The 113574-nt window shown below is 67.3% G+C and carries 107 protein-coding genes, 1 tRNA gene and 1 pseudogene; 48 read left to right on the top strand and 61 right to left on the bottom strand.

Annotated features, from left to right (window positions below; genetic code table 11):
- Positions 1–12: 12 nt before the first annotated feature.
- From CFB41_RS04525 to CFB41_RS04505, 5 genes are all read right to left on the bottom strand, one after another.
- Positions 13–363 (bottom strand): DUF190 domain-containing protein, encoded by a 351-nt coding sequence (locus tag CFB41_RS04525; protein ID WP_089431365.1) that lies wholly within the window; start codon positions 361–363, stop codon positions 13–15.
- 23 nt (positions 364–386) lie between these two features.
- Positions 387–773 (bottom strand): fluoride efflux transporter CrcB, encoded by a 387-nt coding sequence (gene crcB / locus CFB41_RS04520; RefSeq protein WP_089439424.1) that lies wholly within the window; start codon positions 771–773, stop codon positions 387–389.
- 204 nt (positions 774–977) lie between these two features.
- Positions 978–1850, bottom strand: coding sequence for a Sir2 family NAD-dependent protein deacetylase (locus CFB41_RS04515; RefSeq protein ID WP_089455755.1), 873 nt, complete (start codon positions 1848–1850; stop codon positions 978–980).
- 183 nt (positions 1851–2033) lie between these two features.
- Positions 2034–2414, bottom strand: a complete 381-nt coding sequence (locus CFB41_RS04510) for a DUF4406 domain-containing protein (RefSeq protein ID WP_089455754.1) — start codon at positions 2412–2414, stop codon at positions 2034–2036.
- Positions 2411–3010 (bottom strand): NUDIX domain-containing protein, encoded by a 600-nt coding sequence (locus CFB41_RS04505; RefSeq protein WP_089439421.1) that lies wholly within the window; start codon positions 3008–3010, stop codon positions 2411–2413. The genes CFB41_RS04510 and CFB41_RS04505 overlap by 4 nt, the downstream gene beginning before the upstream one ends.
- Before the next feature lie 81 nt (positions 3011–3091).
- Here CFB41_RS04505 and CFB41_RS04500 point away from each other — a divergent pair, with 81 nt between their 5' ends.
- From CFB41_RS04500 to CFB41_RS04490, 3 genes are all read left to right on the top strand, one after another.
- Entirely contained in the window at positions 3092–3847 is a 756-nt protein-coding gene (locus CFB41_RS04500; RefSeq protein WP_089450074.1) for a DeoR/GlpR family DNA-binding transcription regulator, read from the top strand.
- A gap of 419 nt (positions 3848–4266) precedes the next feature.
- A complete protein-coding gene (locus CFB41_RS04495) occupies positions 4267–4878 on the top strand; it encodes a chromate transporter (RefSeq protein WP_089455753.1) in 612 nt (203 codons plus the stop codon).
- Positions 4875–5414, top strand: coding sequence for a chromate transporter (locus CFB41_RS04490; protein WP_089455752.1), 540 nt, complete (start codon positions 4875–4877; stop codon positions 5412–5414). The genes CFB41_RS04495 and CFB41_RS04490 overlap by 4 nt, the downstream gene beginning before the upstream one ends.
- Before the next feature lie 119 nt (positions 5415–5533).
- On the opposite strand, the gene scpB is transcribed toward CFB41_RS04490, so the two are convergent.
- The 3 genes from scpB to CFB41_RS04475 form a co-directional block, all read right to left on the bottom strand.
- On the bottom strand, positions 5534–6343 hold the full coding sequence (scpB, locus tag CFB41_RS04485) for a methylmalonyl-CoA decarboxylase (RefSeq protein WP_089455751.1): 810 nt from the start codon (positions 6341–6343) through the stop codon (positions 5534–5536).
- Complete coding sequence (locus tag CFB41_RS04480; protein WP_089455750.1) at positions 6340–7563, bottom strand: CaiB/BaiF CoA-transferase family protein; 1224 nt, start codon at positions 7561–7563, stop codon at positions 6340–6342. Before CFB41_RS04480 ends, scpB begins: the two co-directional genes overlap by 4 nt.
- Before the next feature lie 61 nt (positions 7564–7624).
- Positions 7625–8947: an MFS transporter gene (locus CFB41_RS04475; protein ID WP_089455749.1), complete on the bottom strand. Its 1323-nt coding sequence runs from the start codon at positions 8945–8947 to the stop codon at positions 7625–7627.
- A 169-nt stretch (positions 8948–9116) separates the two neighbouring features.
- On the opposite strand from CFB41_RS04475, the gene CFB41_RS04470 reads away from it, so the two are divergent.
- From CFB41_RS04470 to CFB41_RS04460, 3 genes are all read left to right on the top strand, one after another.
- Positions 9117–10046: a LysR substrate-binding domain-containing protein gene (locus CFB41_RS04470; RefSeq protein ID WP_089455748.1), complete on the top strand. Its 930-nt coding sequence runs from the start codon at positions 9117–9119 to the stop codon at positions 10044–10046.
- A 134-nt stretch (positions 10047–10180) separates the two neighbouring features.
- Positions 10181–10522: a multidrug efflux SMR transporter gene (locus CFB41_RS04465; protein WP_089455747.1), complete on the top strand. Its 342-nt coding sequence runs from the start codon at positions 10181–10183 to the stop codon at positions 10520–10522.
- A 124-nt stretch (positions 10523–10646) separates the two neighbouring features.
- Positions 10647–11291: a LysE/ArgO family amino acid transporter gene (locus CFB41_RS04460; protein ID WP_089455746.1), complete on the top strand. Its 645-nt coding sequence runs from the start codon at positions 10647–10649 to the stop codon at positions 11289–11291.
- Here CFB41_RS04460 and CFB41_RS04455 read toward each other — a convergent pair.
- The 6 genes from CFB41_RS04455 to CFB41_RS04430 all read right to left on the bottom strand — a co-directional run bounded on the left by CFB41_RS04455 (position 11277) and on the right by CFB41_RS04430 (position 16096).
- Positions 11277–12437 (bottom strand): mandelate racemase/muconate lactonizing enzyme family protein, encoded by a 1161-nt coding sequence (locus tag CFB41_RS04455; RefSeq protein WP_089455745.1) that lies wholly within the window; start codon positions 12435–12437, stop codon positions 11277–11279. The two genes, CFB41_RS04460 and CFB41_RS04455, sit on opposite strands and share 15 nt — an antisense overlap.
- A 116-nt stretch (positions 12438–12553) precedes the next feature.
- The gene (locus CFB41_RS04450) at positions 12554–13018 is read right to left on the bottom strand and encodes a hypothetical protein (protein ID WP_089430721.1); all 465 of its coding nucleotides are present in this window, start codon (positions 13016–13018) and stop codon (positions 12554–12556) included.
- Between the two features lie 342 nt (positions 13019–13360).
- Positions 13361–13705 carry a cupin domain-containing protein gene (locus CFB41_RS04445; RefSeq protein ID WP_089439410.1) on the bottom strand — a complete coding sequence of 115 codons (345 nt, stop codon included), beginning with the start codon at positions 13703–13705 and terminating at the stop codon, positions 13361–13363.
- Positions 13706–13842: 137 nt separating this feature from the next.
- Positions 13843–14916, bottom strand: coding sequence for an Imm72 family immunity protein (locus CFB41_RS04440; RefSeq protein WP_089455744.1), 1074 nt, complete (start codon positions 14914–14916; stop codon positions 13843–13845).
- 342 nt (positions 14917–15258) lie between these two features.
- On the bottom strand, positions 15259–15615 hold the full coding sequence (locus tag CFB41_RS04435) for a hypothetical protein (RefSeq protein ID WP_089455743.1): 357 nt from the start codon (positions 15613–15615) through the stop codon (positions 15259–15261).
- A gap of 28 nt (positions 15616–15643) precedes the next feature.
- Positions 15644–16096, bottom strand: a complete 453-nt coding sequence (locus tag CFB41_RS04430; RefSeq protein WP_089455742.1) for a DUF4279 domain-containing protein — start codon at positions 16094–16096, stop codon at positions 15644–15646.
- 226 nt (positions 16097–16322) lie between these two features.
- On the opposite strand from CFB41_RS04430, the gene CFB41_RS04425 reads away from it, so the two are divergent.
- Positions 16323–16397 (top strand) — tRNA-Gly (locus CFB41_RS04425).
- 134 nt (positions 16398–16531) lie between these two features.
- Positions 16532–17299: a tRNA (guanosine(46)-N7)-methyltransferase TrmB gene (trmB, locus tag CFB41_RS04420; protein WP_089455741.1), complete on the top strand. Its 768-nt coding sequence runs from the start codon at positions 16532–16534 to the stop codon at positions 17297–17299.
- Between the two features lie 115 nt (positions 17300–17414).
- Here trmB and CFB41_RS04415 read toward each other — a convergent pair whose 3' ends face one another.
- The 3 genes from CFB41_RS04415 to CFB41_RS04405 form a co-directional block, all read right to left on the bottom strand.
- Entirely contained in the window at positions 17415–18245 is an 831-nt protein-coding gene (locus CFB41_RS04415) for an undecaprenyl-diphosphate phosphatase (RefSeq protein WP_039367732.1), read from the bottom strand.
- Positions 18246–18326: 81 nt separating this feature from the next.
- A complete protein-coding gene (locus CFB41_RS04410) occupies positions 18327–18908 on the bottom strand; it encodes a DUF1439 domain-containing protein (protein ID WP_011351198.1) in 582 nt (193 codons plus the stop codon).
- Positions 18905–19231: a YkgJ family cysteine cluster protein gene (locus tag CFB41_RS04405; protein WP_242808683.1), complete on the bottom strand. Its 327-nt coding sequence runs from the start codon at positions 19229–19231 to the stop codon at positions 18905–18907. The genes CFB41_RS04410 and CFB41_RS04405 overlap by 4 nt, the downstream gene beginning before the upstream one ends.
- Before the next feature lie 161 nt (positions 19232–19392).
- On the opposite strand from CFB41_RS04405, the gene hemN reads away from it, so the two are divergent.
- The 16 genes from hemN (at position 19393) to ureG (ending at position 34215) form a co-directional block, all read left to right on the top strand.
- Positions 19393–20784, top strand: a complete 1392-nt coding sequence (gene hemN, locus CFB41_RS04400; RefSeq protein WP_089455740.1) for an oxygen-independent coproporphyrinogen III oxidase — start codon at positions 19393–19395, stop codon at positions 20782–20784.
- A gap of 79 nt (positions 20785–20863) precedes the next feature.
- Positions 20864–21121 (top strand): hypothetical protein, encoded by a 258-nt coding sequence (locus tag CFB41_RS04395; RefSeq protein WP_006488573.1) that lies wholly within the window; start codon positions 20864–20866, stop codon positions 21119–21121.
- Between the two features lie 104 nt (positions 21122–21225).
- Positions 21226–21879, top strand: a complete 654-nt coding sequence (locus CFB41_RS04390) for a protein-L-isoaspartate O-methyltransferase (protein ID WP_039367744.1) — start codon at positions 21226–21228, stop codon at positions 21877–21879.
- A 14-nt stretch (positions 21880–21893) separates the two neighbouring features.
- Entirely contained in the window at positions 21894–22217 is a 324-nt protein-coding gene (locus CFB41_RS04385) for a rhodanese-like domain-containing protein (RefSeq protein WP_089455739.1), read from the top strand.
- Positions 22218–22644: 427 nt separating this feature from the next.
- Complete coding sequence (gene urtA, locus CFB41_RS04380) at positions 22645–23952, top strand: urea ABC transporter substrate-binding protein (protein ID WP_089455738.1); 1308 nt, start codon at positions 22645–22647, stop codon at positions 23950–23952.
- 149 nt (positions 23953–24101) lie between these two features.
- Positions 24102–25721 carry an urea ABC transporter permease subunit UrtB gene (urtB, locus tag CFB41_RS04375; RefSeq protein ID WP_089455737.1) on the top strand — a complete coding sequence of 540 codons (1620 nt, stop codon included), beginning with the start codon at positions 24102–24104 and terminating at the stop codon, positions 25719–25721.
- Between the two features lies 1 nt (position 25722).
- On the top strand, positions 25723–26910 hold the full coding sequence (gene urtC / locus CFB41_RS04370; protein ID WP_089455736.1) for an urea ABC transporter permease subunit UrtC: 1188 nt from the start codon (positions 25723–25725) through the stop codon (positions 26908–26910).
- On the top strand, positions 26907–27764 hold the full coding sequence (gene urtD / locus CFB41_RS04365) for an urea ABC transporter ATP-binding protein UrtD (protein WP_089455735.1): 858 nt from the start codon (positions 26907–26909) through the stop codon (positions 27762–27764). The genes urtC and urtD overlap by 4 nt, the downstream gene beginning before the upstream one ends.
- A 4-nt stretch (positions 27765–27768) precedes the next feature.
- Complete coding sequence (gene urtE / locus CFB41_RS04360; RefSeq protein ID WP_089456559.1) at positions 27769–28461, top strand: urea ABC transporter ATP-binding subunit UrtE; 693 nt, start codon at positions 27769–27771, stop codon at positions 28459–28461.
- 312 nt (positions 28462–28773) lie between these two features.
- On the top strand, positions 28774–29649 hold the full coding sequence (locus CFB41_RS04355) for an urease accessory protein UreD (RefSeq protein ID WP_089455734.1): 876 nt from the start codon (positions 28774–28776) through the stop codon (positions 29647–29649).
- 236 nt (positions 29650–29885) lie between these two features.
- A complete protein-coding gene (gene ureA / locus CFB41_RS04350; RefSeq protein ID WP_006406310.1) occupies positions 29886–30188 on the top strand; it encodes an urease subunit gamma in 303 nt (100 codons plus the stop codon).
- Positions 30189–30196: 8 nt separating this feature from the next.
- The gene (locus CFB41_RS04345) at positions 30197–30502 is read left to right on the top strand and encodes an urease subunit beta (protein ID WP_089455733.1); all 306 of its coding nucleotides are present in this window, start codon (positions 30197–30199) and stop codon (positions 30500–30502) included.
- 28 nt (positions 30503–30530) lie between these two features.
- Positions 30531–32237 (top strand): urease subunit alpha, encoded by a 1707-nt coding sequence (gene ureC, locus CFB41_RS04340; protein ID WP_089455732.1) that lies wholly within the window; start codon positions 30531–30533, stop codon positions 32235–32237.
- A gap of 22 nt (positions 32238–32259) precedes the next feature.
- Positions 32260–32883, top strand: a complete 624-nt coding sequence (gene ureE, locus CFB41_RS04335; RefSeq protein ID WP_089455731.1) for an urease accessory protein UreE — start codon at positions 32260–32262, stop codon at positions 32881–32883.
- Entirely contained in the window at positions 32870–33550 is a 681-nt protein-coding gene (locus tag CFB41_RS04330; RefSeq protein ID WP_089455730.1) for an urease accessory protein UreF, read from the top strand. Before ureE ends, CFB41_RS04330 begins: the two co-directional genes overlap by 14 nt.
- Before the next feature lie 17 nt (positions 33551–33567).
- On the top strand, positions 33568–34215 hold the full coding sequence (gene ureG / locus CFB41_RS04325) for an urease accessory protein UreG (RefSeq protein ID WP_089455729.1): 648 nt from the start codon (positions 33568–33570) through the stop codon (positions 34213–34215).
- Positions 34216–34281: 66 nt separating this feature from the next.
- On the opposite strand, the gene waaA is transcribed toward ureG, so the two are convergent.
- From waaA to CFB41_RS04305, 4 genes are all read right to left on the bottom strand, one after another.
- Positions 34282–35637, bottom strand: a complete 1356-nt coding sequence (gene waaA, locus CFB41_RS04320) for a lipid IV(A) 3-deoxy-D-manno-octulosonic acid transferase (RefSeq protein WP_089455728.1) — start codon at positions 35635–35637, stop codon at positions 34282–34284.
- Positions 35638–35674: 37 nt separating this feature from the next.
- Positions 35675–36559, bottom strand: a complete 885-nt coding sequence (locus CFB41_RS04315) for a Kdo hydroxylase family protein (protein WP_089455727.1) — start codon at positions 36557–36559, stop codon at positions 35675–35677.
- A 34-nt stretch (positions 36560–36593) separates the two neighbouring features.
- Positions 36594–37589, bottom strand: a complete 996-nt coding sequence (waaC, locus tag CFB41_RS04310) for a lipopolysaccharide heptosyltransferase I (protein WP_089439395.1) — start codon at positions 37587–37589, stop codon at positions 36594–36596.
- A 174-nt stretch (positions 37590–37763) separates the two neighbouring features.
- On the bottom strand, positions 37764–39158 hold the full coding sequence (locus CFB41_RS04305) for a phosphomannomutase/phosphoglucomutase (RefSeq protein ID WP_089455726.1): 1395 nt from the start codon (positions 39156–39158) through the stop codon (positions 37764–37766).
- A gap of 262 nt (positions 39159–39420) precedes the next feature.
- Between CFB41_RS04305 and CFB41_RS04295 the strand changes: the two genes are divergently transcribed.
- From CFB41_RS04295 to CFB41_RS04275, 5 genes are read left to right on the top strand one after another with little or no spacing between them, the layout of a single operon-like run.
- Positions 39421–40677 (top strand): lipopolysaccharide biosynthesis protein, encoded by a 1257-nt coding sequence (locus tag CFB41_RS04295; protein ID WP_089455724.1) that lies wholly within the window; start codon positions 39421–39423, stop codon positions 40675–40677.
- Positions 40674–41498, top strand: coding sequence for a glycosyltransferase (locus CFB41_RS04290; protein WP_089455723.1), 825 nt, complete (start codon positions 40674–40676; stop codon positions 41496–41498). The genes CFB41_RS04295 and CFB41_RS04290 overlap by 4 nt, the downstream gene beginning before the upstream one ends.
- A 51-nt stretch (positions 41499–41549) precedes the next feature.
- Positions 41550–42686, top strand: a complete 1137-nt coding sequence (locus tag CFB41_RS04285; RefSeq protein ID WP_089455722.1) for a glycosyltransferase family 4 protein — start codon at positions 41550–41552, stop codon at positions 42684–42686.
- A 15-nt stretch (positions 42687–42701) separates the two neighbouring features.
- A complete protein-coding gene (galE, locus tag CFB41_RS04280; RefSeq protein ID WP_089455721.1) occupies positions 42702–43724 on the top strand; it encodes a UDP-glucose 4-epimerase GalE in 1023 nt (340 codons plus the stop codon).
- Between the two features lie 27 nt (positions 43725–43751).
- Entirely contained in the window at positions 43752–44858 is a 1107-nt protein-coding gene (locus CFB41_RS04275; RefSeq protein WP_089455720.1) for a glycosyltransferase, read from the top strand.
- 101 nt (positions 44859–44959) lie between these two features.
- Here CFB41_RS04275 and CFB41_RS04270 read toward each other — a convergent pair.
- From CFB41_RS04270 to CFB41_RS04255, 4 genes and pseudogenes are all read right to left on the bottom strand, one after another.
- Positions 44960–46832, bottom strand: a pseudogene (locus CFB41_RS04270) (polysaccharide biosynthesis protein).
- Between the two features lie 12 nt (positions 46833–46844).
- Complete coding sequence (locus CFB41_RS04265) at positions 46845–47861, bottom strand: glycosyltransferase family 4 protein (protein WP_089455719.1); 1017 nt, start codon at positions 47859–47861, stop codon at positions 46845–46847.
- A 5-nt stretch (positions 47862–47866) separates the two neighbouring features.
- Positions 47867–48832 carry an SDR family oxidoreductase gene (locus CFB41_RS04260; protein WP_089456558.1) on the bottom strand — a complete coding sequence of 322 codons (966 nt, stop codon included), beginning with the start codon at positions 48830–48832 and terminating at the stop codon, positions 47867–47869.
- Positions 48829–49689, bottom strand: coding sequence for a glycosyltransferase family 2 protein (locus tag CFB41_RS04255; RefSeq protein WP_306426901.1), 861 nt, complete (start codon positions 49687–49689; stop codon positions 48829–48831). Before CFB41_RS04255 ends, CFB41_RS04260 begins: the two co-directional genes overlap by 4 nt.
- A gap of 274 nt (positions 49690–49963) precedes the next feature.
- On the opposite strand from CFB41_RS04255, the gene CFB41_RS04250 reads away from it, so the two are divergent.
- Both CFB41_RS04250 and CFB41_RS04245 read left to right on the top strand, forming a co-directional pair.
- A complete protein-coding gene (locus CFB41_RS04250) occupies positions 49964–52339 on the top strand; it encodes a glycosyltransferase (protein ID WP_089455717.1) in 2376 nt (791 codons plus the stop codon).
- 116 nt (positions 52340–52455) lie between these two features.
- Entirely contained in the window at positions 52456–53124 is a 669-nt protein-coding gene (locus tag CFB41_RS04245) for an acetyltransferase (protein WP_089455716.1), read from the top strand.
- A 36-nt stretch (positions 53125–53160) separates the two neighbouring features.
- On the opposite strand, the gene CFB41_RS04240 is transcribed toward CFB41_RS04245, so the two are convergent.
- Together CFB41_RS04240 and CFB41_RS04235 are read right to left on the bottom strand one after the other, a co-directional pair.
- Complete coding sequence (locus CFB41_RS04240) at positions 53161–55131, bottom strand: glycosyltransferase family 2 protein (RefSeq protein ID WP_089455715.1); 1971 nt, start codon at positions 55129–55131, stop codon at positions 53161–53163.
- The gene (locus CFB41_RS04235; protein ID WP_256940842.1) at positions 55121–56080 is read right to left on the bottom strand and encodes a glycosyltransferase family 4 protein; all 960 of its coding nucleotides are present in this window, start codon (positions 56078–56080) and stop codon (positions 55121–55123) included. Before CFB41_RS04235 ends, CFB41_RS04240 begins: the two co-directional genes overlap by 11 nt.
- On the opposite strand from CFB41_RS04235, the gene CFB41_RS38520 reads away from it, so the two are divergent.
- Positions 56075–56491, top strand: coding sequence for a hypothetical protein (locus CFB41_RS38520; protein WP_256940841.1), 417 nt, complete (start codon positions 56075–56077; stop codon positions 56489–56491). The genes CFB41_RS04235 and CFB41_RS38520 overlap by 6 nt on opposite strands.
- Positions 56492–56520: 29 nt before the next feature.
- On the opposite strand, the gene CFB41_RS04230 is transcribed toward CFB41_RS38520, so the two are convergent.
- The 8 genes from CFB41_RS04230 to rfbB form a co-directional block, all read right to left on the bottom strand.
- Positions 56521–57882: a glycosyltransferase gene (locus tag CFB41_RS04230; RefSeq protein ID WP_256940840.1), complete on the bottom strand. Its 1362-nt coding sequence runs from the start codon at positions 57880–57882 to the stop codon at positions 56521–56523.
- Positions 57818–58963 carry a DegT/DnrJ/EryC1/StrS aminotransferase family protein gene (locus CFB41_RS04225; RefSeq protein WP_089439379.1) on the bottom strand — a complete coding sequence of 382 codons (1146 nt, stop codon included), beginning with the start codon at positions 58961–58963 and terminating at the stop codon, positions 57818–57820. The genes CFB41_RS04230 and CFB41_RS04225 overlap by 65 nt, the downstream gene beginning before the upstream one ends.
- A gap of 79 nt (positions 58964–59042) precedes the next feature.
- Positions 59043–60356 carry an ABC transporter ATP-binding protein gene (locus tag CFB41_RS04220; RefSeq protein ID WP_089439378.1) on the bottom strand — a complete coding sequence of 438 codons (1314 nt, stop codon included), beginning with the start codon at positions 60354–60356 and terminating at the stop codon, positions 59043–59045.
- The gene (locus CFB41_RS04215; RefSeq protein ID WP_089455712.1) at positions 60346–61152 is read right to left on the bottom strand and encodes an ABC transporter permease; all 807 of its coding nucleotides are present in this window, start codon (positions 61150–61152) and stop codon (positions 60346–60348) included. Before CFB41_RS04215 ends, CFB41_RS04220 begins: the two co-directional genes overlap by 11 nt.
- 76 nt (positions 61153–61228) lie before the next feature.
- On the bottom strand, positions 61229–62125 hold the full coding sequence (gene rfbD / locus CFB41_RS04210) for a dTDP-4-dehydrorhamnose reductase (protein WP_089455711.1): 897 nt from the start codon (positions 62123–62125) through the stop codon (positions 61229–61231).
- On the bottom strand, positions 62122–62670 hold the full coding sequence (gene rfbC, locus CFB41_RS04205) for a dTDP-4-dehydrorhamnose 3,5-epimerase (protein ID WP_089455710.1): 549 nt from the start codon (positions 62668–62670) through the stop codon (positions 62122–62124). The genes rfbD and rfbC overlap by 4 nt, the downstream gene beginning before the upstream one ends.
- Complete coding sequence (gene rfbA, locus CFB41_RS04200; protein WP_089439374.1) at positions 62655–63548, bottom strand: glucose-1-phosphate thymidylyltransferase RfbA; 894 nt, start codon at positions 63546–63548, stop codon at positions 62655–62657. Before rfbA ends, rfbC begins: the two co-directional genes overlap by 16 nt.
- Positions 63549–63559: 11 nt before the next feature.
- Positions 63560–64621 carry a dTDP-glucose 4,6-dehydratase gene (rfbB, locus tag CFB41_RS04195; protein WP_089455709.1) on the bottom strand — a complete coding sequence of 354 codons (1062 nt, stop codon included), beginning with the start codon at positions 64619–64621 and terminating at the stop codon, positions 63560–63562.
- Positions 64622–64959: 338 nt separating this feature from the next.
- On the opposite strand from rfbB, the gene CFB41_RS04190 reads away from it, so the two are divergent.
- Complete coding sequence (locus CFB41_RS04190; RefSeq protein WP_089440361.1) at positions 64960–65799, top strand: symmetrical bis(5'-nucleosyl)-tetraphosphatase; 840 nt, start codon at positions 64960–64962, stop codon at positions 65797–65799.
- Positions 65800–65831: 32 nt separating this feature from the next.
- Here the strand turns inward: CFB41_RS04190 and CFB41_RS04185 are convergent, their stop codons facing one another.
- The 8 genes from CFB41_RS04185 to CFB41_RS04150 all read right to left on the bottom strand — a co-directional run bounded on the left by CFB41_RS04185 (position 65832) and on the right by CFB41_RS04150 (position 72441).
- A complete protein-coding gene (locus CFB41_RS04185) occupies positions 65832–66689 on the bottom strand; it encodes a 1-acyl-sn-glycerol-3-phosphate acyltransferase (RefSeq protein ID WP_089455708.1) in 858 nt (285 codons plus the stop codon).
- Positions 66690–66708: 19 nt separating this feature from the next.
- Complete coding sequence (locus CFB41_RS04180) at positions 66709–67989, bottom strand: dihydroorotase (RefSeq protein ID WP_089455707.1); 1281 nt, start codon at positions 67987–67989, stop codon at positions 66709–66711.
- Positions 67990–68041: 52 nt separating this feature from the next.
- Positions 68042–69073, bottom strand: coding sequence for an aspartate carbamoyltransferase catalytic subunit (locus CFB41_RS04175; protein ID WP_006476735.1), 1032 nt, complete (start codon positions 69071–69073; stop codon positions 68042–68044).
- Positions 69074–69146: 73 nt separating this feature from the next.
- Positions 69147–69659 carry a bifunctional pyr operon transcriptional regulator/uracil phosphoribosyltransferase PyrR gene (gene pyrR, locus CFB41_RS04170; RefSeq protein ID WP_089455706.1) on the bottom strand — a complete coding sequence of 171 codons (513 nt, stop codon included), beginning with the start codon at positions 69657–69659 and terminating at the stop codon, positions 69147–69149.
- A complete protein-coding gene (gene ruvX / locus CFB41_RS04165) occupies positions 69646–70095 on the bottom strand; it encodes a Holliday junction resolvase RuvX (protein ID WP_011351144.1) in 450 nt (149 codons plus the stop codon). Before ruvX ends, pyrR begins: the two co-directional genes overlap by 14 nt.
- Positions 70092–70670, bottom strand: coding sequence for a YqgE/AlgH family protein (locus CFB41_RS04160; RefSeq protein ID WP_011351143.1), 579 nt, complete (start codon positions 70668–70670; stop codon positions 70092–70094). The genes ruvX and CFB41_RS04160 overlap by 4 nt, the downstream gene beginning before the upstream one ends.
- A 194-nt stretch (positions 70671–70864) precedes the next feature.
- Positions 70865–72166 (bottom strand): hypothetical protein, encoded by a 1302-nt coding sequence (locus CFB41_RS04155; RefSeq protein ID WP_089455705.1) that lies wholly within the window; start codon positions 72164–72166, stop codon positions 70865–70867.
- 104 nt (positions 72167–72270) lie between these two features.
- A complete protein-coding gene (locus tag CFB41_RS04150) occupies positions 72271–72441 on the bottom strand; it encodes a rubredoxin (protein ID WP_004186709.1) in 171 nt (56 codons plus the stop codon).
- A gap of 254 nt (positions 72442–72695) precedes the next feature.
- Between CFB41_RS04150 and CFB41_RS04145 the strand changes: the two genes are divergently transcribed.
- A complete protein-coding gene (locus CFB41_RS04145; protein WP_089439368.1) occupies positions 72696–73562 on the top strand; it encodes a hydroxymethylpyrimidine/phosphomethylpyrimidine kinase in 867 nt (288 codons plus the stop codon).
- A gap of 188 nt (positions 73563–73750) precedes the next feature.
- Here the strand turns inward: CFB41_RS04145 and groL are convergent, their stop codons facing one another.
- Both groL and groES read right to left on the bottom strand, forming a co-directional pair.
- Positions 73751–75391: a chaperonin GroEL gene (groL, locus tag CFB41_RS04140; protein WP_039361154.1), complete on the bottom strand. Its 1641-nt coding sequence runs from the start codon at positions 75389–75391 to the stop codon at positions 73751–73753.
- A 46-nt stretch (positions 75392–75437) separates the two neighbouring features.
- The gene (gene groES, locus CFB41_RS04135) at positions 75438–75731 is read right to left on the bottom strand and encodes a co-chaperone GroES (protein ID WP_039361157.1); all 294 of its coding nucleotides are present in this window, start codon (positions 75729–75731) and stop codon (positions 75438–75440) included.
- A gap of 680 nt (positions 75732–76411) precedes the next feature.
- On the opposite strand from groES, the gene CFB41_RS04130 reads away from it, so the two are divergent.
- The 6 genes from CFB41_RS04130 to CFB41_RS04105 all read left to right on the top strand — a co-directional run bounded on the left by CFB41_RS04130 (position 76412) and on the right by CFB41_RS04105 (position 84178).
- Positions 76412–77878 (top strand): carbohydrate porin, encoded by a 1467-nt coding sequence (locus CFB41_RS04130; protein WP_089455704.1) that lies wholly within the window; start codon positions 76412–76414, stop codon positions 77876–77878.
- A gap of 65 nt (positions 77879–77943) precedes the next feature.
- The gene (locus CFB41_RS04125) at positions 77944–79077 is read left to right on the top strand and encodes a hypothetical protein (protein ID WP_089455703.1); all 1134 of its coding nucleotides are present in this window, start codon (positions 77944–77946) and stop codon (positions 79075–79077) included.
- An 11-nt stretch (positions 79078–79088) separates the two neighbouring features.
- On the top strand, positions 79089–80399 hold the full coding sequence (gene efeB / locus CFB41_RS04120) for an iron uptake transporter deferrochelatase/peroxidase subunit (protein ID WP_089439364.1): 1311 nt from the start codon (positions 79089–79091) through the stop codon (positions 80397–80399).
- 65 nt (positions 80400–80464) lie between these two features.
- Positions 80465–81499: an iron ABC transporter substrate-binding protein gene (locus CFB41_RS04115; protein ID WP_089439363.1), complete on the top strand. Its 1035-nt coding sequence runs from the start codon at positions 80465–80467 to the stop codon at positions 81497–81499.
- Between the two features lie 2 nt (positions 81500–81501).
- Positions 81502–83100 carry an iron ABC transporter permease gene (locus tag CFB41_RS04110; RefSeq protein WP_089455702.1) on the top strand — a complete coding sequence of 533 codons (1599 nt, stop codon included), beginning with the start codon at positions 81502–81504 and terminating at the stop codon, positions 83098–83100.
- A gap of 28 nt (positions 83101–83128) precedes the next feature.
- On the top strand, positions 83129–84178 hold the full coding sequence (locus tag CFB41_RS04105) for an ABC transporter ATP-binding protein (RefSeq protein ID WP_089455701.1): 1050 nt from the start codon (positions 83129–83131) through the stop codon (positions 84176–84178).
- A 69-nt stretch (positions 84179–84247) separates the two neighbouring features.
- Here the strand turns inward: CFB41_RS04105 and CFB41_RS04100 are convergent, their stop codons facing one another.
- The 9 genes from CFB41_RS04100 to CFB41_RS04055 all read right to left on the bottom strand — a co-directional run bounded on the left by CFB41_RS04100 (position 84248) and on the right by CFB41_RS04055 (position 93642).
- Positions 84248–84763, bottom strand: a complete 516-nt coding sequence (locus CFB41_RS04100; protein WP_089455700.1) for an SRPBCC family protein — start codon at positions 84761–84763, stop codon at positions 84248–84250.
- Positions 84764–84807: 44 nt separating this feature from the next.
- Positions 84808–85440 (bottom strand): DUF1571 domain-containing protein, encoded by a 633-nt coding sequence (locus CFB41_RS04095; RefSeq protein ID WP_089455699.1) that lies wholly within the window; start codon positions 85438–85440, stop codon positions 84808–84810.
- Positions 85437–85874 (bottom strand): quinol oxidase, encoded by a 438-nt coding sequence (locus tag CFB41_RS04090; RefSeq protein ID WP_179249959.1) that lies wholly within the window; start codon positions 85872–85874, stop codon positions 85437–85439. Before CFB41_RS04090 ends, CFB41_RS04095 begins: the two co-directional genes overlap by 4 nt.
- Positions 85875–85905: 31 nt before the next feature.
- Positions 85906–86688, bottom strand: coding sequence for an anti-sigma factor (locus CFB41_RS04085; RefSeq protein ID WP_089455698.1), 783 nt, complete (start codon positions 86686–86688; stop codon positions 85906–85908).
- Positions 86685–87200, bottom strand: a complete 516-nt coding sequence (locus CFB41_RS04080) for a sigma-70 family RNA polymerase sigma factor (protein WP_089455697.1) — start codon at positions 87198–87200, stop codon at positions 86685–86687. Before CFB41_RS04080 ends, CFB41_RS04085 begins: the two co-directional genes overlap by 4 nt.
- A 34-nt stretch (positions 87201–87234) precedes the next feature.
- The gene (locus CFB41_RS04075; protein WP_089455696.1) at positions 87235–87594 is read right to left on the bottom strand and encodes a hypothetical protein; all 360 of its coding nucleotides are present in this window, start codon (positions 87592–87594) and stop codon (positions 87235–87237) included.
- A 294-nt stretch (positions 87595–87888) separates the two neighbouring features.
- Positions 87889–91059, bottom strand: a complete 3171-nt coding sequence (locus tag CFB41_RS04070) for a hypothetical protein (protein ID WP_089455695.1) — start codon at positions 91057–91059, stop codon at positions 87889–87891.
- Positions 91060–91544: 485 nt separating this feature from the next.
- Positions 91545–92789: an FAD-binding oxidoreductase gene (locus CFB41_RS04060; RefSeq protein WP_089455694.1), complete on the bottom strand. Its 1245-nt coding sequence runs from the start codon at positions 92787–92789 to the stop codon at positions 91545–91547.
- 73 nt (positions 92790–92862) lie between these two features.
- A complete protein-coding gene (locus tag CFB41_RS04055; protein ID WP_089455693.1) occupies positions 92863–93642 on the bottom strand; it encodes an ABC transporter substrate-binding protein in 780 nt (259 codons plus the stop codon).
- Positions 93643–94021: 379 nt separating this feature from the next.
- Here CFB41_RS04055 and CFB41_RS04050 point away from each other — a divergent pair, with 379 nt between their 5' ends.
- The 5 genes from CFB41_RS04050 to CFB41_RS04030 all read left to right on the top strand — a co-directional run bounded on the left by CFB41_RS04050 (position 94022) and on the right by CFB41_RS04030 (position 99432).
- Entirely contained in the window at positions 94022–94996 is a 975-nt protein-coding gene (locus CFB41_RS04050; RefSeq protein ID WP_089455692.1) for an ornithine cyclodeaminase family protein, read from the top strand.
- A complete protein-coding gene (locus CFB41_RS04045; RefSeq protein ID WP_089439351.1) occupies positions 94993–95787 on the top strand; it encodes a transcriptional regulator in 795 nt (264 codons plus the stop codon). Before CFB41_RS04050 ends, CFB41_RS04045 begins: the two co-directional genes overlap by 4 nt.
- 206 nt (positions 95788–95993) lie before the next feature.
- Positions 95994–96725, top strand: coding sequence for a DsbA family oxidoreductase (locus CFB41_RS04040; RefSeq protein ID WP_089455691.1), 732 nt, complete (start codon positions 95994–95996; stop codon positions 96723–96725).
- A gap of 136 nt (positions 96726–96861) precedes the next feature.
- Positions 96862–98298 carry a DHA2 family efflux MFS transporter permease subunit gene (locus tag CFB41_RS04035; RefSeq protein ID WP_089455690.1) on the top strand — a complete coding sequence of 479 codons (1437 nt, stop codon included), beginning with the start codon at positions 96862–96864 and terminating at the stop codon, positions 98296–98298.
- A gap of 345 nt (positions 98299–98643) precedes the next feature.
- Positions 98644–99432, top strand: a complete 789-nt coding sequence (locus tag CFB41_RS04030; protein ID WP_089455689.1) for a sulfite exporter TauE/SafE family protein — start codon at positions 98644–98646, stop codon at positions 99430–99432.
- 142 nt (positions 99433–99574) lie between these two features.
- On the opposite strand, the gene CFB41_RS04025 is transcribed toward CFB41_RS04030, so the two are convergent.
- The 3 genes from CFB41_RS04025 to CFB41_RS04010 form a co-directional block, all read right to left on the bottom strand.
- Entirely contained in the window at positions 99575–101410 is a 1836-nt protein-coding gene (locus CFB41_RS04025) for a S10 family peptidase (RefSeq protein ID WP_089430682.1), read from the bottom strand.
- A gap of 615 nt (positions 101411–102025) precedes the next feature.
- Positions 102026–104116 (bottom strand): D-(-)-3-hydroxybutyrate oligomer hydrolase, encoded by a 2091-nt coding sequence (locus tag CFB41_RS04015; RefSeq protein ID WP_089455688.1) that lies wholly within the window; start codon positions 104114–104116, stop codon positions 102026–102028.
- Positions 104117–104252: 136 nt separating this feature from the next.
- On the bottom strand, positions 104253–104624 hold the full coding sequence (locus CFB41_RS04010; protein WP_089455687.1) for a BON domain-containing protein: 372 nt from the start codon (positions 104622–104624) through the stop codon (positions 104253–104255).
- Between the two features lie 438 nt (positions 104625–105062).
- Here CFB41_RS04010 and CFB41_RS04005 point away from each other — a divergent pair, with 438 nt between their 5' ends.
- From CFB41_RS04005 to CFB41_RS03995, 3 genes are all read left to right on the top strand, one after another.
- Positions 105063–106505, top strand: a complete 1443-nt coding sequence (locus CFB41_RS04005; RefSeq protein WP_089455686.1) for a TAXI family TRAP transporter solute-binding subunit — start codon at positions 105063–105065, stop codon at positions 106503–106505.
- 94 nt (positions 106506–106599) lie between these two features.
- A complete protein-coding gene (locus CFB41_RS04000) occupies positions 106600–107238 on the top strand; it encodes a 2-hydroxychromene-2-carboxylate isomerase (RefSeq protein ID WP_089455685.1) in 639 nt (212 codons plus the stop codon).
- A 68-nt stretch (positions 107239–107306) separates the two neighbouring features.
- A complete protein-coding gene (locus CFB41_RS03995; protein ID WP_089455684.1) occupies positions 107307–108254 on the top strand; it encodes a LysR family transcriptional regulator in 948 nt (315 codons plus the stop codon).
- Positions 108255–108288: 34 nt separating this feature from the next.
- Here the strand turns inward: CFB41_RS03995 and CFB41_RS03990 are convergent, their stop codons facing one another.
- The 4 genes from CFB41_RS03990 to xdhA all read right to left on the bottom strand — a co-directional run bounded on the left by CFB41_RS03990 (position 108289) and on the right by xdhA (position 113461).
- On the bottom strand, positions 108289–108690 hold the full coding sequence (locus CFB41_RS03990) for a polyketide cyclase (RefSeq protein WP_089455683.1): 402 nt from the start codon (positions 108688–108690) through the stop codon (positions 108289–108291).
- An 88-nt stretch (positions 108691–108778) separates the two neighbouring features.
- Positions 108779–109396 carry a xanthine dehydrogenase accessory protein XdhC gene (gene xdhC / locus CFB41_RS03985; protein ID WP_089455682.1) on the bottom strand — a complete coding sequence of 206 codons (618 nt, stop codon included), beginning with the start codon at positions 109394–109396 and terminating at the stop codon, positions 108779–108781.
- A gap of 132 nt (positions 109397–109528) precedes the next feature.
- Positions 109529–111892, bottom strand: coding sequence for a xanthine dehydrogenase molybdopterin binding subunit (gene xdhB / locus CFB41_RS03980; RefSeq protein ID WP_089455681.1), 2364 nt, complete (start codon positions 111890–111892; stop codon positions 109529–109531).
- 18 nt (positions 111893–111910) lie between these two features.
- Positions 111911–113461 (bottom strand): xanthine dehydrogenase small subunit, encoded by a 1551-nt coding sequence (gene xdhA / locus CFB41_RS03975; RefSeq protein ID WP_089455680.1) that lies wholly within the window; start codon positions 113459–113461, stop codon positions 111911–111913.
- Positions 113462–113574 lie beyond the last annotated feature (113 nt).

Genomic DNA, 113574 nt, shown 5'->3' with positions numbered 1-113574 from the left:
AGCGTCGCCCCCCTACGCCGCCGGCCCCTGCGCCGGCGGTCCGCCGAGCGTGTCGATCACGCCGAAGCGCGCCGGCATCATCGCGTAGCAAACACGCACCTTCTCGTGCGACAGCCGCTCGAGCAAGCGCTGCGCCTCGTCCTCGGTGACGATGAATTCGATCTCGATCGCGAGCGACCCCTGCAGTTCGAAGAAGCGGTCCTCGTGCAGCACGCGATGCTGGCCGAACCCGGCCATCGCGCGAAACGCGGAACCGCCCGCGACGCCCATCCGGTTCGCTTCTTCCAGCAGCCATTCCCACAGCGGCTTCCAGTGCAGCCGATGTTTCTCGTGCACGTAGAAGCGCAGGAAGACCTTGTCCATCGCACCCTCCGATGGCGGCACGCTCAGGCCGCCGCGAGCCACGCGCGCGCGGTCCACATGCCGAGCGCCGTCAGCGCGAACGATCCAGTCAAGTGTAGGGCAGCCACCGCCAACGCCCATCCGAATTCGCCCTGCACCGCATGCGTCATCACTTCGACCGAATAGGTCGAGAACGTCGTGAGGCCGCCGAGAAAGCCCGTGATCACGAATAGCCGCCACTCGGGCGGCAACCCCACGCGGGTCGTGAACACCACGGCGGCGATGCCGATCACGTAGCCGCCGATCAGGTTCGCGGCGAGCGTGCCGAGCGGCACGGCGGGAAAGAATTCGTTGAGCGCGAGACTCAGGAACCAGCGCAGCAACGCGCCGAGCCCGGCGCCGACGAAGATCGCGACGATCGAATAGAACAAGGGCGCTCCGGTCGAGGATGCGGCTGGCGTCAGCCGCTGGCCCCCGGTTGCCGGGGGGGGCGAGGCCCGTTCCCGGACGCAGATGGCGCGTGCGCGGGCGGCACACGCTGAACTGTATGCGGATTCGCCGCGCACCTGCAACGGCGATCGCCTGCGGGATGCCGGCCCGTCCGGGGCGTTCGGGCCGTTAGTCCACCCGCAGGCTCACGCGCGCTGCCAGGCTGCGTCGAGCGCGCTCAGCGTCGCCAGCGCACCGCCCTTCAGGCCGATCACGTCCGCACGGCGCGCATGCGCTTCGCGTGCGTTGATGCGGATCACGTCGGCGCCGAGACGTTCGCTCAGCAGGCGGACGGTCGGGATCGCGGTGCCCGCGCCGATCTCGACCACCGCGACGCGCCCGGCCTGCGCGAGCCAGTCTTCCAGCGCACGCTCCTGCGCGTCGTAGCGCGCCCCGAGCCAGCCGGTGTCGCCGAACATCAGGATGTTCGGCCGCGCAAGGCCACCGCAGTGCGGACAGCGCGGCATGTCACCGACGAGGCGGCAGGTGGCTTCGTCGACGTCCGGCACGAACGGCGCCGCATCCCATGTATCGTCCGTGCACGGACGCAGGCACTGCATCGCGTGGATCGAACCGTGGATCTCGACGATCCGCGCCGGATCGAAGCCGGCTTTCTGGAACTGGCCGTCGACGTTGCTCGTCAGCACGAAGCCGCCGTTCGGCATCGCGTCGATCCAGCGACGCAGGATTGCGAAGCCCGCATGCGGCTCCGTCGCGCGGTAAAGCGCGAGACGGTGCCCGTAGAAGCCCCACGCGAGCGGCGCGCGTGCGCGGAATGCGTGCGGCGAGGCGATCTCGTGGAATTCGAAACGCTCGTGGCGCAGCGCCGGATACGCACGCCAGAAGCCGTCCGTGCCGCGAAAATCGGGCAGCCCGGAATCGACGCCGATGCCGGCGCCGGCCGTCACGAGCAAGGCGTCGGCACGCGCGAGCGCGGCGACGGCGGCAGCGACGAGATCGGCGGGCAGTTGCGCGGCGGCGGCAGCAGCGGTGGCGTCAGCGGAATCGGAGAACGGCATGGTGGAGTGGCGGTGGCGTCGGACGGTGCGCGGGTGGCGTCGCGATCATACGCCGGTTCGCGTGCGGCGCGGCATGCGCAATGAACGGCTTGACCTGCTGCTCGCCCCGCCGCGACGGATACAGTCAGCCGGCCAGCGCTGAGGGCGGCGGGCGGCGCTCCGGCTGGCCGCCTCCCCGCCTGTTCAGCGATCCGAATCGTCCTGCGCGGCCGGAATGTCGTCGGCCGCGAAATAGACCGCCTTGTCGAGCTGCCGTGCGAGACCGACGTCCATGTCCGCCCCGCGCGACGCGCCGTCGATGCGCAGCACCGCATCGCAGCGGCGCAGCAGCCGGTGCGCGGCCGGATACAGGAACGTCTCGCTGATCGCGTCGCCGACCTGTCGCGACCCGGCCGCAACGGCGAGCGGCAGCGACACCCATTCGCCGATCATCGGCACGTGGCCGCGGCGATACACGGCAAGCGCCGCCGCCTCCAGGCGGTGCAGGTTCGCGGCGATGCGCGTGGGGTCGCCGTCCGTGCCGCTACGATAGGGGCCGGCGACCAGCACGAGCAGCGGCGTCATGCCGTGCGCGCGCCGGCGGTTTCCCGCAGCGCGACGTACTGGAGCAGCATGATCGTCTTCGCATCGACGATCTCGCCGCGCTCGATCGCGTCGAGCGCCGCCTGCAGCGGCATCTCGACGACCTCGAGATCCTCGCCCTCTTCCGCGACGCCGCCGCCGTCGCCGGTGCGCAGCGACGCATCGTATTCGCCGACGAAGAAATGCAGCTTCTCCGTCACCGAGCCGGGGCTCATGAACGCCTCGAACACCTTGCGCACGCCGCGCACGCGGTAGCCGGTTTCCTCCTCGGCCTCCGCGCGGATGCGTGCTTCGGGCGTCGCGTCGTCGAGCAGGCCGGCGGCGGCCTCGAGCAGCATGCCGTCGTGCCCGCTGACGAACGCCGGCATCCGGAACTGCCGCGTCAGCAGCACGTCGCCCGTCCCGGCATTGCGCAGCAGGATGGTCGCGCCATGGCCGCGATCGTAGGTCTCGCGGCTCAGGCGCTGCCACGTTCCGTCGCGGCGCAGGAAATCGAACGTCACCTTCTTCAGCACATACCAGTCATCGGACAGCACCGTCGTATCGACGATGCGAACACGATCCCGCGTTGCAGCCATCCCAGCCTCCGGTTCGACAAAAGACGGCGCCCATGGTAACGTGCATATTCGTGCAATTTCAAGAAAATTCGTGCAAACGCGATGCTGACGACACAACGCAAGAAAGCGATCCTCGACGCCCTCGCGCGCGACGGCCAGGTGCTGGCGGTCGAACTGAGCGCGCAATTCGGCGTGTCCGAAGATACCGTCCGCCGCGACCTGCGCGAGCTTGCGGCCGAAGGCCTGCTGCAGCGCGTGCATGGCGGTGCGCTGCCGGCATCGCCCGCCGTTGCGCCGTTCGCGCAGCGCGAGGCGCTCGAGACGGCGGAAAAGCGACGCATCGCGCGGCGGGCCGCGGAGATGATCGCGCCCGGCCAGGTGGCGATCGTCGACGGCGGCACCACCTCGGCGCTGCTCGTCAGCCAGTTGCCGGCCGACCTGCGCGCGACGATCGTCACGCACAGCCCGAGTGTCGCGGTGGCGCTTGCCGCGCATCCGTCGATCGACGTGATCCTGATCGGCGGGCGGCTCTACAAGCATTCGATCGTGGCCGTCGGCGCGGCGGCGATGGAGGGCATCGCGCGCATCCACGCGGACCTGTACTTCATGGGTGTCACGGGCGTGCATCCGGTCGCGGGGCTCAGCACCGGCGATTTCGAGGAAGCGGCGATCAAGCGCGCGCTCGCCGAACGCGCGGCCGAGACGGTCGTGCTCGCGTCGCAGTCGAAGCTGCGCGCGGCGTCGCAATTCGTGATCGGCGAGCTCACGCTGGCGCATACCGTCGTGGTCGAGAAGGAAACCGACGCTGCGCTGACGAAGCCGATCGAGGCGGCGGGGGTGACGGTCGTGCGCGCGTAGCGGCGACGGGTTGCACCCGCGACGGAGTTCCGGATCACGCTGACGCATACCGTGGCGGTAGAAAAGGAAACCGACGCCAGGTTGACGAAGCAGATCAAGGCGGCAGGGGTGACGATCGTACGCGCGTAGCGGCGACGGGGTGCGGATGTACGGCGGTGCCGGGTGTGCTGAAGGAATGCATCGGATGTGCCGGATGTCCCGGATGTGCCGGATGTCCCGGATGCGCGAATGTGGTGGATATGTGGCTGTGCCGGGACGCCGGAGCGCATCGGATGCGCGGGTACATCGATCGTGCCGGAACACACCCGTCGACTCGGCCTCAAGCGCGGATCGTGTCACCACCGAGCCCATGTCAGCGTGCTGACAGGGTCCGCTTGCTAACATGGGCGACCGCCCAACCGCCACGCGCCGCCCGCCCGATGCCCCCGCCCTCCTCCGCCACCTCAACTGCACCGCCGGCAGGCGACGCATCGCCGCCCGGCGTCCTCGCGCTGTTCATCGCGTTCTCGCAGATCGGCCTGACCAGCTTCGGTGGCGGGCTCAGCGGGCGGATGATGCGCGACTTCGTCTACGAGCGGCGCTGGCTCGACGAGGAGGCGTTCCTCAACGGTCTTGCGCTGTCGCAGGCGCTGCCGGGCGTCAACGTGAAGAACCTCGCGATCTGGATCGGCTACCGGCTCGCCGGATGGCGCGGCGCGGTGGCCGGTTTCACCGGCATCATCGCGCCGCCCGCCGTGCTGATCGTGCTGTTCGGCATAGTGTTCTCGACCCTCACGCGCTTTCCGCTCACGCATGTCGCGCTCGCCGGCGCGGCAGCCGCGGCGATCGGGCTGTCGATCTCGATGGCGATCACGGCGGTGCGCCGGCTGCCGCGCCGCGCGCTGCCGTTTGCGGTGATGGCGCTCACGTTCGTGTCGGTCGCCGTGCTGCACTGGCCGCTCGTGTGGACCGTGCTGGTCGGCGGCACGCTGAGCGTCGCGCTCGAATACCGGCGCGCGGCTGCAACACCAGCCGGGAGCGACACGCGATGACCGCATCGCAACGCTACGCCGCGCTGTTCGGCGTGTTCGCACCGCTGTCGATCGCGACGATCGGCGGCGGACAGGCGATCATCGCCGACATCCAGCGGCAGGTGGTCGATGTGCATCACTGGATGACCGCCACGCAATTCGTGAACGACTTCGCGATCGCGCGGATGGCGCCCGGCCCCGGCTCGCTGCTGGCGACATTGATCGGCTGGCAGGTGGCCGGCTTCTGGGGTGCGGTGGTCGCGACGCTCGCGCTGTTCGGACCGACCGCGTTCCTGATCTACGGCGTCGCGCATCTGTGGCGACGGCACCAGGGCGCGCGCTGGCAGATCGCGCTCGAGGCCGGCCTGCGCCCGGTCGCGGCCGGCATGATCCTCGCGTCGGTGTGGGTGCTGCTGCAGGCGCTCGACGGCGGCTGGGCCGCGCGCGCGATCGCGGTTGCGTCGACGCTGTGCGTGATTTACACGCGCATTCACGCGCTGCTGCTGATCGCGATCGGCGCGCTGTTGCTCGTCGGCGTGCACGCGCTCGGCATGTGATGCACGGTGACGCGGCACGCGACGGCGGCCGCGCATGACGCAACCGCTACCGGCACAACTACACGAGCACGTCCGCACGCTTTTCACCGCTTGCGCGCCCCGCTCGCACACCCCATCGCCTAGACGCCACGAAACACCGGCGCGCGGCGTTCCGAAAACGCACGCAGCCCTTCGTCGAAATCCGCGCCTTCGCACGCTTGCCGGCGAAGCTCGGCAATCCGTTCGAACGCATCGGCCGGCAACGGCCGCGCGTCCTGCAGCACACGCAATTGCTCCTTCACCGCGTACACCGCGAGCGGCGCCTTCGCGGCGATCGTGCGCGCGATGTCGAGCGCCGCATCGTCGACGCCGCCCGCGTCGGCCAGCCGGTTCACGAGCCCGTGATGCGCGGCGCGCTCCGCATCGAGCGGCTGCGCGCAGAAGAACATCTCCTTCAGCACGTGGATCGGCAGGTTGTCGTAGAAGCGCAGCAGGCCGCTCGTCGAATACGGCAGGCCGATGTTCGCGGGCGTCATCGCGAAACGCGCGTCGCGCGCCGCGACCACCAGGTCGCAGCTCATCACGAGATCGACCGCCCCGCCCCACGCCGAACCCGACACCGCCGCGATCACCGCGCCCGGATAGGTCCGCACGCGCCGCAGCGCCCGTTCGAGCGGCTTGCCGTAGGCGAGCGGGTCGCGATCGTCGGCCAGTTCGCGCAGGTCGTGCCCCGCGCTCCACACGTCGCCGCTGCCATCGTTCGACAGGATCACGACCGGCGGCGGACGATGTTCGGCCAGCGCGTCGAGGCGCGCGACGAGCGCATCGAGCAACGGTGCGTCGAGCGCATGCCGTCGCGCCGGATTCGCGAACCGCACGCGCGCGATCCGCTCGCCGACCCTGTCGACCGTCACGTTCGACGCCCCTTCGTGTTTCGTCGTGTCGCTCATTGCACGGCCTCCGCCAGCGCTTCCGCCTGGAAGATCGCGCGCTCGGCCAGCAGCGCGTCGATCGCGTCGTTGCCGTAGCCCGCTTCGCGCAGCACGTCGACCGTATGCTCGCCGAGCAGCGGCGGCGCATGGCGCGTGCGCGGCGCCGGCGCCTCGTCGCCCATCCCGCCGAGCGGCGTGACGACCTGGCGCAGCGTGCCGAGCGTCGGATGCGCGACCGGCTCGACCAGCCCGCAATGGGCGAGCTGCGGATCGTCGAACACTTCGTCGAGCGTATTGATCGGCCCGGCCGGCAGCCCGGCGTCGACGAAACGCTGCGTCCATTCGCGCTTGCCGCGCGTGCGCAGCCGGCTTTCGAGCAACGCTTTCAGTGCGTCGCGGTGCGCGACGCGCGCATCGTTGGTCGCGAAGCGCGGATCGCTCGGCAGCTCGGGCAGGTCCAGCAGCTGGCACAGCCGCAGCCACATGTCGGTCGTGATCGGCGCGAGGTTGAGCGGCCCGTCGGCCGTCTCGAACACGCCATACGGCGCGATCACCGCATGCGCGTTGCCGGTGCGGCGCGGCACGTCGCCGAGGCTCAGGTAGCGTTGCCCGTGCACGCTCAGCAGCGACACGAGGCTTTCGAGCAGCGACGTGCCGACATGCTGCCCGCGCCCGGTGCGCTCACGCTCGTAGAGCGCGGCCATCACGCCGGTCGCAACCCACATCCCCGAGCTGAGATCGCCGATCGCGGTGCCCGTGCGGGTCGGCTCGCCGTCGGGAAAACCGGTGAGGCTCATCAGCCCCGCATAGCCCTGCGCGATCTGGTCGAAGCCCGGCCAGTCACGCAACGGGCCGCGCGGGCCGAACGCGGTGACGCTGCCCATCACGAGCCGCGGATCGCGCGCACTCAACGCGGCATAGCCGAGCCCCATCGCGTCCATCGTGCCCGCCTTGAAATTCTCGATCACGACGTCGGCCTGCGCGATCAACCGACGCACGACGTCGAGGCCGGCCGGCTGCCGGAAATCCACGCAGATGCCGCGCTTGTTGCGGTTGCAGGACAGGTAGTACGTGCTCACGCCGCGATCGAACGGCCCCCATGCGCGGCTCATGTCGCCGTGCGGCCCCGACTCGACCTTGATCACGTCGGCGCCGAGATCGGCGAGCACCATCGAGCAGAACGGCCCCGACAGCGCGCGGCTCAGATCGACGACCCTGATTCCTTGTAATGCCTGCATTCCGGACTCCTGATATTGATGAGGGGGTGTGGCTAGATGCCGAGCGTTCGCGGCGCGCCGCTCATTCGGGCAGCGTCTGGTGACGCGTTTCGACCGCGAACGGCAGGATCAGGATGCCGAGCCCGAACACGGCCGCGGTCCATGCAACCGGCACGCCGAGCGAGCCGTAGCCGTGTATCGCGGCGCCGAGCAGGAAATTCACGCCCGCGCCGATGAAGCGGCCGACCGACGCGTTGAACGCGAACGCGGTGGCCCGTACGCGCGTCGGGTACTGCTCGGGCAGCCACAGCGAGAAAATCGCGAAATTACCGCCGAAGAAACCGAGGAACACCAGCGACACCATGAACGCCGCGAGGCCGTTCGGCTGGTAGAACGCCCAGCCGAACGCGAACACGATCGATGCGGCCATGCCCGCGAAATACACGCCGAGCGCGGTGCGCCGGCCGAGCCGCTCGGACAGCCAGGGCGCCACCAGGCAGCCGGCGATCGTCGCGCACGACAGGATCGCCGCGCCGATCGATGCAAGCCGCATCGCGCCGATGTGGTCGATACCCGCACGCGCCGCCAGCGTGCTGACCGCGCTCGCCTCGTACACGGAGCCGGCCCACAGCCCGACGATCGCGACGCCGACGAGGCTCGCGCTCGTCACCGTGCGGCGCAGGAAGGCCGGCGCGAAGATCTCGCGCAGCGGATGGGCGCGTCGTGCGTCGGCCACGTCGCCGTCGCGTGCGTCATGCCGGCGCCACTGGCCGGGCTCCTTCACGCGCATCACGGTGAACACCGCGAGCAGCGCGGGCGCGAGGCCGCACAGGAACATCGCGCGCCAGCCGTAGGTCGCACCGATCGTGTAATTCAGGCACGCCGCGATGAAGAAGCCGAAGTAGTAGCCCGTCTGCAGATAGCCTGCGCCCATCTTGCGGCGGTCTTCCGGCCAGCTCTCGGCAACGTAGGTGCCCGCGAGCGCCCACTCGCCGCCGACGCCGATCCCGGCGATCAGCCGGCACGCGGCCAGCGCCCACACGTCGTGCACGAACGCGGCCGCGCCGGTGAACACCGAGTAGATCAGGATGCTTGCGGCGAGCGTGCGCACACGGCCGAAGCGGTCGGCGAGCGGCCCCCAGACGAACGACAGCCCCCAGCCGATCAGGAACAGCGCGAACAGGATCGAGCCGTACATCCCGAGATTCGCGGGCGTCGCCGCAATGCCGGATGCCGGCAGCAGCTCGGTCAGCGCCGGAATCAGCACCAGCGCGTAGATCACCGAATCCACGCCGTCGAGCACCCAGCCCGCATACACGGCCCAGAAACCCTTGACCTGCTCGCGCGTGAGCGGCGTGCGCCGCGGCTTCGCGCCGGCCGCCGGCGCGTCGATCGCCTTGAACATCTTCGTCTCCTTGCCGGCGGGGCCGGCGCTTTTGCCGCGTCCGGTCCGGGATGGCCGGGAGGCTGGCTCTTTTGTGAGACGAGTATAGAAACACCATCGATCGGGGAAAAATATGATATTCATCTTGCTCGATCGGATTCGCTTATGGCTCGAATCGGGAGGGGCGACGATGGACTTGAGGCAGTTGCGCTATTTCGTGAAGGTCGTCGAATGCGGCAACGTCACGCATGCGAGCGAGGCGCTGCATGTCGCGCAGCCGGCGGTCAGCCAGCAAATGCGCAATCTCGAACAGGATCTGGGGATGCAGCTGCTCGAACGCAGCGTGCGCGGCGTCGCGCCGACCGCCGCCGGCCGCACGCTGTACCAGCACGCGCTCGAGCTGCTGCGCCAGGCCGACGGCACGCGCGAGCTGCTGCGCCGCGATGCCGACACGCCGCAGGGCCGCGTGACGGTCGGCATGCCGTCGAGCACCGCGCGCGTGCTGGCCATTCCGCTCGCCCGCGCGGTGCGCGACCGCTACCCCGGCATCATGCTGGAGCTGATCGAGGCGCCGAGCGCCGATCTCGACACGCTGCTCGAACGCACGCGGCTCGATCTCGCGATCGTCGTCGACGCGGTCGACACGCGCGGCATCGCGGTCCACCGGCTGCTGACGGAAACGCTGTACTTGATCACGTGGCCCGGGTTCCCGGTGCCGGACGATCCCGTGCCGCTCGACGCGATCGCGCGGATGCCGCTCGTGCTGCCGAGCGCGCCGAACACGATCCGCAACCGCGTCGACTGGGCGATGCGCGAGGCCGGGCTGTCATACGAGATCAGCTTCGAGGCGAGCTCGACCGGGCTGCTGTTCGCGGCCGTGATGGCGCAGCTCGGCGTGACGATCCTGCCGTGGACGGCCGCGCACGTCGAGATCGAGGAGCGCAAGCTCAAGCTGTCGACGGTCGCGCACCGACTGTTCGCGCGCGACCTGTCGCTGTGCTGGCACGATACGGCGCTCGTCAGCAACGCGGTGCAGAAGGTGAAAGCGGAGATCGTCCGGCTGTTCGATGCGCTCGGGCAGCGGCCGGAGTGGGCAACCGGGCAGGCCGACGGTGCGTGACCGGGGCGCCGCGTGTCTTGTGCCTTCCTTGTGCTGCCAAGGCGCGCGTACTAAACTCAGTCCATCCTGGGTACCGCTGACACCCTCACTTCTCCTCGCCGCTCGGTATAAGCGTCGGGGGAAGGAGGCCGTTCGTGTCCCCGCTCCAGTCTGCCTGGCTTCTGCTGGGCGCCAGTGTTTTCGCCGAAGTGCTCGGCTCCGTCGGACTGAAATACTCCGCCGGATTTTCCCGCCCGCTCCCCTCCGCACTCACCGTCGTCTGTTACGCATGCGCGGTCTGGCTGATGGCGCTCGCGACGAAGCGCCTCGAACTGGGGCTGGCCTATGCGAGCTGGGCCGCCGCCAGCACCGCGGCCACGGCCGTGATCGGTATCGTCTGCTTCAATGAATCGGTGTCGTCGCTGAAGCTCGCCGGCATCGCGCTGACCGTCTGTGCGCTGGTCGCGCTCAATCTCGGGGAAGCGGCTACGCACTGATCGTGACCGCCGCCGGTTGACGGCACACGGGCGCCGGGGGCATTGACAACCTCCCCCGGCGCCCCTTAACGTTGCTCGCATCGTAACCATCACCGGTTCAGCTTAAGAGGTTGTCGGCCCGCTCGTGCTCGACACCTCTGCCTTCCTCGAAGGCCTGCTGCTTGGCGCCGGACTGTTCACGTCCGTCGGCCCCAAGGACGCTTTCGTCATCAAGCGCTCGATCTCGAGCCCCCATCTGCTTTCCATCGCCCTCGTCTGTGCAGGCAGCGACGCGCTGCTGATCGCGCTCGGCGCGCACGGGTTGTCGTCGTTGCTGTTGCGACATCCTGGCGTGGTGTCGGCCGCGCTGTGGGCCGGCATCGCGTATCTCGCCGGCTATGGCCTGCTCGCGCTGCGCTCGGCGATCCGGCGACGACAGCCGGAGCACGTCGACGGTCCACGCACGGGCCGCGAACCCACGCGCTCGCGCACGGTGCTCGCGACCGCCGCCGTCTCGCTGCTCAATCCGTATGCATGGATCGACACCGTACTGCTGCTCGGCACCGTGATCGTGAGCCACACGCCCGCGGCGCGCGCGCCGTTTGCGATCGGCGCGATGACGGCTTCGCTCGCGTGGTTCCTGATGCTTGCGTATGGCGCCCGCGCATGCCGCGCGTGGTTCGCCCGCACGCTCGCATGGCGCATGCTCGATTGCTTCGTCGCGGTGATGATGCTGGGCTTCGCGGTGCGTTTCGCGATCGATGCGCTGCGGGCGTCAGCGGCCCGATAACGTGCGAAACACGTCGTGCGCGCCGGCATGCAGCTCGAAGCCGATGCCCGGCGCTTGCGGCACGCGTGCGTATCCGGCGTCGACGCTTGCGCCATCGGCCAGTCCGCTGAACGGATGGAACGCGAACGGGCTGACTTCCGCACCGCCGAGCCCGAGCGCCGCGACGACGTGCAGCGAAAACAGGTGGCCGCCGTGCGGCCAGAACGCATCGCGCCGCCAGCCGCGCGATGCGAAGTGTTCGACGATCTGCAGATAGCCCGGCAGCCCGTAGCCATGCACCGGATCGAATACGAGCACGTCGCGCTCGGGGCGCAGGCCGCCGTAGCGGTCGAGCAGCTTCGCTTCCGCGAGCGAGAACAGCGCCTCGCCGGCCGCGATCGGCGGTGCATAGCGCGTGGCGATGTCCGCCTGGAGCGGCAGGTCGAGCGGATCGCAGATGTCCTCGAACCACCAGAGATCGAACGGTGCGAGCATCGCGGCGGCCGCGTCGACGGTCGTCGCGTCGTACGTGTTCATCGCGTCGACCGCGAGGTGCGAACTGTCCGCCAATTGCCTTGCGGCCGCTTCGATGCGCCTGCGGTCCTGATCGAGATCCGCGCCGCCGATCTTGATCTTCGCGTGCGTGTAGCCGAGATCGGCGATACGGCGTATTTCGTCCGACAGACGCGCGAGATCGTCATGCGGATAGCGGTAGCCGCCGCCCGCGTACACACGCACGCGTGGTGCCGCCGTGCGTTCAAGTCGGTTGGCGAGAAAGCGATGGAGCGGCAGGTCGGCGATCTTCGCGGCGGCATCCCAGATCGCCATGTCGAGCGTGCCGACTGCGACGCATCGTTCTCCGTGACCACCGGGCTTCTCGCCGGCCATCATCGCGCGCCATGCACGGAACGGCTCGAGGTTCGTGCCGGCTTCGTCGGCGAGTGAGTCGGCGGCGGCCAGCAGGCGCGGTGCGAACCGTTCGCGAATCAGGCCGCCCTGCGCGAAACGACCGATCGACGCGTAGCCGTAGCCTGTCACGGGGCGGCCATCGCGCACGACGTCGGTGGTGACCGCGACAACGCTCGTCGTCAGGCCCCCGGACGGGATCGCCGGATCGGCATAGCGGGACACGGGAATCGCTCGTTCGTGGATCGCGGTGATGCGCATGGTCGGGGTTCCGAAGGTGGCAGCCGACGCGCTGGCAAACGACGTACGCGATGCGGCCGTAACAGTGGGCGGACCGCTGCATCATAGGCGCTGTCGCCGCAGGCTGCAGGCGTGCGCTACCGGGGCGGACGATCGTGCTGCAGCCGCTGCGTGATCGCCGAGAAGTCGGCCTGGATCACGGCGAAGATGAACGCGGTCGACATCCCGAACAGCAGCACGCCGCACGACGATTCGATCGCGCCGAGCATTCGCCAGTTCGCGGCGGGCACGATGCCTGACGCACCGCGCGTCGACATCGCGTCGATCGAGAAGAACAGCGCGTCGCTGAAGGAACCGATCGCACCGACCTGCACGAGCGTCGCGCCCCACGCGATCGCCTCCAGCGTATGCAGCAGCCCGAGCGCGATGCAGATCAGCGCGATGATGCCCGTCACCTGGCGCAGTTGTTGGTGAATGTCGTCGCGGCGCACGTCGAGCGCTTCGCGAAGCCGGCGCGCGACGACCGCCAGGCCGACCATCGCCGCGGTGTGCACGAGGATCGTGGTCATGCCGAGCAGGATGCCGATCGTCCAGCTTTCCATGGGAGGCCTTTGGGGTCGGGGGCGGCAGCGGGGATGGGCGAAAGATTAACACCGGCGCCGCGCAATGGCGCGGGCGGGTGGCAATGGGTTTCCGGTGGCGGCACCGGGCGCGACGTCAGGCCATGCAATCGGCACGCTCGGCACTTCCGACCGTTTCGGGAACGACGCTTGATATGTGCGCCTGCTCAGCCTCACTGAAAGAAACGCGACCACGCTCGGCGAGCTGTTTCCAAACCGGAACGCGTTCTATTGAGCCGGAATCCTCCGCCTGCCCTCCCGGCTCCGGGAACCGGGAAGGGATCCGGCGACGCAGGGATGCGTCGATCGAATCGACCGGCCCGCTCAGGCAAAGACGAAGTACTTGCGCACCGTTTCCACCACTTCCCACGTGCCTTTCATGCCGGGTTCGATCACGAACACGTCGCCGGCCTTCAGGTGCACCGCCTTCTCGCCTTCCGGCGTGATGATGCAGTAGCCGTCGAGAAAGTGGCAGTACTCCCATTTTTCGTAGTTCACCTCGAACTTGCCCGGCGTGCAGATCCAGGTACCCATGATCTTGCTGCCGTCCTTCGAGAGGTAGGCGTTCAGGTTCACGGTGTGCGGATCGCCGCCGATGCGCTTCCACTTGGTCGCGTCGAGGACGGGGGTCGGGCAGGTTTCGCGCAGAACGGTGATGAAATCGGACATGTCGGCTCCAGACTAACGATCGTGTAAGAGGCCTGTCACGTTAGTTCGAAAGCGCCGTGGGGACTTGTATGCGTCCGACGCGGACTCGTCTATTTTCGACACCGGCCTGCGAGCGGGTGCGCCGCTTCGGCAGTTATTCAATTGTCCGGTTGAGGATCGGCATAATGCCAAATGACCATCCCCCACGCTGTGCGCTGCGGCCCCGGCATGGGCGCTCCGGCCTCGACATGAACCGAATCCTTCACCGCCGGGCTTTGCCAGTAACCGGTGCGCGGGCAAGGCTCGCCGGGCAGCACCCGTAGCCTCGGTTGTGCGACGGGCTTGGGGAGGTAAGTTTCCTCCTCCGCCGGAATGCTGCCGTCCCGGTAACGCTTGTCTTCCCACAACAGCCGCCAGCGCACCACCTCTTCGTTGTTGGCCCCTTCCAGCAGGTACTTGTGGGCAACACTGCCTCCGAGGAAGTAGCTCGGACAGCCCACCTTGCCGGACGGCAACCATGGCTCCCAGATACCCTCGACCGGAATCTCCTGATCGCTGTAAATCTCGCCGCTTGCCGATTCGTTCTTCGGCGGACAGGGCGGAAGCGTTGCGGGATAGCTGCGACCGGGCGGCCAATACCGCCAAGCCGGAAGGGGCGCATTTTCGAACATGGATTCATAGGTCCAGTGCTCGAAAACGCGGGTTCCGCCATCCTCGCGCGTTCCGTATGCAAGCATCCCGGTATAACCGAATCCGACCGTACACTTGAGCGCCAGACAGCTCAACTCTTCAATCCACGCCCCTTCCGCATACCCCGTTGCATATTCGAAATCCGAATATCTCGCATCCCTCACGCCAAGCGCGTGAAAAAACGGGGCGTAGGTTCGACCGATCTCGTGCGCACTCCGCCCGAACAAAAGCTCGCCGCCCTTCTCGCTACCGCTGATGAGCGCATCGTAAGCCGATCGCTTGTCGGCACCTTGCCGCAAAGTCGCCACGCCTTGCCCCATCCTCACCAACGCATTCAGGAAATCGCAGTCATACGCAGCCTCCAATTCCGCCTGGTTGGGACTCGGTGTGTCCAATTGCCTGGCATACGCGTGAAGAAAATCCCTGAACAGATCAACGGCATGATCCAGGAACGTAACGCTTGTCCATTTCTTGAGCAGGTAAAACGCTTTGGCGCGCGCATCCAGCTCCTGCTCGGAGGTCATGGTGAGGGTATTCAGCATCGTGGGTTCTGTTTTTCCGTCGATTGTTTGTCTGCGTCGGCTACCGCTGCTTGATCGAGCGGCGGCGCGGGAGTGGAAGTCGCTGGATTCGAGCGGGAGGCCAATGTAAATCGCCTACGCCAATTCGATAAGCCTCTCCTCCACGTTACCTGCCTTGACTCCCGGAATGTCTTCGAGAAGTAGCAGGATGCAGTCGATGAAAGCTGCTCGCGCAACCACATGGACAGCGCCATGGCATGACCTCGGCTTCCGCGAGTTGCTCAAGAAACGCTTGCGCCTCCGGTTCGCCATGCACCAGCATCCAGCGAGCAAGCGACATCTCGAAAGCTGACAGTGGGCGGTTCATTTTCGGTTCTCAGGCAGATCGATCTGGCTACGCGTCAGGCATCGCGGCCAGGTTGCCGCGACACCGTTGTTTACGATGAAGACAAATCCGGTGAAGGCACGACCCGCGATCCGGATATAGCCGTTCCCGACGTTCTCGGCTATGAAATCGAGCGCTGGCTCCATCGGCAAGAAATCGCCGACCTTCGGGTGGACGTGGATGACGAAATCATCGGCCCCGATCGTGGAGAGCATTTTTCGCAGTAAGTCGCGATCGACGACGCCATGCCGAAAGAGGTGTATCCATTCGCACTTGACGAGATCGATCTGCGGATAGTGCTTGAGAACCAGCGAATGAACACGCCTCGGATTCATGTCGCTCCTTCGTGCGAACGGTCATTCATTACGCATGAGACGTCTCCGGAGCCATATCGGAAGACTCGTCTTCGACAGGTCCATACATGTCGAGATCGAGACTAATGCCCCTCGATCCTAATGCGAGCAGAGATGCAGCCGAAATCGAATCGCCATCGTTCCATCGGCCCATGAAGAGGCCGCAAAATATATCGGCCTTGTAGCGAGTCGTGATTGCCAGCCACACGTTGAGGTCGTCGGTCATTGCGGTGACCAACTCTGCAATCTGGGCATCAAGATTTCCCGGTTCACGTGACGCCGCCCTCAGCGACCACTTCCCGAATCTGGCAATGCGGCGTTGTCCGGTCTTCCTGCTAACGAGCGCTTCTCCCTTCGCATGCGCATCAGTTGGAGCGCAACCGAGCAGTCGCGTGATTTCGCTCGGCACGAGATCGTCACCTATGATCCGGAGCGATGCCATTGTCTTTCTCAGGCGGGCCATGCACACCTCCCGATTTATTCCGGCTATCCCGCCGCAAGCCCTGTTCGTCTTGGCCGCTTGGGCACCGGCCGATTGAAGCGATCGGAACGCAATTGTCACCGACCGCGCCAACCCTGCTGAAGCCGGGAGTTTCCCGGCCTCGCACCCCGCTCACCCAAGCCAGCGCCACCGCCCCAAACCTCCCCCTTGCCATCCCCACCCAAACCCCTGTAGAATTGCGCGTTCTGCGGGCGTCGTATAATGGCCATTACCTCAGCTTCCCAAGCTGATGACGTGGGTTCGATTCCCATCGCCCGCTCCACTTTCCGGCTGCATCGCAGCCTGCGCATGAGCCGCCTCGTCGAAGGCGGCTTTTTTGTACCATGTGCCGGTTCCCCCGGCGCACTGCTGCGCGCAACGGGCCCTCGCCCGCAACCGAGCCTTTCTCTGTCACCGATGATGCACGACGATCCGAACGAAGCCGGCCTGCCGCCGCACGACGACGCCATTCCCGATGAAGCCGCCGAAGGCGCCGACGCAGTCAATCCGCTGCACCACCGCCGCATCCGCAGCTTCGTGACGCGCGCCGGCCGCGTGTCGACCGGCCAGCGCCGCGCGATGGACGAGCTCGGCCCGCGCTTCGTGGTGCCGTATGCGCCGGAACTGCCCGACTGGGACGTCGTGTTCGGCCGCACCGCACCCCGCATCCTCGAGATCGGCTTCGGCATGGGCGCATCGACCGCGGAAATCGCCGCGAACCGCCCCGGCGACGACTTCCTCGGCGTCGAGGTGCACGAGCCGGGCGTCGGCGCGCTGCTGAAGCTGATCGGCGAGCAGGATCTGTCGAACATCCGCATCATCCAGCACGACGCGGTCGAAGTGCTCGAGCACATGCTCGCGCCGGAAAGCCTCGACGGCGTGCATATCTTCTTCCCCGACCCGTGGCACAAGGCGCGCCACCACAAGCGCCGGCTGATCCAGCCGCCGCTCGTCGCGCATCTGGCGTCGCGCCTGAAGCCCGGCGCGTACATTCACTGCGCGACCGACTGGCAGAACTACGCGGAACAGATGCTCGACGTGCTCGGCGCGGAGCCGACGCTCGAAAACACGGCCGCCGGCTACGCGCCCCGCCCCGACTACCGCCCGGTGACGAAGTTCGAACGGCGCGGGCTGCGGCTCGGCCACGGCGTGTGGGACCTGGTGTTCCGCAAGCGCGCAGGCTGAGCCCTCCCGCTGAGGCGGCGCACGCCGCCCCGCTCCGGACAAGAAAAAGCCCGACCGGCCTATGCCGATCGGGCTTTTTCTTTTCATGCGAGACGCGCCGGCCTTCGTGTTCGCGTCACGCCCAGTTCAGCCAGCCGCTGTACCCGACCAGCAGCACGAACAGCCCGAACGCGATCCGGTACCACGCGAACACGGTGAAGTCGTGCGACGCGACATAGCGCAGCAGCCAGCGCACGCACACGAACGCGCTGACGAATGCTGCGACGGCGCCCAGCACGAACAGGCCGAGCGAGTCGACGGTGAACGCCTGCCAGTCCTTGACGGTTTCATAGAGCGTCGCGCCGAAGATGATCGGGATCGCGAGGAAGAACGAGAATTCGGTGGCGACGCGCCGGTCGAGGCCGAACAGCATCCCGCCGATGATCGTCGAGCCCGAGCGCGACATGCCGGGGATCAGCGCAAAACACTGCGCGATGCCGACCTTGAGCGCGTCGAGCGGCGTCAGCGCATCGACCGACACCACGCGCGGCGGCTCGCTGCGTTCGCGCTGCCGCGCCTCGGCCCACAGGATGATCGCGCCGCCCACGACGAGCGCGAACGCAACGGGGACCGGCGAGAACAGCACGGCCTTGATCTTCTTCTCGAACAGGAGGCCGAGCGCAATGGCGGGAATCGTCGCGATCACGACGTTCAGCGTGAAGCGCCGCGCGTCGGGCCGGCTCGGCAGCCCGGACACGATGGACGCGATCCGTTGCCGGTATTCCCAGCACACCGCGAGGATCGCGCCGAACTGGATCACGACGTCGAACGTCTTCGCGTGTGAATCGTTGAAATTCAGGAAGCTGCCCGCGACGATCAGGTGACCGGTGCTCGACACCGGCAGGAATTCCGTCAGCCCCTCGACGACGCCGAGGATCAAAGCCTTGCAGATCAGGATCCAGTCCATCCGTGGCCCAACTCCGAAATGGTCGAATGAATGAGCCACTCTTCCGCGCGCGGCCCCCCTCCGGCCGAGCGCGGTGCGTCGTCATTTTTCGACGATCGCCACGCGTATGCCGTTTGTAAGAATCGTAATTGTACCGGGTTCGTAGTTCACCCCGGCAAATTGCAGCTGTTCGGGCTTGAACGTGTAGATCGGATAGTTGGTCAGCAACTGCGTCGCGAGCAGGCCGGCGGCCGCGCCGACTTGCTGCGCGTACATCTGCGCGTCGCCGTCGAGCGCGAGGCTGTCGACGGCCGGCGACTTCAGCACGACCGAGCGGCTCGGCGCGTCGTACGCCAGCTGGCCCGACACGGTGAACTTGCCGCTGACGGGCGCACGCAGGAACGGGCTCACGAAGTGCGCATCGAGCTGCACGGCCACGCGGTTCTGGTCGGGCAGCAGGTTGACGGCGGGGTTCGCGAGCGACACGTCGACGACCTGCGCGACCGTCTTCTGGTACGGGAACTTGCGCGCGACGGCTTTCTGCACGTCACCGCGCGAGAAGGTGTAGTGATCGGGGATGAACGGGAACGTCGACGCACACGCGGCGAGCGATAGCGTCACGCCGATGGCGCCGACGGTTGCGGCGAGAAAACGGCGCCGGCCGGGCGCGCAAGGTGCGGTCATGCTGAACACTCTCCTGGTTGCGACGGCCGCGTCGCGGCCTCGAGACGCGTGAGCCATGCGAGCGCGTCGTCGCGCGACGCGCCGCACATGTCCGCGGCCGGCTGCAGCCCGGAACAGCACGCGGGCCGCTCGGGGCGGCCGAAGATCCGGCAGCGCAGATCGTCGCCGAGCTGCACGCAGCGCACGCCGGCCGGCTTGCCGTCCGGCATGCCCGGAATCGGGCTGGAAATCGACGGCGCGATGCAGCACGCGCCGCAGCCCTCGCGGCACGCATGCGGCGGCGGGACGGCTGACGCCGGGCGGACAGGCAATTCGACGGACACGCGGCTCTCTCGAACGAACAACAAAAAACGGTGCGGCAACCGGACGCGGTGCCGGCAGCCCTACCCCGCATTGTGCCATCGCCGGCTGCGACGTTATTACACAATGCAGCCGAATCGCGCGTTTATATACTCGAAAGCATCTAAAAAAGCGCGAGACCGTCATGCATGCTGGTTCTGCCGACACACTGTTCCGTCCCGATTTGCTCGCGAAATACGGCGCGAACGGGCCGCGCTATACGTCGTACCCCACCGCGCTGCAGTTCCGCGACGATTTCGACCCGGCCGACTACGTGCGCGCGGCAACCGACCCCGGTGCATCGTCGAGCGAGCTGTCGCTGTACTTCCACATCCCGTTCTGCAACACCGCGTGCTTCTACTGCGGCTGCAACAAGATCGCGACCAACAACCACCGCCGCGCGCGCCCGTATCTCGACCAGCTCAAGCGCGAGATGGCGCTGCAGGCCGCGCTGTTCGATCCCGCGCGCCCGGTCACGCAATTGCACTGGGGCGGCGGCACGCCCACCTTCCTGTCGGACGACGAAACGGCCGAGCTGATGGCGGCCACCCGCGAGCATTTCGCGCTCGCGCCGGATGCCGACGCCGAATTCTCGATCGAGATCGACCCGCGCACCGTCACGCCCGCGACGCTCGTCCACCTGCGCAACATCGGCTTCAACCGGCTGAGCCTGGGCGTGCAGGATTTCGATCCGGTCGTGCAGCGGGCGATCAACCGCATCCAGCCGCTGGCGATGACGGCCGACCTGCTCTCCGCCGCGCGCACGACGGGCTTTCATTCGGTGAGCGTCGACCTGATCTACGGGCTGCCGCACCAGACCGTGTCCGTGTTCGCGCGCACGCTGGAAACGATCATCGAACTCGCACCCGACCGGCTGTCGGTGTTCGGCTACGCGCACATGCCGCACCTGTTCAAGATGCAGCGCCAGATCGACGACGCGACGCTGCCGCCGCCGGAAACGCGCATCGCGCTGCTCGGCCTCGCGATCGACATGCTGACGTCGGCCGGCTACGTGTATATCGGGATGGACCACTTCGCGCGGCCGTCCGACGAACTCGTGCGGGCGCAGAAGAACGGCACGCTGCAGCGCAATTTCCAGGGCTACAGCACGCGCGCGGATACCGACCTCGTCGGGTTCGGCGTGTCGTCGATCGGCAAGGTCGGCGACGTCTACGCGCAGAACGCGAAGGACCTGCCCGCGTACGGCACCGCGCTCGACGCGGGCCGGCTGCCGATCGCGCGCGGCGTGCGGCTCACGCCCGACGACCGGCTGCGCCGCGACGTGATCACGCAGCTGATGTGCAACCTCGACCTGCCGTTCTCGCACGTCGAGGCCGCGCACGGCATCCGCTTCGCCGATCATTTCGCGCGCGAACTCGACGCGCTGCGCCCGTTCGAACGCGACGGGCTGCTGACGGTCGCGGCCGACCGCCTGACGATCCATCCGGCCGGCCGGATGGTCGTGCGCAACATCGCGATGGCATTCGACGCGTATCTCGGCCAGACGCCGCAGCAGCGCTACTCGCGCACGGTCTGAGCCCGACGCGCCCGGCCGGCCGCACGCGAGCGGCCGGTTTGATACAGTGTGGGGCTTACGCCCCGCCAGATTCCGCACGATGCGCACCACCAAAGCGACCCACGCGGTCGAACGCCTGAAGACCCGCTCCGGCAACCCGCAATTCGCGGCCGTCGCAATGGCGGGCGGCCTGTTTTATCTCGTCGACCGCTCCGGCGGCACCGCCGAGAAACGCTGCGAGCCGCTGCCGCTCGACGAGTTCGTCAAGTTCGTCGACGAATTCGGCCCCAAAAAACCGCGCAAGGCGAGCAAGCTCGACCTCGCGTTCGAGGCGCAGATCAAGAAGAGCAAGGGGTAAAGGTCTGTTGCAGGCCGCCTGAAGGCTTCGCGGCCGCCCCGTTTGGTACAATCACGAAGTTTCTCTATCCCCGCTGATAGCCGATCAGGCTGCGTGACCACACCATGAATATCGAAAACGCGCGTTTCAACATGATCGAACAACAGATCCGGCCGTGGGACGTGCTGGATCTCGACGTCCTGGGCCTGCTGTCGATCGTCAAGCGTGAAAACTACGTTCAGGCCGAATACCGCGATCTCGCGTTCGCCGACCTCGAGCTGCCGCTGCCGGGTGGCGGCAAGATGCTGTTCCCGCGCGTCGAAGCGCGCGTGCTGCAGGAGCTGACGGTCAAGAAGCACGAGAACGTGCTCGTGATCGGCGCCGGCTCGGGCTACCTGGCCGCGCTGTTCGCGCACCGCGCGCAGCACGTGACGGCCGTCGAAATCGACCCGACCAACGCGAAGTTCGCGGAAGACAACCTGCGCAACGACGGCGTGACCAACGCGGAAGTCGTCCTCGGCGACGGTTCGCGCGGCTGGGCCGGCAAGGCGCCGTATGACGTGATCTGCGTCGCGGGCGGCCTGCCCGTCGTGCCGCAGGAAATGCTCGAGCAGCTGAAGGTCGGCGGCCGCCTCGCGGCATTCGTCGGCGGCCGTCCGGTGATGAAGGCGCAGATCATCACGCGCATCGACGACAAGCAGTACCGCGTCGCCGACGTGTTCGAAACGTACATCGACCACCTCGTCAACGCGATCGAGCCGTCGCGCTTCAAGTTCTGAGCGGCGGAGCCACCATGCAGATCCTGACGGCCGCGATGCTCGCGGAATGGCTCGGCGACAAGGCGCGCCCCGCGCCGGTCGTGCTCGACGTGCGCGAACCGTGGGAAATCGCGACCGCGCATATCGCCGGCAGCGTATCGATCCCGATGCAGCAGATTCCCGCGCGCAGCGAAGAGCTCGACGACGACGCGGAAATCGTCTGCGTGTGCCATCACGGGATGCGCAGCGCGCAGGTCGCGATGTTCCTCGAATCGCGCGGCTTCACGAAGCTGTACAACCTGCAAGGCGGGATCGACGCGTGGTCGCGCGACGTCGATCCGGCCGTGCCGCGCTACTGATCCTGCCCGCGGCGCATCACGCGCCGCGTCGCCGATCGGCACCCTGGCGCCGGCCGCACTGATCCCCCGAACGGGCACGCATCGCGTGCCCGTTTCTCTTTTCCGCTCCGGTTCATCACTTCAACGGCACCCTGCGCCCTCGCCCTGCCCGCGTGATGTGAAGTCGTGGTGCACGACGGTTCCCGCACCGCGTGCAGGTGCAGGCACCGGAACGCGGAACCCCGACCGTGCACCATTTGCGCCCGTGAACCTGCACCGCGACGGACCGCGCATGCTGCACGACGCGTCATCCGCACCGTCCCGACGCCTCATATCGTCCCGCGCAGGCACGCCGGACGTGCATCCGCACGACTGGCACATGCCTTGCGTTACTCGTTGGCCGACGCCTTCACGGCGCACGCATATCCAACACGACAAGGGGATCCCGATGAAACGTCGCAGTCTGTTGAAGTTCGGTTCGATGGCCGGCGCACTCGCGCTCGCGGGCAAGAGCCCGTTCGCTCACGCGGCTGACGCGGGCACCGGCCCGATCAAGGTCGGCATCCTGCACTCGCTGTCGGGCACGATGGCGATCTCGGAGACGTCGCTGAAGGACACCGCGTTGATGACGATCGCCGACATCAACAAGAGCGGCGGCGTGATGGGCCGCCAGCTCGAGCCCGTGGTGGTCGATCCCGCGTCCAACTGGCCGCTGTTCGCGGAGAAGGCGCGCCAGCTGCTCACGCAGGACAAGGTCGCGTGCGTGTTCGGCTGCTGGACGTCGGTGTCGCGCAAGTCGGTGCTGCCGGTGTTCGAGGAACTGAACGGCCTCCTCTACTACCCGGTGCAGTACGAAGGCGAGGAAATGTCGCGCAACGTGTTCTATACGGGCGCCGCGCCGAACCAGCAGGCGATCCCGGCCGTCGAGTACCTGATGGGCGCGGAAGGCGGCGGCGCGAAGCGCTTCTTCCTGCTCGGCACCGACTACGTGTATCCGCGCACGACCAACAAGATCCTGCGTGCGTTCCTGAAATCGAAGGGCGTGAAGGATGCGGATATTCAGGATGTCTACACGCCGTTCGGCCATAGCGACTATCAGACCATCGTCGCGAACATCAAGAACTTCTCGCAAGGCGGCAAGACGACCGTGATCTCGACGATCAACGGCGACTCCAACGTGCCGTTCTACAAGGAGCTCGGCAACCAGGGGATCAAGGCGACCGACGTGCCGGTCGTCGCGTTCTCGGTCGGCGAGGAAGAGCTGCGCGGGATCGACACGAAGCCGCTCGTCGGCCACCTCGCCGCGTGGAACTACTTCATGTCGGTGAAGAACCCGACCAACACGAAGTTCAAGGACCAGTTCGCCGCGTGGGTGAAGGCGAACAACCTGCCGGGCGGCGCGAAGCGCGTGACCAACGACCCGATGGAAGCGACCTACGTCGGCATCCACATGTGGAAGCAGGCCGTCGAGAAGGCGAAGAGCACCGACGTCGACAAGGTGCGCGTCGCGATGATCGGCCAGACCGTCGCCGCGCCGTCGGGCTTCACGCTCGCGATGGACGGCAACCATCACCTGCACAAGCCGGTGATGATCGGCGAAATTCGCGGCGACGGGCAGTTCAACGTGGTGTGGAAGACCAAGACCGCGGTGCGCGCGCAACCGTGGAGCCCGTTCATCGCGGGCAACCAGGGCAAGCCGGACATCGTCACGTCGATCCCGGCCTTCCTGCGCCGGCAGCGCGCGGCGCTCGCCTGATGCAGCGCAGTACGTCGCGTGTCACGCGCGACGTACTGCTCGCACGCCGATGCCGCCCCCGCTGCGCGGGCCGCGCTTGCCGTGATGAACCGCACGCGCCCGCGCATCGCCGCACGCATCCGCTTTCCCACGCCCGACAGGATTTCCCGATGCCTACACGCTTTCGCCGAGCCGCCGTCGCGTTCGTCGCGTGCGCCGCCCTCGCGGGCGGGCTGCCGCACGCCGCGTTCGCGTTGACGGCCGCCGATACCGCCGCGCTCGCCGGCGACGATTTCGACGCGAAGACGGCCGCGATCGAACGGCTCGCCGCCGACGCCGATCCGCGCGCCGTCGCGCTGCTCAACGCGCTGTCGACCGGCGACGCGCTCGCGACCGGCGACGGCCGCCTGCTGATCCAGACCGGCGACACCGCGCACGACGCGCTCACGCAGGCTGCGACGCCGGCCGGCGACGCGCAACCCGTGATGCTGAACAACCTGCTGCGCACGAAGATCGCGGGCGCGCTGTCGGGGCTCGCGCTCGCGTCGCCCGACGTCGCCGCACGCCGCGACGCGATCGATGCGTTGCTGAAATCGCCCGACCCGGCGCTCAAGCCGATGATCGACCGCGCGCGTGCGAAGGAAACCGATCCCGCGCTGAAGCGCCGCCTCGATGCGTTGTGGGCGATCGCCGCGCTGCACGATACCGATCCGGCGAAGCGCCTCGAAGCCGCGCAGGTGGTGGCCGCGCGCCACGACCTCGACATGATCGAGCAGTTGCGCCCGCTCGTCGCGAAGAACACCGACGGCAGCTACGCGGAGCCCGACGCGCGCGTGCGCGACGCCGCGCAGCAGGGTCTCGACACGCTGCACGCGTTGCAGCGCCGCGGCGAGATCGTCGGCACGCTGTTCGCGGGACTGTCGCTCGGCAGCGTGCTGCTGCTCGCCGCGCTCGGCCTCGCGATCACGTACGGGCTGATCGGCGTGATCAACATGGCGCACGGCGAATTCCTGATGATCGGTGCGTACGCAACCTATGTCGTGCAAACGCTGATCCAGCGCTACGCGCCCGGTGCGTTCGACTGGTATCCGCTCGTCGCGGTGCCGGTGTCCTTCGTGACGGCCGCGCTCGTCGGCATCGTGCTCGAACGGCTCGTGCTGCGGCACCTGTACGGCCGCCCGCTCGAGACGCTGCTCGCCACCTTCGGCGTGAGCCTGATCCTGATCCAGGCGACGCGGATGCTGTTCGGCGCGCAGAACGTGCAGGTCGTGAACCCGTCGTGGATGAGCGGCGGCGTGACCGTGATGCAGAACCTGATCCTGCCGTACAACCGGCTCGCGATCCTCGCCTTCGCGCTCGCCGTCGTATTCGTCGCGTGGGCCGTGCTGACCAAGACGCGGCTCGGCCTGTTCGTGCGCGCGGTCACGCAGAACCGCCGGATGGCCGCGTGCGTCGGCGTGAAGACCGCGCGCGTCGACGCGTATGCGTTCGCGTTCGGCGCGGGCATCGCGGGCCTCGGCGGCTGCGCGCTGTCGCAGATCGGCAACGTGGGCCCCGACCTCGGCCAGAACTACATCATCGATTCGTTCATGGCGGTCGTGCTCGGCGGCGTCGGGCAGATCGCCGGCACCGTGCTCGGCGGCTTCGGGCTCGGCCTCGCGAGCAAGGCGATCGAGCCGTTCTGGGGCGCCGTGCTCGCGAAGATCGCGGTGCTCGTGATGATCGTGCTGTTCATCCAGAAACGTCCGCAGGGCATGTTCGCCCCGAAGGGCCGCAGTGCGGAGGCTTGACGTGACTTCATTCACCCACTCCCTGTCGAACCCGGCCGCCGACTCGCCGCAGCCGGCTGCCGCCGCGCGCGCGGCAGACGGTTTCGCGCTCGGCCTGCCGCCCCGCCCCGCACTGTTGTCGCGGCGTGCGTGGCTCGCGCTGATCGCGCTGTGCGTCGCGATCGGCATCGGCGTGCCGCTCGCCGCGCTCGTCGCGCCCGAGTCGAGCGCGTTCCATCTGTCCGCGTACGCGATGACGCTCACCGGCAAGCTGATGTGCTACGCGATCGCCGCGCTCGCGCTCGATCTCGTGTGGGGCTACTGCGGGATCCTGAGCCTCGGTCATGGGCTGTTCTTCGCGCTCGGCGGCTATGCGATCGGCATGTACCTGATGCGCGAGATCGGCCGCGACGGCAAGTACGGCAGCGACCTGCCCGACTTCATGGTGTTCCTCGACTGGCACCAGTTGCCGTGGTACTGGAGCGGCACGCAGCATCTCGCGTGGGCGCTCGCGCTCGTCGTGCTCGTGCCGGCCGTGCTCGCGTGGGTGTTCGGCTTCTTCACGTTCCGCTCGCGCGTGAAGGGCGTGTACCTGTCGATCATCACGCAGGCCATGACGTTCGCAGCGATGCTGCTGTTCTATCGCAACGAGACGGGCTTCGGCGGCAACAACGGCTTCACCGACTTCAAGCGCATCGCGGGCTTCGCGATCACGTCGCCCGGCACGCGCACGGTGCTGTTGCTGCTGACGTTCGCCACGCTCGTGCTCGCGTTCATCGCCGCGCGCGCGATCGTCACCAGCAAGCTCGGGCGTGTCGTCACTGCGGTGCGCGACGGCGAGACGCGGCTGATGTTCCTCGGCTACAGCCCGCTCGCGTACAAGCTGTTCGTGTGGACCGTGTCGGCCGTGCTGTGCGGCATCGCGGGCGCGCTGTACGTGCCGCAGGTCGGCATCATCAACCCCGGCGAGATGTCGCCCGGCAACTCGATCGAGATGGCGATCTGGGTCGCGGTGGGCGGACGCGGCACGCTGATCGGGCCGATCGTCGGCGCGTTCGCCGTGAACGGCGCGAAGAGCCTGTTTACCGCCTACTTCGCCGAATACTGGCTGTTCTTCCTCGGCCTGATCTTCGTGCTGGTGCCGCTGCTGCTGCCGCGCGGGATCATGGGCCTCGTCGAAACCGTGCTCGCGAAGGGGAAACGCGCATGAACGGAACGGCCCTCTACCAATTCACGCCGCCGCCCGAGGACGAAGGGCGGGCCGTCAGCGGCACCGCGTCGATGGGGCGCGTGGTGCCGGCCGGCATCGACACGTCGCACGGCACGATCCTCTACCTCGAGGATATCGAGGTGAGCTTCGACGGCTTCCGCGCGCTGAAGAAGCTGTCGCTCGCGATCGACGCGGGCGAGCTGCGCTGCGTGATCGGCCCGAACGGCGCGGGCAAGACGACGATGATGGACGTGATCACCGGCAAGACACGTCCCGACGCGGGCAAGGTGTTTCTCGGCCAGACGATCGACCTCGCGCGGATGAACGAGCCCGAGATCGCACGCGCGGGCATCGGCCGCAAGTTCCAGAAGCCGACCGTGTTCGAACAGCATCCGGTGTGGGAGAACCTCGAGCTCGCGATGCAGACCGACAAGGGCTGGCTCGCGTCGCTGCGGGCCCGGCTCGACCGTGCCGCGCAGGCGAAGATCGAGGAGACGCTCGCGCTGATCGGCCTCGAAAGCCAGGCGTTTCGCGCGGCCGGCGAGCTGTCGCACGGGCAGAAGCAGCGGCTCGAGATCGGCATGCTGCTGATGCAGCGCCCCGCGCTGCTGCTGCTCGACGAGCCCGCAGCCGGGATGACCGACCACGAAACGATGGAACTCGCCGAGCTGCTGAACACGTTGCGCGGCACCTGCTCGATGATGGTCGTCGAGCACGACATGGAATTCGTCGCGGCGCTCGCGGGCGACACCGGCCGCGTGACGGTGATGGCCGAAGGCGCGGTGCTCGCGCAAGGCACGCTCGACCAGGTCAAGCGCGACGACGCGGTGATCGAGTCTTACCTTGGACGATGATGCGATGCTGAAGATCGATGCACTGAACCAGTACTACGGCGGCAGCCATATCCTGCGCAACGTGAGCCTCACCGCCGACGACGGCAAGCTCACCGTGCTGCTCGGCCGCAACGGGGTCGGCAAGAGCACGCTGCTGCGCTGCCTGATGGGCGTCGTCGCCGCGAAGAGCGGCAGCGTGTCGTGGCGCGGCACGGCGCTCGGCGCGATGCCGCCGTATGCACGCGTCGCGGCCGGGCTCGCCTACGTGCCGCAGGGCCGCGACATCTTTCCGCGGCTGACCGTCGAGGAAAACCTGCTCGTCGGCGCGGCGAGCCGCAAGGCGCCATCGAAGGTGCCCGACCGCATCTACGAGCTGTTCCCGGTGCTGAAGGACATGCGCGCGCGACGCGGCGGCGACCTGTCGGGCGGCCAGCAGCAGCAGCTCGCGATCGGCCGTGCGCTGATGAGCGAGCCGCAGCTGCTGATCCTCGACGAGCCGACCGAAGGCATCCAGCCGTCGATCATCCAGGACATCGGCCGCACGCTGCGCCAGCTCGTCGACGAATCGAAGATGACCGTGCTGCTCGTCGAGCAGTATTACGATTTCGCCCAGTCGATCGCCGACCGCTACTGGGTGATGAGCCGCGGCGAGATCGTCGCGGGCGGCGACGCGCACGAAATGGAAGCGAACGGCGTGCGCGAGCTGATCGCGGTGTGACGTGCGGAGATTCCGACCTCGTGATCCTTGCGCTGATTATTTGCAGAACATCAAATGAAGTCGCTATTTTCCGCAAACACTCAACGCGTATCCGACCGGGAACATGCGCCGGCTGACGCGGTGACCGACACCACGCCAACAAACCAGGTGTAGCGGCGCCAGCAACGTGGCGTCATTTCCGCACCACCTCCCCGGGCGCGCACGGAGCGGATTCGCGGCTCTGCCGAATCTGGCGCTTTCACGGCGCGCGGCATCTGCATTATTGTTGCGGTAGCATCCTCGTTCCCCGCGCCCGTCCCCTGCTTCCCGCCGATGTCCGCCCCCGATTCCCACGCCCCGCTGTCCCGCCCCGCCGTCGCCAAGTCGTGGCGCGGCCGCCTCGAACTCGGCTTCGAGCGGCACGGCGCGCGCACGACGCTCGCGCACCGGCTGCACGACGGCCCGCTGCGCGTGCAGCGGCCGCTATACCCGGAAGGCGATGCGATCTGCCACGCGGTGATCGTCCACCCGCCGGGCGGCGTCGCAGGCGGCGACCGGCTCGACATCGACATCGCGCTCGGCGACGGCACGCACGCGGTGCTGACGACGCCCGGCGCGACCAAGTGGTACAAGTCGAACGGGCTGGACGCGACGCAGCGCATCGGCATCACGGTCGGCGAACACGCGAAGCTCGACTGGCTGCCGCAGAACAACCTGTTCTTCGATTCGGCGCATGCGTCGCTCGATTTCACGGTCAAGCTCGGCGCGGGCGCCAGCGCGATCGGCTGGGATGCAACGCAGCTCGGCCGGCAGGCGGCCGGCGAAACCTGGTCGGCGGGCCGTATCACGTCGACTTCGGCGCTCGTCGCTGCCGACGGCCGGCCGCTGTGGACCGAACGCGCGCTGCTCGATGCGCACGACCCGCTGCGCGGCGCGCTGCAGGGTCTCGCCGGCTTTCCCGCGTACGGCACGCTGTGGGCCGTCGGCACCGCGTGCGACGCCGCGCTCGCCGAATCGCTCGCCGCACGGATGCCGTTCGATGGCACGCTGCGCGCGGGCGCGACCTGCGTGACGCCGGGCGTCGTGCTGGTTCGTGCGCTGTCGACGTCGATGGAAGCGCTGCAACGCCACTTCATCGAGTGCTGGCTGCATCTGCGGCCGATCGTGCACGGCGTCGACGCACGGCCGCTGCGCCTCTGGCAAACCTGAGCGCGGTCATACCACGCACCGTTTCGGCGCAGCGTCGCGCCCGGCGCCGCACGTTACCCATGCATCGCGCACCACAAGCGCGCATCCCACTGCGTTCCATGCACATGGCACGCGCCTTGCTCCTTACATAACCGATACACGACGCACGCAAAACAGCGCGGTGCTACGATGAACCGCGCGTCCGCCCCGTTGCGCGCGCACCGATAAAAATTACGTTTTACTGAACGTTTGCCTTCATGAAACTGACTCCCCGCGAGAAGGACAAGCTGCTGATCTTCACGGCGGCGCTGCTGGCCGAGCGCCGTCGCGCACGCGGCCTGAAGCTCAACTATCCGGAGGCGGTCGCCTTCATCACCGCCGCGCTGATGGAAGCCGCGCGCGACGGCAAGACGGTCGCCGAGGTGATGCACTACGGCACGACGCTGCTCACGCGCGACGACGTGATGGACGGCGTGCCGGAGATGATTCCCGACATCCAGGTCGAGGCGACCTTCCCCGACGGTACGAAGCTCGTGACCGTCCATCACCCGATTCCGTGAGGCCCCGCATGATCCCCGGCGAAATCCTCACCGACGACGGCGAACACGAACTGAACGCGGGCCGCGCGACGCTGACGCTCGTCGTCGCGAACACCGGCGACCGCCCGGTGCAGGTCGGCTCGCACTACCACTTCTTCGAAGTCAACGACGCACTGTCGTTCGATCGCACGGCCGCGCGCGGCTTTCGCCTGAACATCGCGGCCGGCACCGCGGTGCGCTTCGAGCCGGGCCAGACGCGCACCGTCGAACTGGTCACGCTCGCGGGCGATCGCGCCGTCTACGGTTTTCAAGGCAAGGTGATGGGGCCGCTGTAAGCCGCGCCCCGCTCTTCAGGAACAACACATGACACTACGCTTGAGCCGCCGCGCGTACGCGGAAATGTTCGGGCCGACGACGGGCGACCGCGTCCGGCTCGCCGATACCGAGCTGCTGATCGAGATCGAACGCGACTTCACGACCTACGGCGAGGAAGTGAAGTTCGGCGGCGGGAAAGTGATCCGCGACGGGATGGGCCAGTCGCAGCGCGTGGCCGCCGACGTGCCCGACACGATCATCACGAACGCGGTGATCCTCGATCACTGGGGCATCGTGAAAGCCGACATCGCGATCAAGCACGGCCGCATCGCCGCGATCGGCAAGGCCGGCAACCCGGACATCCAGCCGGGCGTGACGATCGCGATCGGCGCCGCGACCGAAGTGATCGCCGGCGAAGGGCTGATCGTGACGGCCGGCGGCATCGACACGCACATCCACTTCATCAGCCCGCAGCAGATCGACGAGGCGCTCGCGTCGGGCGTCACGACGATGCTCGGCGGCGGCACGGGGCCGGCCACCGGCACCAACGCGACGACCTGCACGCCGGGGCCGTGGCACATGGAACGGATGCTGCAGGCCGCCGACGGCTGGCCGATCAATCTCGGCTTTCTCGGCAAGGGCAATGCGAGCCTGCCGCAGCCGCTCGTCGAGCAGATCGCGGCCGGCGCGATCGGGCTGAAGCTGCACGAGGACTGGGGCACGACGCCCGCCGCGATCGACAACTGCCTGTCCGTCGCCGACGACACCGACACGCAGGTCGCGATCCACACCGACACGCTGAACGAAGGCGGCTTCGTCGAATCGACGGTCGCCGCGTTCAAGGGCCGCACGATCCACACGTACCACACCGAAGGTGCGGGCGGCGGCCATGCGCCCGACATCCTGAAGGTGTGCGGCGAGTCGAACGTGCTGCCGTCGTCGACCAACCCGACGCGCCCGTACACGATCAACACGCTCGACGAGCATCTCGACATGCTGATGGTGTGCCATCACCTCGATCCGTCGATCGCCGAGGATCTCGCGTTCGCCGAATCGCGGATCCGCCGCGAGACGATCGCGGCCGAGGATATCCTGCACGATCTCGGCGCGCTGTCGATGCTGTCGTCCGACTCGCAGGCGATGGGCCGCGTCGGCGAGGTGATCATCCGCACCTGGCAGACCGCGCACAAGATGAAGGTGCAGCGCGGCGCGCTGCCGGAAGACAGCACGCGCAACGACAACTTCCGCGCGAAGCGCTACGTCGCGAAGTACACGATCAACCCGGCGCTCACGCACGGCATCGCGCATGAAGTCGGCTCGATCGAGCCGGGCAAGTGGGCCGACCTCGTGCTGTGGGAGCCGGCGTTCTTCGGGATCAAGCCGTCGATGATTTTGAAGGGCGGCATGATCGCGATGGCGCAGATGGGCGACCCGAACGCGTCGATCCCGACGCCGCAGCCGGTCCACTATCGCGAGATGTTCGCCACCCGCGGCGGGGCGCTCGCGCGCACGTCGCTGACCTTCGTGTCGCAGATGGCCGCCGATGCGGACATCGCGGAACGCTACGGGCTCGCGAAGCAGATCGTGCCGGTGCGCAACTGCCGCAACGTGACGAAGGCCGACATGATCCACAACGCGTGGCGCCCGTCGATCAGCGTCGACCCCGAAACCTACGACGTGATCGCCGACGGCCAGTTGCTCACCTGCGAGCCAGCGAAGGTGCTGCCGATGGCGCAGCGCTATTTCCTGTTCTGACCTGATTGCCGGCTTTCGATTCATGCGCACCCTCGACAAACGCATTGCCCCGAACGTGAAACTCGCCGCGTCGCTCGTCGCGCGCGCGCCGACGCTCACGCTCACCTACGACGCCCGCTGCAAGAGCCGCCTCGCGGCGACGCTCGACACCGGCGAGGACGTCGCGGTCGTGCTGCCGCGCGGCACGATCCTGCGCGACGGCGACGTGCTCGTCGCCGACGACGGCGCCCTCGTGCGCGTTGCCGCGGCGCCCGAGACCGTGCTGCGCGTGCGCGCGGCCGACCCGCTCACGCTGATGCGCGCCGCGTACCACCTCGGCAACCGCCACACGCCGGTCGAGATCGGCGACGGCTACCTGAAACTCGAAGCCGACCCGGTGCTCGCGGACATGCTGCGCCGGCTCGGCACGCAGGTCGAGGAGACCGTTGCACCGTTCCAGCCGGAAGCCGGCGCGTACGGCGGCGGCCACAAGCACGGGCACGATGCGACCTTCGCCGAGGACTACGCGCTCGCGCAGCAGGTGTTCGGCGAGCATCACGGCCATTCGCACTCGCACGACCACGACCACGACCACGACCACGACCACGACCACGACCATCAGCATGGTCCCGGTTGCGCGCACGGCCACGGCCATGACCACCACTGAACTCGTCGCGCTGCTGCATCTTGCATCGCCGGCGCTGCCGATCGGCGCGTTCAGCTATTCGCAGGGGCTCGAAGCGGCACTCGACGCGAACCTGATCCACGACGCGGATACCGCGCGCGACTGGATCGCGAGCGGCCTGACCGACGTGCTCGCGCACGGCGAGCTGCCGTTCCTCGCGCACCAGCTCGCGCGCTGGCACGCGCACGACGCGCCGGCGCTCGCCGCCGAGAATGCGTGGTTCATCGCGAGCCGCGAATCGGCGGAACTGCGTCGCGAGACCGAACAGATGGGCTGGTCGCTCGCGCAGCTCTGCGCGTCGCTCGAATGGGGCGATGGCGCGCGCCGCGCGACGCTCGCGGTGATTGCGCCGATCGCGCTGCCCACCGCATTCGCGTACGCGGCCGCCGCGCACGACGCGAGCGCCGATGCGGTGCTCGCCGCTTATGCATTCGGCTGGGTCGAGAACCAGACGTCCGCCGCGCTGAAGGCCGTGCCGCTCGGCCAGCTCGCCGGGCAACGCATCATCGTCGCGCTGCGCGGCGCGATCGACGCGGCCGTGCGCCGCGCGCTCGCGACGCCGCCCGACGCCGTCAACACGTTCGCGCCGCAGCTCGGCATCCTGTCCGCGCGGCACGAAACCCAGTATTCGCGGTTGTTCCGCTCCTGAACCCGACGCTACCCGCCATGAACGCACCTGCTCCCTCCTCCGCCCGCCGCACGAAGAAACTGCCGCCGCTGCGCGTCGGCATCGGCGGCCCCGTCGGCTCCGGCAAGACCACGCTACTCGAAATGCTGTGCAAGGCGATGCGCGACCAATACGACCTCGTCGCGATCACCAACGACATCTATACGAAGGAAGACCAGCGGCTGCTGACGGTCGCGGGCGCGCTGCCCGAGGAACGCATCATGGGCGTCGAGACGGGCGGCTGCCCGCACACGGCGATCCGCGAGGACGCGTCGATCAACCTCGAGGCCGTCGACCGGATGCTGTCGCGCTTCCCCGACGCCGACATCGTGTTCATCGAATCCGGCGGCGACAATCTCGCGGCGACCTTCAGCCCCGAGCTGTCGGACCTGACGATCTACGTGATCGACGTGGCGGGCGGCGAGAAGATTCCGCGCAAGGGCGGCCCCGGCATCACGAAGTCCGACCTGCTCGTGATCAACAAGACGGATCTCGCGCCGCTGGTCGGCGCGAACCTCGACGTGATGGCATCCGACACGAAGAAGATGCGCGGCGAGCGGCCTTACGTGATGACGAACCTGAAGGCACTCGAAGGCGTCGCGGACGTGATCGCGTTCATCGAGAAGAAGGGTTTGCTGACGGTCTGAGCGACGTGGCGGCATCGTCATCCGGTGCCGCCACGCCTGCTCATGGCGGCATTGCGCCGCCATCGTCTAGTCGTCGGACGGGTCCTGCGCGTCCGGCAGCGAGCGCACGCCGCGTTCAGCGGGCGGCAACAGTGCCGCGAGCACGTCGACCGTACGTGCGGTCGCGCCGCGATGACGCGATGCGAACGCCGCGCCGGCCGCGCCCATTGCGATGCGCCGCGCCTTGTCGGCGAACAGCGCGTCGAGCACGTGTGCGAGATCGAGCGGATCCTCGACCTGCAACGCCGCGCCGGCCGCGACGGCGTCGGCGGTCGCCTGCGTGAAGTTGAACACGTGCTTGCCGATCAGCACCGGCACGCCGACCGCGCACGCTTCGATCAGGTTCTGGCCGCCGAGCGGCAGCAGGCTGCCGCCGATGAACGCGATGTCGGCCGCCGCGTAATACGCGCCGAGCTCGCCCATCGAATCGCCGAGCAGCACCGTCACGTCGTCCGGCAGCGGCTCGGCAGCCGGCCGGCCAGACGCGAGCGCGGCCTTGTCGGCCGCCCACACCGAGCGTCGCACACACTTGAGCCCGCTGCGCTCGACGAGCGCCTCGACCTCGGCGAAACGCTGCGGATGACGCGGCACGAGCACCAGCAGCGCGCCGGGCGTGCGCATCGCCGCGAATGCGTCGAGCACCAGCGCCTCCTCGTTCTCGCGCGTGCTCGCGGCCACCCACACGGGCCGCGTGCCGATCGCCTCGCGCCACGCATGGCCGCGCGCCGCGAGTTCCGGGGGCGTCGTCATGTCGAACTTCAGGTTGCCGAGCACGGTCACGTTGCGCGCGCCGAGCGACGTCAGCCGCTCCGCATCGGCCGGGCTCTGCGCGAGCACGCGCGAGAAGCCGCCGAACACGTCGTGCGTCGCCGCGCCGAACTTCGATGCCCGCCGGAACGAACGCGCGGACATGCGCGCATTGGTCAGCACCAGCGGCACGTCCGCACGGCGGCACTCGTCGATCAGCGTGGGCCACACCTCGGTTTCCATCACGAGGCCGAGCGTCGGCCGCCACGCGCGCAGGAAACGCCGCACCGCGCCGGGCATGTCGTACGGCAGGTAGCAGCGCAGCACGCGATCGCCGAAGATCTGTTCGCCGGTCGCGCGGCCGCTCGGCGTCATGTGCGTGAGCAGAATCCGCGCGTCGGGCCGGGCGTGCATCAGCGCGTCGATCAGCGGCTGCGCCGCGCGCGTCTCGCCGACCGAAACCGCGTGCACCCAGATCAGCGGCGCACGGTCGTCGCGCGAGCGGCCGGCCACGTGGCCGAAGCGTTCGCCGATGTGTTCGCGATAGCCGCGCTCCTTGCGCGCGCGCACGTATAGCCGGATGACGGCGATCGGGGCGACGAGCCACCACAGCGCGCGATAGATCACCCTCAGCATGCCGCGCCCCTGGTCTTGCTTCGACGAAAATGCGCGCTCAAACCAGCGCCCTGCCCGTCAGGCGTTCGAGAATGCCGAGCGGCGCGCATTCGCGGCGCACCATCGCGTCGACCGGCAGGAAGAAGGTCTGTTCGAGCATGAACTGGCCGGACATCACAGCGTGCGAAGTCTGATCGGAGAAACATATCCACACGCTGCCCGGCGGAAACGGCATCGTTTGCTGTGGACAAGTCTTCTGGTAGTCGAGATCGGCCTTCATGCTGTCGTGCAGGTTCAGCATCAGGTGGTCGTACGCGCTGCGCGGCGACTTCGTCACGTGCAGCAGGTTCAGCAGCCATGCGGCGCCCGGCAACTGCGGCTTGATGTGCGGCAGGAAACGCTTCGCGACGTCCTCGAACGGCTCGCCGACGCGCCACACGCGCGGCACGCCGGCCGGGTTCACGTTCGTGAACACGCGCAGGATGCGCTCGCCGTAATTGGGCCGCGACGGGAACGCGTCGACGTGCAGCCGGCTGTCGTCCTTGCGCCACGACGTCTGGCGCGTCTCGACCTGCAGCAGCCGCAGGCTTGTCGGCGCGACGCGCAGCTTGCCGCGGTATTCGGGAAAGAGGCCGTCGACGAGCGTGCCGGCCTGCTGCTGGAAGCGCGCGACGAGCGCGCGCACCGCCGACTGCGTGACGCTGTCGCCGAGCACGCCGGCGAGCGCGCCGCCGTTCGGCGCGAGGCTGATGTTCTTGCGTTTCGGGTCGGCGAGCGCCGGATCGAGCAGCGCTTCCTCGCCGCCTTCGATCGCGAAACGCAGGTGCGGGAAATACAGCACCTTGCCTTCCTCGACGGCGGCCAGCAGTTGCTCGCGCGGCGCCGACAGGTTGTGTCCGCTCCAGTCGGCGGACGGGACTTCGATGATCTGGGATTCGCTCATGTTCGGTTCGCGTGGGTTCGCGCGTGTGACTGCGTTACAGGAGACCGAAGCCCGCGAGCGCCGACTTCACCTGCGCGATCGACGGGGGCTGCCCCGCCGTGCCGAGATTGACGACGTTCGGCGACCAGTAGCCGCCGGTCCGCCAGGCCGTCGCGAAATTGTACAGTTCGACCGTCGGACGCTTCAGCGCGGCCGCGATGTGAACCAGACCTGTATCAACCCCGACGATCGCATCCGCGCCGTCGATCAGGCCGACCACGGCCGGCAGCGACAGCTTCGGCGGCACGATCGCCGCCGCGCCGAACGCCTGCGCCAGCCGCTCGCTGGTCGCGCGCTCCGCGTCGTTGCCCCACGGCAGCACGAGCGACGCACCGCGCCGCACGAGCGCCTGGCCGAGCTCGATCCACGCGGCGTCCGGCCATTGCTTGTCGGCACGCGACGTCGCATGGACGAACACCACGTACGGCACCGGCAGGTTCAGCCCGAGCGCGGCCACCGCGAGCGCCGCCGCGCGCGTATCGAGGCCGAACTCGACCGGATCGGCCGGCGTCGGCGCCGGGTCGCCCAGCGCGGCCGCGACGAGTTGCCGCGAGCGCTCGACGACGTGCGTGCGCGGCGCGATCGGCACGCGCTTGCGATAGAAGAAGCGCACCGGCCACTCGTAGCCGGCGCCGTCGGTGCGGTTGCCGAGCCCGACGAGCGGGCCGCGCGCCCAACTGGCGACCCAGGCCGTCTTGATGAGACCCTGGCAGTCGATCACGAGGTCGTACTGCTCGGCCGCGAGGCGCTGGCGGAAGGCCCGGATCTCGCGCCACGTGGTGCCCGAGAACGGCTTCTTGCGCCAGCGGCGCAACGAGAACGGCAGCACGTTGCGCACGCCGTCGACGAGCTTGACCAGGTCGACGAAGCTTTCCTCGACGAGCCAGTCGATCTGCGCATCGGGGTGGCGCCGCCGGATATCGGCGATCACCGGCATGTTGTGCACGACGTCGCCCAGCGACGACACGCGTACGATCAGGATCTTTTGCACGCTGAAAAAACGCCGGCAGGCAGCCGGCGACAAGCATAAAGGGGGGATTTTATCCCGCCCGGCGAGTCACACAGACAAAAAGCGGCCGCACGCCCTTGGCGTGCGCCGCTTTTCGGGGATGGCGCGACGATCGGACTCACCGTCGCGCCGGTGGCGGCCCGAGGCCGCCCGCGCTCAGAACGGCAGCTTGACGTCCGGCTTCGCGGCCGTCAGCACGCGGCGGAAGTCCTCCTGGATGCGCTTGAGCCCTTCCTGCGTCTCCGACTCGAAACGCATCACGACGACCGGCGTCGTGTTCGACGAGCGTGCGAGGCCGAAGCCGTCCGGGTACTCGACACGCAGGCCGTCGATCGTCACGACTTCCTCGGCGCCGTCGAACTTCGCCTCTTTCTGCAGCTTGTCGATCAGGCGGAAGTTCTCGCCTTCGTCGAGCCACAGCTGCAGTTCGGGCGTGCTCATCGCGTCCGGCAGCCCGTTCAGCAGCGCGCTCGGATCGGCCGTCTTCGCGAGGATCTCGAGCAGGCGCGCGCCCGTGTAGAGACCGTCGTCGAAGCCGTACCAGCGATCCTTGAAGAACACGTGGCCGCTCATTTCACCGGCGAGCGGCGCACCCGTCTCGCGCAGCTTCGCCTTCACGAGCGAGTGGCCCGTCTTCCACATCAGCGGCTCGCCGCCCTTCGACTTCACCCATTGCGCGAGGTGGCGCGTGCACTTCACGTCATAGATGATCTGCGCGCCCGGGTTGCGCGACAGCACTTCTTCCGCGAACAGCATCAGCTGGCGGTCCGGATAGATGATCTTGCCGTCCTTCGTGACGACGCCGAGGCGGTCGCCGTCGCCGTCGAACGCGAAGCCGATCTCGGCGTCGGTGTCCTTCAGCGCCTGGATCACGTCCTGCAGGTTTTCCGGGTGGGCGGGATCCGGGTGGTGGTTCGGGAACGTGCCGTCGATGTCGGTGAAGCGCTCGACGAGCTCGCAGCCGAGCGCCTTGAACAGGCGCGTCGCGAGCGGGCCGGCCACGCCGTTGCCGGCGTCGACGACGAGCTTCATCGGGCGGGCCGGCTTGATGTCGCCGACGATGCGCGCGATGTACTGATCGGCCACGTCGAACTGCTCGTACGAGCCGTTGCCCGTCTCGAATCGCTCGTCGACGATGCGCCGGTACAGCGCCTGGATCTGCTCGCCGTAGATCGCGGCGCCGCGCAGCACCATCTTGAAGCCGTTGTAGTCGGGCGGGTTGTGGCTGCCCGTGACGACGATGCACGAATCGACGCGGCGCTCGCCGCCCTTCAGCGCGAGCGGGACATTCGCCGCGAAATAACCGACCGGCGTGGGCACCATGCCGACGTCGACGACGTCGACGCCCGCCGCACGCAGGCCGTCGGCCAGCGCGCCGACGAGGTCCGGCCCGGACAGGCGGCCGTCGCGCGCGACGACGACCGCATCGCCGCCCTGCGCACGCACTTCGCTGCCGAACGCCCGGCCGATCCCGCGCGCGGTGTCGTTGTCGAGCGTCTTGCCGACCACGCCACGAATGTCATATGCCTTGAAGATGGATTGGGAGATCATCGATTCTCTTCTCTCAGTTGCGTGCATGGAAAATTGTCTGGCTTGCCTGGCCGCCGCTCGCCGGTGCCGCGCATGATACATGCGGCCCGGCACGGCGTGAAACCGCTGGCGCGGAACGGCGGGAGCGACCGCGATCCCACTTATAATCGCGGGTTTTGATGACGCGCATACCGCCCATTTTAATGCCTAGCCGTCCCGTCGCCGCCAACCTGCAGCCCCCGGGCGCCCTGCCGGCCATCTTGCGCGCTCGCCGCCGCCGCGCATGCTGAAGCGCTTCGGCAACCCGGACGTCGCGAAGGCCGTCGCGAATCTCGTCTGGCTGGGGCTCGAACGGCTCACGCAGATCGGCGTCGCGATCGCGATCAGCGGCCTGCTGGCCCGTTATTTCGGGCCAGATGTGTTCGGCAAATGGCAGTATGCGAATACGCTCCTCCTGGTACTGGCGCCGCTCACCTGGGTGTGCGGCGCGGAAATCCTCGTCCCGACCATCGTCCAGCGCCCGCCCGCCCAGCTCGGCGCGGTGCTCGGCAGCGCATTCGCGCTGCGCATCGCCGTCTCCGTCGCCGCGCTCGTCGCGACCTGGGTCGCGATCTCCGCGGGCGCCTTCGATCCGCTGGTCGGCGCGATGCTCGCGGGCCTCGCGGTCACGATGGTGTTCCGCGAGCCGTTCGTCGGCGTCATCAACGCGTGGCTGCAGAGCATGACCTACAGCAAGCCGCAGCTCGTCACCAGCATGGTCACCGCGCTGGTGAAGGCGCTGCTCGTCTGGCTGCTGGTCCGCGCGGCCGCGGGCCCCGCCCGCTTCGCGTGGCTGTGGGCGCTCGAAGCGGCCGCCATCGGCTTCGCGCTGCTGCTGTACTACCGGCATCGTAACGGCGGCGCGCTCGGCTGGACGTTCGACAAACCGCTCTTCAGGCACTTTGCGACGGCCGGCACCGTGTTCTGGCTCGGCCTCATCTGCATGTACCTGTTCCTGAAGCTCGACCGCCTGATGCTCGAGCGTCACGTGTCGTTCGCCGATCTCGGCCGCTACTCGGCCGCGCAGCAGCTCAACGAGAACTGGATCACGCTCGCGCTGATGCTCGCGCAGACGATCGCGCCCGCGTTCGTCTACCGCGTGCAGGACGTCGCGCGGCTGCGCCGTAACATCGTCCGGCTGATCGCGATGACGGCCTGCCTGATGACGGCCGGCGCGCTCGTGCTCGACGCCGCCGCCCCGCTGATCGTCGGCAAGGTGTTCGGCCACGGCTACGAAGCCTCGGTCGACATCTTCCGCTGGGCGGTCTGGCTGTCGGTGCCCGCCGGCATCGAGGCGATAGGCAATCTTATCGTTCTCAAATATCAAGCAAAATTCGTGTTGCTGTCGAAATGGCTGCTCGCGCTCGCGATCGCGGCACTCGTCAACCTGTTCGCGATCCCGCGGCTCGGCCTGTACGGCGCGCTCGTCGGGCTGGCGGCCGGCTACCTGGCTGCCGCCGCCGTCAATTTTTATTACATCCGTTTCAAGCTGCGACCATGACGTCCCCTGATTGCCCGACCCCGCTCGACGACGTGGCCGTACTGATGCCGGCCTACAACGGGCACGACGACGTCGTCCGGACCCTCGCCTCGTTTCGCGAGGACACGCCCGTGCACGTGCTGATCGTCGATGACGGCAGCACGCCGCCGATCGTCGCGCCCGACCTGCCCGGCCTCACGATCGACGTGCTGCGCCTGCCGCAGAACGGCGGCATCGAGCGTGCGCTCGCCGCCGGCATCGACGCGCTCGCCGCACGCGGCTTCCGCTATGCGGCGCGCATCGACGCGGGCGATCTCGCCGCGCCGCAGCGCCTCGCGAAGGAGCGTGCCTATCTCGGCGCCCACCCGCGCGTGGCCTGTGTAGGCATGTGGACGCAGGTCGTGTCCCGCGCCGGCGAGCCGCGCTTCATGCTGACCCCGCCGGCCGATCCGCGCACGCTGCGCCGCACGCGCTTCCTGCGCTCGCCGCTCGTGCATCCGTCGGTGATGCTGCGCATCGACGCGGTGCGGGAAGTGGGGAACTATCGCGCCAAATACCGTGCGGCCGAGGATCTCGATCTTTTTTTACGGTTAATGCAACGCTACGATTGCGCGAACCTGCCGGAACTCGGTCTCTATTACGAACTGAACGAGGGCGGGATCAGTGCGACCAAGCGCCGGCGCCAGCTGGTGTCGACGCTCACGCTGCTGTTGAGCCACTTCAACGCGCTGAACCCGTACGACTGGGCCGGCCTCGCCAAGAACCTGCTGCATTTCGTGACGCCGTACCGGACGTTGCAGCGGATCAAGCAGACGCTGTTCGCCGCGCGGCCGTCCGCCTGACGCGCATCCGGCCCTTTCGGCAATTTCGACGCTTTATTTATTCTTTTTTTCATGTCCGCCACCTCCCCGCTGCGCATCGCGCTCGTCTGCAACACGGCCTGGGCGATCTACACGTATCGCCACGGGCTGATCCGTGCGCTCGTCGCGCGCGGCGCCGAGGTCATCGTCATTGCGCCGCACGACCGCACGGTGCCCTTGCTCGAGCAGATGGGCTGCAGCTACGTGGCGCTCGCGGTTGCCTCGAAAGGCACGAGCCCACGCGAGGATCTCGGCACGCTCGCCGCGCTGGTGCGTCACTACCGTGCGCTGAAACCCGATCTCGTGTTCCATTACACGATCAAGCCGAACATCTACGGCTCGGTCGCCGCGTGGCTCGCGCGCGTGCCGTCGATCGCGGTGACGACCGGGCTCGGCTACGTCTTCATCCAGAAGAGCCGCGCGGCAAGCGTCGCGAAGCGCCTGTACCGGTTCGCGTTCCGCTTCCCGCGTGAAGTGTGGTTCCTGAACCGCGACGATCTCGCAACCTTCACCGACGAGCAATTGCTCGCGCATCCCGATCGCGCGCGGCTGCTGCACGGCGAAGGCGTCGATCTCGAACAGTTCGCACCCGTGCCGCTGCCCGCCGGCGACGCGCCCGTCTTCATCCTGATCGGCCGGCTGTTGTGGGACAAGGGCGTGCGCGAATACGTGGAAGCCGCACGCATCGTGCACGCGCGCTTCCCGAATGCGCGCTTCCAGCTGCTCGGGCCGCTCGGCGTCGACAATCCAAGCGCGATCGGCCGCGCGGATGTCGATGCGTGGGTCGGCGAAGGCGTCGTCGAGTATCTTGGCGAGGCGCACGACGTGCGCCCGCATATCGCGGCGGCCGACTGCGTCGTGCTGCCGTCGTACCGCGAAGGCGTGCCGCGCACGCTGATGGAAGCGTCGGCGATGGGCCGCCCGATCGTCGCGACCGACGTGCCGGGCTGCCGCGACGTCGTCGCCGACGGCGACACGGGCTTCCTGTGCCGCGTGCGCGACAGCGCGAGCCTCGCGGAGCAGTTGCTCCGCATGATCGAACTCGGAACGGCCGGACGCGACGCGATGGGTGCACGCGGCCGGCAAAAGGTCACGGCGGAATTCGACGAACAGCAGGTCGTCGAACGCTACCGGCGTACTATCCATTCGTTAACCGGTATCACCCTCTGAAGGAGCGCATCAGCAATGACCGCTAAAGGCACCATCCTCGTCACGGGCGGAGCGGGCTATATCGGCTCGCACACGACCGTCGAGCTGCTCGACAACGGCTACGACGTCGTGATCGTCGACAACCTCGTCAACAGCAAGGCCGAATCCGTGCGCCGCGTCGAACGGATCACGGGCAAGACGCCCGCGTTCCATCAGGTCGACGTGTGCGACGAAGCCGCGCTCGCCAAGGTATTCGATGCACACCCGATCACCGGCACGATCCATTTCGCGGCGCTCAAGGCCGTCGGCGAATCGGTCGCGAAGCCGCTCGAGTACTACCAGAACAACATCGGCGGCCTGCTTGCCGTGCTCAAGGTGATGCGCGAGCGCAACGTCAAGCAGTTCGTGTTCAGCTCGTCCGCGACCGTATACGGCGTGCCAGAGCGCTCGCCGATCGACGAATCGTTCCCGCTGTCCGCGACGAACCCGTACGGCCAGTCGAAGCTGATCGCCGAGCAAATCCTGCGCGATCTCGAAGTTTCCGACCCGTCGTGGCGCATCGCCACGCTGCGCTACTTCAACCCGGTCGGCGCGCACGCGAGCGGGCTGATCGGTGAGGATCCGGCCGGCATCCCGAACAACCTGATGCCGTATGTCGCGCAGGTCGCGGTCGGCAAGCTGGAAAAGCTGCGCGTGTTCGGCTCCGACTACCCGACGCCGGACGGCACCGGCGTGCGCGACTACATCCACGTCGTCGATCTCGCGAAGGGGCACATCGCCGCGCTCGACGCGCTCGCGAAGCGCGACGCAAGCTTCGTCGTCAACCTCGGCACCGGCCAGGGCTACAGCGTGCTGGAAGTCGTGCGTGCGTTCGAGAAGGCGTCGGGCCGCCCGGTGCCGTACGAGCTCGTCGCACGCCGCCCGGGCGACATCGGCGAGTGCTACGCGAACCCGCAGGCCGCGGCCGACATCATCGGCTGGCGTGCCGCGCTCGGCATCGAAGAAATGTGTGCCGACCACTGGCGATGGCAGGAGGGGAACCCGCGCGGTTTTGTATAATCCGCTGTCCATTTTTCGAGCGATCCCATGCTCAGCTTCGCGTCCGGCTTCATCATCTCCTTGCTCGTCACGCTGTTCATCGTGCGCTATGCGCACCTTCACGAGAAATTCTCGATCGACAGCGACCTGGCCGGCGTGCAGAAATTCCACGTGCGGCCCGTGCCGCGGGTCGGGGGCATCGGGATTCTCGCGGGCGTCGTCGTTGCGGCGCTGATCCTGTCCCGACGCTATCCGACGATCGCCGGCAGCATCCTGGGCATCACCGCCTGCGGGCTGCCGGCCTTCCTGTCCGGCCTCGTCGAGGACCTCACCAAGCGCGTGTCGCCGCGCGCGCGGCTGCTGTGCACGATGGGCGCGGCCGCGCTCGCGTTCTGGCTGCTCGGGATCGCAGTCAAGCGCATCAGCGTGCCGCCGCTCGATTTCCTGCTCGGCTACGTGGTCATTTCGGCGTTCATCACGGTGCTGGCGGTCGCGGCACTGGCGAATGCGATCAACATCATCGACGGCTTCAACGGGCTCGCGTCGATGGTCAGCTTCATGATGTTCGCGTCGCTCGCGTATGTCGCGTTCCATGTGAACGACCCGGTCGTGATGTCCGCTTCGATCATCATGATGGGCGCCGTGCTCGGCTTCTTCCTGTGGAATTTCCCGGCCGGGCTGATCTTCCTCGGCGACGGCGGCGCGTATTTCATCGGCTTCATGCTCGCCGAACTCGCGATCATGCTCGTGATGCGCAATCGCGAGGTGTCCGCGTGGTATCCGGTGCTGCTGTTCATGTACCCGATCTTCGAGACCTGCTTCTCGATCTACCGGAAGAAGTTCATCCGCGGGATGTCACCCGGCATTCCGGACGGCGTGCACCTGCACATGCTCGTGTACAAGCGGCTGATGCGCTGGGCAGTCGGCACGAAGCACGCGCACGACCTGACGCGCCGCAATTCGCTGACGTCGCCGTACCTGTGGCTGCTGTGCCTCGTCGCGGTGATACCCGCGACGCTGTTCTGGCGGCATACGGTGCACCTGTTCGTGTTCGTCGTGCTGTTTGCGCTGACTTACGTGTGGCTGTACCTCAGCATCGTGCGGTTCAAGGCGCCGCGGTGGATGGTGGTGCGCAAACACCGGCCCAGTCGCTGAGCTGGTCTCGGCCCGGCATGAAAAAAGCGCCCCGCGGGGCGCTTTTCTTTTTGACCGGTCGGCTGGCCGCTGCGTGGCGCGACCCACACGGCCCTCGGTGTTCAGCGGTTCGACGCGACCCGTACGCTCTTCAGCGCCGGAACGGCAGCCGTTTGATACTCGGGCACCCAGCGGCGCAAGTCGCGCCGCACTTCGTCGTCGGGCAGGACACGATGCTGCATCAGCCACGGCAGCAGTTCGTCGAGGAAATTGTCCGGCACTTCCCGCGCCCGCGCGATCCGCAGCTTCGGATGCGGCGTGCGCGTCGTCGCCTCGTCGTCCGCCAGCAACTCCTCGTAGAGCTTCTCGCCGGGCCGCAGCCCGGTGAACTCGATCCGGATCTGCTCTTCCGAGAAACCATACAGGCGGATCAGGTCGCACGCCAGATCGACGATCTTCACCGGCTCGCCCATGTCGAGAATGAAAATCTCGCCGCCATGCCCCATGCTCGATGCCTGCAGCACGAGTTGCGACGCTTCCGGGATCGTCATGAAGAAACGCGTGATCTCCGGGTGCGTGACCGTGACCGGGCCGCCCTTCGCGATCTGCTGCTGGAACTTCGGGATCACGCTGCCCGCGCTGCCGAGCACGTTACCGAAACGCACCGTCTCGAACTGCGTGCGCCCGCTCGTCTGCTGCAACGCCTGGCAGGTCATTTCGGCGAGGCGCTTGCTCGCGCCCATCACGTTGGTCGGATTGACGGCCTTGTCGGTCGAGATCAGCACGAAGTGACGCACATCGTGGCGAATCGCCGCGCGGGCCACGCGATAGGTGCCGAGCACATTGTTGCGCAGCGCCTGCCACGCGTTGTGCTCCTCCATCAGCGGCACGTGCTTGTAGGCGGCTGCGTGGAACACGATGTGCGGCGCGTGGCGCGACATCACCTGGTCGAGCAGCAGCGAATCCTTCGCATCGCCGATGATCGGCACGACCGGGAGGTCCGGGAAGCGCTCGCGCAGTTCCTCGGTTAGCCGGTACATCGCGTACTCGGACAGGTCGAATGCGACGAGTTGCGCCGGCGCGAAGCGCAGGATCTGCCGACACAGCTCGGAGCCGATCGACCCGCCCGCGCCCGTCACCATCACGACGCGGCCGCGCAGCAGCGCCTCGACGTGCGGCGTGTCGATCGTCACGGCATCGCGGCCGAGCAGATCCTCGAGATCGATGTTCCGGACCTGCGACAGGAAACCCTGCCCCGGCATCAACGCGGTCAGCGACGGCAGCACCATCGCCTTCACACCGGCCCGCACGCACAGCGTCGCGACGCGGCGCTGCGTCTCGACCGACGCTGACGGAATCGCGATGATCGCGTATTCGACCTTCAGTGCGTCGGTCCAGTGCTTGAGATCATTGAAGGAGCCCAGCACCTTGTAGCCGTAGATTTCGCGGCCCTGCTTCTTGACGTCGTCGTCGAGCAGGCCGACGAGGCGCCATTCGCCTGAGCGGGACAGTTCGCGCGCGAGGCTCGCGCCTGCCGTGCCGGCGCCGAGCACCAGCACCGGCTTGCCCTTGCCCACGAGCCCGCCGTACAGGTAATACTCCTTCGTCGCGCGATAGAGCGCGCGCGCCGCCCATCGCCAGGAACAGCATCAGGGGCGACACGAGCAGCACCGAGCGTGGAATGATCGGCACCGGCTGGAACATCACGGCGCCGATCATCACGATCACGCCACCGCCGCCCACTGCCTTCGCGATACGCATCAGGTCTGGCAGGCTCGCGAACACCCACAGCCCGCGATAGAGGCCGAACACGTGGAACATCAGCGCGTACACGGGCAGCACCCACGTCAGCGCCATCAGCGCGCCGCTCAGGAAATCGGTCGGGACACTACCGTTGAAGCGGACGAGATAGGCGAACAACCACGCTGCAAGCACCGCCAGCAGGTCGAACAGGAAAGCACTCAATGACAGCCAAGATGCTTTGGATCGCAACATCGGCGGGAGACCTCAAGATTTGTTTTCGGTGGCCATGCCGACACGGCGCCAGCGGGCGTCGATCACGCAACCGATGCACGCAAGAACGCCATACCAGGCGACAAACAGCCCCCACTGCTGCAGTGTGGGACGGCCCAACGCCCACAGGGCTACAATTATGCCCGCGAGCATCACGAGGTACCAGTAGATGGCAGTGCGCCGATGGCCGGAGCCGGAGCGCACCATGCGCTGATAATAATGCTCCCGGTGCGCCTGCCAGAACTTTTCGCCGCGTAACAAACGTCTCACAAGTGTTACAGATGCATCCGCAATAAAGGGCGAGAACACCATCGCCGGAAACCAGATCGGCCAAACCCCGCCTCGCCAGCCCCAGTAGCCGAGCGCGCCCGCCATGAACCCGAGCGGAATCGAGCCCGCGTCACCGAGAAACAGCTTCGCTGGATGGAAATTCAGCAGCAGGAAGCCGAACGCGGCACCTGCGATGGCCGCGCAGCCCGCCACGAGATCCGGCTCCGGCTGCACGCCCGCCAAGGCGGCGGCCGCATACGCGCTGAATCCGAATAGCGCCATGCCGCCGGCAAGGCCGTCCGCACCATCCATGAAGTTGTACAGATTGGTCAGCCAAGCCATTCCGAAACCGATGGCGACCAGTAGCCACCACGGCGCGGCGGCCGGATAGACGGCGATCAGCGCGACGACCGCGGCAAGGTGTGCCGCGAACCGGACCCGCGCGGGCAGCCCGCGCCGATCGTCGAGCTGCGACAGCGCTGCGAGGCCCGCGGCGGCCACGGCCACCAGCCACATCGACGGCGCGAGCCACAGCATTGCGATCACGGAGACCGGCACGACGCCCCAGCCGCCGACACGCGGCGTCGGCAGTGCATGCAGCGAACGGTCGTTCGGAATATCGGTCGCGAGGCGCCAGGCCAGCCCCGTCGCGAGCAGCGTCCTCAGGATAAGAGTCGAGGCGAAGGCAGCGGCTATTGCGACGCCGGCCACCGTGAGCCACGTGGTAATCGCGGGATGCATATTGTCTATTTCTGTTTGTCGCGCGAACGATACCACGCGGCGGTCGCCTCGAGGCCCTGTCTCGTCGTATACGGCGGTCTCCAGTCGAGCATGCGCTTCATGCGGCCGGTGTCGAGCTGCAAGCTGCCCGTCAGGCGGTCGACGGCGGCGCTGCGGCCGGTCAGCCTGCCGAGCGTGCTCAGCATCGCGGCCGGTACCGGGAACAGCCGTGCCGGCCTGCCGAGCGCGTCGCCGACCAGCCTCAGCAACCCGGCCACCGACGGCGCGTCGTCGTCTGCGACGTGAAAGCACTCGCCCGCTGCCCTTGGATCGGTTGCGCACCGCAGCAGCGCGTCAGCGAGATTGTCGATATAGACGAGGCTGCGGCGTGCCTCGATCGCGCCGAGCGGGAGCGGCAATCCTCGCGCGACGGCGTCCATCATTCGCAGGAAGTTGGCCCGCACGCCGGGGCCGTAGACGAGCGGCGGACGGACGGTGACTACATCGATGCCCACCTGCCGCCCGAATTGCGCAAGTGCCTGCTCCGCACGCAGTTTCGAACGTCCGTATGGATCCTGCGGCGCGGGTGCGACGTCCTCCGCGAGCGGCACGCCGCGATCGCCCTCTCCGATCGCCTTGATACTGCTGGCAAACACGAAGCGCCGCGCGCCGTGCGCGTGCGCCGCTTCGGCAACGCGCAGCGTCCCTGCAACGTTGGTCGCCTCGAACGCGGCGTCCGGATCGGGCGACTCGTCGCGCATCACGTGGACTCGCGCGGCCAGGTGGATCACGCAATCGGCCTCCAGATCATCGGGCCACGCGTGTGCGAGCCCGGCGAAATCCGGCGCGTCATGCACCCACTCGCGAACGCCGTCGACGCATCCGCCGGGACGGCGTACCAGCGCCGTGACCGTATGTCCTGCCGCGAGCGCCAGTCGGCAGACCGCGCGGCCGACGAAGCCGTTTGCGCCTGTCACGACGATGCGGGTCACCACAGCCTCCAGCCGAAGCGGTTATAGAACTTGAGCGCCGACGCCGCGAACATGCGGATGTGCGCGGCACCCTTGCGGGATGCGCCGCCGCCGTGATGAATCACGCGCGCCAGCGGCAGGTAGACCGTGCGTGCGCACTCGCCAGTCCGCAAGCTGAGGTCGTAGTCCTCGAAGTAGAGAAAATAGCGTGGATCGAAGCCCCGCAGACGCGCGAGCACGTCGGTGCGGAACAGCATGAAACAGCCGCTGACGATAGGCGGATCCCATACGACGTCGGTTTCGTTGATACGGTCGCGCATCTCGTAACTTGCCAGCCGGCGCTCGAACGGCGGCCGCAACGCCGTGGGCAGGAATCCCCTGACCAGAAGATCCACCAGCGCCGGATAGCGGCGGCACAGATACTGGATCCGGCCCGATTCGTCACCGATTCGAGGCGACAGCAAACCTGCTTCAGGATGTGCGTCGAGAAAGTCGAGCGCGTGCACGAGTGCATCCGGCTCGAGGTCGATATCGGGATTCAGGATCAGGTGATAGCGGCTGCGTGCTGCTTCGATCGCAAGGTTGTGGCCGCGTCCGTAGCCGACGTTGCCGTGACCGGACAGCACGCTGCAGGAGATGCCAGCCTGCTCGAGTGCGGCAAGATCGGCTGCGAAATCCGGCAAGCCGCCGTTGTCGACAAGGGTAACGCTGACGACACCGCCGCCGCGCACGGCCCGGAGACGCGCGCACGCCGCACGGAGGCTGGAGAACGTACGAGCGAGAAGTGCCTCGTCCGGATGGTACGTCACGATGGAAATCGACAGTATTTCGTCGACGGGGTGCGGTGAGCGAGTGGATGCTTGCGGATGAGAAGTCACGAGCTGACTATTGTTTACATTTGGCGCGTAAGGCGCGTTACTAGTGTGCGCAGGCAGGCCAGCGCGTGCAACCGAGATTGCCATTTGTAGCAATTATGACGTGGCGGCGCGCACCACGGGGCCATGAATGGAAAAAGGGGTACAAGGTAGGGGCTCGTCCGCACGGTGCGGGCAGCCATCGCGTGCGCTGCCCGCCGCCCCGGCGGGCGCCGAAACGCCAAATGCTTCTGTATATAATGCGTGACCTCGATACGCATCCGGCCAGTTGCACCCTATGTTTGATATTTCGGTGATTCTCAACGCCCACAATGAGGGCGGCATCATCAACCGGACGTTGCGGTCCCTGACTGAAGCGGCAGACTTCGCAAGAGCCCGCGGTATCACCCTGGAAATTGTCGTCGTCCTCGATAACCCGAACGAAGCAACCCGTTCCGTCATCGCGTCGGCGGACTTCTCCAGTTTCGATGGAGTCCAGACGATCGAGGTATCGAACCGGTCGCTGGGCTTGAGCCGAAACTCCGGTTGCGCAATTGCACAAGGCGAATATTTCGCCACGGCCGACGCCGACGATCTCGTGTCGTTCAATTTCTTCGTCGAAGCGCTGGCAGCTGCCAAGCGGTACGGCAATGACGCACTACTGTTCCCGCAGTACCTGATCGCATTCGGTTCGATGTACTTCATTACCGAGTATGGCGAAGCGGACCTGATGCCGTTCCTGCTTGCTGACATCCATCCGTACGTGTCGCGCGTATTCTTCCATCGCTCGACATTCGATCGTCTCAAGTACGTTCACTGCGACACGCAACGCGGCCACGCATTCGAAGACTGGCACTTCAATTCATGTGCGATCGCGCTCGGGATGAAGGCGCACTACATCCCCGATACGGTTCTGTACTACCGTCAGCGGCAGCAAAGCATCATGGCTGCCGCGCGTAATCAGAGCGTCGAACTCGAGACGCCGGACACCGACCTGTTCGACCCGGACGTCTACCTTCGTGTGTTTGCCGACGACTATCGTGCGTATCGCGCCGGCGAACGTGCGTTGCCGCCGTGGTACGACGTCAAGCAGAAGTTCCTCGGCAGCCGGATGCTGTCGGATATGACTGAAGCCGCCAACCGGATCGATCCTGCCGTCGATACGCTGTCGCTGCGGCACGGCAGCCAGACGAGCGCTATTTGGTCGACGCCCGAGCCCTCCGCGGTCTACTACGAAATGTGCGAAGCCATTCGCGACGCCGGACCGATCACGGACGTGTTCCTGATTCCGTTTCTGCCCGCCGGCGGCGCGGAGCGCTACGTTCTCGACGTGATGAACGGCCTGCTGGCATGCGGCGCGTCGAAACGGATCCTCGTGCTGTCCGGCGAGCCGATGGAAAAGCATGCGTGGCTGTCGCGCCTTCCCGACGCAGCAATCTTCATCGACGTCGCGGTGCTCGGCAAGGATCTCGACGATCGTCAACGCGATCGCATCACCGCACGCCTGATTCGCGCGGCGGCGCCCGACGCCCGGCTGCACATTCGCGCGTGCGTGTTTTCTCATCGCATGCTGAGCCGCCATTTCGCGCAATTCAGCGGACGCGATGTCACGTACTACCGTTTCTGCGACACGCGCGTCTACGAAGACGACGTCTCGATCATTTCGGGCGGCGCGGTCGAGTTTCTGACGAACAACATCCAGCACATCACACGGATCGTCACCGACAACGAACAGACTGTCATCGACGACAAGTTCATCTTCGGTGCCAGCGCGTCCCGCTGGATCAATCTTCCCGCGCTGCTGCACGGCATCAAGGAGCCGACGATTCATGCGACGCCGCGACGACGCCTGCTGTGGGCGTCGCGGCTGGACGGCCAGAAGCGGCCGCAACTGGCCGTCGCGCTGTCCAAGTACTTCGCGCAGAGCGACACCGGCATCACGCTCGACCTGTATGGCGGCATCACGCCAGGATTCGAAATCGACCTGTCCGGTGCAAATTACAAAGGGCCGTTTTCAGCATTCGCGGATCTTCCGCTGCACGAGTACGACGCCCTCGTCTATACGTCGTGGTTCGACGGATTGCCGAACGTGATTCTCGAAGCCATGGGCTCGGGACTCCCGGTCATCGCACCGAACATCGGCGGCATCGGCGAAGCCGTGCTCGACGGTCAGACCGGCATGCTCATCGAGGCATCCAACGACATCGACGAAGCCGTCGACGCGTATCGAGTGGCCATCGAGCGCTTGTACGCACAACCCGATCTGCTCGGAGCGCTGTCGAAGCGCGCTTCCGACTACGTTCACGACAAGCACGGCGACGCACAGTACGTCGCGAACATTCAGCGGATATTCGGTATGAACGCCTCCCACCAAGAATCCCGTCAGCCTGCCCAGGTGCCCGCCAATCAAGCCGCTTCGTCCGCGGAAAACCAGGAAGAACTGCGTCGACTGAGACGGGAACTCGCAGACGCGCGCGCAAAGCTGCTCGTTCATGCGCGCGAGGCCGATATCCTCAGGAACGAGTCGGTCGAACTGCGGCAGTACGCGAACCAGTGGGTCGCGTTTCAGCGCGCGCGGATTTTCATCATCTATCGCGCGTATCTGCGCCTTCACCGGATTCCGGTACTCGGCCCGCTGCTGCGGGCGATCATGCGGCCGTTTACAGGAAAGTGATCCCCAGTCCGTCCCGCCGCCATACCGAGCAAACCGGATGCGCCACCCCGGATAATGAGGTTGCCCGCCAGGTATCGCTACCGTTAGACTGCCCCCCATTCAGACCGGAGTGAATGATGGAGCGAATCGCTATTTACGGGTGCGGCGGGTTCGGGCGCGAGATCCTGCCGCTGGCACGACAACATCAAGCCCGGACCGGTGCTGGTTCAGCATCCGGAATCGTCTTCGTCTCCGACACGCCGTCGGAAATCGGCACCGTCCAGAACGGCGTCGAAGTCATTTCCTTCGATGCCCTCATCACGCCGGCGCATCGCGACCGCGCGGTCGTCGTGTCGCTCGGTTCGTCCGCGGCCCGCCGCACGCTGGTCCAGCGCTGCGAAAGCGAAGGCCTCGCGTTCGGCTCGCTGACTTCCGGTTCGCATGTGTCGCTCGACAACGTCGAGATCGGCGAGGGCGCGGTGTTCTGCGATTTCTCGATGTGCACATCGGATATCAGGATCGGCCGCCATTTCCAGTGCAACATCTACAGCTACGTCGCCCACGACTGTGTGATCGGTGATTTTGTGACTTTCGCTCCGCGCGTCGCCTGCAACGGCCGGATCGTGATCGAAGACGATGCGTATATTGGCACAGGCGCGGTGCTGAAGCAGGGCACGCCCGACAAACCTTTGACGATCGGCAAGGGCGCGGTGATCGGTATGGGGGCCGTCGTGACCAAGGACGTACCACCGGGCGTGACCGTCGTCGGCAACCCAGCCGCGCCGATGGTGAAACGTCCGGCCTGAGCCGGACGAGGCGCACGCCGTGGCGTACCGCTCCGGTCAGTCAGGCCGCTCCTGTCCGTGAGCGACCATTACACCGGGCTGCACATATCCGAGCAAGCCTGCGTAGGTTTCGGCACTCGTCCACGTGATGCGGTCGAAGTACGAATTGAATTCCCGCAGGAAATTGAGCACGGGGGGCGGCGCGTCCGCCGCGACGAACATCTCGCATCGCCGCCCCTGCCGCCACGCTTCCTTCAGTTGAGCTATCGACGGCATCGATTTCGCGTCGCTCGAAAACTGCACGGCCGGCCCGGTTCGATCGCGCCCGCCACAGAGCCATCTGGTGGCAAACTGCCGGCGCACGATATTGGTCTTCCTGAACTGGCCGACGCTGTCCGACGACGTGACGGATCGCGTATGGATCCGATGCCGATAGAGCGGCTCATGCAGGTAATGGAAACTGCCGAATTCCGCGATCTTCAGCGCCAGTTCCCAATCCTGGATCCCGGAATACGCGTCGATCGAACCACCTGACTGCAGATATGCATCGCGTCGAATGACCTTCAGATGCGACGCGACCATGCCGTCGAGCAGATCTTCCTTGATGCCCTCGTCGCTCCTGAACGCAATAGCCGGATACCCGCCGTAGTCGGCCCGCCGGATTTCGTTGCCACTTTCGTCGATGTCGAATCGGTCCGTGAACAGGTAATCGCACCGCTGCCCCTGCGTCACGACCTGCACGACACGGGACAGCGCGCCCGGCGCCAAAGCATCGTCACAATCGACGAACGCAATGTATTCTCCGGCCGCCTGCGCGACCGCCTCGTTCTGCGTACGCGAAATACCCTTGTTCTCGCTGTTGAGTACAATCCGCACGTTCGGGTGAGTTCCCTGCAGCGCACGCAGCAGCGCCGTCGTACGCGCATCGGGAGAACAATCGTCGACGCAGATGATCTCGAATGCGACGTCCTGCTGCTCGATAACGGACAGCAGGCAACCATCGATATAGTCGAAATGGTTGTATGCGGGGATCACGACACTGATGAGCGGCGTCTCCGACACGGGCATCTTCGCAATAGCCGCCTGCAGGCGCGCGAGCTTCTGCGCGTGCAGATCGACTGGAACGACCGGCGACGCGGCAGCGCCCGATCCGGCTGCACGCGGGTGGCCGCGCAACTGCGCGATTTCCTCTGCGTACGCAGGGTGCTTCCGATAGAAATTCTCGAACCAGTCGACCGCAGACTCGAAAAACGCCGGCTCGCGCGCGGACACCATCGCATCGATCTTCGCAGCCGCGTGCAGCCAGCTCTTGCCCATCTTCACATAGGACCGGCGCATGCTTTGCGCGTGCTGCCGGTAGATCGCGTTGTGTGCGTTGATATAGGCCATACGTGCGCCGCGCGCACTCAGGCCGCACCAGAACAGCCAGTCTTCCTTGGCGCGCGCGGATGTATCGAACGGCGCATCCAGCAACACGGCGCGGCGGAACAGTGCACAATGAATCGGGATCGCGAAGCCTCGCTCCCATTTGTACAGAAAATCGGACAGCACGAGCGCCGAATGTGCGATTGCCTCGTCATGCTTCGAAAAGACCGAGCGGGAATCGTCACACAACAGGAAGTTGGACACCGATACGTCGAGCGCATTCGCCACCTGGAAATGCGCAACCTGCAAGTCGAGCTTCGGCGGAACGATGAGGTCGTCCGCGTCCAGCAATTGCACGAATTCGCCGTTCGCAGCGGCAATACCCGTGTTGCGCGCGCCCGAAAGCCCCGCGTTCTGCTGCGAAATCACCCGTACTGCGGGCGACAGCGCTTCCGCCGCGCGCAAGTGAATATCGGTCCGGGATGCCGTGCTGCCGTCGTCGACGACGATGATCTCCAACGGCCCGCGGTATGCGTCGAGCACCGACGAGATAGACTCATTCAGATACTGCGCCTGATTGAAACAGGGGATTACCACCGATACGAGCGGCAACGACAAATCACGCGAGTCGTCCGTGCCCGATTCCTTCCGGTCAGATCCCATAACCTTCCAACTCCTTGACGTGCTCGACGAACCGCTGCCACGTATGTCGCCCGTCGATCAGCTCGACGAGCGCGCGTGCGCGCGCTTCGACTTCCTGCGAATTCGAAATGACTGACTCCATCGCCGCGCGATAATCGGCGACATCCGGCTTCTCCGACAGCAGATATCCGGTCGAATCCGATATCAGCTCGCCCACGCCGCCGACCGACGGCGCGATGATCGGTACGCCCAACGTCCCGATTTCAAGCAGGATGTTCGGCATGCCTTCCCATTTCGACGTGAAGATGAAGCCGGTGTACGCACGATCACGCATCAGCTCTTCCGGGGACGTGAACGGCCCCATCAGATGCAGGTTCGCGAGATCGGGAAGCTGCTCGCTGACATTCACTACGGCCTGGCCGTAAACGTAGAAATCGATGTGCGGGCACGCCCGCACTAGCGCCAGCAGCAGGTCGACGCGCTTTTCCTTGTCGAGTCGCCCAGCCCACAGAAACGCCGGTCGACGCCCCGCCAGATCCTGCCCGCGGCTCGCGATGCGCGCGAGCGCCCGGGCCTTCCACCCGGCGGTCGCCATGCGGCTGGGGTTGTACACGGCGCGCAGCTTGTCGCCCTGCTGCCCGAGGCTGTACTCGGCGCGTGCATCGGTCACGAAGCGCTGGTTGTCGGACAGCAGCGCAGTCAGCGCCGGCAACCCCGGTTGCAAGAAATAGGCCGCATAGCCTATCTTGCTCTTGCCGTCCTCGGCGAACTGGAACGCGAAAATGCTGGCGAACAGGCGCGTGATTTCCTTGAGCTGCCGCCCTTGCGCGATGATCGCGTTCCACGCAACCTCGCTGTTGATGTTGTGGAATACGGCAGGCCGGATCGCCAGCAGCATGTCGTACAGCAGCGCCTGCTTCAGCGCGTACGAATCGTCGCGCGTGAAATCGCGCAGGACGACCACATGCACACCGTCGATCCACGCAACGCGTTCGTCGACCAGATCGCGATCGGCAACGACGAGCAGGATCTGACGGTCGGGATGGAGCTCGCGGAGCGCTTTCGAGAAATTGAGCGCGACATTCTCCGCGCCTCCCGTTCCAAGGAACGGCACGGCAATGATATGGCTGACATTTCTCACGCCACGCTGCGCGAGGTCGAGCATCAGGTGTTGCAGGCGCGACTCACGCGCGTGGTCGAGCAACACCTCACGCGTGACGGCAGACCGCAGCGCCTGACGAATCGACGTGCCGTGGCGCAACGACGTGATGACCGGCGAAATGGCCTTGCGGACGCGCCACTTCGCCTCCTGGCTCAACGGCAGGCGATGATAGACGCGTTGTGCAAAGTACAGAAGATGCTGGTATCGCGGCATGGTTAGATATCTTGAATCATTCGCGGGGGCACGGGCTATCGGCTCAGGCGCCGGTACAGATTATCCGCCTTGCCCCAGATGGTGCCCCTGACACGATCGAGTTCCGTCTGCGCGTCAGCCAGGCTGGCAGTGAGCCGCCCTTCCCGGTCGGCTGCGGCACGCAACTCCGCTTTCGCGTGCTCGAGTTCCGTGGCGACACGTTCGTGCTCTGCACGCACCTGATCCAGTTCGGCAAGCGCACGGTCGCGCTCACCTCGAATCAGCAGTTGAAACGTCGCGGCGCCTGCAGCCGCCTGCGCGTTCGCCGCCGGTGCCGGCGCCGAACCATCGTACTCGCCCTCCGGCTTCGACAAACGCTCGCGAACGGCGGCAAAAGCCTGCGGCGACCACCCGGACGCGAGTCTCGTGACGAACGCGGTCAGTTCGCCATTGAAGAACAGATGCGGCGGAATCCTGAACGTGTCCTCGTGACGGTCGTACACGCGCAGCATCTCAATCAGCTCCAGGAACCGCCGCCAGTCGCCGTCAATCTCGAAGAAGCGCCCGACGAACGACTCCATGCTCTTGCGGAGCAGGTCGAAGCGCTCGATCCGCTCGAGGTACGGATGCACGACGCCGCCGGAGATATCCGCATACTCCCACATCAGCGCATCGCGATTGCGGTGCGTCACGTTGCCACCGTGCGCACGGTAAAGGAGGAGCGCGTCCTTCATCACATGAAACCGGGCGCCACCGGCAAGCGAACGCAGCCAGAAATCCCAGTCCGGCGAGTAGGTCAGGTCCTCCCGGAAAAAGCCGATCCGGTCGTGCGTGGACCTCCTGATCAGCACGGTCGAATGGCACAGGTGGTTCTCCCACACCCAGCTGTCGGGCGCGTTCAGGTCGAGATCCTGATTGAACCACGGCGCATAAAAGCATTTGTCGGGGTCGACCGGCTGGCTCGATGCATCGATTTCCGCCATGAAGCTGCCGCAGATATCGACATCCGGATGGGCGTCCATGAACGCAACCTGCGCCGCAAGCTTCTCGGGCACGAACACGTCGTCGGAATCCAGGCTCGCGATGAATTCACCGGACGCGAGACGCAGCGCCGTGTTGTACGCCGCGCACGCGCCCTGGTTGCGCTCCTGGCGCACCGCGCGAATCCGCGGATCATCGAACTGCTGGATGACCTCCCAGGAATCGTCTGTCGAACAGTCGTCGACAATGATCAGCTCCCACGACGCGTACGTCTGGGACAGCACCGACCGGATCGTCTCCCCGATGAATCTGCCGTAGTTGTAAGACGTCGTGAGAACGCTGACACGCGGCCGCGAATCCCCGATCGAATAATTATTGTTTGCCATTGCAGATGTATTGAATGATGTCGACGATGCGATTCGCCCCGTCTTCCCCAAGCTCGCCGTACAGCGGCAACGCGAGTACTTCGCGCGACACTCGCGTCGCAACCGGCAAGCGCCCGGGATCGGCGCTCGGCAGCGCGCGATAGCAATTGTGCTCACTACATAGCGGATAGAAATAGCGCCGCGAAAATACGTTGAACTGCTTCAGCGTGTCGTACAACCGGTCGCGCGACACGCCGCATGCCTGTGCGTTCACGCGCACGATGAAATACTGCATGCTGTGGCCAACGTTCGGAGGCAGGCGGAAGCATGTGATGCCTGGAATCTCGTCCAGGCGACTCAGGTAAACCTGTGCAACGCGCTGCCGCGCGGCATGCTCCGCGTCGTAATGGGCAAGATTGACGAGACCCAGTGCCGCCTGTACTTCGTTCATCTTGCCATTCGTACCCGGCATGATGACTTCGGTCTCGTTCAAGATTCCGAAATTCTTCAGCAGATCGACGCGCCGCTTCATCGCCTCGTCAGCCATTGCCAGCCCGCCGCCCTCGGCCGAGTGAAACAGCTTCGTCGCGTGGAAGCTGTACATCGTCGCATCGCCGAACTCGGCGACCGGCTTGCCGTCGATTTCCGTGCCGAATGCGTGCGCGCCGTCGTAGAGCACTTTGACACCGTACTGCTCACGAATGCGCTCAAAAGCCTTCACGTCGCACGGCATCCCATACACGTGCACGCCGAGCACACCCGTCGTGCGCGGCGTGATCAGCGCTTCGGCCACGGCAGGGTCAATGGTCAGCGTTTCCTCGTCGATGTCGCAAAACACCGGCGTCACGTTGTTCCAGTGCAGCACATGCGGCGTCGCGGGAAACGTGAACGGCGTCGTAATGACTTCACCGGCGAGCCGCAGCGCCTGGCAGGCGACGAGCAACGCGCTCGTCCCGTTGTTGAAAAGCGAGAAGTGCCGTGCACCGAGCCGCTTCGCGAGCGCCGCCTCCAGCTCAACGTGCTTCGCACCGCCATTCGTCAGCCAGGCGCTGTCCCAGATGTCTTCCAACTGCGACGTGAACTCGCCAAGCGGCGGCAACATCGGTTTCGTCACATAGATCGGACTGGCGAAACCATCCGGCTTTTGTCTCATAGGGCGCTCCTGATTGATTCCTCGTGCGGATCCGCACGCGCCGGCCCCGGCGCCGGATCCACTACCGGCCAACGCTGCGTCAGGCCACCGTCTTCGACAACAGCCGCGTCTGGACCTTGTTGTCGAAATGTACGGCGCCATAAAGCGGCAGATAGGTGCCGCGCGAGACGTTGAATTGCACGGCGATCGGCACATGATCGCACGTGTCGACCTGGCCAATGCTCAAGTCGGTCGGCACTGACGTGGCCGCGCTGATGCTGTAATCGCCGCCGCGCAGCGATACCTTGAACGTCCAGTCGACCACGTGGACTTCACCCGCGTGCACGTCGTACAAATGCGCGTGCTCGAGGCCGGTGTCCGAGTACGCGATATCGAAACCGTTCTTGTCGCGCAGGTGATAGCCGAATGCCAGCAGCGGCAGATCTTCCTCGACGCTCACGATCATTCTCAGCGTCACGGTGTCACCGTAGGTAACCTGGCGTGTCGCGCGCCCCTGTTCGTTCAACAACTGCACGTTGACGAAGCTTGCGCGGCCATTGCGGATCCGCTGGAACGCCGCCTGCTTCTGGAATTCGTCCGCGCCGTCGTTGAGATCGGCATCGAGCTCGGCGATCTGCGTCGACGGCGCCTCGTCGTCGGCAATCACGTGCTGCTTCTTGCGGACATAAGACGAGTAATACGACTCGATCACATGGTCCGTCGATCCGACAGCAAGCATGTTGCCGTGATCGAGCAGGATCGCGCGGTTGCACAGCGCCTTCACCGAACCGGGGTCGTGGCTGACGAACAGCAGCGTCGTGCCCCGATCCATCAGCTTCTTCATCACGGCCATGCACTTCGCCTGGAACAGCGCGTCACCGACCGACAGCGCCTCGTCGACGATCAGGATGTCCGGATTGACGTGGATCGCGACCGAGAATGCGAGGCGCACGTACATGCCCGACGAGTACGTCTTCAGCGGCTGGTTGACGAAATCGCCGATCTCGGAGAAATCGACGATGGCCGGATACTTCTCTTCCAGCTCTTCCTCGCTCATCCCGAGAATCTGGCCGTACAGCATCACGTTTTCGCGACCGGTGAACTCGGGATTGAATCCCGACCCGAGTTCGAGCAGCGCGGCAACCTTGCCGTTCGTTTCGACTGTGCCGGCGCTCGGCGCGAGCGTCCCAGAGATCACCTGGAGCAGCGTGGACTTTCCCGAGCCGTTGTGACCGACAATCCCCACGGTCTCGCCGCGCGCGATATCGAACGAGACATCGCGCAACGCCCAGAACTCCCGGTAATACTGCTTGCGGGAGCCGAACAGCATCTGCATCAGGCGTGCACGCGGGTTATCGTAAATATGAAAGACCTTGCTCAGATCCTTCACGCTGACTGCAAGATCAGAGGACATCTGCGAATCCTTTCCGCGTGCGATTAAACCATTGGTAGCCCAGTACCGCGACGCCGATACTGACGATCATCATCACCGACACACCGGTCCAGCTCGGCACGGTTCCAAAGATCACGACGTTGCGGCTTTGCTCGATGACGAACGCGATCGGATTCATTCCGACGATATGCTGGTAACTGGCCGGCAGTGAGCTCACCGGATAAAACACCGGCGTCAGGAACATCAGCACCGTCGTCACGAGCCCGATCGACTGCCCGATGTCCTGGATGAACACGCCCAGCGACGCCAGGAACCAGCAGACACCGAGGGTGAACAGGATGAACGGCAAGACGATCAGCGGGAAATACAGGATCGTGAGATGCACCTGGAAACCCAGCACGAGCATCGCGAGCACCAGCACGCAGAAGCTGATCGCGGCATGGAACAGCGCGACGAGCAGCGCGACGACAGGCAGCACCTCGAGCGGAAACACGACCTTCTTCACGTAGTTCGCGTTACTGATGATCAGTGATGGCGCACGGTTCACGGCTTCCGAGAACACCTGGAACATGATCATCCCGACGAACAGCACGACTGCAAATTCCGTCTTCGAATCAGATCCGGTATTCCAGCGTGCCTTGAAAATCACGCTGAACACAAACGTGTAGACGGTCAGCAGCAGCAACGGGTTGAAGAACGACCACAGCAGGCCGAGCACCGAGCCGCGATATCGGCCGACCACTTCGCGGCGCGCCATTTGGAGGATCAGGCGGCGATGCCGCCAGATAGGAAGTGATGGTTGAATGATTTCCCGCATGACAATCTCTAGCTAAACCATGCCGCACGAACGACTCGGCATGTAGTGTGATGTGCGCCGCCCGGATCGGGCAGCATCAGGCATCGAACAGTTCCGCGAGGACGAGCGCAAGCCCGTCCGACCACTGCGGTCGGTGCAATCCGAAACGCTCGTCGAACCGCGTGTTGTCGAGCACCGAGAAGGTCGGACGCGGCGTCTTCGCCGGATACTCGGCTGCGGGGATCGGCTTCACTTCCCGGACAGACAGGCCTGTCTGTGGGGACAGGCTTCTGGCGCCGGCAAAAATGGCTTCCGCGAACGCGTGCCAGGTCGTCGAGCCTTGCGCCGTCATGTGATAGAGGCCGCTCGCGAACGATCCCGCCCGCCGCTCGACGAGCGCTTGCGCCGCCGCGTGCGCGGTCAGGTCCGCAATCATGCGCGCGCTCGTCGGCGCGCCGAACTGATCGCTGACGACCGACAGCATCTCGCGACTCGCACCCAGCCGAAGCATCGTGCGCAGGAAATTCTGGCCGCGCGACGCGTAGACCCACGACGTGCGGAACACGAGCCAGTCGCCGCCGGCGTCGGCAATCACCTGTTCGCCGGCCAGCTTGCTCGCGCCGTAAATGTTCAGCGGGCGCACGTCGTCGCTCTCGGCATACGGCGTCCGCTTGCTCCCGTCGAACACATAGTCGGTCGAGAAGTGGATCAGTAATGCGCCACGCTTCCGGGTGGCGCGCGCAAGCGCGCCCGCCGCATCGCGGTTGATCGCAAATGCAATGTCGGGTTCGTCCTCGGCGCGATCCACCGCGGTATAGGCAGCCGCATTGACCACGAGATCGGGCGCGAGCGCGTCGACATATGCAGCGACGGCCGCCGCATCGCCGAGATCAACGACTTGACGTGTCGCGGCTACCACCTCGCCCAGCGGTTGCAGCGCACGCACGAGCTCCCATCCGACCTGCCCGTTCGCCCCCGTCACGAGAATCTTCATGCGTAGGTCTCCAGATCCGCCAGCACGGTACCGGCGAGATCCTTCGGTGCGATCACCGGAGCGCCGTCGAGCGGCCAGTCGATGCCAACGTGTGTGTCGTTCCACAGCAGCACGCGCTCGAATTCGGGATACCAGAAATCGGTCGTCTTGTATTGAAATGTCGCCGCCTCGGACATCACCAGAAAGCCGTGCGCAAATCCGGCAGGCACCCACATCTGCAGGTGATTTTCCGCGGACAGAACGCTGCCGACCCATTTGCCGAACGTCGGCGAAGAACGACGCAGATCGACGGCGACGTCGAACACCCTGCCTTCGACGACGCGGACCAGCTTGCCCTGCGCATGACGGACCTGATAATGCATCCCGCGCAGCACGGACTTGACCGAGCGCGACTCGTTGTCCTGAACGAACTCGACATCCGCAACCTGCTCACGGAATTCCCGCTGATTGAAGCTCTCGAAGAAATACCCGCGAGCGTCGCCGAAGACCTTGGGCTCGATCAGCTTGACGTCTGGAATTGCCGTGGAAGTTACCGTGATTGCCATAGAATCTTGTCCGTCAGTAGGTTCTTCAGATATTGCCCGTACGCGTTCTTGGCAAGAGGCGCGGCAAGCGTCAGCAGGCGCTCGGCATCGATCCAGCCCATTCGGTAAGCAATCTCCTCGGGGCATGCGACCACGAGGCCCTGGCGCTTCTGCAGGGTCGCGATGAAAGCTGCAGCCTCCATCAGCGAATCGTGCGTGCCCGTGTCAAGCCATGCGTAGCCGCGCCCCATGATCTCCACCTGCAGCTTCCCTGCCGCGAGATAACGGGAATTGACGTCGGTGATTTCGAGCTCGCCGCGCGCTGACGGCTTGATGTCGGCCGCAATGTCGCACACGTCGTTGTCGTAGAAATAGAGGCCAGTCACGGCGTAGCGGGAGCGCGGCTGGGCCGGCTTCTCCTCGATCGACATCGCGCGCATCTGGTCGTCGAATTCGACGATGCCGTAGCGCTCCGGATCCTGCACGTGATAGGCAAAGACGGTCGCGCTTTCGGTACGCCCATTCGCCGCGTGAAGCTGCTTCGCGAGATCGTGACCGTGGAAGATGTTGTCGCCGAGAACCAGTGCGCTCGGATCGTTGCCGATGAAGTCCCGCCCGATGATGAACGCCTGCGCGAGCCCGTCGGGCGACGGCTGAACCGCGTACTGCAGGTTCATCCCCCACTTCGAGCCGTCGCCCAGCAACGCCTCGAAGCGCGGCGTGTCCGCCGGCGTCGAAATGACCAGCACGTCGCGAATGCCCGCGAGCATCAACGTCGAAAGCGGGTAGTAAATCATTGGCTTGTCGTACACCGGCAGTAGCTGCTTCGACACCGAGTGGGTAATCGGGTACAGCCGCGTGCCCGAGCCGCCGGCGAGAATAATGCCTTTACGTGCCATCGATCAGCCCCTCACGTGCGTTGCGCATAGTTCGTTTCGACCCACTTGCGGTAATCGCCGGACGCGACCTCGTCCACCCATACCTGATTGTCGAGATACCAGCGCACGGTTTTCGCGAGCCCCGTCTCGAACGTCTCGGCCGGCTTCCAGCCGAGCTCGCGCTCGAGCTTGCGCGCATCGATCGCGTAGCGGCGGTCATGGCCGGGACGATCCTTCACATAGGTGATCTGGTCGCGATACGATCCCGTCGCCTTCGGCCGCGCCGCGTCGAGCAGATCACAGAGCGTGTGCACGACGTCGAGGTTCTTCTTCTCGTTCCAGCCGCCGATGTTGTACGTCTCGCCCGGCACGCCGCGCGCAAGCACTTCGCGGATCGCGCTGCAGTGGTCGCCGACGTACAGCCAGTCGCGCACGTTCTGGCCATCGCCGTAGACCGGCAACGGCTTGCCCGCGAGCGCGTTCGCGATCATCAGCGGAATCAGCTTCTCCGGGAACTGGTACGGGCCGTAGTTGTTCGAGCAGTTCGTCGTGAGCGTCGGCAGACCGTACGTGTGGTGATACGCACGCACCAGGTGGTCGGAGCCGGCCTTCGTCGCCGAATAGGGGCTGTTCGGGGCGTAAGGCGTCGTTTCCGAGAACTGGGGATCGGTCGCGGACAGCGACCCGAACACCTCGTCGGTCGACACGTGCAGGAAGCGGAACGCCTCCTTGTCCGCATCGTTTAGGCCGTTCCAGTGCGAGCGTGCCGCTTCGAGCAGCGTAAACGTACCGACGACATTGGTCTGCACGAAATCGGCCGGCCCGTGGATCGAACGATCGACGTGACTCTCGGCCGCAAAGTGGATCACTGCGCGCGGCTTGTGCTCGGCAAACAGCGCGTCGAGTGCCGCACGATCGCAGATATCGACACGAGCGAACACATGATCCGGATTCCCGTCGAGCGGCGCCAGCGTACGCAGGTTGCCCGCATAGGTCAGCTTGTCGACGTTGAGCACGGCCTCATCGGACACATCCATCCAGTCGAGTACAAAATTGGCACCGATAAAACCCGCGCCGCCGGTAACCAGGATCATGAAACACCCTCTAATAATAATGTGCGGCGCGCCTGGCAGGCGCTCATCGCACTTCTTGTCATGTCACAGTGGCCAAGTCTCGGCCGATCAGGCCCGGCATTTTAACCGGTCGCCATACGAGCAAAGTCACGAGATGTTAATTTCGGAGTGAAAATGTCAATTATAGGAATCCAGCCGGTGCCAACTCCATGCTGCTAACAACTTGATACAGCGCGAGGCCCTTTGCGCCACGAAAAATAGCATGCCTGGCGGGCCGCCCGATGTGGATCAGCCGTTGCGCCAACGTATATTCATACGATTTTCCCCAGTTCACCTCGTTTCGGTACGATCTGACCCTCATGCTTCCTGCCCCCATCGCCATCGGCGACATCCAAGGCTGTCATTCCGCTTTCCAGTCTTTACTCGAAAAGCTTTCAGCCCCCGCCGACACGCCGCTGTGGATCGCCGGCGACGTCGTCAACCGCGGCCCGGATTCCCTCGCCTCGCTGCGCGCACTCGTCGACCTCGGCCCGCGCGCGACGGTCGTGCTCGGCAATCACGACCTGCACCTGCTAGCGGTCTCCGCCGGCCTGCGCACCGAGCGCCCGGGCGACACCATCGGCGAGATCCTCGACGCGCCCGATGCCGATGCGCTGCTCGACTGGGTCCGCCACCGCCCGTTCGTGCATGCCGAGAACGGGATGCTGCTCGTCCATGCGGGTGTGCTGCCACAGTGGGATGCCACGCTCGTGCTCGAACTCGCCGACGAACTCCAGCGCGCGCTGCGCGCGCCCGACTGGCGCGACACGCTGCAGAAGCTGTACGGCAACGAGCCGAATCAATGGAGCCCTGATCTGAAGAAACGTGACCGGATGCGCGTCGCGTTCAACGCGTTCACGCGCGTGCGCTTCTGCACGCCCGACGGTGCAATGGACTTCAAGGCGAACGGCGGCCCCGACAGCGCGCCGCCCGGCTACCTGCCGTGGTTCGACGTACCGGGGCGCCGCACCGAGGACGTGACGATCGTGTTCGGCCACTGGGCCGCGCTCGGCCTGATGGTGCGCGAGAACGTCGTCGCGCTCGATTCGGGGTGTGTGTGGGGTAACCAGCTGTCGGCCGTACGGCTGACGGCCGATCCGGCGCAGCGCACGGTCACGCAGGTGCAGTGCGATGCGTGCCGCGCGCCGGGCGGCGAGTGATTAAAGGCTGATTCGCGTCGCCGGGAAGCGCGTCACCCCTCTCGCCCCGGCACCGGTGCGTCGGCCGCCTCATGCCCAGCCGCGCCGGCGCCAACCTCGGTCGCCGGATACGCATGTTTGGCCAGTTCCGCGAGCGACTCGGCCGTCGGTTTGCCAACCTTCGCCTGCAGCTTCACGAGCGCAGCCCCGATCGCATCGCGCGCCGCCGCGGACGTCGCCCGCCGGTCGCCGCCCGGTGCAATCGGTTCACACACATAAAGGTGCGCGACGAGCGGCCCGCCGCGCAACACCATGTCGAGCGACGTGCCCAGCGCCAGTTCGCCCGTATAGGCCGGCGCAACCGACTGCCGCCCCTGCGCATCCTCGTACATCAGGCAGATCGGCTGCACCGCGCAGCCGGCCGACACCGCGGCCTGGAACAGGTTCGCGTGGAACGGCAGCAGTTCCTGCCCGTCGGTCGTCGTCCCTTCCGGGAACACGCACATCAGCCCGCCGTTGCGCAGGCGCTCGGCCATCTCGTGCATGACGCGCATCGCCTCGGTGCGCTTCTCGCGCTGCAGGAACACGGTGTCGAGCTTCTCGGCGAGCCAGCCGACCACCGGCCACTGCCGCACCTCGGCCTTCGACACGAACGGCGTCGGCCGCCACGCGTTGACCGTGTAGATGTCGAGCCACGACACGTGATTGCCGACCACGAGCGCACTCGCGTCGAGCCGCGCGCTGTCGTTATGGACGACGAGACGCATCCCGCAGATCCGCAGCAGCTTGAGCGACCAGCGGCGTATCAGCTCGGCGCGGCGCGCCGGCGTGACGTGCGAAAAACGCAGCGCGACGATCACCATGCCGCGCAACAGGTGGAAAACGAGACGCAGCTTGCGAAGGGCAATCATGGCGATAGTCCGGCGTGGTTCAGGAGCGCTCGAACGCGATCCGCCCGGCCACGAGCGTCGCGCGCACGGTGGCCGGCAGTTCGTAGCCGAGGAACGGCGAGTTGTGGCCCTGGCTCTTCAGCGCACGCGGCTCGACGCGCCAGTGCGCGCGCGGGTCGAATACGCACAGGTCGGCCGCGCCGCCTTCGGTGAGGCGGCCGGCCGGCAGCTTCAGCACGTCAGCCGGCGCGGACGTGATGCGGCGCAGCGCCTGCGCGAGCGGCGTACGCGTCTCGTCGGCCCACTTCAGCGTCAGCGACAGCAGCAGTTCGAGCCCGGTCGCGCCCGGCGTCGCTTCGCCGAACGGCAACAGCTTCTCGTCGTCGTCGACCGGCGTGTGGTCGGAGCAGATCGCATCGATCGTGCCGTCGGCGAGCGCCACGCGAATCGCTTCGCGATCGCGCTCGCTGCGCAGCGGCGGATCGAGCCGGAACTGCGAATCGAAGTAGCCGATGTCGACGTCGATCAGATGCAGGTGATTGACGCCGACGTCGCAGGTCACGGGCAGCCCCTCGGCCTTCGCCTCGCGCACGAGCGCGAGGCCGGCCGCCGACGACAACCGCGCGAGGTGCACGCGTGCGCCCGTCACGCGCATCAGTTCGAAAATCGTGTGCAACGCGATCGTCTCGGCCGCGACCGGCACGCCGGACAGCCCGAGCCGCGACGCCAGCGCGCCGCTCGCGGCAACACCGCCGCGGCCGATGAACGCGTCTTGCGGGCGCAGCCACGTGGTGTAGCCGTAGGTGCTCGCGTACTGCAGCGCACGCAGCAGCACCTGCGTGTCGCGCACCGGCACGTTGGCGTGCGTGAATCCGACACAGCCGGACTCGGTCAGCGCGACCATCTCGGTGATCACCTCACCCTTGAGGCCGACCGTCAGCGCGCCGAGCGGGTGCACGTTCGCCTGGTGCAGATTGCCCGCACGGAACTTGAGCATCTCGACGAGGCCCGGCTCGTCCAGCACGGGGTCGGTATCCGGCGGGCACACGAGGGTCGTGACACCGCCCGCGACGGCCGCGGCCATCTCGGACGCAAGCGTCGCCTTGTGCTCGTAGCCGGGCTCGCGCAGCCGCGCGCACAGGTCGACGAGGCCGGGCGCGACGATCATGCCCGCCGCGTCGATCGTGTTGTCCGCGTTGAAACCGGCCGGCGCCGCCGTGCCGAGCGCGGCGATCTTGCCGTCCGCGACGAATACGTCGGCCTGCTGCTCGGTGCCGGCGACCGGATCGATCAGCGTGCCGCCTTTGATATGAATCTTCATGCGCTGTCAGTGAATGCGTTGATTGCGTGAATAAGGATGCGCGAAAGCGGGCTCAGTCGCTGTTGCCGGCGACGATGCCCATCACCGCCATCCGCACGGCGATGCCGAACGTGACCTGGTTGAGGATCACCGACTGCGGGCCATCGGCGACCTGCGAATCGATCTCGACGCCGCGGTTCATCGGGCCGGGGTGCATCACGATCGCGTCGGGCGCGGCGAGCGCGAGGCGCTCGGGCGTCAGGCCCCAGGTCTTGAAGTATTCCTGCGCGGACGGCAGCAGCGCGCCGCTCATCCGCTCGTTCTGCAGGCGCAGCATGATGATCACGTCGACGCCCTTCAGCCCTTCGTCGAGGTTGTGGAACACCTTCACGCCCATCTGCTCGAGCCCGCCCGGCAGCAGCGTGCGCGGGCCGATCGCGCGCACTTCCGGCACGCCGAGCGTGGTGAGCGCGTGGATGTCGGAGCGCGCGACGCGCGAATGCAGGATGTCGCCGACGATCGCCACGCGCAGCTTCGTGAAGTCGCGCTTGTAGTGACGGATCGTGTACATGTCGAGCAGGCCCTGCGTCGGGTGCGCATGGCGGCCGTCGCCGGCGTTGATCACGTGCACGTGCGGTGCGCAGTGCTCGGCGATCAGGTACGGCGCGCCGCTCGACGCATGGCGCACGACGAACAGGTCGGCATGCATCGCCGACAGGTTGTTGATCGTGTCGAGCAGCGATTCGCCCTTGCTCGTCGACGATGCATTGATGTTCAGGTTCAGCACGTCGGCCGACAGGCGCGTCGCGGCGATCTCGAAGGTCGTGCGCGTGCGCGTCGAGTTCTCGAAGAACAGGTTGAACACGGACTTGCCGCGCAGCAGCGGCACCTTCTTCACTTCACGGTCCGTCACGCTGACGAACTGCTCGGCCGTATCGAGGATGTGGTTGACGATCGAGCGCGGCAGGCCCTCGATCGACAGCAGGTGCTTCAGCTCGCCGTTTTTCGTGAGCTGCGGGTTGCCCTTCAGGAAGCCGTAGCGGAACCGGTCGGGGCTCGCGGCCGCGGCGGGATTGCCGGTGCGGCCAGTGGTGTCGGTGGTCATGGTGTGCGTGATTCCAACTATGCAAACGGGCCGCGGTGCAAACCAGCGGCCCGGGATACGGTTCGCGTGTCGTTCAGGCGCCGTGCGCCTCGACGCGCAGCGTGAACTGCGCATCGTCGCGTGCGAGCACGAGCGTCGCGCCGGCCGGCACGTCGAGCGCGCCGCCCGCGAAGCGCGCGGCGACCGGCAGCTCGCGGCCGCCGCGATCAGCGAGCACCGCGAGCTCGACCGCGGCCGGACGGCCATAGTCGAACAGCTCGTTGAGTGCCGCGCGCACGGTGCGCCCGGTATACAGCACGTCGTCGACGAGCACGATGCGCGCGCCGTCGATCTCGAACGGCAGCGACGTCGGGCTGGCCTGGCTGTGCAGCCCCTTCTTCGCGTAATCGTCGCGGTGCAGCGCGACGTTCACGACGCCGAACGCCGGCGCGCCCAGATCGCGCGCGAGGCGCTCGGCAAGCCATGCGCCGCCGCTGTGAATGCCGGCGAGCCGCGGGCCGCCCGGTTCGGCGAAAGACGTGCCGTGCGCGGCGCGGATCTGGTCGAGCAGGACGCGGTAAAGCGCCTCGGCGTCAATGGTGCTCATGGTCGGACAATTGATCGAGATACTGTTGAAGGATGACGCGCGCGGCCTCGGCATCGAGCATCTCGGCCCGTGCGCGGCCGCGCACGTTGCGCTCGCGCAGCCCGGCCTCGGCCTCGACCGACGAATAGCGCTCGTCGACCCACGTGACGGGCAGCCCGAAGCGGCCGTTCAGCTGGTTGCCGAAGCGCTTCGCCTGCTGCGTCATGTCGTGCGGCGTGCCGTCCGGATGCATCGGCAGGCCGACGACGAGCGCGTCCGGCCGCCATTCGGCCAGCAGGTCGCCGACCGCCTTGAAGCGGTGTTCGCGGTTCAGGTTCTGGATCACGACGAGCGCACGGGCCGAGCGCGTCAGCGCATTGCCGACCGCGACGCCGATACGTTTTTCGCCGTAGTCGAACGCGAGGAGCGTCGCATCGCGCGCGCTCGCGCCACTCATGCGTGCCCTGCTTCGCCGGACAGCATCGACGAGCTGACGCCGAGCAGGCCGAGTGCAGCTTCGAAGCGCTCTTCGGCCGGCGTGTCGAACACGATGCGCGGATCGGCGGCGACCGTCAGCCAGCCGTTGCGGGAAATTTCTTCCTCGAGCTGCCCTGCCCCCCAGCCCGCATGGCCGAGCGTCAGCAGGAAGCGTTTCGGGCCGGTGCCCGTCGCGACCGCCTCGAGCACGTCCTTCGACGTGGTCATCTCCAGCCCACCCTCGACGGACATCGACGAGTTGTAGCTCGCGCCCTCCACCGGCTCGTGCAGCACGAAACCGCGCTCGGTCTGGACCGGGCCGCCGAAGTACACCGGGATGTGCAGCAGCGGCTCGATGTCGAGCTTCAGGTCGATGCGGTTGAACAGCGATTCGAGGTCGATGTCGGTAGGACGATTGATGACGAGGCCGAGCGCACCGCGCTCGCTGTGATCGCAAAGATAGACCACCGTTCCCGAGAACGTCGGATCGGCCATGTTCGGCATGGCGATCAGGAACTGGTTGGTGAGATTGATGCGATCGGAAGGCTTTGACATGGTTTGAATTTTAGCAAAGACGCCGCGGCCTGACCGGGCCGCGATCAACAAGCAACGCCGCACCGCGCTGGCAACGGCGCGCACGGATCACACGGCACTCTAACACGCGCGCGGGCGCTGTCGGCAGCGTGTTGCGGACCCGCGCGGCAAGGGCCGCCGGCGCGTGTTCGTCCCCTTCTTCGTCCCCTCGTTCGTCAGGCCCGGCCGAGCGCCGCGCCGAGCGTGCCGGACGCCGCCGTGAGGTCCGGCGGCGCAACGCCGGCCGCAATCTTCAGCAGCGCCGCGCGCAGCATGTCGGACGCGTGGCCATGCGCATCGAGGCCGCCGTCGGCAAGCGGCACACCGTGCGCCGCACGCCGCCACGCGAGGCCAAGCGTGTCGGCCAGCAGCGCCGCGTGGCCGAGCCCCAGCGCGCACGCGGCCGTGCCGACCCGGTAGGCGGCGCCGGACGCATGCCACGCGGCACCCGCGTCGGCTCCGGCCGGATCGGCCGCGAGGTCGGCCATCGACGCATCGGCCGTCTGCAGGAAATCCTCATAGGCATGCGCATTGACCGTCACGACGCCGAGTGCGCGAGTCGGCGCGGCGGCAACCGCGTCGCGTTCGGCCCGGGCGGCATCGGCCTCCCACAGCGCTTCGGACGCCGGCGTGCCGGCGACGTGCCAGTCGACCGTCAATCCGTAGTCGTGCAGCACGTCGACGAGCGCGACATCCTCGGCCGCGGCGCCGAACAGCGCGAAATCGCGCCACAGCAGCGCCACCGTCTCCCGCACAAGTTCGGGCGGCGCACTGCGCCGGCCCTGCGCGTGCTCGCCGAGCAGCAGGTTCGTACGCGCGAGAAAGCGCTTCAGCTCGGGTGCGCCGCTGGCGCGCAGCGCGCGCACGCATGCGGCCGCGAGCCGCCAGAAATCGTATGGCTCGTCGCCGGCGAGCGCGGCCAGCATCGCATCGAGTTCGTCGAGTGCCGCGTCGGGTGCGCCGTGTTCCGCGCGCAGCACGCCAAGCAACGCCTGTTCGTAGCGGGCACGAATCCGGGTCGCGAACGCGTCGGGCAGCACACGCAGCGTGGCGGGCGGCACCGCGCGGCCGACGAGCGCGAGCGCGTCGAGCGGCGCCTGCGTGCGCAGGTCGGCGGCGCTTTGCGCACGCAAGGCACGGAAATGTTCGAAGAGAACCGGCGAGCAGGCGAGCTCGCGCAGGTTGTGGCGTGCGACGGCCGCGCGGAAATCGCGCAGCGCGGCACGCCAGCCGGCCGAGGTCGGCTCGGCGGCGACGAGCGGCACGGCGGCCGACAGCTGCCCCGCGAAACGCGCGGCCGGCAGCCAGCCGGCTTCCGCGAGCACGGCCGCAGCAGCGGACAGCGGTGCGGCCGCGTCGTCGCGATGCTCGAAAGCGTCGGCGGCCGCCGCAAGCCATGCGTCGGCCGCGCGCACGGCTCCGCCGCGCGGGTTGGGCAGTGCGTCAGGGTGGGGAACGTTCGCCGGTTCTGGCCTCATGGACACGCGCGCCTGTCATCGTCAAGTCGCTCGCGCGAGCCTCGACGCATGAGCGCCGGGTCGATGCGAGGCCTGAGCGGTGTGTCCGTGGGCCAAGGGTCCGGTCAGATCTGGACCATCTCGAAGTCTTCCTTGCGGGCACCGCATTCAGGACACGTCCAGTTGATCGGGACGTCTTCCCAGCGCGTGCCCGGGGCAATGCCCTCTTCCGGCAGCCCGGCTTCTTCGTCGTATATCCAGCCACAAATCAGGCACATCCAGCTCTTGTATTCCATCTTAAGCCGCGTCGGGAAAGTCGGTAAATTCGGGAGCCATGATGGTACCGTGTCGGGGCCGGACTGCCTAGCAATCGCGCTGGAGTAACGCGACTACGTTGCGCTGCGCTAAAAAATCCGTCGTGCGGGCCGGATTCCGCCGCATAATGGCTGAAAAGTGCGGCCTGCCGGGCAACACAGGGCCGAAAACGCCCATTTCGCCTCGCCGTCCGCATGCCCGTCGCTTTCCCGTTTTTCTCTTGCCCCATTTTTACATGTCCAGCAACGCCCCTCCGATCGTCCTCACCTTTGGCCTGTCCGACCCCACCGGCGGCTCTGGCATTCAAGCCGATCTGTTGACCTTGGCGAGCATGGGCTGTCACGGCGTGTCCGTCCTGACGGGCTACACCGTGCGCGACTCGGCCGCCTGCGACGAAGTGACCGGCCTCGATCCCGACGTGGTCGCTGCCCAGGCGCGCATGCTGCTCGAAGACATGCCGGTTGCGGCGTTCAAGATCGGCGCGGCGACGCGCGCGGAAGTCGTGAGCGCGATCGCCGAGGTCGTCGCCGACTACGACGGCGTGCCGCTCGTGCTCGCGCCCGACTTCACGCTCGACGACGAGCACGTGCTCGCAGCCGACGACCTGCGCGAATCGATCGCCGACCTGCTGGCGCCGCAAACCACGCTGCTGGTCGCCGACTACGCGACGCTGATCGCGCTCGCGCAGCCGGACGGCGACGCCGAGGCGCCGAATCTCGACGCGGCGGTCTCGCACCTGCTGTCGCAGGGCTGCGAGTACATCCTGTCGTCCGAGACGGGCTCGCACCGGCTCGTCAATACGCTGTACGGCGAGGAAGGCCAGCTTCGCGAGGACATGTGGGATCGCTCGCCGCACCGCCTGATGGGCATCACGGACACGCTGGGCGCGGCCATCGCGGCGTTGCTTGCGAACGGCCAGGAGCCGCCCGAAGCGGTTCGCGAAGCGCAGGAATACCTGTACCAGGCCACGCGCGATGCGTTCCGGCCCGGCATGGGGGCGTACCTGCCGGATCGATTCTTCTGGGCGCGCAGCAACGAGGATTCGGATACGCCGCCGGCCGTGAAGGCCGACGCGGTGCCGAGGACGTCGCATCGGCATTGAGGCAAGCGTGACGGGGCATGCCCCGCGGTCGCCCCATGTCGCCCCCCTGGGGACGTGACATCCCGGGCCGCCCCTCGCACGCATCGAAATCCACGCGCACATAAAAAAAGACCCGCATCGCTGCGGGTCTTTTTCTTTGGCTGGAGCACGCATCGCTGCGCGCCCCGGACACCATCGACCGAAGTCGATTACATGTCCATGCCCATGCCGCCCATGCCGCCCGGCATGCCGCCCGGCATCGGTGCGTCTTCCTTCGGCAGTTCAGCAACAGCTGCGTCCGTCGTCAGCAGCAGGCCTGCAACCGACGCTGCGTTCTGCAGTGCGGTACGCGTGACCTTGGTCGGGTCGACCACACCGGCTTCGACCATGTCGACGTACTCGCCCGTCGCTGCGTTGTAGCCGTAGTTGCCCTGGCCTGCAGCAACTGCCGCCACCACGACGCTGGCTTCTTCGCCGCCGTTCGTGACGATCTGGCGCAGCGGCTCTTCCATTGCGCGCAGCACGATCTTGATGCCGGCGTTTTGATCGGCGTTAGCGCCGGTCAGGCCTGCGATCGCGGTGCGAGCGCGGATCAGCGCAACGCCGCCACCTGCCACGATGCCTTCTTCCACAGCTGCGCGCGTTGCGTGCAGTGCGTCTTCGACACGTGCCTTCTTTTCCTTCATTTCGACTTCGGTCGCTGCACCAACCTTGATCACTGCAACACCGCCAGCCAGCTTGGCCACGCGCTCTTGCAGCTTTTCACGGTCGTAGTCCGACGTCGCTTCTTCGATTTGCGCGCGCACTTGCTTCACGCGTGCTTCGATGTTCACGGCTTCGCCTGCGCCGTCGATGATCGTCGTGTTTTCCTTGCCCACTTCGATGCGCTTCGCCTGGCCCAGTTCTGCCAGCGTTGCCTTCTCGAGCGTCAGGCCGGTTTCTTCCGCGATCACCTGGCCGCCGGTCAGGATCGCGATGTCTTCCAGCATCGCCTTGCGGCGGTCGCCGAAGCCCGGCGCCTTGACCGCAACGGTCTTCAGGATGCCGCGGATGTTGTTGACGACCAGCGTTGCGAGCGCTTCGCCTTCGATGTCTTCAGCGATGATCAGCAGCGGACGGCCAGCCTTCGCGACTTGCTCGAGTACCGGCAGCAGATCACGGATGTTCGACACCTTCTTGTCGTGCAGCAGCACGAACGGGTTGTCGAGGACAGCGACTTGCTTTTCCGGGTTGTTGATGAAGTACGGCGACAGGTAGCCGCGGTCGAATTGCATCCCTTCGACGACGTCGAGTTCGTCAGCCAGCGACTTGCCGTCTTCGACGGTGATGACGCCTTCCTTGCCGACCTTGTCCATCGCTTCAGCGATGCGATCGCCGATCGACGTGTCGCTGTTCGCCGAGATCGAGCCGACCTGTGCGATTTCCTTGTTCGTCGTGCACGGCTTGCTGATCTTCTTCAGCTCTTCGACAGCCGCTGCGACTGCCTTGTCGATGCCGCGCTTCAGGTCCATCGGGTTCATGCCCGATGCGACGTACTTCATGCCTTCGCGAACGATCGATTGCGCGAGGACGGTTGCCGTCGTCGTGCCGTCGCCTGCGTTGTCGCTGGTCTTGGAAGCGACTTCCTTGACCATTTGCGCGCCCATGTTCTGGAGCTTGTCCTTCAGCTCGATTTCCTTCGCGACCGACACACCGTCCTTGGTGACCGTCGGGCCGCCGAAGCTGCGCTCGAGCACCACGTTGCGGCCCTTCGGACCCAGCGTGACCTTGACTGCGTTGGCGAGAATGTTCACGCCTTCGACCATCTTCGAACGGGCGGAATCGCCGAATACGACGTCTTTAGCTGCCATCTTCTAACTCCTTGAATTCTTGGGAATATGTACCGTCAGTGGACGCTTACTTCGCGTTGACCACGGCCATGATGTCTTCTTCGCGCATGACCAGCAGTTCGCTGCCGTCGACCTTCACGGTCTGGCCTGCGTACTTGCCGAACAGGACGCGATCGCCGACCTTCACGTCGAGCGCGATCGGGGCGCCCTTGTCGTCGCGCTTGCCCGGGCCGACGGCCAGGACTTCACCCTGGTCCGGCTTTTCAGCAGCGGCGTCGGGGATCACGATGCCCGAGGCGGTCTTGGTTTCCTGATCCAGGCGCTTGACGATCACGCGATCGTGCAAAGGACGAAGGTTCATATTCACTCCTCTCTTGACTGAGATTGAAGAACGCTTAGGGAATCTGCCCGGCTTATCGCCCGGCAGAGAATTGTTAGCACTCTCGTGCAGCGAGTGCTAATTATATGGACGGGTTTTGACAAATTCAAGAAGGGGAACCGGACGAATTTTCGGAGCGGGGACGAGGCGAAAAAAGCACGCGGATCCGACAAAAAACCTTTTTAAAACAAATCCTTAAAAACATCATCCGGCCTTGCCGGCGAGGCTGCGCGGCCCCGGAATCTCATCCAGCCCCGTTTGGACACCGGGAAAGCACGGAGTTCCCGCGATCGTCGGCATCACTCGATAAATGCCGCAGCGGCGTCGATTCCATCCGCCGGCACGCGCGATCCCGCACCCGCCGGTCGCCTCCTGCGCCCCGCGCAGCGGACCCATCGATCCGCATCGAAGCATTCATTTTCATTACGCCGATATTTACGGTTTACCTCTCCACTAAACACGTGTCAGGCCACATCCGTAAGGACGTGGATTACATTCAGTAATTTAGATGCGAATCATTCTCGTTTACATTGACATTCCCATTCGACACTCCTACGATGCGCCGCGTTGCGTTCATCTTCATGCCCTGGCCGATCGGTGCCGAGCGTCCGGGCAGCGACCGACAAGCAGGACTCCAGACTAAATAGAACCAGGGATTTGATATGAAGTTTGCGTCGTTCCAGGGAGACAACATCCGTGCCCGGATGCGCCCCGCCGCCTGCGCGGCCATCCTCGCGTGTGCCTCGTTCGCGAGCGGCGCGGCGTTCGCCGACGTGCCGGTCGACGCCCAGCCGGAAGCCCCCGAGGCCGACCTGGCGATCCAGGCGAAGCCGACCAACATGTGGACCGGCATCTGGACGCGCCAGAGCCTGCTCGGCGACATGGGCGGCATCCGCCCGTGGCTCGGCAAGTACGGTGCGACGCTGCAGATCACCGAAACCAGCGAGTACCTCGCGAACCTGCGCGGCGGCCTGAACCGCGGCGGCGCCTACGACGGGCTGACGACCGCCACCTTGACGGTCGACACGCAGAAGGCAATCGGCCTGCCCGGCGGCACGTTCAACGTCAGCGCGCTGCAGATCCACGGCACCAACCTGAGTGCGCGCAACCTCGGCACGCTCAACACCGCGAGCGGCATCGAGGCGCAGGGCACGACGCGCCTGTGGGAGCTGTGGTACCAGCAGTCGTTCCTCGACAAGCGCGTCGACGTGAAGATCGGCCAGCAGAGCCTGGACCAGGAATTCATGGTCAGCACGTATGCGAACACGTTCGTCAACACGATGTTCGGCTGGCCCGCGCTGCCCTCCTACGACCTGCCGAACGGCGGCCCCGCGTATCCGCTCGCGGGCCTCGGCGTGCGCGTACGCGCGCAGATCACGCCGAAGCTCACCGCGCTCGCGGGCGTGTTCGACGGCGATCCGCTCGGCAACAACCCGAACAACCTCAGCGGCACCAACTTCAACCTGCACAACGGCGCGCTCTATATCGGCGAGTTGCAGTACGCGCTGAACCAGCCGTCCGACGGCGAAATGGACACCGGCCGCTCGAACGGGCTGCCTGGTACCTACAAGATCGGCGTCTGGTATCACAACGGCCGCTTCGCGGACCAGAACGTCGGCACCGACGGGCTCTCGCTCGCGGACCCCGCGTCGAACGGCGACGCGCAGCAGCGTCACGGCAACTACAGCTTCTACGCAGTGGCCGACCAGATGATCTGGCGCCCCGACCCGACCGGCCCGCGCAGCCTCGGCGTGTTTGCGCGCGTGATGGGCGCGCCGGGCGACCGCAACTTGGTGAGCTTCTCCGCCAACGCGGGGATCGTGCTGAAGGCGCCGTTCGCCGGCCGCGACAACGACAGCGTCGGCCTCGGCGTCACGTACATCCAGGTCGGCAACCACGTGACCGACCTCGACCAGACCGCGCGAGCGTTCGCGACCGGCCCGTACGGCGTGCGCACCCGCGAGACCACGCTCGAGGCGACCTACCAGTACCAGGTCAACCCGTGGTGGATCGTCCAGGCCGACGCGCAGTACACGTTCAATGCCGGCGCCGGCCAGAACCCGAGCGACGCGACCCAGCCGCTGCGCAACACGTTCGTGCTCGGCGCACGGACGACGATCACGTTCTGAGCGGACGCACCCACGCCGACCATTTTCGCGCGCCGCCCGGACGGCGCGCTCCCCAGGAGATTCACATGATTCAATCCGCCCCGCTTCGCCGCCTCGCGACGGGCGCACTGGCCGCCGCCGCGCTGACGGCCGCCGCCGGCGCACTCGCCGAGCCGCAAGGTTTCCTCGAGACCGTGCATCGCCACACCACGCTCGTCAACACGGTGCCGGACAACGGCGACCAGAACCCGTACGCGATCGCCGTCGCGCCGGTGTCGGCCGGGACGATCCAGGCGGGCGACGTGCTCGTCGACAACTTCAACAACGCGGCGAACCTGCAAGGCACCGGCAGCACGATCGTCAACTACCGCCCGTCGACCAAGCAGCTGAGCCTGTTCGCGTCGATTCCGCGCGACCTGAAGGCCTGCCCCGGCGGCGTCGGCCTGTCGACGGCGATGACGATGCTGAAATCCGGCTGGGTGATCGTCGGCAGCACGCCGAGCAACGACGGCACGACCAACACCAAGGGCGCCGGCTGCCTGATCGTGCTCGATCCGCAAGGCAAGATCGCGTCGACGTGGTCGACCCCGAACATCAACGACCCGTGGGGCAACATGGCCGTGGTCGACCGCGGCGACAGCGCGACGCTGTTCGTCAGCATGGCCGGCTTCGGCGTCGGCGGCGCGGACGGCAACCCGCCCGTCTACAAGCAGGCGACCGTGCTGCGTCTCGACCTCGACGTGCCGGCCGGCAAGCCGCCGGTGATCAAGCAGGAAACGGTCGTCGCGAGCGGCCTCGGCGCGCAGGCCGACAAGGGCGTGTTCCTGGTCGGCCCGACCGGCCTCGCGCTGTCGGGCGACCAGAAGAAGCTGTACGTGTCGGACGCGATCGGCAACCGCATCGTCGAAATCGACGATCCGCTCACACGCGACACCAGCGCGGGCGTCGGCCGTCAGGTCACCGCCGACGGCTTCCTGCGCCGCCCCCTCGCGCTCGCCACCGCACCGAACGGCCACCTGCTCGCGACCAACGCGCAGAACGGCCAGGTCGTCGAGATCGACCCGGTTGCCGGCAAGCAGATCTACGCGCGCTGGATCAATACCGACAAGGCGCAGACGCCTCCCGGCAACGGCAACCTGTTCGGCATCGCGATGACGCCCGAAGGCGACGGCTTCTACTACGTCGCGGACGACGTCAACACGCTGCTGCTCGCGAAGTAACGGAACCCATCATGGCAGACGATTCCAACCAGCCACCGCGCCCCGCACGGCGCGGCTTCCTGAAGGCGGGCGGCGCCGCGGTGGCCGCCGGCCTCGCGGCGGCGTCGATCCCGGCCGCGCAGGCCGCGGATGCGCCGGCCGCCGCACCCGCATCCACGCCCGCTTCCGCGCATGACGGCATCGAGCCGTTCTACGGCAAGCACCAGAGCGGCATCACGACGCCGCAGCAGCGCCACGCGTATTTCGCGGCGCTCGACCTGACGACGGCCCAGCGCGCGGATGTCATCGCGCTGCTGAAAACCTGGACCGACGCCGCCGCGCGCATGACGCGCGGCGATACCGCGCAACCGCTCGCCACGACGGGCAGCGACGAAGTCGCGCCGGCGGACGGGGGCGACGCGCTCGGCCTCGGCCCCGCGCGCCTGACGATCACGTTCGGCTTCGGCCCCGGCATGTTCGCGCTCGCCGGCAAGGACCGCTATGGCCTCGCGAAGCATCGCCCCGCCGCGCTGGTCGACCTGCCGCGTTTCAACGGCGACCAGTTGTTGCCGGAAAAGACCGGCGGCGACCTGTTCATCCAGGCGTGCGCGGACGACGCGCAGGTCGCGTTCCACGCAGTGCGCCAGCTCGTACGCCTCGGCGCGAAGGCAACGCAGATGCGCTGGGGCCAGGCCGGCTTCACGTCGGGCAAGCCCGGCGAAACGCCGCGCAACCTGATGGGCTTCAAGGACGGCACGATGAATCCGCCGATGTCCGACCCGGCCGCGATGAACGAATTCGTGTGGGCCGGCAGCGAAGGCCCGGCATGGATGAACGGCGGCACCTACACGGTCGTGCGCCGGATCCGCATCACGCTCGAGCACTGGGACAACACGGAGCTCGGCTTCCAGGAGCAGGTGGTCGGCCGTCACAAGTACAGCGGCGCGCCGCTCGGCCAGAAGCACGAGTTCGAGGCACTCGATCTCGATGCGGCCGACAAGGACGGCAACCCGGTGATCCCCGACAACTCGCACGCGCGTCTCGCGTCGCCGCAGTTGAACAACGGCGCGCAGATCCTGCGCCGTGCGTACTCGTACAACGACAGCACGAACTTCTACATCGAGCGCTGGCCGCCGTGGCGCCAGCAGACCGAGTACGACGCGGGGCTGATGTTCGTCGCGCACCAGCGCGACCCGCGCAAGGGCTTCATTCCGATCAACGAGAAGCTCGCGAAGCTGGACATCATGAACCAGTTCACCACGCACGTCGGCAGCGCGATCTTCGCGTGCCCGCCGGGCGCGCAACCGGGTTCGTACATCGGCGCCGCGCTGTTCGAGGCATGACGACGCACAACGCAAGGCAACGCACACCTTCCCGGCCCGGCCGGGTGCAACCTGCTGAAAACCACATGAACACTTCACCCGTTAGCCGCCCGCTGCGGCACCTGATTTCCGCGGCGGCCGCCGCGCTGATGCTGACCGGCGCGCTGCACGCCGCGCGCGCGCATGCCGCGACGCTCACGCTGTACAACGCGCAGCACGAGCAGGTCGTCAACCAGCTCGTCAAGGACTTCGAAGCGCAGAGCGGCATCACCGTGAAGGTACGCTCGGGCGAAGGCCCGGCGCTCGCCGCGCAACTCGTCGCGGAAGGCGACCGCACGCCGGCCGACGTGTACTTCACCGAGAACTCGCCGGAGCTCGTGCTGCTCGACCGCAAGGGCCTGTTCGCGAAGACCGACGCCGCCACGCTGCAGTCGGTGCCCGCGCGCTTCAACCCGGCCGACGGCAACTGGGTCGGCGTGCTCGCGCGCGAGAACGTGCTCATCTACAACACCGCGAAAATCCAGCCGCAGCAGCTGCCCGCTTCGCTGCTCGATCTCGCGAAGCCGGAATGGAAGGGCAAGGTCGGCGTCGCGCCGAGCGACGCGGACTTCCTGCCGCTCGTGAGCGCGGTGCTCGCGCTGCACGGCGAAGCCGCGACGCTGCAATGGCTGAAAGGCCTGAAGGCCAACGCGCAGATCTTCGACGACGACGAAGGCGTGACGGCGGCCGTCAACCGCGGCGGCGTGCTGACCGGCATCGTCAACAACTACTACTGGGACCGCCTGCACGCCGAGCTCGGCGACAAGTCGACCCGCAGCGCGATCTACCACTTCGGCAAGGGCGACGTCGGCGGGGCCGTCAACGTGTCCGGCGCCGCGGTGCTGAAGGCGTCGAAGCACCAGCCGGAAGCGCAGAAGTTCGTCGCGTATCTCGTCAGCGAGCGCGCGCAGAAACTGATGGCCGGCGGCCATATCAGCTTCGAGTATCCGCTGCATCCGGGCGTCGCGCCCGATCCGATCCTGAAGCCGTTCAACGAACTGAGCCCGCCGGCACTGTCGTTCGAACAGCTCGGCGACGACAGCCAGGCCGGCAAGCTGCTGCGCCAGGCCGGCCTGCTCTGACCATGAGCGACGCCGTGTCCCGCACGGCAAGCACCGCACGCGACGGCGAGCCCACCGCGACACGGCGCCGCCCGTCACGCGCGCTCGTCGCCGCGGCCGCGTGCGGGCCGCTCGCGATCCTGCTGCCGCTCGGCTTCACGCTGTACCGCGCGGCCACCTTCGGCGTCGACGATGCGATCGAGCTGCTGTGGCGCCCGCTCGTCGGCGAACTGCTGGTCAACACGCTGTCGATCACGCTCGCCGCGACCCTCGCGTGTACGCTGCTTGGCACGGCGCTCGCGTGGTTCATCGAGCGCACCGACCTGCCCGCCCGGCCGCTGTGGACCGCGCTCGCGGCCGCGCCGCTCGCGGTGCCGCCGTTCATCACGAGCTATGCGTGGGTATCGCTGAGCCTCGACCTGCAGGATTTCCTCGGCGCGCTGATCGTGCTGAGCTCCGCATACTTCCCGCTCGTCTACCTGCCGGTGGCCGCCGCGCTGCGCGAGCTCGATCCCGCGCTGGAAGAAAGCGCGCGCACGCTCGGCTGCTCGCCGTGGCATACCTTCTTCCGTGTCGTGCTGCCGCAGCTGCGCCCCGCGCTGTGCGGCGGGATGCTGCTCGTCGCGCTCGGCGTGCTGTCCGAGTTCGGCGCATTCCAGTTGCTGCGTTTTCGCACCTTCACGACCGAGATCTATGCGGAATACCGCACCGCGTTCGACGGCGGCGGCGCCTCGCTGCTCGGCTGCGTGCTGATCGCGCTATGCCTGCTGTGCCTCGCGATCGAGGCTCGCGCTCGCGGCCATGCGCGCTACGGTCATACGCACCGCGCCGCGCGCCGCGTCGCGATGCGTTATCCGCTCGGCCGTCTGCGCGGCCCCGTCACCGTCGCGTTCGCCGCGCTCGCGGCAGCAACGCTCGGCGTGCCGCTCGCGATGATCGGCTACTGGCTCACGCAACAGGGCGCAGCCGCCGTCACGCCGGCCGACGTGTCGCCCGAGCTGCTGTGGCAGGCCACGCTCGCGTCGTCCGGCTATGGCCTGATGGCGGCAGCCGTCACGACGCTGCTCGCGCTGCCGCTCGCGTTCCTGCTGGTTCGCTATCCCGGCCGCGTCGCGACGCTCCTCGAGCGCACCGCGATGACCGTGCAGGGCGTGCCGGGCATCGTCGTCGCGCTGGCGATCGTGTCGATCACCGTGCGGCTGCTGCAGCCGCTCTACCAGAGCGCTCCGGCGCTCGTCGCCGCGTACGCGATCCTGTTCCTGCCGCTCGCGGTCGTCAGCGTGCGCGCCGCGCTGTCGCACGTGCAGGTCCGGCTCGAGGAAACCGCACGCTCGCTCGGCCTCGGCTGGCGCGCGACGCTCACGCGCGTGGTGCTGCCGCTCGCGGCGCCCGGCCTCGGCGCGGCCGCGACGATGGTGTTCATCTCGGTCGTGACGGAACTCAACGCGACGCTGCTGCTGTCGCCGATCGGCACCCGCACGCTCGCGACGCAGGTGTGGAGCGATACGGCAACGCTTGCATTCGCCGCCGCGGCGCCCTACGCGGCGCTGCTCGTCGCGCTGTCGCTCGGCGCATCGGGACTGCTGTTCCTGCTGCTCGGCCGCGCATCGGTGCGCGACTGAGCGCCGCCCTTTTTCCCCGGAACCGCCCATGAGCGAACTACGCATCCACGGCCTGTCGAAATCGTTCGGATCGCATACCGTCCTGCACGACATCGACCTCACGGTGCGGCGCGGCTCGCGCCTCGCGCTGCTCGGCCCGTCCGGCAGCGGCAAGACGACCCTGCTGCGCGTGCTGTGCGGCTTCGAGCGCGCCGAGCGCGGCACCGTCGAAATCGACGGCCGCCGCGTGGCGGCGCCCGACGTGCACGTACCGCCCGAGCAGCGCCGGATCGGCTACGTGCCGCAGGAAGGTGCGCTGTTTCCGCATCTGTCGGTGGCCGACAACATCGCGTTCGGGCTGCCGCGCGCGGCGCGGCGGCGCCATCATCGCGTCGACGAACTGCTCGAGATGGTCGGGCTGCCCGCGTCGTATGCGAGCCGTGCGCCGCAGCAACTGTCCGGCGGACAGCAGCAGCGCGTCGCGCTCGCTCGTGCGCTCGCGCCCGAGCCGTCGCTCGTGATCCTCGACGAACCGTTCTCCGCGCTCGACACGTCGCTGCGCCACGAAACGCGCAGCGCGGTCGCCGATGCGCTCGCCGCCGCAGGCGCGACCTCGGTGCTCGTCACGCACGACCAGCCCGAGGCGATGACGCTCGGCGACGAAGTGGCGGTGATGTGGCACGGCCGGCTCGTGCAGACGGCCGCACCGCAGACGCTGTACCGGCAGCCCGTCACGCGCGACGTCGCGTCGTTCGTCGGGCAGGCGGTGCTGCTCGCCGGCCGTGTGCGCAACATGCGCATCGCCTGCGCGCTCGGCGACCTGCCGCTCGTCGCGCCGCTGCCCGACGGGCCGGCCGATGCGATGCTGCGTCCCGAGCAGATCGGCATCGTGCCGGTCACGCACGGCGACGCGGCGCGCGGCCATACGGCGCGTGTCGAAGCCGCGCAGTTCGCGGGCCAGGACGCCGACGTGCTCGTGCGCCTCGATGCCGATGGCGACGTACGCGTGCGCGCACGCGTGCCGGGACACCGGTGTCCGGCCGTCGGCGAACGTGTCGCATTGGTGGTGGATGGCGCGGTGATGGCGTACGCGTGCTGAGCGGCGCGGGCCGTCGCCGGGGGGGGCCCTTACTTGCGCTTACTTGCGCTTACTCGCGTTCACCCGCGTTCAGGCATCGGCGCAGCCCGCATCCGGCAACGGCCGGAAGGTCCGGCCCTCCGTCTCGACCGTCGCGCCCAGCAGCCGCGCGAGCCCCTTGGCGCCTTCGCGCATCACGATGTCGTGGTTCCATCGGAACAGCGGGCGACCGAGCGGCTCCAGCCAATTCATCCAGCGCACGTGCGTGCGGATGTGCCAGTCGTAGCGCACGATCGTACGTGCGCCGTCGGCGACGAACGACCAGCATCCATCGCCTTCGATCGCGCCGCTCGCGCGGCCTTCGAGTGCATGCGGCGGCTCGACGCGTCGCACGCGCATGTCGAAGGTCAACCGGTACGGCAGCGCCCCCTTCCACGTGTAACGGTGCAGCGCGCCGACGCCGCGCGCGTCGCCCGGCTCGATCTCGACGGTGCGCACGGCGCCCTTCCACCAGTCGGGCCAGCGGTCGACCTGATAGATCGCGTCCCACACCGCCGCGAGCGGCGCGTCCACGCGCCAGGTCGTCGAGAACCGGTATTCCGCCATGCAGCCTCCGGCATGCCCGTCACGGGCATGAGTCAGCGCACCGCTCAGGGCGCGAAGAAGCGTTCGGGAAACGCGACATCGATTTCGATATCGTCGAGCGTCACGGTTTCGAGCGGCACGTCGTCATCGTCCGCGAAGCTGACAACCTTTAACGGAAAGCCGTCCTCGGTATCGAGCCACAGCCGGTAGCGATGCACGCCGTCGACCGCATGCGCGGGCGCGCCCGTGACCGACACGCGCAGCGCGGTCCGGCCGCCGACGGCCTCCTCGCCTTCGGTCACCGTCGCGCCGCCTTCCTGCAGCGCATGGACGTTGCGCAGCAGCTCGCCGACGTCCGACCGGTCGACCCGGTGGCCGCTGCGGTCGCGCACGAGCGGATTGGACGGCGACAGCGTCAGCGCGGGCGGCGCATGCACGCCGAACGGACGCAGCCGCACCTTGCCGTCGTCGGGATCGTACGCGAGCACCGCGCCGTGATGCGGCGACACGAAATCCATCCGGACGAAGCCCGGTTTCAGGTACGCGTAATGGATTTCGGTGCGCTCGCCGCCGCGCGCGGACGAGCGGATCGTCGCGCAGTACGAGCGGACGTGGTCGAAATGCGCCTGCGCAACGGTCACGGGATCGGCGGTCATGCTCGCTCCTATCAGGCTCGCGGCCAGCAACGCGGCGATCACGGCGCCGCCTCGACATCGAGCACGCCTTCCATCCCGCGCTCGCGATGGCTCCTGAAAAACAGCAGCCGATGCGTGCAATAGTAGGCGAACCGGCCCGGCTGCGTCGGCGTGAAGCGAAACGTCTTCGGCGTCGTGCCGAGCGCGGTGCGCACCGCGATGCCTGCCTGCGGCGCATCGATTTGGAAGCTGTGCGGCACCGGGCCGGGCTCGGCCGACACGGTCAGCTCGACCGGCACATGCGCCCGCACGATCACGTGGTTCGGTCGGAAGAAATAGCTGCCGCCGACGATCGCCACCCGTTGCACGCCGTCGGCGTCGACCGGCACGCGCAGCGGCGTATCACCGTCCGCCTGCGCAAGCGCCGTGCCCGCGGCGAGCGCCGCCAGCACCAGCGCCAGCATCGGTACGCGCCCCTTCGTCATCGTCGTCTTCATCACCTGCTCCCTGCCGGCGGCGCCACGCGTGTCACCCCTTCCACGCGTCGGTCGGGCCGCCTAGCGCGCCGCACGCGTCGATCGCGAGTTCGCGCAGGCGCCGTTCGTCGCCCTGGCCGGACAATGCGTAGCCCATCCCGCGATCCGACCAGAAATACGTGTAGCGGCCGCCGGCCGACATCGCCTTCGGCGCGAGACGCCGTGTGTCGTAGGCCGTCATGTACAGCGTCACGCGCTCGCCGTCCGCGCGCTGGTACATGAATTGCGCGGCCGGCCCCGCTTCGCCGGGAAGCAGCCGGCCGCCGAGCAACCGGTAACCGTATTCGTCGAGCGACGGCGCACGCACGGGACGCCCGAGACGCGCGGACAGCCACGCGGCGAGATGGTCAGGATCGCCCGCCCCGACCTCGACCGGATGGTCGCGGTCGGTCACGTACGTCGCATAGGCGGCATCCGCGCGTGCGGCGAACGCCGGTTCACCACCAAACGCCACCCAGCCCACATGCAGCGCGACACCGATCAGCAGCCCGGCCGCGAGCCCCGCGAACGCATAGGCGATCACGCGCCGGCGCGGCGCACGACGTTGCACGAACAGCGCGGGCGCGGCGGCCGGCAGCGGGAACAGCGCCTGCAGCGCGTCGCGCTGCGCCCGATAATGCGCGAATCGTTCGGCTTCCTGCGGATCGGCCAGCACGCGCTCGAGCACCTCGCGACGCTCGCGCCCGGACAGCTCGCCGTCCAGCAACGCGGACAGCAGTTGCGCCGACGCATCGTCGTCCCGCTCGTTCGAAGGCTTGTGCGGATCGTCCATCATGTTTTCCCGATCACCCGTAATGCCGCCGTGCCGTGCGCCGGCGGCTCGTCGGACAACAGCACGCGCATCTGCCCGCGCGCCCGTGCAAGCCGCGACATCACCGTTCCCACCGGGACGCCGAGCACCGCCGCGGCATCGCGATAGCTCAATTCCTCGAGCGCGACCAGCAGCAGCACCTCGCGCTGTTCGACCGGCAGCCGGAACAGCGCGCGCTGCACGTCGCGCAGCACCAGCCCGCCGATTTCGCCGGCCGGTGCGGCCATCGTCTGCCACGGCGCCGTCGCGTCGTCGACCGCGATCTCGTGCCGCGCGCGCAACTGGTCGATGAAGCGGTGCCGCAGCAACGTCAGCAGCCACGCGCGCAGGTTGCCGCCGTCGCGCGGCGGGCGGTTCAGCGCCCGCTCGAGCGTGTCCTGCACGAGATCGTCCGCCCAGGCGCGGTCACCCGTCAGCGCACGCGCATAACGCGTGAGATGCGGCAACCACACCAGCAGATCCGATTCGTAGCTCATCAGGATGCCTCGCGTAGCGCCCCACCACGCGTCGTCACGGACGCGCGACGTGCCACATGCCGCCGACCCCGTCGCCGCCCGCGTCGCCGGGCTTGTGATCCAGCTTCCAGCGATAGAGCGGGCGCCCGCGGTACGCCCATTGCTTACTGCCGTCGTCCCGCGCGACGAGGCTCAGCGCGCCCACTGGCTTGTCGTACGCGTCGGCGCGCGCAGGCGGCCAGTTGGCCGCGCACGCGCTGTCGCACGCGCTCTTGCCGGGCGCATCGCGATCGAACACGTACAGCGTCATGCGATCTGCGTCGACCAGCTTTCCGTCGCCGGCTCGCGGTGGTTCCGCGGCGGCCGGCCGCACGATTGACGCCGTCAGCGCGGCGACGACGAGTATCCGTTTCATGCCCTTTCTCCTTGACACGGCATCGCGACACGGCGGCACCGGCCGGGACGATCGGCTTCGTCACGACCATTATCCGGCCGGCCGGCGCTGCCGGGATTCGATAGGTAAACGGATGGAGGCGACCGGTTATTCCACGCCGGCCGGCGAGCGTCGCTGGCGGCAGCAGCAACCATTCGTACGACGAAAGAAAAAGGGGCACCAAAAGACAACGCGGCATGACAGCGATGTCATGCCGCGTTGTGCGGCCCGTTGCGCACGGCGGCCGATCCGGCTCCGCCGTGCGTGCGCGGGAAGTTACTTCGGCAGTGCGCCCGTCAGCGACTGGAGCAGCGACGACACCGGCGCGAGCGGGTTGCCCGGCGCGCTGTTGCCCGAATGCGGCGTGACCGACAGGCCCGGCGCGGAGCCAAGCGCCGTGCCCACCGTCGTGCCGACCGCGTTGACGACCGTCGCCGTCGCATTGGCGCCCGTCGTCAGCAGCGAGCCGACGGCACCCGCCGTGCCGCCGGCCGCGTTCGCGCCCGAGCCGAGCAGGCTGCCGCCCGCCGCCGCCGTCGAACCGGCCGCGCCCGACAGCGCGCCGGCCGCCTGCCCGAGGGCCGCCGGACCGTTCGCGAGTGCGCCCGTCACCGAACCGAGCGCACCGGTCAGTGCGCCGGCCGGGTTGCTGCCGCCCGTCAGGCCGCTCACGAGGTTCGTGATCGGTGCGATCGGGTTGCTGCCCGCCGCGCCCGACAGCGTGCCGACGACCTGGTTGACGACGCCTTGCACCGGCGCCAGCGGGTTCGAGCCGCCGAGGTTGCCGAGCGTGCCGACCACCTGGTTCACGACGCCCTGTACCGGCGCCAGCGGGTTCGAGCCGCCGAGGTTACCGAGTGCGCCCACGACGGAGCCGACCGCGTTACCCAGTGCGTTCGTGGCCGTGCCGACCGCGTTGCTGCTGCCGAGCGTGCCGACCACCTGGTTCACGACGCCCTGCACCGGCGCCAGCGGGTTCGAGCCGCCGAGGTTGCCGAGTGCGCCCGTCACCGAGCCCAGTGCGCCGTTCAGCGCGCCGACTGCGTTGCCGCCCGTCGGCAGCGCGTTCTGCAGGCCGTTGACGAGGTTCGTGATCGGCGTGATCGGGCTACCGCCACCGGCGCCGGACAGCGTGCCGACGACCTGGTTCACGACGCCTTGCACCGGCGCCAGCGGGCTTCCCGCACCACCGAGCGTGCCGGCCAGCTGCGTGACGACGCCCTGCACCGGCGCCAGCGGGCTTCCCGCACCACCGAGCGTGCCGGCCAGCTGCGTGACGACGCCCTGCACCGGCGCCAGCGGGCTTCCCGCGCCGCCGACGTTGCCGAGCGTGCCCGTGATCGTGTTGACCGCGTTGCTCAGTGCACCGGCCGGGTTGCCGCTACCGAGCGTACCCGTGACCTGGTCGACGACGCTCTGGATCGGCGCCAGCGGGTTCGATCCGCCACCGATGCCGCCCAGTGCGCCCGTCACCGTGCCGAGTGCGCCGGTCAGTGCGCCTGCCGGATTTCCGCTGCCGAGTGCACCCGTGACTTGATTCACGACGCCTTGTACCGGTGCCAACGGATTCGAGCCGCCACCGATACCACCCAGTGCACCCGTCACCGTGCCGAGAGCGCCGGTCAGTGCACCGGCCGGGTTGCCGCTGCCGAGTGCGCCCGTTACTTGGTTCACGACGCCTTGTACCGGTGCCAGCGGGTTTGAGCCGCCACCGATACCACCCAGTGCACCCGTCACCGTGCCGAGAGCGCCGGTCAGTGCACCGGCCGGATTGCCGCTGCCGAGCGCGCCCGTGACTTGGTTCACGACGCCTTGTACCGGTGCCAGCGGGTTCGAGCCGCCGCCGATGCCGCCCAGTGCGCCCGTCACCGTGCCGAGGGCACCGGTCAGTGCACCGGCCGGGTTGCCGCTGCCGAGTGCGCCCGTTACTTGATTGACAACACCTTGAACCGGTGCCAGCGGGTCCGCGCCGCCGCCGATACCGCCGAGCGCCCCCGTTGCCGTACCGAGTGCGTTGCTCAGTGCCCCGGTCGCCGTGTTCAGCGCACCAGTCAACGCACCTGCCGGGTTGCCGCTACCGAGCGCACCCGTCACTTGATTGACGACACCTTGAACCGGCGCCAGCGGGTTCGAGCCGCCGCCGATACCGCCGAGCGCACCCGTTGCCGTACCGAGTGCGTTGCTCAGTGCCCCGGTCGCCGTGTTCAGCGCACCAGTCAACGCACCTGCCGGGTTGCCGCCACCGAGCGCACCCGTCACTTGATTGACGACACCTTGAACCGGCGCCAGCGGGTTCGAGCCGCCACCGATACCGCCCAGTGCGCCCGTCACCGTACCGAGTGCGCCGGTCAGTGCGCCTGCCGGGTTGCCGCCACCAAGCGCGCCCGTCACTTGATTGACGACACCTTGAACCGGCGCCAGCGGGTTCGAGCCGCCACCGATACCGCCCAGTGCACCCGTCACCGTGCCAAGGGCACCAGTCAACGCGCCAGCCGGGTTGCCGCTACCGAGCGCACCCGTCACTTGATTGACGACACCTTGAACCGGCGCCAGCGGATTTGAACCACCGCCGATACCGCCCAGCGCGCCCGTCACCGTGCCAAGGGCACCGGTCAGTGCGCCTGCCGGGTTGCCGCCACCGAGCGCACCCGTCACTTGATTCACGACACCCTGAACCGGCGCCAGCGGATTTGAACCACCGCCGATACCGCCCAGTGCACCCGTCACCGTGCCAAGGGCACCAGTCACCGTACCAAGTGCCCCGGTCAACGCGCCAGCCGGATTTCCGCCACCGAGCGCACCCGTCACTTGATTCACGACACCCTGAACCGGCGCCAGCGGATTTGAACCACCGCCGATGCCACCCAGTGCGCCCGTCACCGTACCGAGCGCGCCAGTCAGTGCACCTGCCGGGTTGCCGCCACCGAGCGCACCCGTTACTTGATTGACGACGCCTTGAACCGGCGCCAGCGGGTTCGCCCCACCGCCGATGCCACCCAGTGCCCCCGTTACCGTGCCAACCGCATTGCTCAGCGTCCCCGTCGCCGTATTCAGCGCACCGGTCAACGCACCTGCCGGGTTGCCGCCGCTCAGCGCACCCGTCACCTGATTCAGCACACCCTGGACCGGCGCGAGCGGCTGCACCGTGCCGCCGCCACCGCCGAGTGCGCCCGTCACCGCCCCCACGGCGCCCGACAGTACCTGGCCGGGATCGCCCAGCGACGTCTGGATCGCGCCTGCCCCGCCTGCCGCCACGGTGACCGAGCCCAGCGGCGACGTCCCCGTCGCGACCAACCCGACCGACACGCTGTTCGTCGGCGGGTTGACGATCACTTGCGGAATCGGCAGCGCATCAAGGGCCCCCGCCATCGCGGAACCCGAAGCCAGTACCCCGAACACCGTCGCGACCGACAGCGCTACACCCGTCAATTTCAAATTGTGTCCCATCTTTATTTTCCCCATCTCGGTTGGCACAACGTTGATAAAGCATGGGGACCGATTGCACGAAGTGTGCCAATTCGAAAAACAGGATTGATTCGTCTGCCTATTGACGGCCAATAACGCCTTTTTAATCGATTTCAGACGAAATACACGGCCCTGGCGCCGCAATCATCTGATGAAAAAGGCCGACGGAACGCGGATGTAACGTAACGTTTGCGAGCCCCGTGGTAACGTGTTCCGGGTACATTCCACGTAACACCGGAACATCCGCTGCAACGACGTGCTATACCGTCACGAGCGGCTGCTCATTACGCATTTCACCAATATGAAAATGCATTGATAAATCGCCGATTTGTTGATTTTATTTATTTCGCGATTATCTTTCTTGCCGATTACACAGATCATTTCCGATCGCACGATTTCCGATAATTCGGATAGCAAACTGAAACATTGTGAAGGCCGGCGCGCGCGACGCTGCGCGCGCCGCCGGATCAGCCGAAACGCGCGGGCCGGTACGGATGGGGATCGATATAGGTCGGCGCGCCCGTCATCATTTCGGCGAGCAGGCGTCCGCTTGCGGGGCCGAGCGTGAGCCCGTGATGGCAATGACCGAACGCGAACCACAGGTGGCGATGGCGCGGCGCGGGCCCGATCACCGGGCGCATGTCGGGCGTACACGGCCGCATTCCGAGCCACGGCTCGGGATCGAGTCGCTCGCCGATGCCGAACGCGTCACGCGCCAGCGGTTCGGCGCGCGCGAGTTGCACGCCGGTCGGCGGTGCGCCGCGCGGCGCGATCTCGACGCCGGTGGTGAGCCGCAGGCGGCCGCCTTCCATCGGCGCGACGACGAAACCTGCCTCGGTATCGCACACGGGCACGTTCAGCGGCGCGCGCGTCGGCCGGTAGTGCATGTGATAGCCGCGCTTCGCGCGCAGCGGAATCCGGTAGCCGAGCGGCTCGAACACGTGATCGGACCACGGCCCGAGCGCCACCACGGCCGAGCGCGCCGAAATCGGCCCGTGCTCGGTACCGACCTGCCAGCCGTCATCCACCTGCACGAGCGTCCTGGCATCGCCGAGCGCGAACGTGCCGCCGTCGCGCTCGAACAGCCGCGCGTAGGCCTTGGTCAGCCCGCCCGGGCTCGACACGGTCTTCGGGTCCTGCCAGTGGAATGCGCCGCAGAACGCGTCGCCGATACCGGGCTCGCGCGCCCGCAACGCACGTGCGTCGAGCACCGTCATCCGCAGCCCGTGCGCGTCGGCCACGCGCTGCTGCGCGCGCGTTTCCGCATCGAACAGCGCGGGCGAACGGAACGCCTCGATCCACCCGCCGTCGTGCACGAGCGGCTGCGCATCGGTGCGCGCGAGCAACGCGTCGTGCTCCACGACGCTCGCCGCGACGAGCGGTAACAGGTCGCGCGCGGCCGCCGCGAGCCGCTGCGGCGACGATTCGCGCCAGAAGCGCGCGAGCCAGCCCGCATATGCGGGCAGCGCGCGGTAGTCCCAGTAGAGATCGACCGAGCGGTTGCGCGCATAGCGCAGCAGCGTGCCGAGCCGACGCGGAAACGCGTACGGCACGACCGACGAGCGCTCGATCAGCCCCGCATTGCCGTGGCTCGTTTCCTCGCCGGGCGCGCGCCGATCGACGAGCGCGACGCGCAGCCCGCGATCCTGCAGATGCAGCGCCGACGACACGCCGACGATGCCGGCCCCCAGAACGATGACGTCGAAATCCATGGTTCCCCGTACTGCGTCGAGATTCGATGCGACACGCGCCGGCGCGGCGGCCGGCGCACGGCGGTGATTGCGATTACTTCGAGACGATGTCGCGCTTGAAGTACTTCTGCGACAGCGCGCTGAGCGTGCCGTCCTTCTTCAGCGCGTCGAGCGCGCCGACGACCTTCGCCTGCAGCGCCTTGTCGTTCTTGCGCATCCCGAAGCCCGTGCCTTCACCGAGCGTCGCCGGATCCTTCAGCGGCTCGCCGACGATCTGGTAGTCGCGCCCGGCCGGCTTGTCGAGGAAACCGTCCTGCGCGGTCTGCGCTTCCTGCACGGCCGCGTCGAGACGCCCCGCGACGAGGTCGGCATAAATCTGGTCCTGATCCTGGTACGACACGACGGCCACGCCCGCGTTGGCCCAGTGCGCCTTCAGGAAATCCTCCTGCGACGAGCCCTGCAGCACGCCGACGTGCTTGCCGCGCAGGCTCGCGACGTCGGGCCGCAACGGCGAACCGTGCTTCGCGATCATCACGATCGGCACCACGTAGATCGCCGGCGTGAAGTCGATGCTCTGCCGGCGCTTCGACGTGATGTTCATCGCCGAGTTGATCACGTCGAACTTGCGCGCCTGCAGCGCCGGGATCAGGCCGTCGAACGCATTCTCGACCCACACGCATTTCATGTTCAGCTTCGCGCACACCGCGTTGCCGATGTCGACGTCGAAGCCCTGCAGCTGGCCGGCCGGCGTCTTGCTCTCGAACGGCGGATAGGCGGCTTCGATGCCGAAGCGCAACGTGGTCTGTTCCGCATGGGCCGTGACGGCCGCGCAGGCAAGCGCCGCAGCGGCGCAAAAGGAGAGCTTCCAGTTCATGACGGTCCTTCCGTTCCGGATTGAGGCGATGAAGATCGGTACACGACGGCCCGGGCCGGAGGCCGGATCGGCATTCGAACCAGGCAGCCGCCACGCGGCGACGTGTCGTGTCCTGCACGCGAAATATAGACTCAAAGTCTACTATAGACTATAGGGGATACGAGAATCGTGCCCCGATACGCGACGTCGAAACTTCGACACCCATCCCTAACCTCCTTGATTTACCTGATATTTTTCCGAACCACGCGACGGAACGACATCTCGAAAAGAAAAATTCTCCCGACTTTGTTTGTCTATATTAGACTTTTCGTCCATCACGAACACTGCCGGACACCGTCGATCGAGACTGTCCTGTCCGGCCCCGACCGGAGATGTCCCCATGACGCAAACCGCCCCGACCCTGCCGCTGACCGTCGACGAAGCCGCGGTGCGCGCGGCCCTGCCGTCGCTCGACGTGCTCGGCACGCTGCGCAGCATGTTCGCGTCGCTCGCCGCGGCGCGCGCGGTGCAGCCGCCGCAAACGCTGACGCTGTTTCCCGACCAGGCCGGCGACTTCATCACGTATCTCGGCGCGCTCGCCGACGCGCAGGTATTCGGCGCGAAGCTGTCGCCGTATGTCGTGACGGGCGGCAAGCCCGACGGGAAACCGATCGTCACCGCGTGGACCGCGCTGATGTCGATGCGCACGGGCCAGCCGCTGATGTGGTGCGACGCCGGGCTGCTCACCATCGAGCGCACGGCCGGCACGACCGCGCTCGCGGTCGACTGCCTCGCGCCGCGCGCCGCGCGCCATCTCGCGATCGTCGGCGCGGGCGCGGCCGGCCTCGCGCACCTGCGGCACACGGCGGCCTTGCGCGACTGGGAAACGATTCGCGTGTACTCGCCGTCACTTGCCGGCGACGCGGCGCAGCAAGCGGCGCTCGCGCAGCTCGATCCGCGTGCGCGCGCCGCGGCGAGCGTCGAAGCCTGCGTGCGCGACGCGGACGTCGTGATGCTGTGCACGTCGTCGGGCACGCCCGTGCTCGGCGACGGGATGCTCACGCGCCCCGCGCTCGTCACGTCGATCAGCACGAACGTCGCGCGCGCCCACGAGATCCCGCCCGCCTGGCTGCCCGACATGGACGTGTACTGCGACTACCGGCATACGACGCCCGCGAGCGCCGGCGAGATGCAGATCGCGGCGGCCGAACACGGCTGGGACGCCGCGCGGATCGCCGGCGACCTGCCCGCGCTCGTCGCCGGCACCTGCCCGGCACCGTCGTATGCCCGTCACGCGTTCTTCCGCTCGATCGGCCTCGGGCTCGAGGACATCGCGATCGCGCACGCGCTGTACACGCACCTGGCACGCGCATGAGCGGCACGCGCGCGCGGGGCCGATACAATGGCGCAACCGCCGCGGCGGCCGCGCGCGGGCGCACGGGCATGCCGGCCAACGGCGCGCCGGCACGCCGGCCCGATGCGCTGCCCGGCTCCCGCCCACCCGAGATGGCGAACCCGATGCGCAAGAAGAAATCCCCCGTCAAAGACCTGCTGCTCACCCGCTATGCGCCGATCGCCGACGGTATCGCCGCGCTGTTCTTCCCGTACGCGGAAGTCGTGATTCACGACCTGCACGACCAGACCGTGCTGTATCTCGCAAACAACCTGTCGAAGCGCGAGGTCGGCGACGATTCCGCACTCGAGGAAATCGATCATTCCGCGCGTGAGCGCGTGATCGGCCCGTACGAGAAGCTGAACTGGGACGGCCGGCGGATGCGCTGCGTGAGCAACGTGCTGTTCGACGACGAAGGCCGCCCGGCCGGGATGATGTGCATCAACTTCAACATCGCGGTGTTCGACGAGGTGCGCGCGACGCTCGACCTGTTCATCAAGGGCGCGGGCGTCGTCGCGCAGCCGGACGAGTTGTTCCGCGACGACTGGCAGGAGCGCATCAACACGTTCCTGCACGGCTGGCTGCGCGAGCGGCAGGTCGGGCTGAACGGGCTCACGCGCGAGCACCGGCGCGAGCTCGTCGAAGCGCTTTACGCGGAGGGCGCGTTCCGCGGCAAGAGCGCGGCGAACTACGTCGCGAACGTGCTCGGGATGGGCCGCGCGACGGTCTACAAGCACCTCAAGCACCTGAAGGAAACGCAGGGCGACGCGTAAGCGCCTCCCCTTCGGGCCGGTTCGCCGCCGCACGCGGCGACGGCCGGGCTTCGGCATTCGCTATCGGGACGCCGCTTCCGTGTCTATGCTTCGTGATACGCCGGGCGCCCACTTCATATGACCGCATGGCCGCCCGGCCGGGACGAAGCGTCGAAGTACAAAATGATATAGTCCCGGTTACATTTTTTTGCTGCCCGGAACCGCCCATGACGACCGCTCCCGCCCCGACTGCCCGCCCGACCCTGACCGTCGAAATCTGGTCCGACCTGATCTGCCCGTGGTGCTGGATCGGCAAGCGCCGCTTCGACGAGGCGCTCGCCGCGTTCGCGCACGCCGACCGCGTCGACGTCGCGCTGCGCGCGTACCGGCTGATGCCCGGCGAGCCCGTCGAGCCGGTCGAGGCGATGCTCGGCGGCAAGTACCGGATGTCGCCCGCGCAGGTCGACCAGATGCTGCGCCAGGTGACCGATGCGGCCGCGAGCGTCGGGCTGCGCTACGACCTGCCTGGCACGCTCGTCGGCGATACGCTCGACGGCCACCGGCTCGTGAAGCTCGCGGAAGCGACGGGCCGCGCGCACGCGCTGACCGAGCGGCTGTACCGCGCGTATTTCTGCGAGCACGGCTCGCTGTTCGATCACGCCGAGCTGACCGAATTCGCGGTCGAAGCGGGGCTCGAGCGCTCGGCCGTCGAAGCCGTGCTGCGCAGCGACCTCTACCGCGCCGACGTCGAAGCCGATGCCGCGCGCGCCGCGCAGATCGGCGGTCGCGGCGTGCCGTTGTTCGTGTTCGGCGGCCGCTACGCGGTGTCGGGCGCGCAACCGGCCGACGCGTTCGCGCAGGCGCTCGACCAGGCATGGCGCGACGGCATCGTCGAACTCGACGGCGGCGACGCAGCCGCGTGCGGCCCCGATGGCTGCGAACTGCCGGCGCGCTCGTAACGCCCGTCGCATCCATCGCACGCGTCCCGCGCGGACGCGCGACTACGCATCGCTGCTGCCACAAACCGGCAGGAAGCCCGCGCCGAGGGGGTCTACAATGCAGCCTTTCAAATAACTATCAGAAGGCGGCAAGCCCATGACCCACGGGATTCACGGCGAGAAGCGCTGGTACGCGCTGATCGTCCTCTGCCTCGGCGTGCTGATGATCGTGCTCGACAGCACGATCGTGAACGTTGCACTGCCGTCGATCAGCACCGACCTCCATTTCACCGAGACGGCCCTCGTGTGGGTCGTCAACGCGTACCTGCTGACGTTCGGCGGCTGCCTGCTGCTCGGTGGACGGCTCGGCGACCTGTACGGCCAGCGGCGCATGTTCCTCGCCGGCCTCGTCGTCTTCACGCTCGCATCGCTCGCGTGCGGCCTCGCGCAATCGCAGGCGATGCTGATCGCCGCGCGCGCGGTGCAGGGGATCGGCGGCGCGGTCGTATCGGCCGTCGCGCTGTCGCTGATCATGAATCTCTTCACCGAGCCCGGCGAACGCGCCCGCGCGATGGGCGTGTACGGCTTCGTCTGCGCGGGCGGCGGCAGCATCGGCGTGCTGCTCGGCGGGCTGCTGACGAGCTCGCTGTCGTGGCACTGGATCTTCCTCGTCAACCTGCCGATCGGCATCGCGGTCTATGCGATGTGCGTCGCGCTGCTGCCACGCCTGCGCGCGCCGGCCGGCAACGCGCGGCTCGACGTCGCGGGTGCGATCACCGTCACTGCATCGCTGATGCTCGCTGTCTACGGGATCGTCGGCGGCAACGAGGCCGGCTGGCTGTCGACGCAGACCGTCGCGCTGATCGGCGCGGCCGCCGCGCTGCTCGCGCTGTTCATCGCGATCGAGGCACGCGCCGCACATCCGCTGATGCCGCTCTCGCTGTTTGCCTCGCGCAACGTCGCGCTCGCGAACGTGATCGCCGTGCTGTGGGCGGCCGCGATGTTCGCGTGGTTCTTCCTGTCCGCGCTGTACATGCAGCGCGTGCTCGGCTACGGGCCGCTGCAGGTCGGTCTCGCGTTCCTGCCGGCGAACCTGATCATGGCCGCGTTCTCGCTCGGGCTGTCCGCGCGGATCGTGATGCGCTTCGGCATCCGCGGCCCGATCGCGGCCGGCCTGCTGATCGCGGCGTGCGGCCTCGCACTGTTCTCGCGTGCGCCGGTGGACGGCGGCTTCGTCTGGCACGTGCTGCCCGGCATGACGCTGCTCGGCATCGGCGCGGGCGTCGCGTTCAACCCGATGCTGCTCGCCGCGATGAGCGACGTCGATCCGGCCGATTCCGGGCTCGCGTCGGGGATCGTCAACACCGCGTTCATGATGGGCGGCGCGCTCGGCCTCGCCGTGCTCGCGAGCCTCGCGGCCGCCCGCACCGACGTGCTCGCGGCGACGCACGCGCCGCTCGACGCGCTGAACGGCGGCTACCATGCGGCCTTCGCGTTCGGCGCGGCGTTCGCCGCCGCCGCCGCGCTGATCGGCCTCGCGCTGCGCATCCGGCAGCAGGGCGCGGTCGGCGGCGTCGGCCCCGCGATGCACTGACCGGCGACCGGCGGCGGGTGGCATCGACCGCCGCCCCTCTCGAACCAGGGCGCGCACCGTCGCGCCCTTTTTTATACGTGCCGGGCCGGACACTCGCTCTCGCTTCACCGGGCGTTTCGGGCGGATCAGTCGTGAAGAAGACGGCCACCCCGCCCCTCGCTCCGCTCAAACGCCCGTTTTACTTCGGGCCGGATGCCCGCCCCACGGGCTTTCCCCTCCGATTTTTAACGCAGTCGACCATCGACGCGCCACATTTGCGACAATGGCGGACTTTGACGCGCGCGCCGCGGCCACGTGCCGCCGCCGAACGCCGCATAACCGTCGCCGCATAACTGTCCGCTTCCGATGTCGCTTCCCCATATCGATTTGCTGTACTCGTTGTCCGGCCTGTTCGTCGGCATCCTCGTCGGCCTGACGGGCGTTGGCGGTGGTTCGTTGATGACGCCGATCCTCGTGCTGCTGTTCGGCGTCCACCCGGCAACGGCGGTCGGCACCGACCTGCTGTACGCGGCCGCGACCAAGGCCACCGGCACGCTCGTCCATGGCCTGAAAGGCTCGATCGACTGGCGCATCACGGGCCGGCTCGCGGCGGGCAGCGTCCCGGCCGCGGCCGTCACGCTGTGGTGGCTGCATACGCACGGGATGAACACGCCGGGCACCGCGCGGATGATCCAGCTCGTGCTCGGCATCGCGCTGCTGCTCACGTCGCTCGCGCTGATCTTCCGGCCACAGCTCACCGCGTTCGCCGCACGCAATCCGCTCGTGCCGAGCCCCGCGCGCACGCTGTGGTCGACCGTGCTGACGGGCGCCGTGCTCGGCATGCTCGTGTCGATGACGTCGGTCGGCGCGGGTGCGATCGGCGTAACCGTGCTTCTGCTGCTGTATCCGGCGCTCGCGACCACCCGCATCGTCGGCTCCGACATCGCGCACGCGGTGCCGCTCACGCTCGTCGCGGGCATGGGGCACTGGCTGCTCGGCTCGGTCGACTGGTCGATGCTGCTGTCGCTGCTGCTCGGCTCGCTGCCCGGCATCGTGCTCGGCAGCCTGCTGTCGGCGCGCGCGCCCGAGCGGCTGCTGCGCAACCTGCTCGCCTCGACGCTCGTCGCGGTCGGCGTGCGGCTCGTGCTGGCGTAACACGCGGCGCGACTGCGCTGTCCTCAACGGGTTGATGCCATTTCGCGGCCGGCCCATCGCCCGCCGCACATAAAAACAGCCCGACCGGCCTGCGCCGATCGGGCTGTCGTCCATCCGGGGCGGCGCAAGCCGCCCACAGCGCTTACTGCCCCTGCTGCTGCAACTTCTGCTGCTTGAGCTGTTGCGTGCGCATCTGCAGCTTCAGCACGCGCTGCAGCGCCGTGCGATTGGCGAGGATGCCGTCGTAGAAGTTGGCGAGATCACCCTTCAGCGCGGTCCGCGACGCGTCGTTCAGGTAGATCATGTGGCCCGACGGGTAGTTCTTGATCGTCAGGTTCTGCGCCTTGAGCGTCGGGTCGAGCGGCATCTGCGCGAGCGTCAGCTCCGTCTGGTGGAACGGCGTGACGGCGTCGAAATAGCCGTTTGCCGACAGCACCTTCAGGTCCGGGTTCACGCTCATCGTCGACGCCAGGTCGCCCGCCGTGTACAGCGTATTGCCGCCGCCCTTGTTCGCGCCAGTCGGATCCGTGTGGCTGAAGTCCCAGTTGTTGAAGACCTGGTCGTTCAGGTCCACGAACGACGACGTCGACGTGTACTTGAGGTCGGTGTTGATGTAGCTGTTCCACAGCACCGTGTACGCGCCGCCGACGTTCGTGATCGACGGATCGTTGCTGCCCGAGTTCGGCAGGATGTACGGCGCGATGCCCTTGCCCGTGAAGTTCGCGCGACCGTCGTACTGGCCGATCTGCGTGCCCGGCACGAGCGTCAGGAAGAACGTGTACGGCGGGTTGTCGTTCGACGACGGCACGTTGCCGAGCGCGGCCGGGTTGCCGAACGTCTGGATCAGCGACGTCGGATCCGTGCCGATGTACGCGCCCATCTGCTGCGCGGTCTGCAGGTTCAGGTTCAGACGCACGTTCACGAAGCCGCCGTCCTGCGGGTTCGGCTTCTGCGCGAGCGGCGCGAGCGTGTTGTCCGCGTAGTTGCGGGCCTGGACCATGTACGCGTCGAGGTCGGTCGGCGTCGGGTTGAGCGTCGTCTTCTTCCAGTAGAACGCATCGGCCGCGAGCGTCGGGAACGTGCCCGGCGCGGACAGCGCGTTCGCGTAGTCGAGGATCGACGACTGCAGCGTGATCCCGTTCAGGTCGATGCCGTCCTCATGCAGCACCCACGACACGACCGCGCTGCGCGCGGTGCCGTACGACTCGCCGTACAGGAACTTCGGCGAATTCCAGCGCGAGTACTTGGTCAGGTAGCGCTGGATGAAGCGGTCGATCGAGCGGGCGTCCTGGTCGGTGCCCCAGAAGTCCTTGTTCTTCGCCGGGGCGATCGCCGCCGAGTAACCGGTGCCGACCGGGTTGATGAACACGAGGTCGGTACGGTCGAGCAGGCTGTCCGGGTTGTCGAGCAGCTTGTACGGCGCGGGCGGCGTGAAGTTCGGGAACGACGACTGCAGGCGCTTCGGCCCGTACGAGCCGAGCAGCAGGTAGACCGACGACGAGCCGGGGCCGCCGTTGTAGAAGAACGTGACCGGGCGCGGCTTCGACGGGTCCGGATTGTCCTGCGTGTACGCGACGTAGAACATCTTCGCGTTCGGTGCCGACGTGACCGGATCGATCGTCGTCAGGTGGCCCGTGGTGGCCGTGTACTTGATGGTCTTGCCGCCGATCGTGACCGTCCGGTGCACGACGGCCGCCCCTTCCGTGGAATCCGTGACCGCGTCGTTCGGCCCGGTGCCGTACACGTCGTTGTCGACGTACGGCTGGTCGGCCGCGGCGGCCGTTGCGGTGGTGTTGGCCGACGTGCTTGCGCCGGCCGACGTCGCGGCGGCGGCGGCAGCCGAAGCAGCCGGGCTCGACCCGTCGTCGCCGCCGCACCCCGTGACGAGCAGCGCAGCGGCCGCAGCCGCGGCGAGCGGCACGCTCAGTGTCGTTCCGAATAGCGCGAAACCGTCTTTCAAGGACTTCCGTGTCGTCATTATTGCCTCTCGAACAGAACGATAAATACCGCCGGTCGCAAAGGATCATTTGCGCCGGCGCTCCGCACCGGGAATGCATTCGTTATGCGACGCACTCCGAGTTTTTTACCGGTTCGGCGAATACCGACCGGCATGATTTACCCCACCCATATTTTTTTGCGACTGCACAATGGAATCAATTCCATTGCGAACGACAATTCGATAATCCGCAGCAATACCGATTCGTTCAGCGCATTTGCGTACGCACAAAATCGACGGCAAAGGAACGCCCCGCCAGACCAGACCCAGCAAGGTCGCCTCGCTTCGAACAGACGAACAATCCCCCTCGGCGAGATGCCGATTAATCGCAAAACGACGATCAATCGCGACTCGAGCCGATTTAATAAAATCGAAAGGATCGATTAACCAAACGGAAAGGAATATCTCGTATCTGGAATTTATTAAATTAAGTGAAAATACCGGCGCATATTAGGGTTCCGATTTATCCCCGTAAAGTAATAATTTGTTACGGCGCTCGCCATTCCGATAAAAGGCAGTTCGGGACCGATTCCAGAGCACCCAAAAGAAAAAGCCGGACGACCGTCCGGCTTCGTGAGGGCGGCGCGGCGCGCGCCGTCAGAGCGGCACGTCGATCGCGCCGGCGCCGGTCGTGATCGCATTCGCGCCCGGCGCGGCCGAGATCGGCGGCAGGTTCGCGCTCGTCAGCGCGGGCGCGGCGCCCGGCGTGCCGCCGCGCGGCACCGTGCGGATCACCTGCGACGGCGGCAACGGCGCGCCGTTCCTCAGGTGCTTCCACATTAGATTCAGTGCCTGCAGGTTGTAGTAATGAACCGGCACGAAGCGCGTGTCGAAGCCCGGCACCGGCAGGAACGCGTCGAAGTGCTGGCCGTTCGTCACCTCGTAGAACACGAGCTGGCTGCGCCCGCCTTCGCTGATGCCGTTCTGCGCGACATACGCGCGCGACGCGTGGTTCACGGGCACGAGCGCGTCGCTGCGGCCCTGCACGATGATCGCCGGCTTGCCCTGCAGGTTCGCGTTCACGCGCACCGCGTCGACGTTCGTGGGCATCCCGAGCATCCCGTTCGTCCAGAGCTGGCGCAGGCACAGCGCGCCCGCGAAGCTCCCGTCGGGCGTCGCGAGCCGGTGGTCGACGCCCGCGCCCGTGTTGAACACGAGGTTGATGCCGGCCGTCGGCGGCACGCCGTTGCCGACGCCGAACACCGCCGGCATCGGCGACGTGGCGGGCGCGGCGACGGCGCCCGTCGCCGGGTTCGTCGTCGCGAAGCTGAAATTGCACAGGTTGTCGGTGACGCGCGAGCGTGTGTACGCGTTCGCATACGTGACCGCGATCGCCGGAATCGCCTGCGAATCCCACATCGGCGCCTGCAGCAGGTCGGAATCGGCGAGGTAGCCGGCCGCGTGGAGCTGCGCGAGCGCGTCGGCGGCCTGGCTTTGCGTATCGGCGCCCGACACGAGCCCGGCCGCGGCGAGCGTCGCGCAGCGCTGGGTGCGGATCGACTCCGTGGTCGCCGCCGGCAGCGCGCTCAGGTACGGTGCGTCGGCAAGCGACGCCGACGCGGCCGCGCACGGCTCCAGCAGGTTCGCGAGCGTCGCGTAGTCGGCCAGCGGCCGGCCGAACGACGGCACGGGCTGACCGCCCGAGCGCACGACCGCGTTCGGCGCCATCCGCACGTTGATCTGCGGCTCGCCGACCACGACCGCGGTGATCCAGCCGCGGTTGTCCTGTTCGGCCGCCGCGAGCGATGCACCCCCGCCGTTGCTGACCGACGCGGCGATCGTCGTGATGTCGCCCGCGCGATAGCGCACGCCGTGATGCGAGCCGTCGACCAGCGGTCCGAACTGCTCGTTGAGCGCCCAGTACGCGAACTCGACCGACTGCAGCGTCACGCGCCCCCAGTCCTGCTCGGGATTCTGCTGCGAATGCGCGTGCTTGAACGCATAGCGGTTCGGGAAGCGGGAATTGAACGTGGCGAGATCGCCGCTGGTGACGTTCGCGGTGAACAGGCTCGCGGTGCCGGCCAGCACTGCGTTGGCGAGCGTGCCGTCGATCAGCGTGATGGTGTCCGACATCAGCTCGTGCGCGCCGTTGCCGCCGCCCTTGTCGTTGTAGGCGACCGCGCAGCCGCGCTTGAGCGCCCATTCGCCGGCCGCGGAAATCGCGCCGTACACGCCGCGCGAGCCCGACGACGTCGCGGTGACGATGCACGGCTGCGCGGGATTGAAACTGGCGGGCACCTGCACGAGCAGCGTGACGTTCTTGCTGCCGCTGCCGTCGTCGGCGTACGCGAGATATTCGGTGCCGGGAATCTTGCCTTCGCCGAGCGTGTCGTTGCCGTCGAGGTCGACGTTCGGCCCCCAGAAGCGGCCGTAGCCGCCGTTTGCGCTCATGTCGACGAGCGCGCGGTAGTTCGACCAGATCGCGAGGCGGCGCAGCTCGGCGGCCGTCGGCCGGGCGGCATTCGCGAAGCCGGGAGCGCTCGCCGCGCCAAGGCCCGTCTTGCCGAGGCCGGCCGTCAGCAGGTCGTCGCTCGCGCCGTCATAGGCCGTCGTGCGCACGCTGCCGGACACGAAACCGGGCAACCGGTTGCGCTCGGCCGACTCGTCGCCGTTACAGGCGCCGAGTATCGCGACCGCGGCCAGCGCCGCGCCGAAAACCATCCGCCTGCCCCACCCGAGTCTCGTCATCGCCGCCCTCTCGATATCGTTATCGGTCCGCCGCCGCTTCGTGCGGCTTGCGGCCTCTCAAGCGCAAACGGGCCCCGGCATGCCGGGGCCCGCCTGAAAACGGGCGCATGCGGCGCTCGCGCGCCGCCGCCCGGCGTTACTGCTGCTGAACCGTCAGCTTGTTCGACACCGACGTCACGCCGCTCACGCCCTTCGCCGCCTCTTCCGCCTTGTCGATCTGGGCCTGGTCGGGCACCGTGCCCTCCAGCGTGATCGCGCCGCCCTTCGAGCGCACGACGATGTTCGCCACGTCGATGCCGCCCGCCTTCGTAATGGCCTTGCGCACCGCATAGCCCAGCTTGCGGTTCGCCTTCTTCGCGGTCTTCGCGGCGGCCTTCGGCGCGCTGGTCGCGGCCGCGGCCGCGGGCGCTTCCGTTGCCGCGGCGTCGCTCGACTGCGCATACACGCTGCCCGACAGACAGGCCGCCACGGCGGCGACACCCAACGCTCTCAACACGATCGACTTCATGCTATCTCCTTATCACTCCGGAACGGCCGTGCACAGTACGGCCGATTACCCCCAAAAGCAGCCGGCCCGCGCGCGAACGGGCGGGACAGCCGGTGTTTTCCACGGCGATACGAGAGAGGCGAGACGGGCTGGCGGCAGGCGCACGCGAAAGCGGGCCGGCCGGGCCGGACAGCCGCCGGCCGAACGCGCCCGGTCTCATTGCGTGCCGGGTCGCGCGCAAATCGGGCGCGGCTGCGTCGCACAATGTAATCCAGCGCCCGCGGAAGCGCAAAGCTTTTGACGCGGGGCCGCCCGCCACTGTCGCCGCGGGGTCGCGCCAGGCCGCCCCACTCGCGCACGCCCGGTGAAACCGGGTACCATCGCCGCGAGCATCGGCGTCGTCCATGACCACCGTCCGATCGTCACCGATACGTCACGCCAGCGTCATCCACCGCCCCCATGAAGCCAGCCCGCCCTCGCCCGCCTCGCCGCATCCTCGCCCGCTTCGTCGCGGTGTCGTGGCGCGACCTCGCGCTGTCGATCGGCCCGACCGTGCTGCTCGCCGGCGCGGCCGTCTGGCTCGCGGTCAAGCTGATCCAGCCGGCCCCGCCGTCCACGCTCGTGATCTCGTCCGGGCCGCCCGGCAGCACGTACTGGAACGCCGCGCAGAAATACAAGACGATCCTCGCGAAGAACGGCGTCACGCTCGACGTCCAGTCGTCCGAAGGGTCCGCCCAGAACCTCGCGCGGCTGTCGAATCCGAACGCGCCGGTCGACGTCGGTTTCGTGCAGAGCGGGATCGGTCCGAAGGAGCGCGACGAACACCTCGTGTCGCTCGGCAGCATCGGCTACGTGCCGCTCGCGATCATGTATCGCGGCCCGGTCGTCGCGCGCCTGTCCGACTTCAAGGGCAAGCGGCTCGCGCTCGGCGCGGAAGGCAGCGGCGCGCGCGAGCTGAGCCTCGCGCTGCTGAAGATGAACGGCATCGTGCCGGGCGGCTCGACCGAGCTGCTGCCGACCGCCGGCGAGGACGCGGCCACCGCGCTGCTCGACGGCAAGATCGACGCGGCGTTCCTGTCAGGCGACTCGACGCAGATCCCGGTGATGGCGAAACTGTTCCGCGCGCCCGGCGTGCACGTGTATTCGTTCACGCAGGCCGAGGCGTACGCGCGGCGCTTTCCGTACCTGACCGCGATCACGCTGCCGATGGGGGTCTACGATCTCGGCCGGAACCTGCCGCCCGCCGATATCCACACGGTCGCGCCGACCATCGAACTCGTTGCGCGCGACTCGCTGCACCCCGCGTTGTCCGACCTGCTGATCGAGGCCGCGCGCGAGGTGCACGGCCACGCGACGATCCTGCAGCACGCGGGTGAATTCCCGTCGCCCGTCACGCGCGGCTTCCCGCTCTCCGACGACGCCGCGCGCTACTACAAATCAGGCAAGACCTTCCTGTACCGGCGGCTGCCGTTCTGGGTCGCGAGCCTCGTCGACCGGCTGCTCGTCGTGGTCGTGCCGCTGATCGTCGTGCTGATCCCCGGGCTGCGGCTCGTGCCGTCGCTGTACGGCTGGCGCGTGCGCTCGCGCATCTACCGCTGGTACGGCGCGCTGATCGCGCTCGAGCGCAGCGCGCTCGGCGAGCACACGGCCGAGGAACGCGTGCAGTTGCTCGACGAGCTCGACGACATCGAGGAAGCCGTGAACCGGATGAAGATGCCGCTCGCTTATGCCGGGCAGTTCTACGTGCTGCGCGAGCACATCGGCTTCGTGCGCGAACGGCTCACCGCGCACGACCAGGACACGCCGGCCAGCCCGCCGGGCGCCGGCGGCCCGCCGCAGGCACGTGCCGAAGCCGCGCCGCCGGCCGGCACGCCCCCTCGGGCGACTCCCGGTTCCGCGTAAGCGGACGATCCGCGATCATTGCCGCATGCGCGCGCCGCCGCGTAACATGGAGGCCGCCGCCAGGCGCCGCTCGCCCCACCCTCTGGAGATCGCCATGACAACCGGCCTCGACACCGCCCAACCCGCCTGGTTCTACGACTTCGTGTCGCCGTTCTCCTACCTGCTCCTCGAACAGCTCGACAAGTGGCCGGACGTGCCGTTCGAGCCCGTCGCGGTGTCGCTGCCCGACCTGCAGCGCCACTGGGGGCAACGCTCGAGCGCGGACGTGCCCGCCAAGCGCGTGTTCACGTACCGTCACGCACTGTTTCGCGCCGAGCAGCTCGGCATCCGCTTCAAGATGCCGCCCGCCCATCCGTTCGATTCCGACAAGGTGTTGCGCCTCGCGATCGCGCTGCGCGCCGACATCGCGACCGTGCTGGAAATGTTCCGCTTCATCTGGCACGACGGCAACGACCCGTCGACGCCGGAAGGCTTCGCGGCACTGTGCGAGCGCGTCGGCGTCGGCCATGGCGACGAGCTGATCGAATTCGAGGAGACGAGCGCGCAGTTGCGCCGCAACACCGACGACGCGATCGCGCTCGGCGTGTTCGGCGTGCCGACGTTCTGGATGAACCAGCAGCTGTTCTGGGGCGAGGACGCGCTGCCGATGGTGCTGTACTGCGCACGCACGCCGAACTGGCTCGAATCGCGCGAGGTCAAGCGGATCAGCATGCTGCCGAAAGGCCGCGTGTGATGGCCGGTATCACGCACGCCAACGTGCGGCTGCGGTAAGGTTACGCTTCCCCGGAATCCCCTTCTACGATGGAAGAAAACGACCGTACCGCCTCGCTCGATATCTGGCTCGTGCGCGTGTTGCGCACGCTGCTGCTGGAGCGCAGCGTGACGCAGGCCGCGCTGCGGCTGAACCAGACCCAGCCGGCGATCAGCACCGCGCTGCGCAAGCTGCGCGAGACGCTGAACGACCCGATCCTCGTGCGCGGCAAATCCGGCATGGTGCCGACCGAATACGGCGCGTCGCTGCTCGAGGCCGCGCAGCGCGCGCTGCGCGAGGTCGACTTCATCGCGACGCCGCACGGCGATTTCGATCCGTCGTCCGCACGGCGCACATTCCGCGTCGCCGCCCCCGATTACCTGAACGATTTCTTCATGCCGACGCTGATCGAGCGCTTTCGCGACGCGGCGCCGCATGCGCATCTGGAAATCGATTCGCTGAATCCCGCGCTCGATCACGCGGGCGCGCTCGAATCCGGCGCGCTCGATCTCGTGATCGGCAACTGGCCGAAGCCCGACCCGCAGTTCGCACGCCAGGACCTGTTCTCCGACACGATCGTGTGCCTGATGCGCGATGCGCACCCGCTCGCACGCGAGCCGCTCACGCGCGAAGCGTATGCGTCAGCCGCGCACGTCGCGCCGACGCCGTACACCGGCGACAAGCGCAACGCGATCGAGATCGGCCTGGCACGCGCGCGCCTCACGCGGCGCATCGTGACGACGCTGCCCTACTTCGGCATCGTGCCGCAGGTGCTGCTGCAGTCGGACCTGATCTTCACGACGACGCGGCGCTTCGCGACGCACTATGCGCAGTTGCTGCCGCTCGTGGTCGTCACGCCGCCCGTGCCGTTCCCGCGCATCAAGAGCTACCTGCTCACGCATCCGCAGCCCGACCGCCCGACCGACATCGCGTGGCTGTGCGCACTGATGCAGAGCGTGTCCGACGAGCTGACGGTTCCCCGCAGCCGCAACCGCTGAGCCGCGACACGAAACGGCGCGCGGCCGCTCGAGCTCAGGCCGTGCAGAAGGTTTCCTGCAGATGGGCCCAGCGCACGACGCCCGCCGCGTCGCGCTCGAACACGGCGGTTGCGCGGCGCGCGGGCAGCTCGCCCGACGCCGCGTGCTGCGCTTCGAGATAGGTGACGGTCGCATGCGACGCATCGGCCGCGAGCACCCGGATGTCCGATAGCGTGATGCGCAGCCCCGGCTTCGCGCCGGCGAGCTTGTCGAACAACGCGCGCGTACCGTCATGATCGACGACGCGACCGTCGGTCAGGGTCATCGTGAATTCGGCGGAAAACGCGGCGAGCAGCGCATCGAGCGCCTCGGGTGCGGTATCGACGCCGGACAGCCAGCGCTCGATGGCGACGAGGCTCGCATCGAGCGCGTCGAGATAAACCTGATGATCGGACATGGCACGTGCACGGTAAGGCGCGGCCCGATGCCGCGCGTCGTCGTGCAGTGTATGCAAAATCGCGCGGCCCTGCGCTGGCCGCGCGGCGCTACCGCGTGCAGGACACGTCGTCGCGCGCACGCCCCGAAGCGGCGGCCTTCGCGTCGGCCACCGGCATGCCCGAGCGTGCCTGCAGCAGCTCCGCGCACACGGCCACCGCGATCGCGCCCGGCGCCTTGTCGACGATCCCCGCGACACCGATCGGGCACACCATCTCCGCGAGTCGCGCCGGATTGACGCCGCGCGCGGCAAGCCGGCGCTCGAACTTCACGCGCTTGGTGCGCGAGCCGATCATCCCGAAGTACGCGTAGTCGCGCCGCCGCATGATCTGCGCGGCGAGCGAGAAGTCGAGCGCGTGGTTATGCGTCATCACGAGGAAGTACGCGCCGGGCGGCGCGGCGTCGACGACGGCCTCCGGCGTGTCGGTCGGCTCCGGCTGCACGTTCGGCGGACATTCGTCCGGGAACAGCTCGTCGCGCGTGTCGACCCACTGCACGACGCACGGCAGCGTGCCGAGCAGCGTGACGAGCGCGTGACCGACGTGCCCGGCGCCGAACAGCACGATGTGCATCGGCGCCGGCGTGCCGGTCGCGCGATTGCGCTGGCCGGTGCCCGGCGCGAACGCCGGGTCCGACGCGGTGCGGAGCGAGCGGGCGGGGCCGTTCATGTCGGCCTCCGCCGGGCCGCCCCAAGGAGGCTGACCGCCCCCTCGGGGGGAGCCGTGCATGGGACCGGAGCAAGCGCTGAAGCGCCAACTCCGGTCGACAGTGAACGAGGAGAACGTGGAGACCGTTTCATCTCAGACAGCCTGGGCGGCGCGTGCCGCCCGCACCGCGCTGACCGCACGCAGGATCGACTCGCCGGTCGCCGGCGCATCGAGCGGCGGGTTCACCTTGTAGTCGCCGACTGCGGCCACCGCATCGCGCACCGCGAAGAACACCGAGAACGGCAACAGCAGCGGCGGCTCGCCGACGGCCTTCGAACGGTGGATGCTGTCCTCGACGTTGCGGTTGTTGAACAGCTTCACGTTGAATTCGGGCGGCGTGTCGTTCACCGTCGGGATCTTGTACGTGGACGGCGCATGCGTCATCAGCTTGCCGCCCTTGTTCCACCACAGCTCCTCGGTCGTCAGCCAGCCCATCCCCTGGACGAACGCGCCTTCGACCTGGCCGATGTCGAGCGCCGGGTTCAGCGACGCGCCCACGTCGTGCAGCGCATCGACGCGCAGCGTACGCATCTCGCCGGTCAGCGTGTCGATCACGACTTCCGACACGGCCGCGCCGTACGAGTAGTAGTAGAACGGCCGGCCCTGCAGCTTCGACTGATCCCAGTACAGCTTCGGCGTCGCGTAGAAACCGTCGGACCACAGCTGCACGCGCGCGAGGTACGCCTTTGCGATCACTTCGCCGAACGGCACGCCGTTGCCGCCGACCCACACGATGTCGTTGGCGAACTTCACGTCGGCCGCATCGACCTTGCCGTCGCCGAACTGCTTCGCCGCGAACACCGCGAGCCGCTCGCGCAACTGGCGCGCCGCATCCTGCGCAGCCTTGCCGTTCAGGTCCGAGCCCGTGGACGCAGCGGTGGCGGACGTGTTCGCGACCTTGCTGGTGTCGGTTGCCGTCACGCGGATCCGGCCGAAGCGGATGCCGAGCTCGTGCGCGACGACCTGCGCGACCTTCGTGTTGAGCCCCTGCCCCATCTCCGTGCCGCCGTGGTTCACGAGCACCGAGCCGTCGGTATAGATGTGCACCAGCGCGCCGGCCTGGTTGAAGTGCGTGACGTTGAACGCGATGCCGAACTTCACCGGCGTGATCGCGATGCCCTTCTTCAGCACCGTGTTGCGAGCGTTGAATTCGCGCACGCCCGCACGCCGCGCGCGGTAGTCGCTCGTCGCTTCGAGTTCGCCGAGCAGCTCCTGCAGCACGTTGTCCTCGACCGTCTGCCCGTACGGCGTGACGTTGCGTTCGGTCTTGCCGTACAGGTTCGCATAGCGGACGTCGAGCGGATCGCGATCGAGCGCGCGCGCGATGTCGTCGAGGATGTACTCGATCGCGAACGCCCCCTGCGGGCCGCCGAAGCCGCGGAACGCGGTATTCGACTGCGTGTTGGTCTTGCCGCAGTAGCCGGCGATGTTCACGTCGCCCAGCCAGTACGCGTTGTCGAAGTGGCACACCGCGCGCGTCATCACCGGGCCCGACAGGTCGGCCGAGAAACCGCAGCGCGACGTCATGTCGAGCGCGACGCCGTCGATGCGGCCGTCATCGTCGTAGCCGACGTCGAAGCGGTAATGGAAGTCGTGCCGCTTGCCGGTGATCATCATGTCGTCGTCACGGTCCGGACGCAGCTTCACCGGGCACAGCAGCTTCCACGCCGCAAGCGCCGCGCAGCACGCGAACAGGCCCGACTGCGATTCCTTGCCGCCGAACCCGCCGCCCATCCGGCGGCACTCGACGAGCACGTTGTGCGACGCGACGCCGAGCACGTGCGCGACGAGGTGCTGCATCTCGCTCGGGTGCTGCGTCGAGCAGTACACGTGCATCCCGTCGTCGTCCTTCGGCACGGCGTACGCGATCTGCCCTTCGAGATAGAACTGCTCCTGGCCGCCGAGCAGCATTTCGCCCGACTCGCGATGCGGCGCGACGGCGAGCCGCGCGACCGCGTCGCCGCGCGCGAGCTTCAGCGGCGGGATCACGTAGGTTTCGGCCGCGCGCGCTTCCTGCGCGGTGAGGATCGCCGGCAGCTCCTCGTAGTCGACCTGGACGCGGCGCGCGGCGAGCCGCGCGGTTTCATGCGACGTCGCGACGACGATGAACATCGGCTGGCCGACGAACTGCACGATGCCCTTCGCGAGCACCGGGTCGTCGTGAATGATCGGGCCGCAATCATTGACGCCCGGGATGTCGTCGGCCGTGAACACGGCGACCACGCCGGGCGTCGCGCGCACCGCGTCGAAGTTCATCGACACGATCTTCGCGTGCGGTTTCGCCGACAGGCCGAGCGCCGCGTGCAGCGTGCCCGCGACGACCGGGATGTCGTCGGTGTAGGTGGCACGCCCGCTGACGTGCAGGTGCGCGGATTCGTGCGCGCGCGATACGTGGACCTGCGCCGCGTCGGCTTGCGGGTCGAGGGTGCTCAGGAACGGTTCTGCTTGCTGGTTCATGTTCGGTGTTCTCCGTCTTCAGACGCGCGCCGCGTCGGTGCCGGGTTCGGCGGCCACTTCACGCACATTCAGGGCTTGCGGCGGCAGCGGGTCGTGCGGGCGCGTCTCCAGCCAGAAGCGATACATCAGGTTCTTCGCGGTATCGAGACGGTACGTGCTCGTCGCGCGCATGTCGGACAGCGGCTGGTAGTCGCGCTCGAGCGCCTGCATCGCGGCCTGCGCGGTGGCTTCGTGCCACTGCGCGCCGTCGAGCACGGCTTCCGTCTGGGCCGCGCGCTTCGGCGTCGCGGCCATCCCGCCGAACGCGACGCGCGGCTCGCGGATCGTGTCGCCGTCCGCGATGAACGCGAACGCCGCGCACACGGCCGAGATGTCGGAGTCGAACCGCTTCGACAGCTTGTACGTGCGGAACTGCAGCTTCTCGCGCGCGCCGGTGCGGGTCGGCACCTTCAGGCCGACGACGAATTCGTGCGGCGCCATGTCCTTCTGCTGATAGCCCGTGTACAGCGCCTCGAGCGGCAGTTCGCGCACCGAGTCGCCGCCGCGCAGCACCACGCGCGCGCCGAGCGCGATCAGGCCCGGCATCGAATCGCCGATCGGCGAGCCGTTCGCGACGTTCCCGCCGATCGTGCCCGCGTTGCGAATCGGCAGCGACGCGAAGCGCTTCCACATCTCGGTCAGTTCCGGATACTGGCCGGCCAGCGCCGCATACCCTTTCTCGACCGTCACGCCAGCACCGATTTCGATCCAGTCGTCGCCGTGCACGATGTTCTGCAGTTCGGCGATCTGGCCGACGTAGATCAGGTCGTCGAGCCGGCGCATCTGCTTGGTGACCCACAGGCCGATGTCGGTGCTGCCTGCCAGGATGCGCGCGTCGGGCCGCTCGACCTTCAGCGCGGCCAGCGCGTCGAGCGTGCGCGGCGCCGCGAAGCGCGCGCCGTTGATCGTCGTGTAGTCGAACGTCTCGTCGCGCTTGAGCGACGCGAGCGTGCGGGCCAGCGCGGCCGTGTCGACCGGCGCCGACGGTGCCGGCGCATCGAACATCTGCACGGCCGCATCGACGATCGGGCGATAGCCGGTGCAGCGGCACAGGTTGCCCGTCAGCGCATCGGCGATCTCGGTGCGCGTCGGTACGTCCTTCGCCTTCGCGCACGTGCCGGCACGGCCGCAGCCCTCGTGGCCGTGCTTCTCGTACAGCGCCCACATCGACATCACGAAGCCGGGCGTGCAGAACCCGCATTGCGAACCGTGGCAGTCGACCATCGCCTGCTGCACCGGATGCAGCGCACCGTCCGGCTGACGCAGGTCCTCGACCGTCAGCAGCGCCTTGCCGTCCAGCGTCGGCAGGAACTGGATGCATGCGTTGACGGCCTTGAACTCGACCGCGCCGGCGTCGGTCAGCTCGCCGACGACGACCGTGCACGCGCCGCAGTCGCCTTCCGCGCAGCCTTCCTTGGTGCCGGTGCAATGCGCGTCCTCGCGCAGGTATTGCAGCACGGTGCGGGTAACGTCCGCGCCGCTGACTTCGCGGATCGCGTGACGATGGTAGAAGCGGATCGGCTCACTCATGTCTCGATGGTTCTTCAAATGGGGGCAAGGCGGCCCGCGCTTTGCGCTCGACCGACGTTTTTCTGACAGTTTGCACGCTATCACCATCAAATTTCGCAACCCATAGCCCATCA

It is taken from the genome of Burkholderia sp. AU33803 (assembly GCF_002223095.1).
Lineage (GTDB): Bacteria > Pseudomonadota > Gammaproteobacteria > Burkholderiales > Burkholderiaceae > Burkholderia.
The sequence above is the reverse complement of the archived record's forward strand: the minus strand, read 5'-3'. Positions and strand labels throughout refer to the sequence as shown.

Coding starts and splice junctions, on each gene's coding strand:
- CFB41_RS04525 (WP_089431365.1), bottom strand. CDS start 363: ATGGACAAGGTCTTCCTGCGCTTCTACGTGCACGAGAAACATCGGCTG.
- CFB41_RS04515 (WP_089455755.1), bottom strand. CDS start 1,850: ATGCCGTTCTCCGATTCCGCTGACGCCACCGCTGCTGCCGCCGCCGCG.
- CFB41_RS04510 (WP_089455754.1), bottom strand. CDS start 2,414: ATGACGCCGCTGCTCGTGCTGGTCGCCGGCCCCTATCGTAGCGGCACG.
- CFB41_RS04505 (WP_089439421.1), bottom strand. CDS start 3,010: ATGGCTGCAACGCGGGATCGTGTTCGCATCGTCGATACGACGGTGCTG.
- CFB41_RS04500 (WP_089450074.1), top strand. CDS start 3,092: ATGCTGACGACACAACGCAAGAAAGCGATCCTCGACGCCCTCGCGCGC.
- CFB41_RS04495 (WP_089455753.1), top strand. CDS start 4,267: ATGCCCCCGCCCTCCTCCGCCACCTCAACTGCACCGCCGGCAGGCGAC.
- CFB41_RS04490 (WP_089455752.1), top strand. CDS start 4,875: ATGACCGCATCGCAACGCTACGCCGCGCTGTTCGGCGTGTTCGCACCG.
- scpB (WP_089455751.1), bottom strand. CDS start 6,343: ATGAGCGACACGACGAAACACGAAGGGGCGTCGAACGTGACGGTCGAC.
- CFB41_RS04480 (WP_089455750.1), bottom strand. CDS start 7,563: ATGCAGGCATTACAAGGAATCAGGGTCGTCGATCTGAGCCGCGCGCTG.
- CFB41_RS04475 (WP_089455749.1), bottom strand. CDS start 8,947: ATGTTCAAGGCGATCGACGCGCCGGCGGCCGGCGCGAAGCCGCGGCGC.
- CFB41_RS04470 (WP_089455748.1), top strand. CDS start 9,117: ATGGACTTGAGGCAGTTGCGCTATTTCGTGAAGGTCGTCGAATGCGGC.
- CFB41_RS04455 (WP_089455745.1), bottom strand. CDS start 12,437: ATGCGCATCACCGCGATCCACGAACGAGCGATTCCCGTGTCCCGCTAT.
- CFB41_RS04450 (WP_089430721.1), bottom strand. CDS start 13,018: ATGGAAAGCTGGACGATCGGCATCCTGCTCGGCATGACCACGATCCTC.
- CFB41_RS04445 (WP_089439410.1), bottom strand. CDS start 13,705: ATGTCCGATTTCATCACCGTTCTGCGCGAAACCTGCCCGACCCCCGTC.
- CFB41_RS04440 (WP_089455744.1), bottom strand. CDS start 14,916: ATGCTGAATACCCTCACCATGACCTCCGAGCAGGAGCTGGATGCGCGC.
- CFB41_RS04435 (WP_089455743.1), bottom strand. CDS start 15,615: ATGAATCCGAGGCGTGTTCATTCGCTGGTTCTCAAGCACTATCCGCAG.
- CFB41_RS04430 (WP_089455742.1), bottom strand. CDS start 16,096: ATGGCCCGCCTGAGAAAGACAATGGCATCGCTCCGGATCATAGGTGAC.
- trmB (WP_089455741.1), top strand. CDS start 16,532: ATGATGCACGACGATCCGAACGAAGCCGGCCTGCCGCCGCACGACGAC.
- CFB41_RS04415 (WP_039367732.1), bottom strand. CDS start 18,245: ATGGACTGGATCCTGATCTGCAAGGCTTTGATCCTCGGCGTCGTCGAG.
- CFB41_RS04410 (WP_011351198.1), bottom strand. CDS start 18,908: ATGACCGCACCTTGCGCGCCCGGCCGGCGCCGTTTTCTCGCCGCAACC.
- hemN (WP_089455740.1), top strand. CDS start 19,393: ATGCATGCTGGTTCTGCCGACACACTGTTCCGTCCCGATTTGCTCGCG.
- CFB41_RS04395 (WP_006488573.1), top strand. CDS start 20,864: ATGCGCACCACCAAAGCGACCCACGCGGTCGAACGCCTGAAGACCCGC.
- CFB41_RS04390 (WP_039367744.1), top strand. CDS start 21,226: ATGAATATCGAAAACGCGCGTTTCAACATGATCGAACAACAGATCCGG.
- CFB41_RS04385 (WP_089455739.1), top strand. CDS start 21,894: ATGCAGATCCTGACGGCCGCGATGCTCGCGGAATGGCTCGGCGACAAG.
- urtA (WP_089455738.1), top strand. CDS start 22,645: ATGAAACGTCGCAGTCTGTTGAAGTTCGGTTCGATGGCCGGCGCACTC.
- urtB (WP_089455737.1), top strand. CDS start 24,102: ATGCCTACACGCTTTCGCCGAGCCGCCGTCGCGTTCGTCGCGTGCGCC.
- urtD (WP_089455735.1), top strand. CDS start 26,907: ATGAACGGAACGGCCCTCTACCAATTCACGCCGCCGCCCGAGGACGAA.
- urtE (WP_089456559.1), top strand. CDS start 27,769: ATGCTGAAGATCGATGCACTGAACCAGTACTACGGCGGCAGCCATATC.
- CFB41_RS04355 (WP_089455734.1), top strand. CDS start 28,774: ATGTCCGCCCCCGATTCCCACGCCCCGCTGTCCCGCCCCGCCGTCGCC.
- ureA (WP_006406310.1), top strand. CDS start 29,886: ATGAAACTGACTCCCCGCGAGAAGGACAAGCTGCTGATCTTCACGGCG.
- CFB41_RS04345 (WP_089455733.1), top strand. CDS start 30,197: ATGATCCCCGGCGAAATCCTCACCGACGACGGCGAACACGAACTGAAC.
- ureC (WP_089455732.1), top strand. CDS start 30,531: ATGACACTACGCTTGAGCCGCCGCGCGTACGCGGAAATGTTCGGGCCG.
- ureE (WP_089455731.1), top strand. CDS start 32,260: ATGCGCACCCTCGACAAACGCATTGCCCCGAACGTGAAACTCGCCGCG.
- CFB41_RS04330 (WP_089455730.1), top strand. CDS start 32,870: ATGACCACCACTGAACTCGTCGCGCTGCTGCATCTTGCATCGCCGGCG.
- ureG (WP_089455729.1), top strand. CDS start 33,568: ATGAACGCACCTGCTCCCTCCTCCGCCCGCCGCACGAAGAAACTGCCG.
- waaA (WP_089455728.1), bottom strand. CDS start 35,637: ATGCTGAGGGTGATCTATCGCGCGCTGTGGTGGCTCGTCGCCCCGATC.
- CFB41_RS04315 (WP_089455727.1), bottom strand. CDS start 36,559: ATGAGCGAATCCCAGATCATCGAAGTCCCGTCCGCCGACTGGAGCGGA.
- CFB41_RS04305 (WP_089455726.1), bottom strand. CDS start 39,158: ATGATCTCCCAATCCATCTTCAAGGCATATGACATTCGTGGCGTGGTC.
- CFB41_RS04295 (WP_089455724.1), top strand. CDS start 39,421: ATGCTGAAGCGCTTCGGCAACCCGGACGTCGCGAAGGCCGTCGCGAAT.
- CFB41_RS04290 (WP_089455723.1), top strand. CDS start 40,674: ATGACGTCCCCTGATTGCCCGACCCCGCTCGACGACGTGGCCGTACTG.
- CFB41_RS04285 (WP_089455722.1), top strand. CDS start 41,550: ATGTCCGCCACCTCCCCGCTGCGCATCGCGCTCGTCTGCAACACGGCC.
- galE (WP_089455721.1), top strand. CDS start 42,702: ATGACCGCTAAAGGCACCATCCTCGTCACGGGCGGAGCGGGCTATATC.
- CFB41_RS04275 (WP_089455720.1), top strand. CDS start 43,752: ATGCTCAGCTTCGCGTCCGGCTTCATCATCTCCTTGCTCGTCACGCTG.
- CFB41_RS04265 (WP_089455719.1), bottom strand. CDS start 47,861: ATGCATCCCGCGATTACCACGTGGCTCACGGTGGCCGGCGTCGCAATA.
- CFB41_RS04250 (WP_089455717.1), top strand. CDS start 49,964: ATGTTTGATATTTCGGTGATTCTCAACGCCCACAATGAGGGCGGCATC.
- CFB41_RS04245 (WP_089455716.1), top strand. CDS start 52,456: ATGGAGCGAATCGCTATTTACGGGTGCGGCGGGTTCGGGCGCGAGATC.
- CFB41_RS04240 (WP_089455715.1), bottom strand. CDS start 55,131: ATGGGATCTGACCGGAAGGAATCGGGCACGGACGACTCGCGTGATTTG.
- CFB41_RS38520 (WP_256940841.1), top strand. CDS start 56,075: ATGCACACCGTCGATCCACGCAACGCGTTCGTCGACCAGATCGCGATC.
- CFB41_RS04225 (WP_089439379.1), bottom strand. CDS start 58,963: ATGAGACAAAAGCCGGATGGTTTCGCCAGTCCGATCTATGTGACGAAA.
- CFB41_RS04220 (WP_089439378.1), bottom strand. CDS start 60,356: ATGTCCTCTGATCTTGCAGTCAGCGTGAAGGATCTGAGCAAGGTCTTT.
- CFB41_RS04215 (WP_089455712.1), bottom strand. CDS start 61,152: ATGCGGGAAATCATTCAACCATCACTTCCTATCTGGCGGCATCGCCGC.
- rfbD (WP_089455711.1), bottom strand. CDS start 62,125: ATGAAGATTCTCGTGACGGGGGCGAACGGGCAGGTCGGATGGGAGCTC.
- rfbC (WP_089455710.1), bottom strand. CDS start 62,670: ATGGCAATCACGGTAACTTCCACGGCAATTCCAGACGTCAAGCTGATC.
- rfbA (WP_089439374.1), bottom strand. CDS start 63,548: ATGGCACGTAAAGGCATTATTCTCGCCGGCGGCTCGGGCACGCGGCTG.
- rfbB (WP_089455709.1), bottom strand. CDS start 64,621: ATGATCCTGGTTACCGGCGGCGCGGGTTTTATCGGTGCCAATTTTGTA.
- CFB41_RS04190 (WP_089440361.1), top strand. CDS start 64,960: ATGCTTCCTGCCCCCATCGCCATCGGCGACATCCAAGGCTGTCATTCC.
- CFB41_RS04185 (WP_089455708.1), bottom strand. CDS start 66,689: ATGATTGCCCTTCGCAAGCTGCGTCTCGTTTTCCACCTGTTGCGCGGC.
- CFB41_RS04180 (WP_089455707.1), bottom strand. CDS start 67,989: ATGAAGATTCATATCAAAGGCGGCACGCTGATCGATCCGGTCGCCGGC.
- CFB41_RS04175 (WP_006476735.1), bottom strand. CDS start 69,073: ATGACCACCGACACCACTGGCCGCACCGGCAATCCCGCCGCGGCCGCG.
- pyrR (WP_089455706.1), bottom strand. CDS start 69,659: ATGAGCACCATTGACGCCGAGGCGCTTTACCGCGTCCTGCTCGACCAG.
- ruvX (WP_011351144.1), bottom strand. CDS start 70,095: ATGAGTGGCGCGAGCGCGCGCGATGCGACGCTCCTCGCGTTCGACTAC.
- CFB41_RS04160 (WP_011351143.1), bottom strand. CDS start 70,670: ATGTCAAAGCCTTCCGATCGCATCAATCTCACCAACCAGTTCCTGATC.
- CFB41_RS04155 (WP_089455705.1), bottom strand. CDS start 72,166: ATGAGGCCAGAACCGGCGAACGTTCCCCACCCTGACGCACTGCCCAAC.
- CFB41_RS04150 (WP_004186709.1), bottom strand. CDS start 72,441: ATGGAATACAAGAGCTGGATGTGCCTGATTTGTGGCTGGATATACGAC.
- CFB41_RS04145 (WP_089439368.1), top strand. CDS start 72,696: ATGTCCAGCAACGCCCCTCCGATCGTCCTCACCTTTGGCCTGTCCGAC.
- groL (WP_039361154.1), bottom strand. CDS start 75,391: ATGGCAGCTAAAGACGTCGTATTCGGCGATTCCGCCCGTTCGAAGATG.
- groES (WP_039361157.1), bottom strand. CDS start 75,731: ATGAACCTTCGTCCTTTGCACGATCGCGTGATCGTCAAGCGCCTGGAT.
- CFB41_RS04130 (WP_089455704.1), top strand. CDS start 76,412: ATGAAGTTTGCGTCGTTCCAGGGAGACAACATCCGTGCCCGGATGCGC.
- CFB41_RS04125 (WP_089455703.1), top strand. CDS start 77,944: ATGATTCAATCCGCCCCGCTTCGCCGCCTCGCGACGGGCGCACTGGCC.
- efeB (WP_089439364.1), top strand. CDS start 79,089: ATGGCAGACGATTCCAACCAGCCACCGCGCCCCGCACGGCGCGGCTTC.
- CFB41_RS04115 (WP_089439363.1), top strand. CDS start 80,465: ATGAACACTTCACCCGTTAGCCGCCCGCTGCGGCACCTGATTTCCGCG.
- CFB41_RS04110 (WP_089455702.1), top strand. CDS start 81,502: ATGAGCGACGCCGTGTCCCGCACGGCAAGCACCGCACGCGACGGCGAG.
- CFB41_RS04105 (WP_089455701.1), top strand. CDS start 83,129: ATGAGCGAACTACGCATCCACGGCCTGTCGAAATCGTTCGGATCGCAT.
- CFB41_RS04100 (WP_089455700.1), bottom strand. CDS start 84,763: ATGGCGGAATACCGGTTCTCGACGACCTGGCGCGTGGACGCGCCGCTC.
- CFB41_RS04090 (WP_179249959.1), bottom strand. CDS start 85,874: ATGAAGACGACGATGACGAAGGGGCGCGTACCGATGCTGGCGCTGGTG.
- CFB41_RS04085 (WP_089455698.1), bottom strand. CDS start 86,688: ATGATGGACGATCCGCACAAGCCTTCGAACGAGCGGGACGACGATGCG.
- CFB41_RS04080 (WP_089455697.1), bottom strand. CDS start 87,200: ATGAGCTACGAATCGGATCTGCTGGTGTGGTTGCCGCATCTCACGCGT.
- CFB41_RS04075 (WP_089455696.1), bottom strand. CDS start 87,594: ATGAAACGGATACTCGTCGTCGCCGCGCTGACGGCGTCAATCGTGCGG.
- CFB41_RS04070 (WP_089455695.1), bottom strand. CDS start 91,059: ATGGGACACAATTTGAAATTGACGGGTGTAGCGCTGTCGGTCGCGACG.
- CFB41_RS04060 (WP_089455694.1), bottom strand. CDS start 92,789: ATGGATTTCGACGTCATCGTTCTGGGGGCCGGCATCGTCGGCGTGTCG.
- CFB41_RS04055 (WP_089455693.1), bottom strand. CDS start 93,642: ATGAACTGGAAGCTCTCCTTTTGCGCCGCTGCGGCGCTTGCCTGCGCG.
- CFB41_RS04050 (WP_089455692.1), top strand. CDS start 94,022: ATGACGCAAACCGCCCCGACCCTGCCGCTGACCGTCGACGAAGCCGCG.
- CFB41_RS04045 (WP_089439351.1), top strand. CDS start 94,993: ATGAGCGGCACGCGCGCGCGGGGCCGATACAATGGCGCAACCGCCGCG.
- CFB41_RS04040 (WP_089455691.1), top strand. CDS start 95,994: ATGACGACCGCTCCCGCCCCGACTGCCCGCCCGACCCTGACCGTCGAA.
- CFB41_RS04035 (WP_089455690.1), top strand. CDS start 96,862: ATGACCCACGGGATTCACGGCGAGAAGCGCTGGTACGCGCTGATCGTC.
- CFB41_RS04030 (WP_089455689.1), top strand. CDS start 98,644: ATGTCGCTTCCCCATATCGATTTGCTGTACTCGTTGTCCGGCCTGTTC.
- CFB41_RS04025 (WP_089430682.1), bottom strand. CDS start 101,410: ATGACGACACGGAAGTCCTTGAAAGACGGTTTCGCGCTATTCGGAACG.
- CFB41_RS04015 (WP_089455688.1), bottom strand. CDS start 104,116: ATGACGAGACTCGGGTGGGGCAGGCGGATGGTTTTCGGCGCGGCGCTG.
- CFB41_RS04010 (WP_089455687.1), bottom strand. CDS start 104,624: ATGAAGTCGATCGTGTTGAGAGCGTTGGGTGTCGCCGCCGTGGCGGCC.
- CFB41_RS04005 (WP_089455686.1), top strand. CDS start 105,063: ATGAAGCCAGCCCGCCCTCGCCCGCCTCGCCGCATCCTCGCCCGCTTC.
- CFB41_RS04000 (WP_089455685.1), top strand. CDS start 106,600: ATGACAACCGGCCTCGACACCGCCCAACCCGCCTGGTTCTACGACTTC.
- CFB41_RS03995 (WP_089455684.1), top strand. CDS start 107,307: ATGGAAGAAAACGACCGTACCGCCTCGCTCGATATCTGGCTCGTGCGC.
- CFB41_RS03990 (WP_089455683.1), bottom strand. CDS start 108,690: ATGTCCGATCATCAGGTTTATCTCGACGCGCTCGATGCGAGCCTCGTC.
- xdhC (WP_089455682.1), bottom strand. CDS start 109,396: ATGAACGGCCCCGCCCGCTCGCTCCGCACCGCGTCGGACCCGGCGTTC.
- xdhB (WP_089455681.1), bottom strand. CDS start 111,892: ATGAACCAGCAAGCAGAACCGTTCCTGAGCACCCTCGACCCGCAAGCC.
- xdhA (WP_089455680.1), bottom strand. CDS start 113,461: ATGAGTGAGCCGATCCGCTTCTACCATCGTCACGCGATCCGCGAAGTC.